At 64.9% G+C, this 115,343-nt stretch carries 98 protein-coding genes, 1 tRNA gene and 2 pseudogenes; 45 read left to right on the forward strand and 56 right to left on the reverse strand.

What is annotated here, in order from left to right; genetic code table 11:
• Positions 1 to 205 (forward strand): annotated as a pseudogene (locus ACL02S_RS10155) (LLM class F420-dependent oxidoreductase); the annotation flags it as partial.
• A 55-nt stretch (positions 206 to 260) separates the two neighbouring features.
• On the opposite strand, the gene ACL02S_RS10160 reads toward ACL02S_RS10155, so the two are convergent.
• Positions 261 to 1,241 (reverse strand): hypothetical protein, encoded by a 981-nt coding sequence (locus ACL02S_RS10160; protein ID WP_412802106.1) that lies wholly within the window; start codon positions 1,239 to 1,241, stop codon positions 261 to 263.
• Positions 1,242 to 1,540: 299 nt separating this feature from the next.
• Between ACL02S_RS10160 and ACL02S_RS10165 the strand changes: the two genes are divergently transcribed.
• Positions 1,541 to 2,674 (forward strand): GAF domain-containing protein, encoded by a 1,134-nt coding sequence (locus tag ACL02S_RS10165; protein ID WP_412802107.1) that lies wholly within the window; start codon positions 1,541 to 1,543, stop codon positions 2,672 to 2,674.
• Positions 2,675 to 2,887: 213 nt separating this feature from the next.
• On the forward strand, positions 2,888 to 3,670 hold the full coding sequence (locus ACL02S_RS10170) for a methyltransferase domain-containing protein (RefSeq protein WP_412802108.1): 783 nt from the start codon (positions 2,888 to 2,890) through the stop codon (positions 3,668 to 3,670).
• 20 nt (positions 3,671 to 3,690) lie between these two features.
• On the opposite strand, the gene ACL02S_RS10175 is transcribed toward ACL02S_RS10170, so the two are convergent.
• Genes ACL02S_RS10175 through ACL02S_RS10185 form a run of 3 tightly spaced genes read right to left on the reverse strand, consistent with a single transcriptional unit; the run spans position 3,691 to position 7,432 of the window.
• Positions 3,691 to 4,653: a winged helix-turn-helix transcriptional regulator gene (locus tag ACL02S_RS10175; RefSeq protein ID WP_412802109.1), complete on the reverse strand. Its 963-nt coding sequence runs from the start codon at positions 4,651 to 4,653 to the stop codon at positions 3,691 to 3,693.
• A 13-nt stretch (positions 4,654 to 4,666) separates the two neighbouring features.
• Positions 4,667 to 6,184, reverse strand: coding sequence for a carotenoid oxygenase family protein (locus ACL02S_RS10180; RefSeq protein ID WP_412802110.1), 1,518 nt, complete (start codon positions 6,182 to 6,184; stop codon positions 4,667 to 4,669).
• Between the two features lie 15 nt (positions 6,185 to 6,199).
• Positions 6,200 to 7,432, reverse strand: coding sequence for an acetyl-CoA acetyltransferase (locus ACL02S_RS10185; protein ID WP_412802111.1), 1,233 nt, complete (start codon positions 7,430 to 7,432; stop codon positions 6,200 to 6,202).
• Between the two features lie 256 nt (positions 7,433 to 7,688).
• Here ACL02S_RS10185 and ACL02S_RS10190 point away from each other — a divergent pair, with 256 nt between their 5' ends.
• Together ACL02S_RS10190 and ACL02S_RS10195 are read left to right on the forward strand one after the other, a co-directional pair.
• Complete coding sequence (locus tag ACL02S_RS10190) at positions 7,689 to 8,924, forward strand: acetyl-CoA C-acyltransferase (RefSeq protein ID WP_412802112.1); 1,236 nt, start codon at positions 7,689 to 7,691, stop codon at positions 8,922 to 8,924.
• 145 nt (positions 8,925 to 9,069) lie between these two features.
• Positions 9,070 to 9,527, forward strand: a pseudogene (locus ACL02S_RS10195) (VOC family protein).
• Positions 9,528 to 9,566: 39 nt separating this feature from the next.
• Here ACL02S_RS10195 and ACL02S_RS10200 read toward each other — a convergent pair.
• Together ACL02S_RS10200 and ACL02S_RS10205 are read right to left on the reverse strand one after the other, a co-directional pair.
• Entirely contained in the window at positions 9,567 to 11,144 is a 1,578-nt protein-coding gene (locus tag ACL02S_RS10200; RefSeq protein WP_412802113.1) for an AAA family ATPase, read from the reverse strand.
• 110 nt (positions 11,145 to 11,254) lie between these two features.
• Complete coding sequence (locus ACL02S_RS10205; RefSeq protein ID WP_412802114.1) at positions 11,255 to 12,673, reverse strand: serine/threonine-protein kinase; 1,419 nt, start codon at positions 12,671 to 12,673, stop codon at positions 11,255 to 11,257.
• Between the two features lie 321 nt (positions 12,674 to 12,994).
• On the opposite strand from ACL02S_RS10205, the gene ACL02S_RS10210 reads away from it, so the two are divergent.
• From ACL02S_RS10210 to ACL02S_RS10235, 6 genes are all read left to right on the forward strand, one after another.
• Entirely contained in the window at positions 12,995 to 13,645 is a 651-nt protein-coding gene (locus ACL02S_RS10210; RefSeq protein WP_412802115.1) for a DUF4352 domain-containing protein, read from the forward strand.
• A 273-nt stretch (positions 13,646 to 13,918) separates the two neighbouring features.
• Positions 13,919 to 18,391 carry a BREX system serine/threonine kinase PglW gene (gene pglW, locus ACL02S_RS10215; protein ID WP_412802116.1) on the forward strand — a complete coding sequence of 1,491 codons (4,473 nt, stop codon included), beginning with the start codon at positions 13,919 to 13,921 and terminating at the stop codon, positions 18,389 to 18,391.
• The gene (gene pglX, locus ACL02S_RS10220) at positions 18,388 to 22,026 is read left to right on the forward strand and encodes a BREX-2 system adenine-specific DNA-methyltransferase PglX (protein ID WP_412802117.1); all 3,639 of its coding nucleotides are present in this window, start codon (positions 18,388 to 18,390) and stop codon (positions 22,024 to 22,026) included. The genes pglW and pglX overlap by 4 nt, the downstream gene beginning before the upstream one ends.
• 79 nt (positions 22,027 to 22,105) lie before the next feature.
• The gene (locus ACL02S_RS10225) at positions 22,106 to 22,678 is read left to right on the forward strand and encodes a virulence RhuM family protein (RefSeq protein ID WP_412802118.1); all 573 of its coding nucleotides are present in this window, start codon (positions 22,106 to 22,108) and stop codon (positions 22,676 to 22,678) included.
• Between the two features lie 94 nt (positions 22,679 to 22,772).
• A complete protein-coding gene (locus tag ACL02S_RS10230) occupies positions 22,773 to 23,075 on the forward strand; it encodes a hypothetical protein (protein ID WP_412802119.1) in 303 nt (100 codons plus the stop codon).
• On the forward strand, positions 23,072 to 23,434 hold the full coding sequence (locus tag ACL02S_RS10235) for a hypothetical protein (RefSeq protein WP_412802120.1): 363 nt from the start codon (positions 23,072 to 23,074) through the stop codon (positions 23,432 to 23,434). The genes ACL02S_RS10230 and ACL02S_RS10235 overlap by 4 nt, the downstream gene beginning before the upstream one ends.
• A 219-nt stretch (positions 23,435 to 23,653) precedes the next feature.
• Here the strand turns inward: ACL02S_RS10235 and ACL02S_RS10240 are convergent, their stop codons facing one another.
• From ACL02S_RS10240 to ACL02S_RS10260, 5 genes are all read right to left on the reverse strand, one after another.
• The gene (locus ACL02S_RS10240; protein WP_412802121.1) at positions 23,654 to 24,310 is read right to left on the reverse strand and encodes a pentapeptide repeat-containing protein; all 657 of its coding nucleotides are present in this window, start codon (positions 24,308 to 24,310) and stop codon (positions 23,654 to 23,656) included.
• A gap of 67 nt (positions 24,311 to 24,377) precedes the next feature.
• Positions 24,378 to 24,905 carry a hypothetical protein gene (locus ACL02S_RS10245; RefSeq protein ID WP_412802122.1) on the reverse strand — a complete coding sequence of 176 codons (528 nt, stop codon included), beginning with the start codon at positions 24,903 to 24,905 and terminating at the stop codon, positions 24,378 to 24,380.
• 41 nt (positions 24,906 to 24,946) lie between these two features.
• On the reverse strand, positions 24,947 to 26,326 hold the full coding sequence (locus ACL02S_RS10250; RefSeq protein WP_412802123.1) for a hypothetical protein: 1,380 nt from the start codon (positions 26,324 to 26,326) through the stop codon (positions 24,947 to 24,949).
• Positions 26,323 to 26,628 carry a WXG100 family type VII secretion target gene (locus ACL02S_RS10255; protein ID WP_412802124.1) on the reverse strand — a complete coding sequence of 102 codons (306 nt, stop codon included), beginning with the start codon at positions 26,626 to 26,628 and terminating at the stop codon, positions 26,323 to 26,325. Before ACL02S_RS10255 ends, ACL02S_RS10250 begins: the two co-directional genes overlap by 4 nt.
• On the reverse strand, positions 26,625 to 26,963 hold the full coding sequence (locus ACL02S_RS10260; RefSeq protein WP_412802125.1) for a WXG100 family type VII secretion target: 339 nt from the start codon (positions 26,961 to 26,963) through the stop codon (positions 26,625 to 26,627). The genes ACL02S_RS10255 and ACL02S_RS10260 overlap by 4 nt, the downstream gene beginning before the upstream one ends.
• Positions 26,964 to 27,324: 361 nt before the next feature.
• Between ACL02S_RS10260 and pglY the strand changes: the two genes are divergently transcribed.
• The 6 genes from pglY to ACL02S_RS10290 all read left to right on the forward strand — a co-directional run bounded on the left by pglY (position 27,325) and on the right by ACL02S_RS10290 (position 40,773).
• Positions 27,325 to 31,272: a BREX-2 system ATPase PglY gene (gene pglY / locus ACL02S_RS10265; RefSeq protein ID WP_412802126.1), complete on the forward strand. Its 3,948-nt coding sequence runs from the start codon at positions 27,325 to 27,327 to the stop codon at positions 31,270 to 31,272.
• Positions 31,269 to 34,097, forward strand: a complete 2,829-nt coding sequence (pglZ, locus tag ACL02S_RS10270; RefSeq protein ID WP_412802127.1) for a BREX-2 system phosphatase PglZ — start codon at positions 31,269 to 31,271, stop codon at positions 34,095 to 34,097. The genes pglY and pglZ overlap by 4 nt, the downstream gene beginning before the upstream one ends.
• A 44-nt stretch (positions 34,098 to 34,141) precedes the next feature.
• Positions 34,142 to 35,449 (forward strand): BREX system ATP-binding protein BrxD, encoded by a 1,308-nt coding sequence (brxD, locus tag ACL02S_RS10275; RefSeq protein WP_412802465.1) that lies wholly within the window; start codon positions 34,142 to 34,144, stop codon positions 35,447 to 35,449.
• Complete coding sequence (locus tag ACL02S_RS10280) at positions 35,446 to 37,653, forward strand: DEAD/DEAH box helicase (protein WP_412802128.1); 2,208 nt, start codon at positions 35,446 to 35,448, stop codon at positions 37,651 to 37,653. Before brxD ends, ACL02S_RS10280 begins: the two co-directional genes overlap by 4 nt.
• A gap of 304 nt (positions 37,654 to 37,957) precedes the next feature.
• Complete coding sequence (locus ACL02S_RS10285) at positions 37,958 to 39,760, forward strand: GmrSD restriction endonuclease domain-containing protein (RefSeq protein WP_412802129.1); 1,803 nt, start codon at positions 37,958 to 37,960, stop codon at positions 39,758 to 39,760.
• On the forward strand, positions 39,757 to 40,773 hold the full coding sequence (locus ACL02S_RS10290; RefSeq protein ID WP_412802130.1) for a CBS domain-containing protein: 1,017 nt from the start codon (positions 39,757 to 39,759) through the stop codon (positions 40,771 to 40,773). The genes ACL02S_RS10285 and ACL02S_RS10290 overlap by 4 nt, the downstream gene beginning before the upstream one ends.
• A 63-nt stretch (positions 40,774 to 40,836) precedes the next feature.
• Here the strand turns inward: ACL02S_RS10290 and ACL02S_RS10295 are convergent, their stop codons facing one another.
• On the reverse strand, positions 40,837 to 41,247 hold the full coding sequence (locus ACL02S_RS10295) for a DUF2628 domain-containing protein (RefSeq protein ID WP_412802131.1): 411 nt from the start codon (positions 41,245 to 41,247) through the stop codon (positions 40,837 to 40,839).
• 44 nt (positions 41,248 to 41,291) lie between these two features.
• Entirely contained in the window at positions 41,292 to 41,813 is a 522-nt protein-coding gene (locus tag ACL02S_RS10300; protein WP_412802132.1) for a hypothetical protein, read from the reverse strand.
• Positions 41,814 to 41,970: 157 nt separating this feature from the next.
• Here ACL02S_RS10300 and ACL02S_RS10305 point away from each other — a divergent pair, with 157 nt between their 5' ends.
• Complete coding sequence (locus tag ACL02S_RS10305; protein WP_412802133.1) at positions 41,971 to 42,183, forward strand: hypothetical protein; 213 nt, start codon at positions 41,971 to 41,973, stop codon at positions 42,181 to 42,183.
• Positions 42,184 to 42,313: 130 nt separating this feature from the next.
• Positions 42,314 to 42,517, forward strand: coding sequence for a GMC oxidoreductase (locus ACL02S_RS10310; protein ID WP_412802134.1), 204 nt, complete (start codon positions 42,314 to 42,316; stop codon positions 42,515 to 42,517).
• Between the two features lie 288 nt (positions 42,518 to 42,805).
• Here the strand turns inward: ACL02S_RS10310 and ACL02S_RS10315 are convergent, their stop codons facing one another.
• The 12 genes from ACL02S_RS10315 to ACL02S_RS10370 all read right to left on the reverse strand — a co-directional run bounded on the left by ACL02S_RS10315 (position 42,806) and on the right by ACL02S_RS10370 (position 54,365).
• Positions 42,806 to 43,366 (reverse strand): hypothetical protein, encoded by a 561-nt coding sequence (locus ACL02S_RS10315; RefSeq protein ID WP_412802135.1) that lies wholly within the window; start codon positions 43,364 to 43,366, stop codon positions 42,806 to 42,808.
• Between the two features lie 137 nt (positions 43,367 to 43,503).
• Positions 43,504 to 45,810: a TPR repeat domain-containing protein gene (locus tag ACL02S_RS10320; protein WP_412802136.1), complete on the reverse strand. Its 2,307-nt coding sequence runs from the start codon at positions 45,808 to 45,810 to the stop codon at positions 43,504 to 43,506.
• Positions 45,810 to 46,118, reverse strand: coding sequence for a hypothetical protein (locus ACL02S_RS10325; RefSeq protein ID WP_412802137.1), 309 nt, complete (start codon positions 46,116 to 46,118; stop codon positions 45,810 to 45,812). The genes ACL02S_RS10320 and ACL02S_RS10325 overlap by 1 nt, the downstream gene beginning before the upstream one ends.
• Positions 46,119 to 46,301: 183 nt before the next feature.
• Complete coding sequence (locus ACL02S_RS10330) at positions 46,302 to 47,072, reverse strand: ESX secretion-associated protein EspG (RefSeq protein ID WP_412802138.1); 771 nt, start codon at positions 47,070 to 47,072, stop codon at positions 46,302 to 46,304.
• A 79-nt stretch (positions 47,073 to 47,151) separates the two neighbouring features.
• A complete protein-coding gene (locus ACL02S_RS10335; RefSeq protein ID WP_412802139.1) occupies positions 47,152 to 48,426 on the reverse strand; it encodes a WXG100 family type VII secretion target in 1,275 nt (424 codons plus the stop codon).
• On the reverse strand, positions 48,423 to 48,926 hold the full coding sequence (locus ACL02S_RS10340) for a hypothetical protein (RefSeq protein WP_412802140.1): 504 nt from the start codon (positions 48,924 to 48,926) through the stop codon (positions 48,423 to 48,425). Before ACL02S_RS10340 ends, ACL02S_RS10335 begins: the two co-directional genes overlap by 4 nt.
• 39 nt (positions 48,927 to 48,965) lie before the next feature.
• A complete protein-coding gene (locus tag ACL02S_RS10345; RefSeq protein ID WP_412802141.1) occupies positions 48,966 to 49,544 on the reverse strand; it encodes a DUF3558 domain-containing protein in 579 nt (192 codons plus the stop codon).
• Between the two features lie 256 nt (positions 49,545 to 49,800).
• A complete protein-coding gene (locus tag ACL02S_RS10350; protein ID WP_412802466.1) occupies positions 49,801 to 50,334 on the reverse strand; it encodes a DUF3145 domain-containing protein in 534 nt (177 codons plus the stop codon).
• Between the two features lie 94 nt (positions 50,335 to 50,428).
• On the reverse strand, positions 50,429 to 51,262 hold the full coding sequence (locus ACL02S_RS10355; RefSeq protein WP_412802142.1) for a serine hydrolase domain-containing protein: 834 nt from the start codon (positions 51,260 to 51,262) through the stop codon (positions 50,429 to 50,431).
• Between the two features lie 161 nt (positions 51,263 to 51,423).
• Positions 51,424 to 52,554: an NDMA-dependent alcohol dehydrogenase gene (locus ACL02S_RS10360; RefSeq protein WP_412802143.1), complete on the reverse strand. Its 1,131-nt coding sequence runs from the start codon at positions 52,552 to 52,554 to the stop codon at positions 51,424 to 51,426.
• Between the two features lie 137 nt (positions 52,555 to 52,691).
• Positions 52,692 to 53,237: a DinB family protein gene (locus tag ACL02S_RS10365; RefSeq protein ID WP_412802144.1), complete on the reverse strand. Its 546-nt coding sequence runs from the start codon at positions 53,235 to 53,237 to the stop codon at positions 52,692 to 52,694.
• 72 nt (positions 53,238 to 53,309) lie between these two features.
• A complete protein-coding gene (locus ACL02S_RS10370) occupies positions 53,310 to 54,365 on the reverse strand; it encodes a phosphotransferase family protein (RefSeq protein ID WP_412802145.1) in 1,056 nt (351 codons plus the stop codon).
• Positions 54,366 to 54,452: 87 nt separating this feature from the next.
• On the opposite strand from ACL02S_RS10370, the gene pabB reads away from it, so the two are divergent.
• Together pabB and ACL02S_RS10380 are read left to right on the forward strand one after the other, a co-directional pair.
• Positions 54,453 to 56,606, forward strand: coding sequence for an aminodeoxychorismate synthase (gene pabB / locus ACL02S_RS10375; RefSeq protein ID WP_412802146.1), 2,154 nt, complete (start codon positions 54,453 to 54,455; stop codon positions 56,604 to 56,606).
• Between the two features lie 108 nt (positions 56,607 to 56,714).
• Positions 56,715 to 58,508 (forward strand): TerD family protein, encoded by a 1,794-nt coding sequence (locus ACL02S_RS10380; RefSeq protein ID WP_412802147.1) that lies wholly within the window; start codon positions 56,715 to 56,717, stop codon positions 58,506 to 58,508.
• Between the two features lie 25 nt (positions 58,509 to 58,533).
• Here the strand turns inward: ACL02S_RS10380 and ACL02S_RS10385 are convergent, their stop codons facing one another.
• The 4 genes from ACL02S_RS10385 to ACL02S_RS10400 form a co-directional block, all read right to left on the reverse strand.
• Entirely contained in the window at positions 58,534 to 59,271 is a 738-nt protein-coding gene (locus ACL02S_RS10385) for a TetR/AcrR family transcriptional regulator (protein ID WP_412802148.1), read from the reverse strand.
• A complete protein-coding gene (locus ACL02S_RS10390) occupies positions 59,268 to 60,497 on the reverse strand; it encodes a cytochrome P450 (RefSeq protein ID WP_412802149.1) in 1,230 nt (409 codons plus the stop codon). The genes ACL02S_RS10385 and ACL02S_RS10390 overlap by 4 nt, the downstream gene beginning before the upstream one ends.
• Before the next feature lie 195 nt (positions 60,498 to 60,692).
• Positions 60,693 to 62,120 (reverse strand): DUF1254 domain-containing protein, encoded by a 1,428-nt coding sequence (locus ACL02S_RS10395; RefSeq protein ID WP_412802150.1) that lies wholly within the window; start codon positions 62,118 to 62,120, stop codon positions 60,693 to 60,695.
• A 233-nt stretch (positions 62,121 to 62,353) separates the two neighbouring features.
• Positions 62,354 to 62,644: a hypothetical protein gene (locus tag ACL02S_RS10400; protein ID WP_412802151.1), complete on the reverse strand. Its 291-nt coding sequence runs from the start codon at positions 62,642 to 62,644 to the stop codon at positions 62,354 to 62,356.
• A 264-nt stretch (positions 62,645 to 62,908) separates the two neighbouring features.
• Here ACL02S_RS10400 and ACL02S_RS10405 point away from each other — a divergent pair, with 264 nt between their 5' ends.
• Positions 62,909 to 63,184, forward strand: coding sequence for a hypothetical protein (locus ACL02S_RS10405; RefSeq protein WP_412802152.1), 276 nt, complete (start codon positions 62,909 to 62,911; stop codon positions 63,182 to 63,184).
• Between the two features lie 75 nt (positions 63,185 to 63,259).
• Here the strand turns inward: ACL02S_RS10405 and ACL02S_RS10410 are convergent, their stop codons facing one another.
• The gene (locus ACL02S_RS10410; protein WP_412802153.1) at positions 63,260 to 64,720 is read right to left on the reverse strand and encodes an SDR family oxidoreductase; all 1,461 of its coding nucleotides are present in this window, start codon (positions 64,718 to 64,720) and stop codon (positions 63,260 to 63,262) included.
• Positions 64,721 to 64,864: 144 nt separating this feature from the next.
• Here ACL02S_RS10410 and ACL02S_RS10415 point away from each other — a divergent pair, with 144 nt between their 5' ends.
• The 3 genes from ACL02S_RS10415 (at position 64,865) to ACL02S_RS10425 (ending at position 67,415) form a co-directional block, all read left to right on the forward strand.
• On the forward strand, positions 64,865 to 66,010 hold the full coding sequence (locus ACL02S_RS10415; protein ID WP_412802154.1) for an AI-2E family transporter: 1,146 nt from the start codon (positions 64,865 to 64,867) through the stop codon (positions 66,008 to 66,010).
• 147 nt (positions 66,011 to 66,157) lie between these two features.
• Complete coding sequence (locus tag ACL02S_RS10420; protein WP_412802155.1) at positions 66,158 to 67,027, forward strand: hypothetical protein; 870 nt, start codon at positions 66,158 to 66,160, stop codon at positions 67,025 to 67,027.
• Positions 67,028 to 67,241: 214 nt separating this feature from the next.
• The gene (locus ACL02S_RS10425; RefSeq protein WP_412802156.1) at positions 67,242 to 67,415 is read left to right on the forward strand and encodes a CsbD family protein; all 174 of its coding nucleotides are present in this window, start codon (positions 67,242 to 67,244) and stop codon (positions 67,413 to 67,415) included.
• A gap of 445 nt (positions 67,416 to 67,860) precedes the next feature.
• On the opposite strand, the gene ACL02S_RS10430 is transcribed toward ACL02S_RS10425, so the two are convergent.
• Complete coding sequence (locus ACL02S_RS10430; protein WP_412802157.1) at positions 67,861 to 68,670, reverse strand: RNA polymerase sigma factor SigF; 810 nt, start codon at positions 68,668 to 68,670, stop codon at positions 67,861 to 67,863.
• Complete coding sequence (locus ACL02S_RS10435) at positions 68,663 to 69,097, reverse strand: ATP-binding protein (protein ID WP_412802158.1); 435 nt, start codon at positions 69,095 to 69,097, stop codon at positions 68,663 to 68,665. The genes ACL02S_RS10430 and ACL02S_RS10435 overlap by 8 nt, the downstream gene beginning before the upstream one ends.
• Before the next feature lie 201 nt (positions 69,098 to 69,298).
• On the opposite strand from ACL02S_RS10435, the gene ACL02S_RS10440 reads away from it, so the two are divergent.
• The 3 genes from ACL02S_RS10440 to ACL02S_RS10450 all read left to right on the forward strand — a co-directional run bounded on the left by ACL02S_RS10440 (position 69,299) and on the right by ACL02S_RS10450 (position 72,483).
• Positions 69,299 to 70,435: a mechanosensitive ion channel family protein gene (locus ACL02S_RS10440; RefSeq protein ID WP_412802159.1), complete on the forward strand. Its 1,137-nt coding sequence runs from the start codon at positions 69,299 to 69,301 to the stop codon at positions 70,433 to 70,435.
• Between the two features lie 313 nt (positions 70,436 to 70,748).
• Entirely contained in the window at positions 70,749 to 71,456 is a 708-nt protein-coding gene (locus tag ACL02S_RS10445; protein WP_412802160.1) for a mycothiol-dependent nitroreductase Rv2466c family protein, read from the forward strand.
• A 133-nt stretch (positions 71,457 to 71,589) separates the two neighbouring features.
• A complete protein-coding gene (locus ACL02S_RS10450) occupies positions 71,590 to 72,483 on the forward strand; it encodes a class I SAM-dependent methyltransferase (RefSeq protein ID WP_412802161.1) in 894 nt (297 codons plus the stop codon).
• A gap of 368 nt (positions 72,484 to 72,851) precedes the next feature.
• Here the strand turns inward: ACL02S_RS10450 and ACL02S_RS10455 are convergent, their stop codons facing one another.
• From ACL02S_RS10455 to ACL02S_RS10465, 3 genes are all read right to left on the reverse strand, one after another.
• Positions 72,852 to 73,202 carry a DUF3703 domain-containing protein gene (locus ACL02S_RS10455; RefSeq protein WP_412802162.1) on the reverse strand — a complete coding sequence of 117 codons (351 nt, stop codon included), beginning with the start codon at positions 73,200 to 73,202 and terminating at the stop codon, positions 72,852 to 72,854.
• Between the two features lie 90 nt (positions 73,203 to 73,292).
• On the reverse strand, positions 73,293 to 74,030 hold the full coding sequence (locus ACL02S_RS10460; protein ID WP_412802163.1) for a cation efflux transmembrane domain-containing protein: 738 nt from the start codon (positions 74,028 to 74,030) through the stop codon (positions 73,293 to 73,295).
• Positions 74,030 to 74,359: an ArsR/SmtB family transcription factor gene (locus ACL02S_RS10465; protein ID WP_412802164.1), complete on the reverse strand. Its 330-nt coding sequence runs from the start codon at positions 74,357 to 74,359 to the stop codon at positions 74,030 to 74,032. Before ACL02S_RS10465 ends, ACL02S_RS10460 begins: the two co-directional genes overlap by 1 nt.
• 291 nt (positions 74,360 to 74,650) lie before the next feature.
• Here ACL02S_RS10465 and ACL02S_RS10470 point away from each other — a divergent pair, with 291 nt between their 5' ends.
• Positions 74,651 to 74,794: a hypothetical protein gene (locus tag ACL02S_RS10470; RefSeq protein ID WP_412802165.1), complete on the forward strand. Its 144-nt coding sequence runs from the start codon at positions 74,651 to 74,653 to the stop codon at positions 74,792 to 74,794.
• Positions 74,795 to 75,479: 685 nt separating this feature from the next.
• Here the strand turns inward: ACL02S_RS10470 and ACL02S_RS10475 are convergent.
• Positions 75,480 to 75,553 (reverse strand) — tRNA-Ile (locus tag ACL02S_RS10475).
• Between the two features lie 102 nt (positions 75,554 to 75,655).
• Here ACL02S_RS10475 and ACL02S_RS10480 point away from each other — a divergent pair.
• From ACL02S_RS10480 to ACL02S_RS10490, 3 genes are all read left to right on the forward strand, one after another.
• The gene (locus ACL02S_RS10480) at positions 75,656 to 76,087 is read left to right on the forward strand and encodes a nitroreductase family deazaflavin-dependent oxidoreductase (protein WP_412802166.1); all 432 of its coding nucleotides are present in this window, start codon (positions 75,656 to 75,658) and stop codon (positions 76,085 to 76,087) included.
• A gap of 796 nt (positions 76,088 to 76,883) precedes the next feature.
• Complete coding sequence (locus ACL02S_RS10485; RefSeq protein WP_412802167.1) at positions 76,884 to 77,399, forward strand: glycine-rich domain-containing protein; 516 nt, start codon at positions 76,884 to 76,886, stop codon at positions 77,397 to 77,399.
• Positions 77,400 to 77,758: 359 nt separating this feature from the next.
• Entirely contained in the window at positions 77,759 to 79,150 is a 1,392-nt protein-coding gene (locus ACL02S_RS10490) for a WS/DGAT/MGAT family O-acyltransferase (RefSeq protein WP_412802168.1), read from the forward strand.
• A 20-nt stretch (positions 79,151 to 79,170) separates the two neighbouring features.
• On the opposite strand, the gene ACL02S_RS10495 is transcribed toward ACL02S_RS10490, so the two are convergent.
• Positions 79,171 to 79,629, reverse strand: coding sequence for a MaoC family dehydratase (locus tag ACL02S_RS10495; RefSeq protein ID WP_412802169.1), 459 nt, complete (start codon positions 79,627 to 79,629; stop codon positions 79,171 to 79,173).
• Positions 79,630 to 79,799: 170 nt separating this feature from the next.
• Here ACL02S_RS10495 and ACL02S_RS10500 point away from each other — a divergent pair, with 170 nt between their 5' ends.
• The 3 genes from ACL02S_RS10500 to ACL02S_RS10510 all read left to right on the forward strand — a co-directional run bounded on the left by ACL02S_RS10500 (position 79,800) and on the right by ACL02S_RS10510 (position 83,160).
• Positions 79,800 to 80,546 (forward strand): glucose 1-dehydrogenase, encoded by a 747-nt coding sequence (locus ACL02S_RS10500; RefSeq protein WP_412802170.1) that lies wholly within the window; start codon positions 79,800 to 79,802, stop codon positions 80,544 to 80,546.
• A gap of 175 nt (positions 80,547 to 80,721) precedes the next feature.
• Positions 80,722 to 81,942 carry a lipase family protein gene (locus ACL02S_RS10505; protein WP_412802171.1) on the forward strand — a complete coding sequence of 407 codons (1,221 nt, stop codon included), beginning with the start codon at positions 80,722 to 80,724 and terminating at the stop codon, positions 81,940 to 81,942.
• A gap of 159 nt (positions 81,943 to 82,101) precedes the next feature.
• The gene (locus tag ACL02S_RS10510; RefSeq protein ID WP_412802172.1) at positions 82,102 to 83,160 is read left to right on the forward strand and encodes an NAD-dependent epimerase/dehydratase family protein; all 1,059 of its coding nucleotides are present in this window, start codon (positions 82,102 to 82,104) and stop codon (positions 83,158 to 83,160) included.
• 1 nt (position 83,161) lies between these two features.
• Here ACL02S_RS10510 and ACL02S_RS10515 read toward each other — a convergent pair whose 3' ends face one another.
• Genes ACL02S_RS10515 through ACL02S_RS10525 form a run of 3 tightly spaced genes read right to left on the reverse strand, consistent with a single transcriptional unit; the run spans position 83,162 to position 86,197 of the window.
• Positions 83,162 to 84,187, reverse strand: a complete 1,026-nt coding sequence (locus tag ACL02S_RS10515; RefSeq protein ID WP_412802173.1) for a sensor histidine kinase — start codon at positions 84,185 to 84,187, stop codon at positions 83,162 to 83,164.
• Complete coding sequence (locus ACL02S_RS10520) at positions 84,180 to 84,905, reverse strand: response regulator transcription factor (RefSeq protein WP_412802174.1); 726 nt, start codon at positions 84,903 to 84,905, stop codon at positions 84,180 to 84,182. Before ACL02S_RS10520 ends, ACL02S_RS10515 begins: the two co-directional genes overlap by 8 nt.
• 5 nt (positions 84,906 to 84,910) lie before the next feature.
• Complete coding sequence (locus ACL02S_RS10525) at positions 84,911 to 86,197, reverse strand: hypothetical protein (protein ID WP_412802467.1); 1,287 nt, start codon at positions 86,195 to 86,197, stop codon at positions 84,911 to 84,913.
• A 177-nt stretch (positions 86,198 to 86,374) separates the two neighbouring features.
• Between ACL02S_RS10525 and ACL02S_RS10530 the strand changes: the two genes are divergently transcribed.
• The 10 genes from ACL02S_RS10530 (at position 86,375) to ACL02S_RS10575 (ending at position 93,848) form a co-directional block, all read left to right on the forward strand.
• Positions 86,375 to 87,046: a glycosyltransferase family 2 protein gene (locus ACL02S_RS10530; protein ID WP_412802175.1), complete on the forward strand. Its 672-nt coding sequence runs from the start codon at positions 86,375 to 86,377 to the stop codon at positions 87,044 to 87,046.
• Positions 87,043 to 87,720, forward strand: a complete 678-nt coding sequence (locus tag ACL02S_RS10535; RefSeq protein WP_412802176.1) for a TIGR04282 family arsenosugar biosynthesis glycosyltransferase — start codon at positions 87,043 to 87,045, stop codon at positions 87,718 to 87,720. Before ACL02S_RS10530 ends, ACL02S_RS10535 begins: the two co-directional genes overlap by 4 nt.
• Positions 87,717 to 88,376 carry a methyltransferase domain-containing protein gene (locus ACL02S_RS10540; RefSeq protein ID WP_412802177.1) on the forward strand — a complete coding sequence of 220 codons (660 nt, stop codon included), beginning with the start codon at positions 87,717 to 87,719 and terminating at the stop codon, positions 88,374 to 88,376. Before ACL02S_RS10535 ends, ACL02S_RS10540 begins: the two co-directional genes overlap by 4 nt.
• Positions 88,373 to 89,527 carry a molybdopterin-dependent oxidoreductase gene (locus ACL02S_RS10545; RefSeq protein ID WP_412802178.1) on the forward strand — a complete coding sequence of 385 codons (1,155 nt, stop codon included), beginning with the start codon at positions 88,373 to 88,375 and terminating at the stop codon, positions 89,525 to 89,527. Before ACL02S_RS10540 ends, ACL02S_RS10545 begins: the two co-directional genes overlap by 4 nt.
• Complete coding sequence (locus tag ACL02S_RS10550) at positions 89,524 to 89,961, forward strand: hypothetical protein (protein WP_412802179.1); 438 nt, start codon at positions 89,524 to 89,526, stop codon at positions 89,959 to 89,961. The genes ACL02S_RS10545 and ACL02S_RS10550 overlap by 4 nt, the downstream gene beginning before the upstream one ends.
• Positions 89,962 to 90,109: 148 nt before the next feature.
• Positions 90,110 to 91,735, forward strand: coding sequence for a Ycf46 family AAA ATPase (locus ACL02S_RS10555; protein WP_412802180.1), 1,626 nt, complete (start codon positions 90,110 to 90,112; stop codon positions 91,733 to 91,735).
• A gap of 22 nt (positions 91,736 to 91,757) precedes the next feature.
• On the forward strand, positions 91,758 to 92,183 hold the full coding sequence (locus ACL02S_RS10560) for a hypothetical protein (RefSeq protein WP_412802181.1): 426 nt from the start codon (positions 91,758 to 91,760) through the stop codon (positions 92,181 to 92,183).
• Positions 92,180 to 92,392, forward strand: coding sequence for a DUF2997 domain-containing protein (locus ACL02S_RS10565; RefSeq protein ID WP_412802182.1), 213 nt, complete (start codon positions 92,180 to 92,182; stop codon positions 92,390 to 92,392). Before ACL02S_RS10560 ends, ACL02S_RS10565 begins: the two co-directional genes overlap by 4 nt.
• Positions 92,389 to 93,246, forward strand: coding sequence for a ComEA family DNA-binding protein (locus ACL02S_RS10570; RefSeq protein WP_412802183.1), 858 nt, complete (start codon positions 92,389 to 92,391; stop codon positions 93,244 to 93,246). The genes ACL02S_RS10565 and ACL02S_RS10570 overlap by 4 nt, the downstream gene beginning before the upstream one ends.
• The gene (locus ACL02S_RS10575) at positions 93,246 to 93,848 is read left to right on the forward strand and encodes a 4Fe-4S single cluster domain-containing protein (RefSeq protein ID WP_412802184.1); all 603 of its coding nucleotides are present in this window, start codon (positions 93,246 to 93,248) and stop codon (positions 93,846 to 93,848) included. Before ACL02S_RS10570 ends, ACL02S_RS10575 begins: the two co-directional genes overlap by 1 nt.
• Positions 93,849 to 93,945: 97 nt before the next feature.
• Here ACL02S_RS10575 and ACL02S_RS10580 read toward each other — a convergent pair whose 3' ends face one another.
• The 16 genes from ACL02S_RS10580 to ACL02S_RS10655 all read right to left on the reverse strand — a co-directional run bounded on the left by ACL02S_RS10580 (position 93,946) and on the right by ACL02S_RS10655 (position 114,936).
• Positions 93,946 to 94,143, reverse strand: coding sequence for a hypothetical protein (locus ACL02S_RS10580; protein WP_412802185.1), 198 nt, complete (start codon positions 94,141 to 94,143; stop codon positions 93,946 to 93,948).
• 85 nt (positions 94,144 to 94,228) lie between these two features.
• Entirely contained in the window at positions 94,229 to 94,636 is a 408-nt protein-coding gene (locus ACL02S_RS10585; protein WP_412802186.1) for a VOC family protein, read from the reverse strand.
• Between the two features lie 178 nt (positions 94,637 to 94,814).
• Positions 94,815 to 95,357, reverse strand: coding sequence for a YaeQ family protein (locus tag ACL02S_RS10590; protein ID WP_412802187.1), 543 nt, complete (start codon positions 95,355 to 95,357; stop codon positions 94,815 to 94,817).
• A 70-nt stretch (positions 95,358 to 95,427) separates the two neighbouring features.
• Complete coding sequence (locus ACL02S_RS10595) at positions 95,428 to 96,045, reverse strand: DUF4232 domain-containing protein (protein WP_412802188.1); 618 nt, start codon at positions 96,043 to 96,045, stop codon at positions 95,428 to 95,430.
• A gap of 320 nt (positions 96,046 to 96,365) precedes the next feature.
• Positions 96,366 to 97,145: an SDR family NAD(P)-dependent oxidoreductase gene (locus ACL02S_RS10600; protein WP_412802189.1), complete on the reverse strand. Its 780-nt coding sequence runs from the start codon at positions 97,143 to 97,145 to the stop codon at positions 96,366 to 96,368.
• A gap of 145 nt (positions 97,146 to 97,290) precedes the next feature.
• A complete protein-coding gene (locus ACL02S_RS10605) occupies positions 97,291 to 98,232 on the reverse strand; it encodes a diacylglycerol/lipid kinase family protein (RefSeq protein ID WP_412802190.1) in 942 nt (313 codons plus the stop codon).
• Entirely contained in the window at positions 98,217 to 98,951 is a 735-nt protein-coding gene (locus ACL02S_RS10610) for an HAD family hydrolase (RefSeq protein WP_412802191.1), read from the reverse strand. Before ACL02S_RS10610 ends, ACL02S_RS10605 begins: the two co-directional genes overlap by 16 nt.
• A complete protein-coding gene (locus ACL02S_RS10615) occupies positions 98,948 to 100,354 on the reverse strand; it encodes a nucleotidyltransferase domain-containing protein (RefSeq protein ID WP_412802192.1) in 1,407 nt (468 codons plus the stop codon). Before ACL02S_RS10615 ends, ACL02S_RS10610 begins: the two co-directional genes overlap by 4 nt.
• A 1-nt stretch (position 100,355) precedes the next feature.
• Positions 100,356 to 101,648, reverse strand: coding sequence for an aminotransferase class I/II-fold pyridoxal phosphate-dependent enzyme (locus ACL02S_RS10620; protein ID WP_412802193.1), 1,293 nt, complete (start codon positions 101,646 to 101,648; stop codon positions 100,356 to 100,358).
• A complete protein-coding gene (locus tag ACL02S_RS10625) occupies positions 101,645 to 104,392 on the reverse strand; it encodes a PEP/pyruvate-binding domain-containing protein (RefSeq protein ID WP_412802194.1) in 2,748 nt (915 codons plus the stop codon). Before ACL02S_RS10625 ends, ACL02S_RS10620 begins: the two co-directional genes overlap by 4 nt.
• Positions 104,393 to 104,462: 70 nt before the next feature.
• Positions 104,463 to 105,854: a cytochrome P450 gene (locus tag ACL02S_RS10630; protein ID WP_412802195.1), complete on the reverse strand. Its 1,392-nt coding sequence runs from the start codon at positions 105,852 to 105,854 to the stop codon at positions 104,463 to 104,465.
• The gene (locus tag ACL02S_RS10635; RefSeq protein ID WP_412802196.1) at positions 105,851 to 107,599 is read right to left on the reverse strand and encodes a fatty acyl-AMP ligase; all 1,749 of its coding nucleotides are present in this window, start codon (positions 107,597 to 107,599) and stop codon (positions 105,851 to 105,853) included. Before ACL02S_RS10635 ends, ACL02S_RS10630 begins: the two co-directional genes overlap by 4 nt.
• On the reverse strand, positions 107,596 to 107,850 hold the full coding sequence (locus ACL02S_RS10640) for an acyl carrier protein (RefSeq protein ID WP_412802197.1): 255 nt from the start codon (positions 107,848 to 107,850) through the stop codon (positions 107,596 to 107,598). The genes ACL02S_RS10635 and ACL02S_RS10640 overlap by 4 nt, the downstream gene beginning before the upstream one ends.
• A complete protein-coding gene (locus ACL02S_RS10645) occupies positions 107,847 to 108,704 on the reverse strand; it encodes a hypothetical protein (protein WP_412802198.1) in 858 nt (285 codons plus the stop codon). The genes ACL02S_RS10640 and ACL02S_RS10645 overlap by 4 nt, the downstream gene beginning before the upstream one ends.
• A complete protein-coding gene (locus tag ACL02S_RS10650; protein WP_412802199.1) occupies positions 108,701 to 114,670 on the reverse strand; it encodes an aminotransferase class III-fold pyridoxal phosphate-dependent enzyme in 5,970 nt (1,989 codons plus the stop codon). Before ACL02S_RS10650 ends, ACL02S_RS10645 begins: the two co-directional genes overlap by 4 nt.
• Positions 114,667 to 114,936, reverse strand: coding sequence for an acyl carrier protein (locus ACL02S_RS10655; RefSeq protein WP_412802200.1), 270 nt, complete (start codon positions 114,934 to 114,936; stop codon positions 114,667 to 114,669). The genes ACL02S_RS10650 and ACL02S_RS10655 overlap by 4 nt, the downstream gene beginning before the upstream one ends.
• Positions 114,937 to 115,343: the final 407 nt, after the last annotated feature.

The following is a 115,343-nucleotide window of genomic DNA, read 5'->3' on the forward strand; positions in this document are numbered from 1 at the left end:
AGTGGCCACTCGTGCCGCGGCGATCGGTCGCAGTGTCGAGGAGCTGCGCGGAAACGGTGGCGGAGGCTCGCCGGCCGAAGTAGTCGATACGATCGGTCGCTACGCGGAAATCGGTGTTACCCGTATCTATCTGGGGATCTTGGATATCGACGATATCGACCACATCGAGTTGGCAGCCGCCGAAGTAATGCCACAGGTGAACTGATTCGTGCCATGACCGACCGGCGCCCCACCCCGAACCCCTCCCCCGGTGTCGGCGCCTACTGGATGGACCGCGCCAGTGCCGTAGTCGCCGCCCTGGCCCGCTCATCGGCGACACCATGTGCCAACCGGTTGCCCACGACCTGCCGGAGGATGTCCTTCGAGGCTCCGAAGGACGGGTCGTAGCTCAGCAGGAGAGGGATCGCGGTGGTGACGAGATAGTGCAGATAGGCATCGTTGCGATCGGCGACATCGCCGATCACGTCCATGGCAGTACGCGATAGACCGGTCGCACCTGCGAGTGCGAGCTGCGGGGTCTGGGGGATATCGGCCGAGAACGATGCCAGTGACCACAGTTCGTTGCGGCGCAGCAACGGGTTGGCTTTCAGCTCTCGGTGATAGGCGACAGCCGTATCCAGATCATTGGTCTGCAGCAATACACCGATGGCGCCGCTGCGATACGCGAACGCCGAACACCGTTCCGCGGTGTCCGGCGAGATCTCTGCCGGTACCGCACCGGTCAGTCTGGTGAGTTTGTGCACCAGAATCCCGTATCCGACGGTCGTGTGCAGGCAGTTGGTGCCGGTGTCCACCGCGTCGATCAGTTGGAGCGCCTTGTCGACGACCTCGCCGGGATCGGCAAGCACACTGGCGGCCGGGATAACGATCGCATCGAGCGCCGCGCTCTGTTTGGCGCCCCAGCACCGGGCCAGGTTCGATACCGCGTCTCGTTCATTACCCCGCATCACCCCCGCCGCGGCCTCCAGGGCGGTGGCCAGGTATTGCACACACTGCCCCTGGGCGACCAGCATCTCCAACCGGTCCCGCCGTACGGTGAGGCCGGACTCGGCGCAGCGACGTAGGGCCGATGCCAGGCGGGCGGCATTGCTGCGACCCTCCACATAGCGTGCCAAGCCGGGTACTGCGGTGATCAGACGTTGCAGCGTGACTCCGGACACTCCGTCCAGCCAGGATTCCTCCTGCCATAACCGGGATAGCGTGCTGCTCGGCACCTGGGCCAGGAAGGCGACGTCCGCCATGCTAAGCAGACTTGTCCCAGCAATCGCCGCCAGTGACTGTGGCGGCAGTAGGTCGAGTTGTGCCGCGCCAGCACTGCACGCCGCGTACCGACGTTCCGAACCATTCGCCCGCATAACACAATGCTATGGCGATTTCAAGAGTTATTCCATCTATGGGACAACTCTCGCCAGCGGCACAGTACCGGGACACGATTCGAACAGGAACCCGCTATGCCCAAAACCCGGTATGTCCTGGAGGGACGTCGATCATGCACCCTAACCCTGCCCGGTCTGTCGACGAAACATCCCGTCATCATTCGGTGCAGCCTGGTTCGGGGCAGGAGCCGGTACGCCGCACTTCGGCTTCGGAGGAACTGAACCATTACGGACAGATCGGACGACCTGATTCGCGGCGGGGCTGGACGGTAGTCGAAACACTCGCGGGGCCGGACCGGGCATCGATCGTGCTGGACGGAGTGGAGCCACGCGTTTTCTCCCCACTCGCCTATACCAATGCCGCACCAGACCGTGTGGTGGCGCGCTTTTTGGCACCTTTGGTGCAGGAATGCGCCGAATCGGGACGGACTCGCGACAAGTGTGTCACGCTTCCCGATAAGCGGGTGATGCGGTTGGTAGCCGTACCGGTGCTCGGCCCGTCCTGCGGCGTCTACGGAGTCGCCATATGGGTGGGCAGCATCACCGGACAGCTCCCCCCAGTGCCGGTCATCGGCACAATCGAGTGGCAGGCGTCCGGGGCCGTCACCGCTTCCCCTGCGGCGCAGTACCTCCTCCGGCCACGGCATGGCGACTTCCCGCGCGGATACATGGTCCAAGAAATACCCGCGCACCTGGATTGCTGGGATGACCGTGCAGCCTTTCTCGCGGTCTTCGATCCACAGGAACCCACAGCGCACTGGGCCGGTACGGCCACGAAGAATTACGAAGACGGCTCCCGCAGACAGCTGCACATCGCTGTCCGCAGCGATGGCAGCACCGATCCCGACCGGACGACACGCGCGATCGTCTGTGAGGTCACCAAAAGCCGGGTTCCGGTCGACTCCGGCCTGCACTCCCTGAACGAACCGCGCAGGCCGATTTCGTCCGATCACGCTCTGGCATTGGTAGATCTGAAGACCGGCTTCGTACGCGAATGGCTGACTGTCGAGCGCACTCCGCTGGCAGGCTGGCGACACCACAATCCAGAACTCGATGAGGAAAGTCGGCTTCTGGTAGCTGTCACCTGCGTCGAACTCGATACCGGTGGGCGTGAGTCCGCGGACCTCCGAGTGCGTGTGCGCTGCTCACCCGACGACGATTGGGTACTGCTCGACGCCAAGTGCCGCCGCATCTGTGCGGGCGACCGGCCACAAGCGCTCATCGAGATAGCCCCTATCGCGCCGACATCGATACCGCTGGTACGGCAGTGCCGGACGTGCCAGGAATTGGTGCACTGATCGTGACCTGGTTCCTGGGTGATCGGCAGTTCCTGGGGTAACCAGCGGCCGACCGGCGGTATCGTCGCGCTCCGGCCCGCACGCGCCACCCGCATCACGACCACCGCACCGGCTGTAGTGATGGGAGGACGACTACCGAGTATGTCCCGTGAACCCAGAGCACCCCGCTGCGCCCCATCGTTCCACACGGACTCGATTCCCCGCGATCGCTCCGTGGACACCGCCCATGCGGACCTGACCGCCGAATTGATCGGCTTGCTCGACCTGCAAGCAGCGACACCCGGGATCCAACGGATACGCCGATGGGGGCACGAGGCATTGAACGTCGGACCAGGAGAACGTGCCTTGGACGTCGGCTCCGGCACCGGTACCGAAGTACTGGAATTCGCCGAACGGGTCGGCCCCGCCGGTGAGGCGACCGGTATCGACCCGAACCCCGCGATGCTCGACACCGCCGAAACCCGCGCCGACGCAGCGGGTGCGAACGCCCGCTTCATCGAGGGCTCCGCCTACCACCTGCCGTTCCCGGACGACTACTTCGACGCGGTCCGTTGCGAACGCGTCTACCAGCACCTCGACGACCCCACCGCAGCCACCGCCGAAATCGTCCGAGTCCTACAGCCGGGCGGACGCGCACTGCTCATCGACACCGACTGGCCAACCATGATCACCCATCCCGGTAACCCCGAAGTCGTTGCCCGTCTGAATGCGGCGATACTCGCCCCCACCCCGAATCCCACCTCCGGCCGCCGTCTGCGTGGCCTGCTCTGCGCCACTGGATGCACGATCGATGACATCCGAGCGGAAACCGTGATCTGGAACCCGGAGAACATCCGCCCGCTGCTCAGCCAGATGACCGATATCGCCCTCGCCGATGGTGCGATCACCCGACAAGAACTCCTCGACCTGACCGCCGACCTGGAGGCGGGGATCGCCACGGGCGACTACCACTTCTCGGTGACCCTATTCGCCGTACTCGGCCACCGCACGAGGTGAACGAGTACATCGCTGCGCGCTTATCGCGGCCGCACCTCGATATCCGCACCACGCAGCGGCTCGGCGCAGTGCGCACAGGTGAGCACGGCCAGGAACTCGGCACCGCACTCCCGGTGTGTCCACCGTAATGCCGGACCTTCCTGAGCCTGGTACCAGCGCTCAGCCCACTGCAGAGTTGTCACGACGACCGGGAAGAATCCGAGCCCTTTTCCGGTCAACCGGTACTCGGCCCAGCCCGACCGCCCCGGGAGCCGCAGGGGCCTCAAGACACCACGTGCGCACAGATCATTCAGGCGTTCGGTCAGCAGGCTGGGCGGGATGCCGAGGGCATCCTGGAAATCCGAGAATCGTCGGACCCCTTGAAAGGCGGCACCGACCACCGCCGAAGACCAACGATTACCGAATACGGCCATGGTCTCGGGAAAGAAGCCCGGGTGATCACCGCGCTGCCTGCCACGCGGGCGGCGCCGGGTCGTCGCCTCAGGGACCGAGCGCGGCCAGCGGCCACTCGGCCCCCATCGGGTACTGACGTGGGCGGCATCGGCGCGCCCGGCGCAACTCGAACAGCACAGCAGTGGAGCGAACTCCGCACCACAAACCCGGTGCCGCATAACCGGCAGCACTTCGTGATGGTCGGGAACCCAGGTACGCTCCCACTCCCAGATGGACAGCAGGATCGGCCACACCGAGCTCCCCCGTGGCGTCAGCACATATTCCGCGCGGAGCGGATGCTCTTGATACACCCGCCGCTCCAGCAGTGATTCCCGCACCAGCGTCTCCAGCCGCGCGGCCAGCACCGCATCGGAGATCGGCAACTCGGCGCGGAACCGGTGGTAGCGTGTCGCGCCGAGCACCGCGCACCGCAACAACAGCAGCGTCCATTCGTCACCGAGCAGACCGAGCGTTCTTGCCAGCGCGTTGGCGGACCCCGGCTCGAGCAGGGTCGGCGAGGATGTCTCCGGTACTACCCTGCTGCTCACCACCCGGTACACACTGTCATAGTCCGACTGCCTCGGCAGCGGTGTCCGCGGTGCGCCAGCGCCGCAGCTCGGCACCGTCGGCCCAGGTCGAATGGGTACCGCTGGAGATACGTTCCGGCAGCCGCAAGGTGCATACCGGGCCATCGGACACCCGGGCGGCATCGAGCACAAGGCAGTACGAGGCGTCGGCGTTCATATCGGTGGTCAGGGTGATCAGATAGCCGTCGTCCTCGCCGGTGCTGCCGACCCGCGGTGCCATGGCGGCCTCACTGCCGTAGACACCCTCGCCCAAGGACAACCGCTCTTCGGTACCGGTGTGCAGATCGTGGCGCACCAGCCCGTCGAAGAGGAACCATCCCGGTTTTCCTGAAGCCGCCCAGGTATAGCGGTAAGGCCGGCCTGCGTGGCCACTGTTGATCATGCCGAACTCGGTGATGCTGTCGGTGAGCCGCTCCTCTTTCACCTGTCCGGTGGCGAGGTTCAACCGCCAACGGTGCAGGCGAGTCTGCATGCGATCCAACGCCAGGAATCGGAAGGCTCGTTCCCATTTGTTGCCCATCCCGTTGTCGGCGGGTTCTGGATCGCCTTGGAAGAAGCCGTCGAGCACGATCTCGTCGCCGTCCTCGTAAGCATTGGTGAAGTGCAGTACGAAGGTCGGCTCGGCCTCGAACCAGCGGATCTCGCTGGTCTGGCCGCGCCTCGGGATCACCGCGAACCTGGAGGGGATATCGCGATGCAGCCGCGGAATGTGCCGTCCCTTCGCCAGCGCCTCGGCGGGCCAGAACAGCGGGAAATCGTTGAGGATCGCGTAGTTCTCGGTGAAGGCCATATCGTGGGGCAGCCGTGGTCCCGGCAGCGGGATATCGACGTAGTGCGCCAGCGTGTTATCGGCGTCGACGACGCCGTAGTGCATGAACGGATCCTGTTTGCTGTAGTTGAAGAACAGCAGTTCGCCGGTGTGGTCGTCGACCTTGGGATGGGCGGAGACGCCCCACTCGAACGGGAACTTGCCGCCCCAGGTCTCCTTACCTCTGGTTTCGGCGGTGAACGGATCCACCTGGTACAGATCGCCGCACATATAGAAGCTGCTCAGTGCCATACCGCGGTGCACGATCACATCGGTGCTGGAGGCATCTTTCATCCGCTCGCGCGCGCCCCAGCCCCGCTCCCGTGCGGCCAACTCGGGCGGCTCCGAGACCCCGGCCCATAAGGCCGAACCTGCCGCCATCTCGGCCATCAGACCGTCGGTACGCACGAACCTGTTGCGGTAGAAGGCCTTTCCATCACGGAAACCCACTACGTGAATCATCCCGTCGCCGTCGAACGGGTGGTAGTTCTTCAGCGAAGGATGTACGGGGTTCTCGGTATTGCGCAGATACACGCCATCGAGATCGGCGGGAATCTCCCCATCGACGACCTCGAGGTCATCGGCACGCCATTCGGTCGTCTGCGGGCGCCAGGGGCCGGTCCGGTACGGGTGATCATCATCCTCCGGCAAGGTGGACAGCAACCGACCGACGATTTCGACATCCATGATGAAGTTCTCCTCTCACCCGCGAACGGCAGACGCACTACCGACGACGAAACTGACTGTGGTGGCGGTACTTCCACCGATATTGAGGGTGCAGAATGTGCGCGCTCCCTCGACCTGATAGTCCCCGGCCGTGCCCGCTACCTGACGGGTGGCATCGAGCAACATCCGCACCCCCGTGGCGCCGACCGGATGGCCGCCGCCGATAAGACCCCCGCTCGGGTTGATCGGCAGCCGCCCGCCGAGCGCGATATCCCCGTTCTCGATCGCCTTCCACGACTCTCCCGGCCCGGTGAGTCCGATATGGTCGATCGCGAGATACTCACTGGCAGTGAAACAGTCGTGGGTTTCCAGCCCGTCGAGCGCATCCAGGCCGATACCAGCACGAGCGAAAGCATCGTGCACCGCTCGCCGCACATGCGGCATGACATAGGGATCGCCCTGCGAGCGACGCAGTTTCTGCTCCAGCGGCAGCCCGACGGTACGGTGGCCCCAGCCGAGCAGCCTGGCCAACGGCCGCAGGTGCTGATTACGGCGCAGATAATCGCTGGTCACGAGAACGAGACCCGCTCCGCCGTCGGTGATCTGGCTGCAGTCGAAACGACGTAACCGACCATCGACAACCGGGTTGTCCACATCCGATACCGCGCCGGTCAGCGGCGGTACCGTCCAGTCTCGGGTCTGGGCGAGCGGATTGCGGCGCGCATTGGCGAAATTGAGTTCGGCGATCGCCCGCAGGTGCGCCTCGTCGAGACCGAAGCGATCGGCGTATTCCTCGGCGATCCGGCTGAACATATGCGGCCAGACGAACTTCACGTCCCCGGCCTCGTGCCCGGTCCACGCGGCGGTGCCGAGATACTGCGCGGCGGTATCGCCAGGTACGGTCTTCTCCAGCTCCACCCCGACGACCAACGCGGTGTCGTAGTTCCCCGCGCGCAGGTCGGCCAGCGCCGACAACACCGCGATACTGCCCGAAGCGCAGGCCGCCTCGTGTCGCGCCGCCGGTACCTCCCACAGCTCGTCGCATACCGTGGCGGGCATGGCGCCGAGCTGCCCCTGACCGGTGAACAATTCCCCGAAGGCATTGCCGACGTGCACCACGCCGATCTGCTCACCCCGCATCCCCGCCGCGTCCAGTGTGCTGTCCACGACTTCGCCGGTCAGGTCGGCGATGTCCTTTCCTTCCCTGGCGAGGTTTCTGGCGAAATCACTCTGATAGCCGGCCAATACCCAGATATCGGTGCCGGTCATGGGCGCTCCCTTACTTTTCCGATCGCCACCTTGTCGATCGCTGCTTTTCCGATCGCAGCCCGCTCGGTCGCGGCCTTCGCTCGCGCAGCCTTCGGCTCTCACGTCCGTACCCGCCCGGGAAACGGACATCCGAACTCGGCCCTGGTATCAGGGGTTGACTCTCGGATACCAGGGGTTGGCAAAGCCTCGCCGTGAAGCTACAACTAACAGAGTAACTCTCTCTACTGAAGTATCGCAGCCTTTCCGAGGAGATCGCATGGCCGACGTCGCACCGATCACGCAAGCGGATGCCCTGGTCCTGGACTACGTCCGCACCCCACGCGGTCGCGCCTCGGCCAAGGGGTCACTGTCCGGCCACACCCCGGTCGAGCTCGTCACACACCTGCAGCGCGAGCTCGTGCGGCGCAGCGCTGTGGATGTGGAACTGATCGAAGACGTCGCGCTCGGCTGCGCATCCCAGGTCGACGAACAAGGCGCCGACCTCGCCCGCACCGCGACCCTGTTGGCCGGATGGGGCGAACGGGTTCCCGGCGTCACCCTCAACCGGTTCTGCGCCTCCGGTATCGACGCGGTCGGGCAGACCGCCGCCCGGATCCGCGCGGGCGATCTGGACCTCGCCGTCGCGGGCGGGGTGGAAAGCGTCTCCCGGGTACCGATGTTCGCCGACCGTGGCCCACTGTGGACCGACCCGGCCACAATCCGCGATATCGGCTCGGTCCATATGGGAATCGCGGCCGACCTCAATGCCACCATCGAGGGATTCACCCGCACCGAACTCGACAGCTACGGCGTGGAGACCCAGCGCAAAGCCGCCGCCGCCCGCGAGCGGGGCGCATTCGCCCGTTCGCTTGTCCCCGTTCCGCCGGACACACAAGGCCGCGGCCTCGATCACGACGAGCTCGTCCGCGCCACCACCACCCTCGAGGGTCTCGCCGAACTACAGCCCGCCTTCGCCGAACTCGGCGCACAGGGACAGGACGCGATCGCGCTCACCGCCAATCCGATCGTCGACCGGATCGAACACTTGCACACCGTAGGCACATCACCCGCCATGGCCGACGGTGCGGCACTGCTGTTGATCGGCAACAGCGACACCGCCAACCGCACCGGATTACCGCCCCGTGCCAGGATCCTCGCCGCGGCAAGCACCGCGGTCGACCCGGTCATCATGCTCACCGCAGGACAGAGCGCGGTCGAAAAGGTCATCGCCAAGGCGGGGCTCACCCCAGCGGATATCGACGTATTCGAATTCGCCGAGGCGTTCTCCGCGCTGTGCCTGCGAATTCGGCGCGACCTCGACCTCGACCGAGAACGACTCAACCCCAACGGCGGCACCATGGCGATGGGGCACGCCTTCGGCGCCACCGGCGCGATCCTGGTCGGTAGTTGCGTCGAAGCCCTGGAGGAACGCGACGGCCGCTACGGCGTCGCGGCCGTCTCCGGCGCGGCGGGACTCGGCGTCGCCGTCCTCGTCGAACGCCTCATCTGCTGAACATCCATCTCGCCCAGCCCACCGGAAACAGCGGACCGAACCTGTCGGACCCCGGTGGCAGAATCGCCACGCTGATCAAATACCTCTCCGCGATTCACCTACTGCGCGAACGCTACCCGCGATCCGCCACGAATGGAGTTGCCCGATGAGTCGTCACCTCCAGGTCACCTTCGATGCCAATGACCCGAAAGCGCTGTCCACCTTCTGGCGCGACGCACTGGGCTACGTCCATCCCGGCCCGCCAGGAGTCGACCTGCCCGCCGATGCCGACCCATTGGCCGCATGGGACGAATTTCTCACTCGGATCGGCGTACCGGAAGAACAACGCAATAAATCGGCCATCGAGGACCCGGACGGGCACGGCCCACGACTGTTCTTCCAGCAGGTGTCGGAAGGCAAAGTCGCCAAGAACCGGGTCCACCTCGATATCCGCGCGGCTCCAGGCCTGCAAGGGACAGAACGGATGGCGGCATTGGAGGCCAATGCGATCGGCTTGTCGCACTCGGCGCGAAACGGATACGTCGCCATGAGCCCGAGCCGCCGCTGAGCGCGGGCTTCCTCGTACTGGCCGATCCCGAGGGCAATGAGTTCTGCCTGGACTGATCCGGCGATAACGCCGACTCGATAGTCACGGACGCCGGATCAGGCACGGAGCAAGGTTATCCGGCGTCCGGCCGGGCTGGTGGTCGTACTGAACCGGGTGCGTTGGGTAATAGGCTCGGCCTCGGCACGACAGTCGAAGATCACCAGCACCCCGGTGGACAACCCCATCCGGTCCAGACAGCCGTCCAGCTGGACCAGCCCCTCGTCCAGCGGGTCGGCGCGGCCATCGCGCCGCACCTTCAGCTCCAGCGCTTCGCGCTGCTCCGCGCGATGGCCATCCGCACCGGTATAGGGCTGCCGGACCAGCAGATCGATCCGTCCGCGACCGACCCCGTACTCGCGATCGATATACCCGCCACCGTTCACGATCCGGTGCAGGAATGCCATCAGCACCAGCTGCGGCGCGACCTCCCGGTAGCTCTGTTTCGACGCCAGGATCTCCCCGTGCAACTTCCAGAACGAGATGAACTCGTCCAATAGCCGAGGAAAATCCAGCCGACCGTCCTCGAGCCGGAACCGGTACGGTTCGGCGGTGATGTTCTCCTCGATCCCCGAACCCAACACCCGGACGATCACCTCGTTGTAGATCGGATTCGCCACCCGCACCGGCCGATCCCGTGCGATCAACCCCAGATCTCGGACATAGGACAACGCATCGGTGAACTCGATATCACCGTCCACATCCCTTCCCGCCAACAGTGGTTCGATCACCTGCCGCACCCGCGGCTGGGTGAGCTTGTCCACCAGTGAATCCAAATGGGTGGCCCGTGCGACGATCAACCGTTCCTTGGCCTGGTCGATATGGTCATCGGTGATCGTGGTCTCGACCCGCATCCCATCGACGACTTCCGCGGCCAAGGCGTTGACCAGCCATGGCTGGCCCTGGGTGTAGTAGAACGCCAAATCCAGTGCACGGGGCGTGAATTCCTGCCCAGTGGCCGCGGTGTGCTGGGCATACAGCGCGACCACCTCGGCACGAGTGAAATCGCCGAGACGGATGGACTCGACCTTGATATTGAACGGGCTGGAACTACCGAGCCGGACAGGGTCGCCCCCGGCAGCGGCTTTGTAGTCACGGACATCCCGCAGCCCGCACAACACGATCGAGTGCACGAACCCGCGCCTGTTGGTGGTGTAACCGTCTCGCAACTGTCGCAGGACATTGATCAGACCCATGCCACGCAAAGCATCGATCTCGTCGAAGAACAACACCAGCGGCCGAGGGCACTGTTCAACCCAATCGGCGAGACCATTGCCCAGCATGGTTCCGGGCGCGGATTCCGGCCAGGGCAACGGGGGCATCAACTCCGGTGCCACGCGGGCCACCCGCGCTGCTCGCTGTATCCGGTCCAGAATCGCCCGTTCGGCACCGGCGAAATCGTCCCCGAACGAAGCTGCCACCTCACACGAGAAATGCAGCGCCAGGTACCGCCCCTCGTCGGTGAGCCGACGCGCCAACTCGGCCAGACTGGTGGTCTTACCCGTCTGACGGGGTGCGTGCAGCACGAAATACTGGCCGCGCGCTATATGACGGCAGGCGTCAGGAAGCCGTTCCGCCGCAGGCAGCATGTAGTGCATATCCGGATCGCACGGCCCGGTGGTGTTGAAGTACTTCACGTCCCTCCCTGCCTCGGCACGAGCAGCCCGACGTGGACTCACCGGAAGCCTACTCGGGTCGGTGCTGGTCAGAAGAGCGCGTGCGGTACGCCGAACAGCGACATCGGCCGTCAGGTCGCCTCGATATGTTCGATCTGCTTCGCCAGGTCGATCACCCGCCGATCCTGTTCCCCGTAGCGAACCGCCATCTGACTGTGCAGCCGTTGTAACCGCGCCAGCGCGGCAGTGACCTCGCCGGTGTGCACATCGCAGGCGGCCAGTTGCCGTTGGCAGTGCATGACCTGATCGTCATAGGGGCCGCGTTCTGCGGTGAGATCGGCGATGAGGGGGCGGTAGAGGTCGGCAGCACCGAGATAATCGGCGCTCTCGAACCGGAGGGCGGCGAGTGCCGCGCGTGCTTCGATCACATCCGCATCCCGGGAACCGAACAGCGGAACAGCTTCTGCTACAACAGTTCTCAGTTCACGAATAGCGGGCTCGTAGCGGGATTCGTCGGCGAGATCCCTGGCCATCCGCAGTACGCGCGCCAGATCACCGCGGCTGAAATCGGCTGCGCGCGCAGCACCTTTCGCGGAATCGGCCGGCTCGCCCCCACTGCGCACTATGGCCTCCCGCCCGGCCTTCACTGGGGTGAGCGTGCCGACTGCGAGGGCATACAGGTGCGCCGGGCTGCCGGGATCACTGATCTCGGGAAGCTCACCGAGGCCATGGGCATACCGCAGCAGGATGGCGTGCACGGTGGCCGCGTCGGCGGGACGCTGGTGGGGCGCTTTGGCCAGCATGCTCATGATCAGCCCGGCCATCGGCTCGGGCATCTCGGGGCAGGACTGCCGGATATCGGGCGGCGGCAAATGGATCTGGTTCTGCCAGACCAGATACGGGGAGCTGCCGACCATAACTCGGTCACCGGTGAGCAATTCGTGCAGCACCAGCCCGAGCGCGTACAGATCGGTCTGCGGCACGACCGCCGCGCCCTCGACCTGTTCGGGCGCCATGAACGCCGGGGTGCCGAGCGTATGGCCGGTAACGGTGTAGCGGGTCATATCCGCGCCCAGCGCCACGGCGAGCCCGAAATCCAGCATTTTCACCGTCCCGTCGGCGCACAGCATGAGATTCGACGGTTTCAGATCGCGATGGTAGATGCGGTGGCGATGAGTAGCCGCCAGCACCGCCGCGGCTTGCGCACCCAGCGCGGCGACCACACCGACCGGCAGCGGACCACGCCGGGTGAGCAGATCACCGAAGGTGATGCCGTCGACGAATTCCATCACCAGATAGGACCGTTCGGCCGCGGTGATGCCCGCGTCGTAGATCGCGGGCATACCGGGATGACTCAGCCGCGCCATCAGTTCCGCCTCCCGGAGGAAGCGTTTGCCCCAATCCGGATCCTGTTCGAAGCCCTGATGGGTGAACTTCACCGCGACCCTGCGCTTCAAATTCTGGTCGAAGCCCTCGTAGACCTGTCCCATACCGCCCGCGCCGATCTCTCGGATCAGTTCGTAACGGCCGCCGATGAGTTGCGGTTGCATCGACGCTACCTCCGTGAATCCCTGAACCACGCCACCTTACTCGGCACAGGTCGTCGCGGCAGCGGCAGCCATCCACCGCGACCTGCCCACCAAGCGTTCGATCCCCGAATCACTGCCGGATCGGCTCGCACTCGCGCAACCGCGAAGACAGCGTCGGCGCCTACACCCCAGCCGACACGTGAGCAAAAGTCAATTCAATTTTTCATATTGACAATGCTTTCATATGTTTATACAGTTTGCATCACTCCGAGCCAACTGATGTGAAACCAATAACCATCCCCTGTGAACCGTTGAGTTATCTACCGCACCGTGAGGAAAGCCATGACACACCAGCCCGGCCCTCCCCCCTACGCAACGGGGCCCGTCCCGCCGCAGCATCCGGTGCAGCCCAAGAAGTCGAAAACACCCAAGATCCTGCTGCTTGTCGTCGTCGCCATCGTCGCCTTCTGCGGAATCGGCGGGTTGATAGCCGGGGCGGGTGGGGATGATTCGCCTGCCACCACCGATTCGGCTGCCGACGCGAAAGCGGATTCACCTACCGCACCGGGCCCGGCCGCCGCGGAGAACGAGCCCACCCCCGGACTGAATACCCCGGTCCGGGACGGCAAATTCGAATTCGTCGTCACCGGGGTGGAGACCGGCGTCGCGGAGATCGGCGACAACCCGTACCTGCGCAAGACCGCACAGGGCAGCTACACCATCGTGTCGATAACCGTACGCAACATCTCCGATGTCCCATACGGCTTCTCCCCCGGCAACCAGGACCTCTACGACACCGAGGGTCGCAAGTTCGGCAACGACAGCATGGCCGCGATCAGCTTGCAGCCCGATACCAGCCTGTACGCGAGCATCAACCCCGGCAACACGATTACCGCCCAGATGGTGTTCGACCTGCCCGCCGAAGCCCAGCCCGATTACATCGAACTGCACGACTCGATGCTCTCCGGCGGAGTCACCGTCTCACTGCGGTGACCGATCCGCCCCGCCGACCGGGCAGGCCCGTCCAGCGCACCGCCGCTGCAACAGCAGGCAGGTCCGCGACACGGACCTGCCCGGTCGACGGCCGCCGCCGAGTCACCGCGACATCGTTGTGGCAAGCTAGTCTGCTTATCGGTAGCGGAGGCCGGAACCATGGGAACGCCTCGCGCTACCGGTACGGCGAGGACGGTGCGGGTATCCGACGGTCTACCGCGGACAGGGGTGGGGCGGCGGCACGGCGGACGATGAGGACAGGACTGCGCGCGTATGGACGAGGAGCGGTGGGAGACAGTCACCGAGTCGAGCTTCGAGCATGAACGCCAGGGGCTGGAAGCGATCCGGGCGAAACTGCCGAACCTCGCTCCGTGGCGCGCATGGTCCAATTTCACCTTCACCGCGGCGACCGGCCATGTCCGTGAGGTCGATCTACTGGTCATCGCCCCGAACGGGGTGTATCTGATCGAGCTCAAGCATTGGAGCGGGCGACTGATCGCCGAGGGCGGCGACTGGGTGCAGACCCCGAAGCGAGGCGGCCGCCGCTTCCATCGGAATCCCCTGCATTTGGCGAATCAGAAGAGCAAAGAGCTGGCCGGTCTGCTCGCGAGCAACGGCGCCAGGGTGTTCCTGAACGAGGCGGTCTGCCTCACCAATTCCGAACTGCGCTTCGAACTCCCGGTAGGCGATCGGGCGAAAACGCATACGATCAGAGAGCTGATCGAGCAGCTGAACGCGCCGGTCCGGGATGCGCGCCACACCATAAGTATCCAGCGAGCCGAGTCCGTCGAGAAGGCGCTGGAGCGGGTGGGCATCCGGCGCAGCGACGCCGATTTCACCGTCGGCCCCTACCAACTGGAGCGCAAACCGCTCGACGCGGGACCGACCTGGCAGGACTACCTCGCCACGCACACCGAGCTGCGGGAACCCGTACGGGTGCGGATCTATCTGCGTGAACGCGGCGCAGACGAAACGATCCGCGCGTCGGTGGACGCGGCGGCGAAGCGGGAAGCCATGGTGCTGCGCCGGTTCCGGCATCCAGGCGTCGTGCAGTTGGAGCTGTTCGACCCCTCCGGCCATTCGGCCGGGCCAGCGCTGATCTTCCGCTACCACCCGGACACCCTGCCGCTGAACGATTATCTCGCCAGATACGGCGACCTGCTGGATATCGTCGATCGAGTAGCACTGGTACGCCAGCTGGCGGAAACCTTGAAGTCGGCGCATTCGATCCGGCTGTATCACCGCGCGCTGGCGGCCCGCTCGGTGCATGTGGTGCCACGCGGCGGTGGCGAGGAGCAGCGCTGGCGCGCGCCACGGCTGCAGATCTCCGATTGGCAGGTGGCCACGCAACAGTCGGCAGGCACCGCGGCGACCATGACCAGGCACGCCCCCACCCTCCTGTCGGCGCAGCATCTGTCCACCGGTTCGGACGCCTATCTGGCACCGGAACTGGCCGCGGCCACCCCCGATCCGATCGCCATGGACGTCTACGGCCTCGGCCTGCTCACCTATCTGCTGGTCACCGGCAAAGCCCCGGCGGACACACAGGCGGAATTGCTGGCGCGCTTGGAATCCGGTGCGGACCTGCGGCCGGGCGCGCTGGTCGACAATCTGCCTCCGGATATGGATCTGCTGGTGGCCGCGGCCACCGACTATCAGCCGCATAAGCGGCTCACCTCGATGGACGAGTTCCTCGAGGTGCTGGCGGATGTCGAGGAAGCCCTCGCCGGACCCGTGGACAGCGAACCCACCGAGGTGACGAAGAACCCACTGGAGGCGGTGCCGGACGATGTGCTGGCAGGCCGCTGGCTGGTGCACCGCCGCCTCGGCACCGGGTCGACCAGCCGGGCACTGCTGGCCCGCGATCTGCAGGCCGAGCACACCCAGCGCGGCGCCAAAGCGTATGTGGTGCTGAAGGTGGCGCTTTCCGAGGACCGCGGCGAGGCGCTGGCCCGTGAGGCCGCTGTGCTCGGCAATCTGCGACGGCATTCCGGCGTGATCAGCCTGGTGGTGCCCGAGGTGCAAACCATCGGCGGCCACGCCACCCTGATACTCGAGTATGTCGGCGACGAGCAGAGCTTGACGACGCGATCGGGTCGGCGCACCGAGGAGACCGTCGCGCGCGAGTTGCGCGATAACGGCAGGTTGCCGGTGGGCAGACTGGAGACCTACAGCGATTATCTGTTCGGCGCCATCGACTTCCTCGAGGGCGAAGGCGTCTGGCATCGCGACCTGAAACCGGACAATATCGCGATCCGGGTGCGCCCCAACCGTACTCGTGAACTGGTGCTCATCGATTTCTCGTTGGCAGGCTATCCGGTGCAGCACACCGACGCGGGCACCGACGGCTACCTCGACCCGTTCATCGGCACCCTGACCCGTTCGGTCTACGACGCGCACGCCGAACGCTATGCCCTGGCGGTGACGCTGCACGAAATGGCCTCCGGCGAATTACCGCGCTGGGGCGACGGCAGCGTGCTGCCGAGGCAGCTGCCCGCAGCGGAATTCCCCTATCCGCAGATCGCCGCGGACGCCTTCGATCCCGCGGTGCGCGACGGTCTGGTGGCGTTCTTCCGCAAAGCGCTACATCGGGATGTGGCGCAGCGGTTCCCGGATCTGAAACCGATGCGCGACGCCTGGCGCAAGATCTTCCTCGATATGACGCGGACGGTGCCGTCGCGCCCGCTGAGCGCGCATCCACAGCCGCAGGCCGCGACCGATCCGACCACACCAGAGCAGCAGCGCCTGGAGGTCGCCGAAGAGGCCACCCGCGACACCCACCTCGCGCAGGCAGGCCTGACCGCGGCCGCCGAACAATTCCTCTACGGGCTCGGTATCACCACCGTCGGCGAACTGTTGGACTACGGCCGCAACAGACTGGTCAACGCCCCAGGGCTCGGAGTACGTGTCCGCCGCGAAATCCATGACCGGCACAAGAAATGGCGCCAACGCCTCGGCAACGCCGAGCCCGCCCCGCTCGCCCCAGCGGCCCGCCGCGAGGCACGCGAAGAAATCGAGGCTGCCGACGCCGACCTCGGCACGGACCTGCTGCGCACCCTGAGCCTGGACACGCTGGTCGCCCGGTTCGTCCCGGAACGCAACAGCAACGGCTCGAACGCCACCAAAGTGGACGCGCTGGCTCGACTGCTGCGGATTCCCGGTATCGGGGACCTACCGGAGTTGGATGCCTGGCCGACCCAGACCGCGGTCGCGCAATCCCTCGACCTGACCTCGCCCCGCATCGCGCAACTGCTGAAAGCGCAACGGCAGCAGTGGAAGAAGGACCCGGCCGTACAGGCCTTGCGCGCGCAGGTGTTGGAACTGCTGGCGGGGTTCGGCCGGGTCGCGACCGTGACCGAACTGGCCGATGCCGTGGTCGCCCGCCGCGGCACCCGGCTGGACGAGCGCGCCCAGCGTCGCGCCCTCGGCATGGCAGCGGTGCGGGTGGTGGTCGAGGCGGAGCAGCTCACCCCCGATGAGGCGGAACTGCTCGTCGTCCAGAAGCGCGATACCGGGGCCCATCCGGTGGTCGTCCTGGCCCTCGAAGCAGGTGAGAACACCGAATCGGATACACCAGCGGCGCCCGCCCTGACGCAGTACGCCCTGCAGCTCGGCAAGGTGGCCGATGCGCTGGCCGCGCAGGAAACCCTGCCGACCGCGGCCACCGTGCTCGACCGGCTCGCCGCCGTCAAACCACCCCAAGGCAAGCCGACCTGGGATGAGCGGCGGCTGGTGCGGATAGCGGTCGGCGCGTCGCGGAACGCGGCGGTGACACCACGGCTGGAGATCTATCCACGGGATCTGCCGCTGGTGCGGGCGGTCCGGCTGACCCAGGCCGGTCTGGTCACCCTGACCCCCGACCTGCCGCACGCGCGGCAACCGGGCTTATCCGCCGATCAGGTGCGCACCCGGATCTGGGCCCGCTTCCCCGAGCTGATCATCCCAGGCAGCGACAGCGATCGCCCCACCCCCGAACTGACGAAAGCGCTGCGGGAGGCAGGCTTCGCGCTGGTAGTGGCCACGCATCCGGACAACCACGTACAGCGCTACCTGCCGGAGCGCTCCGACCAGGAATCCAGCTTCACCCAGCACACCTCACGCTGGTCGGCAGCGGTCACCTCGCGCGCCGCGCACAGCTACTCCGACGACCCCGACCTGGCCAGAGCGGCCCGCACCGAGGAACTGCTGGCAGGTGCCGCGCCACGCGACGGCTTCCGGGTGTTGACCGTACCGACCTCGGCCACCCACCACGCCATCACCGAACTGCGCGAGCGTTTCGACGTGCGCCCCCGATCGGCGACCGCGACCTTCCTGGCCGTACTGCACGAACTGGTTCCGCCCGGCGGCAAACCCACCTGGGACACCATCCTGCGCGCCGATATCGCCGAGCCCGGTTCGCGCGCCGCGCTGAAATTCGCCGAGTACGCACGCACCGCATGGGCCCGCATCGAACCGGAACTCACCGACGATATCGCGGGCGAAGGCCCGCTGCTGCTCTTCGACACCCTGGTATTCGCCCGCTACCACGCCATGGGCTTGGTGGCCCGCTTGGCCGAGCAGGCCCGCCGTGGCCAAGGCGGGCTGTGGCTGCTGTGCCCACAGCCCGATCCCCTGCGCCCCCCGCATCTGGCCGCGGAAACCGTGCCCTACCAGTCCGCACTCAATGAGTGGATCCCCTTACCCGAGGCGTGGATTCGCCAAGTCCACCGCCCCACCCCCGCATCAGACACAGGAGTCCCAGCATGATCGACCGCGCCGCACTGCTTTCCGACCTGAAAAAGCAGGTCAGCGCGGCCGAGGACGATCTGAACCGGCAGCTGCGCGCCCTGCCGGACCCACGAGCCCGGCTGCACGAGGAATGGGCCACCGCCCGCAAACTCAACCGCACCGCCGCCACCGAGAACACCTGGCTGGCCGAGCGCGTCACCCAGGTCGCCGTAGCCTGGGTACTCGGCACCGTCTTCGTCCGGTTCTGCGAGGACAACCGGCTGATCGCCGAACCGTACCTCACCGGCCCCACCGACGACCGCCGCGAACTCGCCCAGGCCCGCTACGACGCCTACGTGGAATCCGACCCCGACCCCACCTACCGTGGCTGGCTGGAACGCGCCTTCACCGAACTCGGCGCAGGCCAAGCGGGCACCCTGCTGTTCGACCCCGCGCACAACGCGCTCTACCAGATCCCGCTCTCCCACGAAGGCGCACGCGCCCTCATCGAATTCTGGCGCGACCGCGACGAACACGGCGCCCTGGTCCACGATTTCACCGATCCGCTGGACGCCGACGGCGTCACCGGCTGGGACACCCGCTTCCTCGGCGACCTCTACCAGGACCTGTCCGAAGACATCCGCAAGAACTACGCCCTGCTGCAAACCCCTGAATTCGTGGAGGAATTCATCCTCGACCGCACCCTCGAACCCGCCATCGGCGAATTCGGCTACGCGGACATCCGGCTCATCGACCCCACCTGCGGCTCAGGACACTTCGTCCTCGGCGCGTTCAAACGCCTGACCCGGTACTGGGCCGATAAACAGCCGACCAAGGACCGGCACGAGCGCGTCCGGGCAGCACTGAACTCGGTACACGGCGTGGACATCAACCCGTTCGCCATCGCCATCGCCCGCTTCCGACTGCTGGTGGCCGCCATGGCCGCCGCCGATATCCGCACCCTCACCCAAGCCGCCCGCTACGACTGGCCGATCAAACTCGCCATCGGCGATTCGCTGATCAAGGCACGGCAACTGGAACTCACCTTCGGCGGGGAACAGGGGGATCCGCTGGCCGAGTTCTCTTATGCCACCGAGGATGTACACGACTATCCGGGGATTCTGGAGCCGGGACGATACCACGTGGTGGTGGGTAATCCGCCGTATATCACGGTGAAGGACCGGAACCTCAACGAGCTGTATCGGGGGCTGTACAAGGCGTGTTCGGGTAAGTACGCGCTGTCAGTTCCGTTCGCGCAGCGGTTCTTCGAGCTCGCCAAGCTCGGTGATGCCGATGGGCGTGGTTTCGGGCGGGTCGGGCAGATCACCTCGAACTCCTTCATGAAGCGGGAGTTCGGTACCAAACTGATCGAGGAGTTCTTCGCTCATACCGTGGAACTCACGGAGGTGATCGATACTTCCGGGGCCTACATCCCTGGCCACGGCACTCCCACTGTCATCTTGGTCGGCACTCGCCGATCCGGTAAGAGCCGCGCCTCGACCATCCGCGCGGTGCGAAGCGTGCAGGGTGAGCCCAAAGCACCCGAGCGAGCCGAAGAGGGACTGGTCTGGCGAGCGATCGTCGCCCAGATCGACACAGCACCCAATGTGAGCCAATGGGTTTCGGTTGACAATCTCGACCGAGGACGGTACTTCAGCAAACAACCATGGGTTCTACTCGACGGCGGCATCGAGATGATCAGCATCATCGATAAAGCTGGAACATCCTTACTTCGGCAGCATATCTCACGAATCGGCTTCTATGGCGTTATGGGCTCGGACGACGCCATGACAGCAGACCGCCGGGTATTCAGCCGCGTCCACGCCGAAGAAGGTTACATCCGCCGGCTGGTTGTTGGCGATGAAGTCCGCGACTACTCCTTCACAGAAGGCGACTACGCATTCCATCCATATGACGAACAAAGAGAACTTCAGACACTGAAGCACTTCCCTGCCCTTGAACGTTATCTTTGGCCATCGCGAACTGAGCTAGGGAACCGCGCAACGTTCTCTCGCGGAACATACTTCAGCGATGGACGGCCCTGGCACGAATGGCATCAGATTCCGAAAGATCGAGATGCCAGTCCGTGGTCGATTCCCTTTGCCTTCGTATCAACACATAACCATTTCGTGCTGGACCGGGGAGGGAAGGTGTTCAAACAGTCCGCGCCGGTGATCAAGTTGCCGGAAGGGGCGAGCGAGGAGGAGCATCTTCGACTACTCGGGCTGCTCAACAGCTCCACAGCCTGCTTTTGGCTCAAGATGGTGAGCCATAGCAAGGGAAATGGAGGCATCGGAGGCGGGATCTCAGATGAATTCTGGGAACACAGGCTTGAGTTCACCGGCACCAAGCTGGAAGAGTTTCCCCTCCCAGGACAATTCCCTGCTGCGATCAGCGTTGAACTAGATCGCCTTGCCAGAGCACTCACCGATGTGTCCCCACATGATCTCTGTCGCACGAATACCCCGAGTGCCATCCTCCTACGTGACGCTGCACAGAGATGGACTCTTACACGATCTCGAATGATCGCACTTCAAGAGGAACTCGATTGGCAAGTTTATTCGATCTACAATCTCCTCGATACAGATCTGAGCCTTCCCGAGCGCGAAGTTCCAGAAATCAATCTCGGCGAACGCGCATTCGAAATCGTCTCAGCGCGTCGAGCAGCCAAGGGTGAAGTATCCTACGAATGGTTCACTCGACACGGCTCCACCCCGATCACTGAAATCCCCTCCCACTGGCCCGACTCTTATAAACAAACGGTGCAGCGCCGCATCGACATGATCGAATCCAACCGCGCCATCAACATGATCGAGCGCCCCGAATACAAACGCCGCTGGAAAACCGAAGGCTGGGACGCCCTGCAGGAGAAAGCCCTCCGCTCCTGGCTCCTCGACCGCATGGAATCCCGTGACCTGTGGTTCGGCGATAACGGCCAACCACAGATCCTCACCCTGTCCAGGCTCATCGACCGCCTCGCCGCCGATGCGGACTTCGCCTCGGTAGCCGCCCTGTACGCCCCGCGCACCGAACTGGCCCAGGTGGTGGCCGACCTGATCACCACCGAACACGTCCCCTTCCTGGCCGCCCTGCGCTACAAACCGTCCGGCCTGAAGAAACGCGCGGACTGGGAACACGTCTGGGACCTGCAGCGCCAGGAAGACGCCATGCCGGACGGCCACGAGAAGAACAAATTCCGCGACGCGATCCCGGTGCCGCCCAAGTACACCTCCGCCGATTTCCTGCGCACCTCCTACTGGCAGGCGCGCGGCAAACTCGATGTGCCCAAGGAGCGGTTCATCTCCTACGGTGCGGCGAATATCGCCACCCCGCAGCTCTACGGCTGGGCGGGCTGGGATCACCGCGAGCAGGCCATGGCGATCGCCATCCACCTGGCCGAGCACAGCCTGTCCACCGAGGAGATCACCCCGTTCCTGGCCGGCCTGCTGGAACTGCAGCCGTGGCTGGACCAATGGCACCACGAGATGGACCCGGACTACGGCATCTCGCCCGCGGCGTTCCTCTCGGGTGATCGGCGCACCATCCAGGGCGAGCACGGCCTGACCGACGACGACCTACGCGCCTGGCGCCCGCAACCCGCCGCCCGCGGCGGCCGACGCGCCACGACGAAGACCAAGAAGACCGCCGCCACCCCCGCGAGCGGAAGCGACTGACAAGTCCCCGGCCGGGCTCCGCGCGGGCCGGACCAAGGAGAAAACGGACAGCAATGACCCTGATGGCGGGAGTGTAGCGGTGAGCGATCTCGAGGAAGGTATGCCCGTGGACGATCGGATCGCCGCCGTACCGTCCGGCGAGTTCATCGTCTACAGCACCGAAGACGGCCGAACCGAAGTGCAACTCCGCGCGATCAACAGCACCGTCTGGTTGACCCAACGTCAGATCGCGGATCTGTTCGACAAGAGCGTTCCGACGATCAACGAGCACATCAAAGCGATCTACGCGGATGACGAGTGTGTGCCCGAGGCAACTATTCGGAAATTCCGAATAGTTCGATCCGAAGGAGCGCGCACGGTCGAACGAGAGATCGACCACTACAACCTCGACGTGATCTTGGCCGTGGGCTATCGAGTCCGGTCCCCGCGCGGCGCCCAGTTCCGGCGCTGGGCCACCACGGTCCTGCGGGAATACCTGATCAAAGGCTTCGCGATGAACGACGCCCGCCTGAAAGACCCGCAGGGCGCCGACTACTTCGATGAGCTGCTGGAACGGATCAGAGACATCCGCGCCTCGGAGAAACGGTTCTACCAGAAGGTCAAAGACGTCTTCACCGCATCCAGCATCGACTACAACCCGAAGGCCGCATAACCCGACACCGTACGAAGGACGAACCAGAACTCTGTGTAGCCACCAGCGCAGGCCCCACGGTAGTCTTAGTGTGTTGCCAGGTAGTCTCGACGTTGTGGCTATCAAGCTCTTCTTCGCGCTGGCGCAGATGATGGCAGATGCCGGGGCCGACCTGACGCCCGACCAGGTTGCGCAGCTGATGCGGCGATGGCTAGCCGGAGAGGTGCGAGCATGCGGCGAGCCCGCCTACGACCCTGCCACCGGATGGCAGATGTTCCAGCTGTGGCTGCGTACCGACATCGGCCAGGCCGTTCAGGTCACCGGCCGGGTCACTCCGCCCGACTTCTACATCATCGATGTCCGGCCGCTGACAACCACCGAGACCGCCGAATTCGCCCAGTGGGAGACTCGCAAATGATTGACAACACCACGCACACCGACGATGTGCCCCCGGACCAGATGGCGCAGATCGTGGCCCGTGCCCAGCGCGGCCGCGCACCTGAGGTCAACGTGGCTCCCGACATCGAGACCGACGACCGCTTGAAGCCACGCTCGGTGAAGATGTCCGACGAGCTGGACTTGCGTGTCCAGCTGCGCGCCGCAGAACTCGGCATGAGCAAGAGCGCCTATTTCCGCTGGCTCGCCGAACGAGACCTGAAGAACGCCTACAGCGACGAACCAGAAATGGTCTCCCTGGAACAAGCGCGCGAGATCGCGACCCGCGCCGTGGACGAGGCACTGGGTCGGTTGTCCAACCGGCCCGGCCACGCCGCATGAATCACCCGGTCGGCGATGCTGTCGTGCCAACTCGATCTGCCGAGGCCAGGCCCATGACACCGCCGAGTTCAGGCGCGCAAAAGTGGAGCTGCGCGGGCCGGAACACGGTGTCCTCCGACTACCGACCGAACTGGCATGGAGTGGCCGGACCGAGTTCGATATGGACGACGCCTACGACCGGACCGCGGCCTACAAGATTGTCCTCGTGGAACCCCTTGATCAGCACCGCACTTCGATGTCGGGTGCGCCGTGGGCAGCGAACCATTTCTGCAGCTCTGCTGTGTCGAGCATGGTTCCCGAACCCACGTCCACCGGCCCTATGACCAGTCCACTGGCTCGTTCTACCAGGCAATCAGCCATATTCGCACCGGTCAGTCTCGTTCGTGCGAAGACACAGTCGCGCAGGTCCGCTTTCCGAAGATCTGCGCCGGACAGAGAAGTTCGCTGCAGGTGAGCCGCACGAAGATCGGCCGCCGTCAAATCGGACTGCGATAAATCGCTGTTCTGCATACTTGCCCGACAAAATATCGCATGGCGGGCATAACAACCCCGTGCGATAGTTTTACGGAGATCAGCCCCGCTCAGATCAGCTTCCTGGAGGTCGGCCCCAACGAGCCAAGCTGTGTAGAGATCGGCCCCGATGAGACGTACTTGCTTCATCGTCGCATCACTGAGTTCCGCTCCGAGTAGCTCCAGGGCAGACAAATCCGCGCCGGTGAAATCGAGTCCGGATCCATTGAGGAGTGAGGAACTTGTCAGCACAGCGGATGAATCAGCGGCAAGCCCTTCCAGATACTGTTCTAACGTGCGACGCGCGATCGCATCATCAGGCCAGCGACGCACTTCGTCAGGTGACCTTCCATATGAAGACGTCACGGTTGCCAGGCGATTTCAGGTGGCGCACTCACCACCTGAAATCGCCATGGTATTGAGGCTAACGCGGTCAGTCGTCGGCGGCTACCAGGAGAAGCGTCGAATTCGATGCCCTATCGATGAGGAACAATTCGTGGAATTCGGTATGAATGAACCCGTAGTCGTTGACGGCTGACTCGTCGAGTTTCCCGAGGATGTACCGGCTGGTCGATCTCCGAATCGGCTCCAATACTTGCTTTTCGACGAGATCCTTCAGTGCGGGAGGGATACTGCCGCATCGAGCCATCCACCGCTCCAGTAAGTCAGCGGCAGCCGTCGTATCAACCTGATCGTATGTGTCGGGATCGATTCGGTTGCGCCAGTAAGGGCCGTGGCATATGCCTTCCTGGTCGATGCCGCCACCGATGTAGTCATCGCGAAACTCGGTACTGCCGATCAGGGCCGCCAGAATTGCGTGATCGTCGGCTTCTGGCATCGAGATAGTGAACCTTTTCAGGTCAATCCACTGATAGCAATGACTACTCCCTGAATCGAACTCGAAGTTACGGAAGTTGATGAGCGATTTTCCGTCGTACTCGAGTACATACTTGGCCGTCACTGCCGAACTCCGATCTATTGCGCATGTCCGAAATTTCCAAATTATTGAGGAATGTGCCAGCGCTTGATATCGACTCCGGGTACATTATTGTAATCAATTGTAGCGCCACCCGATTGACTGAAGGGTCGGTACGTGACTGTTGATTTGGGATCACTGGATATTTCCCATACCTCGATGTCGCCTTTGGGCGTCGAGTTTACTCGAGGCGGTCCCAGCTTCTCGGTGAGCTCCGCGCGCGCTTTGTCCACCTGCTCCTGTGACACCATCTGAACGCCCGCCGCGTCCTCGGTCCCGATCAGCGCCCCGGAATCATCGGTGACCACATCTTTCACCGCCGCCGCTTTCTGCTGGGCTGTCTGTGCTGTGCCCGAGTCCCGGCCGCTGCCTCCACCGTCATTGGTGTCATCATCGTCGTCGATATGCACGCGCATGGCGATGATGCCCGCGAGGGAAGTGATGGTGGCGCCGAGATCTGGCACTTTGTCGAAAGCGCTGATGACGCCGACAGCACCTGCCGCGGCGACGGTGAGACCGACGACTCTGATCAGGTTGCTGGCTTGGTAGAGACTACGGATGGTCATAGCGGTCTCACCGACAGCGACCGCGACACCTCCCGCGCCCGCGGCCAGGCTGCCGCCGAAGGTGAGCAGAGCGGCGGCGACCGCGGCGGCGACGGTGAGCCCGATCGCCCACTCGGCGGTGGTGATCGCGGATTGGATCCCTCGGCCGACATCCACGGTTCCGCTGTGGTAGTCCGCGACCGGCGCGGCGACATTGACCGCCGCGGTGGCTACCTGGTCAGCGCTGGTACGCAGAATCGCGAACTGGTCCTGGATCAGTTGCCGATTCAGCGGGTCGTCCATGCCGTCGAACATCGCGGCGATCGCGTTGATGCGGGCAGCCGCGCCGGTGATGGTGTCGTTCGCGGCGAAGGTCTCCCAGGTGCGGGCCGCTTCGGCGAGTTTGTCGACGTCACCATTGGGTAGTTTGCCGAATTCGTCGACGATCTTCGCCACCAGCAGGCTGAAGAATTCCTCGACACCTCCGCCGTGGTGTACCCCGGTTCCGTTGTCGTGGACCGAAGTCGGGATCGTCACCTTGTGTTCGGTCATCGCGCGCACATCCGGACGCGGTGGCAGCGGATTACACCGGTTACCGACCGCGTAGTTGTAACCACTCGCGTAGAGGACGTAGCCGTAGTTCGTCAGCGCGTCGGCCAGGTTCGTGCACGACTGCATGGTGTCGTGCGCTATCCGGTCGTAGGTTTCGCCCCACTGTCTGCAGCCGGGTGCGTCGCCTGCCATGCCCGCGCATTCTCTTTTCACCGCGTCGTGCACCGGTTTGTCGGCCCGGCGGAGGTCGGCGGCGAGGTCGTGGCATTTCTCGGCGGCGTCGTAGTAGACCTGCCAGTCGACGATCACGACCCACCACTGCGCAGCATCGTGCGGTTGAGTTCGATGGCGCGGCTGTATCGTTGGTGCGCTTTGCGGGCGGCATCACTCATATCGCGGACACCTTCAGCGAATTCCCTTGCCCCAGCAGACCATTGACGGTGCGCCTCGGCGTAGGACCGGGCGGCGCCACTGTCCCAGCCGCTGCCGTGCAGGGCCGCGACCCGGCCATCGATCTCGTCGAGGTGATCGGCGAGGAATCCGGCCAGGCCACGCAAACGGGCGACGACGTGATCGAGGTGATCCAGATCGACACCGAACTGCGAACTCATGGCAGATCCAGACTGGAGCTACGCAGAGCGGCGGCGGTGTTCTCGTCGCGGGCCTGATAGGCATCGGCGCTGACACCGAGTTTCTCGGCCATACCGTTCAGCGCTGTAAGGATCTGGATACCGCCGTCACGGACGTCGGTCCACCCCTGCCCGAATTCGGTTGCCGCATCACCGGTCCAGCTGCCGTCGACCAGCGACTCCACGTCCTCGGCTGCGGAATCCAGCGCGGCGCGAAGCGCTTCGGCCACAGCGCCGACATACTGCCCGACCTCGCGTATCTCCTCAGGGACGACCGAGATACTCGGGCCAAGCCCCGATTCCCCCCTACCACTCATGAACCGGACGGTACCCGAGCCGGTACGAACACGTCCACCCAGCGCGACAACCCCATTCCCGGCACGGAACCGAACCGGACTGTGATCCACCGAACAACTCCGCGCCTATGCGCGGGTCGACCACGTAGGGCGCCGAGTACGGAGTAACGCGAACGTCGGCGGCGGCGTGGATACTACTGTCGAGACATGCCCGAGCCCGCAACACCGCACCCGGCCGTGTGGTTGCCTGCGGACGCCATTCGCCGCGAACACCGTGCGAGCACGGTGTGACCGACGCCCGACGCCCGCGACCCGCCGCCCACGGCGGCAGGCGCACCACGACGAAGAAGATCGCCGCGAACCCGGCGGAAGGAGACAACTGATGAACCGGCCTCCGCTGCTGCGCGACCTCATCGATATCAAGGAACACGTCGCGGGCTCCGACTATGTGCTCACCCTCGCCGACGCGGTGACCGAGGAGGGCTCGACCAAGGCCGTCACCGACTATGTGCTCACCGAGCGGCTGCTCGGCAATTTCGACGAGGCCCTGGCGCTGATCAAATCCGCGCTCGACGGGAACACCTCGAAACCCGCGTTCCTGCACGGCTCGTTCGGCGCCGGTAAATCGCATTTCATGGCGGTGCTGTATGCCCTGCTGTCCGGTAATCCGGCAGCCCGCGCCCGTACGGAGTTCGACTCGCTGCTCACCAAGCACGAGTGGTTGCTCTCGGACGGCAAGAAATTCCTCATGGTGCCGTATCACATGATCGACGCCAAGGCCATGGAGCAGCGGGTGCTCGGCGGTTATGTCGAGTTCGTGCGGGATAAGCATCCGGAGGCGCCGATTCCGCCGGTGTATCGCACCGACGCGCTGTTCACCGATCTGCGGCAGCTGCGCGAGACCATGGGCGAGCAGCAGTTCCTCGCCGCCCTCAACCGCGATTACGGCGCCGATACCGATGACGAATGGGGCGAGACCGCGGCGTTCTGGACCACGCAGCGCATCGACACCGCGCTCACCGCCGACGAAGCCCAGGACGGCAGCGGCCTCGACCTGGTGCACCCGACCACGCCGCGGGAGCTGCGCGCCAAACTGGTGCACGATGCGGGCACCACCCTACTGCCCGGGTTCACCCAGCGTGCCGCCGAGGAGGAAAGCGGCTTCATCTCCCTTGATGCCGGGCTCAGTGTGATCGCCGCGCACGCCGCCGCGCTCGGCTACGACGGCATCATCCTGTTCCTCGATGAGCTGATTCTCTGGCTGGCCAGCCTCATCCACGATGAGAAGCGGGTGGCGCGGGAAGCGAGTAAGATCACCAATTTCCGGGAGGGTGGCGACGCTCGGCGCGCGATCCCGATCGTCTCGTTCATCGCCCGCCAGCGCGATCTGCGTGAGCTGGTCGGCGAAGAACTCGCGGGCGCTGCGGAATCCGCCATTCAAGACGCGCTCAACCATGCCTCAGGCCGGTTCGATCTGATCAGCCTGGAAGACCGCAACTTGCCGCAGATCGCGCATGCCAGGCTGCTGAAACCGCGCGATGCGGAGGCGTCCGCGCAGCTCGACGCCGCGTTCGAGCAGACGAAGAAACTCGGCCCGAAGGTATGGGACACCCTGCTCGGCTCCGATGAGAGCACCACCGGCGCCGATGCGGCGTCGTTCCGGTTGAGCTACCCCTTCTCCCCCGCTTTTCTCGACACTCTGGTGCATATCTCGGCGGCGCTGCAGCGCTCGCGCACCGGTCTGAAACTGATGGGGCAGCTGCTGGCCGACCACCGCGATGAGCTGCGGCTCGGCGATCTGGTGCCGCTCGGCGATCTCTACGAACAGCTCACCAGAGGCGGGGACCGGCCGTTCGTCGCCGATAAGAAAGTGCTGTTCGACGCCGCCGACAAGCTGTACAAGACCCGGCTGCGCCCCTATCTGCTCAGCTCGTGTGAGATCACCGAGGACGATGTCGACACTTATCTGCATCGCCGCGCCACCATCACCGACCAGCAGCTCGCGGGTAAGTGCAAGAAGTTCGTCGGGCAGAACCGGCTGGCCTGCACGGTGCTGCTGGCGGCGCTCGCGCCGAGCGTCCCCGCCTTGCGGGACTTGACCATTCGCAGGCTCGGCGCGCTCAACCACGGCTCGATCACGACCATGATCCCGGGCCGGGAGGAGAGCGTGATCAAGGACATGATCGGCGAATGGGCCTCCCGGTTCCCGGAAATCAAGCCCACCGGCACCGAGCTGAATCCAGGGGTGCGGCTGGAACTGTCCGGTATCGATGTGGAGACGGTGCTGGCCAATGCCCAGGTCAACGACAATCCCGCCAATCGGGCGGCGTTGGCCCGCGATCTGCTGAGCGAGGAACTCGGCCTCGACCGCGCGAGCGGCCGTTTCGACGCCGATGAACTGCGCTTCGTCTGGCGGGGGTCCGCCCGCGTGGTGGAAGTGGTGTTCGGCAATGTCAGCGATGAGGACGCGCTGCCCGACCACGATCTGCACCCGACCATCGCAGGCCGCTGGCGCATCGTCATCGACCTGCCCTACGACGAGGGCGCGCACACTCCCATCGAAGATGCCGACCGCATCCGGCGGCTGCGGGAACAACAGGGCGATAACCATCCCCGCACCGTGGCCTGGCTGCCCACCCATCTGACCAAACCCCGCTTGGAGGATTTCCGCCGCCTGCTCGTGGTCACCAAAACACTGGCCGATCCGCACCGGTTCGACACCCAGTACGCCCAGCACCTGAATCCCGATAATCGGGCCAGTGCCAGGCAACTGCTGGAATCGCAGCGCGAAACGCTGCGCAAACAGGTGCTCGCCACCTTCAAGCAGGCTTATGGGCTGGCGGAGCGCAAACCCAATGACGTCACCGGCGATCTCGAGCAGCACTTCCACCCGCTGCCTGATATCGACGGGCTGACCGTCTCGATCGGCCAGTCCCTGCACGACGGCGTCCGCACCGTCGCGGGCAAACTGCTCGCCCACCAGTTCCCCGCCCACCCGGATCTGGACCAGCGGGCCACCGGTATCGCGGTGAAACCGGCCGAGGCGAAGCTCGTGTTCACACATATCCGGGCCGCCGCCGAAGCCAGGGACGGGCGCGTCGAAGTGCCCGCGAAGGACCGCCCGCTCATGGAGCGGATCGCCGGACCGCTCGGTTTGGGCCAGCAGAAAGAGGCCTATTTCGAGCTGTCCCGGCGCTGGGCCGATCATTTCCGCAAAACCGCGCAGAACCAGGGCAGCACCGGCGACCTCACGGTGAGCGAGCTCACCGCCTGGACCGATCTGCCCGAACCGCGCGGTTTGGAACCGCATATCGCGCATCTGGTGATCGCATCCTTCGCGGAAATGGACGATCGGGTCTGGGTGCGTGGCGTCCCCATCGATGCTCCTGATCTCACCAAGATCCAGTCCGGTGACGCCCTGCGCACGCAGCCGCTGCCAAGCGAATCGGACTGGGAGACTGCGCGCCACCGGTTCGAGGTGATCTTCGGCGATAAGGCGCCCACCCTGCGCCGGGGCAGCCTGGTGCAACAGCTCGCGCGCCAGATCACCAGTGCCGCGACGAAGTATCACGATCCGGCGCTCCGGTTGGTCGAACAGCTGGAACAGCATGCCGATTTCCTCGGGCTCGACGACGCCACGCCCGGCGGACGGCTGGCCATCGCCCGCCGGGCGGTCGAGCTGCTGACCGCGCTGTGCAGCGCGGGCGGCGGATCAGCAGGCGCGAAGAAAACCGTCGAAGCGCTTGCCCGCTTCGATCTGGGCGAGCCGACTCCGCACCGCTACGCCACCTCGATCAAATCGGCCGAGAAAGTGATCTCGGCGCTCACCCACACCGCGTGGGCGAATCTGGAACAGGCCCGCTACCTCGGTCCGGAAGGCGCCGCACTGCTGGACGCGCTGCGCACGGTCGCCCGCAATGAGCAGCGCTCCGCCGATCTGGCCGAGGCACTGCGCAGCACCGATACCAAGGTCACCGAATTGTCCACCCGTAAGCTGCGCGAGGACGCCGAACGCAAGCGACGCGAGGAGGCCGAACACCGCGAGCCGCAGGCGAAGCTTGCGGAGAAGTCCACCGGACCGGCAGATCGTGTGCTCCGCTCACCGAACGGCGGTATCCCTCTCGATGCGCACACGAAAGACGGACACCGGGAATCAGGACTCGCCGCCAACGGGCACTCGACCGGCGCCGAGGTGCACACCGCCCGCCGTTCCGGGAAGTACACCACCACGGCGGGCGAGGCGGTCGAGTCCTTCGCCGCGGAGCTGGCGGAGCTGGCCGCACGGGAACCGGGAGCCACTATCTCGATTCTCTGGCGGGTCGTCGAATGACCAGCGCTGTTGCGGCAACCGCCCTGCCCCTGTCGAGAACGACAGTCGCGCAGTATCTCTCGTCGCATAAGCGGCTCGCGGAAACCCTCGGTACCGAGGGCACACCCGTGACCCTGTTGCTGCGGGGCGCACCGGGGTGGGAGGGTGAGTCCGTCCTTGCCCTCACCGGCGACCGCCACGCACGGGTGATGGCCGCGGCATCGCCGCTGGCGGTGCACGAGGCGGTGCTGGCGCATGCCCGCGAGATCGGTCCCGATCCTCGGGTGCTCGTCATCCTCACCGATATCGAGGAACACGATCTCGATCCGGCGATCCTCGCCCGCACCCATCGCGGCCGGGTGCATACCGTCGACCGCTGGGATGTGGTGCGGGAAACCTTCGGCGCCAATGACATCGACCCACGACTTCGCCGCGAAGGCTGGGCCTGCGAGGCGCTGCTCGACGCCACCGGCGCACACCGCTGGCCGACCGAACTGGTGGGCGGAACGCTCACCCGCACCCCGGCGCTGGCCGCGCTGACCGCGCGCAGACTCGATCTCGGCCAAGTCGGCGACCGCATCGACCCGTTCACCCTGCTCGACTGGTCCCAACGTCAAGGCGGTCCAGCGCTACTCCTCGGCCTGCGAGCTCCGGAACGCGAAGGAATCACCGAATTCCTCAGCGAGACAGACCAATCCGGCGCTACCGGTCGTATGGTGACCACCCTGGCGCACACCGGGCACGGTGACGAGGCCGTGGCCTACGGGCTGGTATGCGCGGCCCTATGGGAACATGCGAGCCCGAGCAATGCGATATACCAGGCGCGGGGTCGCGTAGAGCGCTGGCTCGGCGATTCGCCGCCCGCGGCAGGCGAAGCGCTCGACCAGCTGCTCGCCGCCTTCGGCCGCAGCTGTGAGCAGTACCTTCGAGGTCAGCTGGTCCGAGCGCGCACCGCCACCGAACTCAACGACGAACCCGACGACGCCACGCGCCTGGCCCGCAAAATCGCCGATACCGTCCTCACCCGCGCGGATCAGCTGGTCCGGCAATTCGGCGCCGACGCGGCCGCGGCGAGCAGCCCGATCCTGCACGCGGGTCTAGCGGCCCGCTTCACCGCCGCAGGCGAAGCCCTCGGCCGCGGCCGGGTCGAGGAGATCGACGCGGCGGTCACGCGGTTACACGACCACGGCCTCGCCCCCGATCACCGAGTCAGGATCAGCCGGGTCAAGATGGCGCAGCGGCTCACCCGATGGCTGCACACCGATCCGGATCCGACCGTCGATACCGTCGCCGAGGCGCTGGACCGGCAGCTGCGCGATACCGCGTGGGCTGATCGCGCCCTCGACTACCTCGAAGCGGGCGGTGACGAAGACGCCGCGCTGCGGGTCGCCTATCGCACCCTCATCGACCGGACCCGCGAAATCCGGCGCGAATTCGACCGAGAGTTCGCGAAAGTACTCGCGGTGTGGACACAGTCGGGCAGCGCTCCAGGCTCGATGCTCACCGTCGAGACCTTCCTGCATCGCATCGTACGCCCACTCGCCGCCACCCAACGGGTGCTGCTGATCGTCGTGGACGGGATGAGCGCCGCCATCGCCACCGAACTGGCAGGCGAACTGCGCGGCAACTTCGCCGAATACAACCCGCTACCAGGAGACGGCCCGGACAAGCGCTGCGCCATGGCCGCAGCGCTGCCGAGCCTGACCTCGGTATCGCGCACTTCGCTGTTCGCTGGCGCCCTGCGCAAAGGCGATCAAGCGACCGAGAAGCGGCTGTTCTCCGAACAAAATTTCTGGGGCGCCAAGCGCGCGCGGGTATTCCACAAAAACGATCTGCGCAGCGCGCCCGGCGACCGTTTCGGCACAGATCTGCACGCCGCCCTCGCCGACCAGGACACACATGTCGCCGTGGTGCTCAACACCATCGACGATCGCCTCGCCAAGGAGAGCAAACTCGACGACTCCGGCTGGGAAGCCAGGGAAATCGGTGATCTGCGCGCCCTCATGGGCGCGGCCACCGCGCACGGCATGGTCGTGCTGATCACCAGCGATCACGGCCACGTCATCGATCGGCACGGCGTACCGGTGGCGGCCGACGCCATCGCCTCGGCACGACACCGCCTGCCCGTCCCAGGCCACGACCACCTCGCCGACAGCGAAATCGCGCTACACGGTCCCCGCGTGGTCTGGCCGGAACCCGGCGCGTCGATCGTCGCCCTCTGGGACAACGACTCCCGCTACAGCGCGCAGAAAGCCGGATACCACGGTGGAGCCGCCCTCGCCGAGATCACCATCCCGGTGCTGGCCTTCCTGGCGTTCGACACTCCCCCGCCCACCGGCTGGCTGGAAGTGAACGCGCAAAAGCCGCCGTGGTGGCGAGACCCTGATGACGCACCCCTGGCCGCGACCGGGCCGAAGGCCACGGTCGAAGTCGTCAAACGGGTCACCCGCAAGGCCCGCGAGAACCTGACCGACCAGATCTCGTTCGACATCGCCATGCCGGCACCGGCCATCGAACCGGCAGCAGACACCTCGAATCCGGCCGATGTGCTGATCTCCAGGCTTTTCGAATCGGAGATGTTCGAAGCACAGCTCGAACAGTTGTCCCGCAAACCGGTCCGCACCAAGCTGAAGACCGCGATCCGAGCCCTGCTCGATGGACCACAACCCATCACGGCCCTGGCGCAGCGGGTGGGTTATCTGCCCGACCGCGCACGGGGCTTCGCCGCGATCCTCGTCCAACTGCTCAATGTGGACGGCGTCCAAGTGCTGGAAACGCTCGGTGACGGCCGCACGCTGCGGCTGCACACCACGCTGTTGCGTGACCAGTTCGGGCTGCCGCGGTGACCGACGACAGCCACCAGCCATGCAAGACTTGGCCGGTGAGTACTGTGCAGCCGCTCTCGGTGAGTACGGCCCGCCGCAGGGCCGTGATCGATGCCCTGCGGCGCGGCGCTGTCCCCGACAGCGGGCTCGATCTGCTCGCCACCGGGCTCGATCGGTTCGAATCTGCGCTGGACGCCGAACTCGACGCCGTCGCGGCAGGTGGCGGGGTCTTCAAGGCGGTGCGCGGGGAATACGGATCGGGTAAGACGTTCTTCTCCCGCTGGCTCGGCGAGCGGGCCAAACGCCGCAATTTCGCCGTCGCGGAAGTACAGATCTCCGAAACGGAGACGCCGCTGCACAAACTGGAAACGGTCTATCGCAGGCTCACCGAACGGCTCGGCACGTCCAGCTTTCCGCCCAGTGCGCTGCGGCAGGTGATCGACGCCTGGTTCTACGCCCTGGAGGAAGACGCCATCGCGGCAGGCGCCGCCGAGAACGATCTGACCGCGGCCGTCGATCAACTCATGGCCGCACGATTGGCCGAAGTCTCCCGACACGCGCCGTCGTTCGCGGCGGCCGTGCGCGGCTACCGGACCGCCGTACTCGGTGGCGACGAGGCCACCGCGGCAGCGGTGCTGGCCTGGCTCGGCGGACAGCCGAATGTCGCCGCCGCCGCCCGCCGAGCCGCAGGGGTGCGCGGTGACCTCGACCATTTCGGCGCCCTCGGCTTCCTCCAGGGTCTGCTGACAGTATTGCGCGATTCCGGCCACCGAGGTCTGCTGGTCGTGCTCGACGAGGTGGAGACCCTGCAGCGGGTGCGCTCCGATGCGCGGGACAAGGCGCTCAACGCACTACGCCAGCTCATCGACGAGGTGTATTCCGGCCGCTTCCCCGGTATGTATCTACTGATCACCGGCACCCCCGCCTTCTTCGACGGGCAGCAGGGCGTACAACGGCTGCCACCGCTGGCGCAGCGGCTGGCCACCGATTTCACCACCGACGCGCGGTTCGACAACCCGCGTGCGGTGCAGGTGCGCCTGCCCGGATTCAGCCTCGATTCGCTCACCACGCTCGGGATCACCATTCGCGATCTGTATGCCGAGGGCAGCGCGGACGGCACCAGGGTGTCTACCGTGGCCGACGATGCGTACATCGCCGATCTGGCGCGGGCGGTGACCGGGTCGCTCGGCGGCAAGGTCGGCGTCGCGCCGCGGCTGTTTCTCAAGAAACTGGTCGGCGATGTGCTCGACCGCATCGATCAGTTCCCCGATTTCGATCCCCGACAGCACTATCGGCTCACTGTCGGCTCCACCGAATTGACCGATACCGAGCGCAATATCGTCAGCGCCGACGATATCGACCTGGATCTGTGAGCGATCCGGCCGCGGCTCGGATCGAGGCAGTAGTCGATCCGATCGACCGGCTCGACCAGGTGATCGTCCATCACCTCGTCAACACCCTTGGCTGGCCCGACCTGCGCCCGCTGCAAAAAGCATCGATCGAGCCGCTGCTGCGCGGCACGGACGCGATCCTGCTCGCGCCCACCGCGGGCGGTAAAACCGAGGCCGCGTGCTTCCCGTTGCTCACCGCGATGACCAGGGACGACTGGCGTGGGGTTTCGGTGCTGTATCTGTGTCCGCTCAAAGCTCTGCTGAACAACCTCGTCACCAGAGTCGATGGCTACGCGCAGTGGGTTGGCCGCCGGGCCGCGCTGTGGCACGGCGATATCGGCGAATCCCAGCGCAACCGCATCCGCCGCGAACCGCCCGATATTCTGCTGACCACCCCGGAATCATTGGAAGCCATGTTGATCGGGGTGAAAACCGAGCACGACGAACTACTCGGCGGCATTCGGGCGGTCGTCGTCGACGAGGTGCACGCCTTCGCGGGCGACGATCGCGGCTGGCATCTGCTCGCCGTACTGGAGCGCCTGCACCGGGTGGCCGGACGGCCGATCCAGCGAGTGGGTTTGTCTGCGACCATCGGCAATCCCCGCGCCCTGCTGACCTGGCTGCAGGGCTCCGGCGCCGGGAAACGGTCCGGCACGGTCATCGCGCCGGATCTTCCGATACCCGCAGGTACCGCCGAATCATTGTCGGACTCGCCTGCGCCGCGGATCTTCCCTGCCCGTACCACCGCACCACGCCCACCCGGCGAGGTGGAACTGGACTACGTCGGCTCACTCGACAATGCCGCCACCGTGATCGCCGCCATGCACCGTGGCGAAAAACGGCTCGTCTTCTGCGATTCCCGCCGCCAGGTGGAACAGTTGGGTGCGGCCCTGCGGGCACGCGCGGTCACAGTGTTCCTCTCGCACGCCTCCCTGTCCGCCGACGAACGCGCCCGCGCCGAACAGGCCTTCGCCGAAGCCCGCGACTGCGTGATCGTCTCGACCTCAACCCTCGAACTCGGCATCGACGTCGGCGATCTGGATCGCGTCATCCAGATCGACGCCCCTGCCACCGTGGCATCGTTCCTGCAACGCATCGGCCGCACCGGACGCAGACCAGGCAGCACCCGCAACTGCCTGTTCCTTGCCACCGGCACCGATGCCATGATCCAGGCCGCCGGATTACTGCTGCTGTGGCAGCGCGGCTGGGTCGAGCCTGTCACCGCGCCGGCACAACCCCGTCACCTCGTCGCCCAGCAACTGCTCGCGGTCACCCTGCAGCACGGCACACTGGGCGATCAGCTCTGGTGGCGGGAATGGAACGGGCTGCCGCCCTTCGACCGATCCGCCGAACCGATACTGGCACATCTGATCACCGCCGGATACCTCGACTCCGACCAGGGTCTGCTGTTCATCGGCCCCGAAGCCGACAAACGCTTCGGCAGCAGGCATTTCCTCGAACTCACCGCCTCGTTCACCGCGCCACCACAGTTCACCGTGCTCGCCGGACGACAGGAGATCGGCCGGACCGACTCCTCGGTCCTGACCGACAACCGGCCCGGCCCCCGGCTCCTGCTGCTCGCTGGCCGCAGCTGGCGGGTCACTTACATCGACTGGAAACGGCGGCGGGCCTTCGTCGAACCTGCCGAGGGCGGCGGAATCGCGAAATGGTCGAGTACGGGTGTTCGCGGCCTGTCCGCCGAACTGACCCGCGCGATGCGCGCGGTGCTGCTCGGCGAGGACCCCGAGGTATTACTGACCCGGCGCGCCCGGCGCGCACTCACCGAGGAGCGCGCCCACCGCGGCGGAACAGTCACCGCCGACGCCACGCTGATCACCGCAGCTACCGGTGGCGCCCGCTGGTGGACCTGGGCCGGCTACCGCGCGAACGCCACCCTCGCGGCGACCCTCGACGCCGTCGCGGCTCCGGACCAACGCCCCACCGACTTCGCGGTCCGGCTCCGAGACGACCTGACACCCCAGATGTGGCGGGCGGCAATCCGCTCCGTCGACCCCGAACGACTCACCCTGCCCGGCATCGATCCCAGGGCCGCCGCCGGACTCGAGTTCTCCGCACTGCTGCCCGAACACCTGGCGATGGCAAGCGTCGCCGCCCGGCTCGCCGACATACCCACCGCCAGAGCCGTGCTGACCGAACCGACCAGGTGGCGTGGCAATTCACCGTGACAGGGTCGCGACCCCGATACCCGGAGATCGCTGCACCCGGGCCGTGGCGGCAACTCTCCCAGCCTGGCGTATCCGCGGCGATGGCCGAGGTGGCCGAGCTGCCCGTCCCGGATGCCGCCGAAGTGGAGTCGGCCGGGCTGATTCCAGAGATTCCCAGCTCATATGCAGAGACACCGAGCGGCACAGCACCGATATCCCGAAGAAACCAACCGGTCTTGCACTCGAGTAGTATGCACCGCAGGATCTGTTGTGGTATCAGGTATTACGCCCGCACACCAGTCGACCGCTCTCAGGGGGACACATCGTGGCACTCGACAGTCCGAAGCTGCAGGATGTTCTGAAGCAGATCAGGGCAGGCGCTATGCAGCTTCCGGACTTCCAGCGCGACTGGAAATGGGACGACCAACGCATCCGCGAGCTGATCGCCACTATCACCCTCGACTACCCCATGGGGGTGGTGATGACCTTGGAGACCGGCGGCAAATCCCCGTTCCGAGCCCGCCCGCTCACCGGGGCCGAAACCGCGCAGCCGACGGAACCCGACCTGTTGCTCCTCGACGGGCAGCAACGCCTCACATCGCTCTTCCAGGCGCTCTATATGGATGTCCCTGTTCGTACCACCGACGCTCGCGGCAATGAACTGCACCGGTGGTACTACATCGACATCGAGAAGGCCGTCGGCCCTTCGGCGGATCGCGATGACGCCATCGTCTCGGTGCCACCCGACCGGCAGGTGCGCGCCAAATCCACCCGCACTGTCGAGCTCGACCTCACCGATACCGAATCCGAGTGCCGTGCCAAGCATTTCCCGCTCAACATCGTCTTCGACACCGATCGGGTACATACCTGGATGCGCGAGTTCGTGAAGCTCGACGATGCCAATTGGTCTCTGTGGTCGAGTTTCGACCAGGCGGTGCTGCAGAAGGTCCGCTCGTTTCTCATCCCGATGATCCGGCTCGAAGCTGCCACCACGCCTGATGCGGTGTGCTCGGTTTTCGAGCGGGTCAACACCAACGGCGTACCGCTCAATGTGTTCGAGCTGCTCACCGCCACCTATGCCGGTGACCGTGACTACGAGAGCCGCCACTCGGATTACTACCGGCTGCCCGATATCTGGTTGGACATCAAAAAAGATCTCACGACATCCTTCCCTGTGCTCGGGCAACCGGAAATCAACTTGGAGAACGGTCTCAGCAGTGCTGACTTCTTGCAAGCAGTCGCGCTGGTGTACACATGGGAACGCAAACAGCACGGCCACACCGCATCAGTGTCGTGCAAGCGTCGCGATCTGCTGAACCTGCCGCTGCCGGACTTCGACCGCCTCGCTCCCCGGTTACGCACGGCCTTCGCCTGGGTCGGCGAATTCCTCACTCGGCAGTGCATCGTCCACCCCACCGACCTCCCCTACCGGACACAACTCATGCCGCTGGCTGCTGTCCAGGCGATCCTTGGCGATCGCATGGACGATCCGGTTGTGCTGAGCCGGATCACGCGCTGGTACTGGTGCGGGGTTCTCGGCGAGATGTACAGCGGGTCAACCGAGAGTCGAATTCCGCGTGATGTGGAGCAACTGATCGAATGGGCGCGACCGGATGGCCGCACTCCCGATACAGTCGCCGAAGCAGTCTTCCTCGAGGATCGGCTCGATACCCTCAGTACCCGGAACAGTGCCGCTTACAAGGGGATCTACGCTCTGCTGGTCAAGCAGGGCGCGGTCGATTGGTACTACCACCACGAACCCCTGGCTCCGAGTACGATGCTGCAGAATGCGGTCGACATCCGCCAGATCTTCCCCAAAAACTGGTGCGCCCGCAACAAAATCCCTGCTTCGAAAGCGAATTCGATCGTCAACAAAACCATGCTCTCCCATCGGGCCAGTCGCAACCTGCTCGGATCGCCGAGTTCCTACCTCCCCGTGCTCGCCGGCGAATCCGGAACCCGAGACGAATGGTTCGACGATATCGTCGCAACACATCTGATCGATCCCGCCGATCTGCGTACCGATGATTTCGATAGGTTCTACGTCAATCGTTCCCGGCAGTTACTGCGACTGGTGGAAAACGCCATGGGCAAGGGAACTCTCTTCCGAGAGCCGACAGCACGGTGACCGCGCCGGAAACCCCGACGCCCGAAGATATCGAGAAACTGCGGGGCACTGATCCGACAGTATCGGAGCTGCTCGCGTTCTTCGGCTTTCGTTACCGCAATTTCGAGTCCGTACCGATGATCGGTGCGGCACTCGCGAACGCCGGGCTCACCACCGAGCCCTCGTTCATCACCTGCGGACACAATGCGACCGTACGGATCATCGATCTCGACGAGACCGCGGCGAACTCGACGAAGGACGCGAAGGAAACCGAGGAACCGGACACCCTACCGACACGCCCTTTCCTCGTCAGCGATATCCCTTCCGCCACAGCTGGTTTGACCTCGGTCACCTCCGCGCACACGCTCACCTATGCGCTACACCTGATGCAGACCGAGAACTACTCCCAGATACCTGTCATCGATGGTAAGTCCAGCCTCAAGGGAGTAGTCACCTGGAAATCGGTCGCCATCATGTGTCTGAAATCCGAGGAACCTACGCTCACCAATGCCATGCAAAATCCGCATACCGTAGAACTCCATCAGGACTTGTTTCGAGAACTCTCCGACCTCTGCGAATACGGGTATCTCCTGGTGCGTAACAGCGACGGCGAATTGAACGGAATCATCACCACCACGGATATCACCAACCGCTTCCACGAAACGGCTCTTCCGTTCTTCCTGGTGGGTAAAATCGAACTCCAGTTGCGCTCCTGCCTCGGTGCACGACTCACCCCCGACGCCATACGCGCAGTCCAAGGGAGGAACAAGACCGGAGATATCAGCGACCTGATGTTCGGTGACTATCTCAAACTATTGCGTCCGAACAATCAGAACGCATCGTTCGATGCCGCTGCGGCAGCGAATTGGCAGGCGCTCGGCTGGCGTAGTATCGACCGAACCAGCTTCATCGATCATCTCACCCGAGTGAAGAACATACGCAACAATATCGCCCATTTCGACGCGAAGCCCCCGAGTGTGGCGGATATCGAAGATCTCCAGAAGTTCTCGACACTGCTCAATATACTGAACTAGCGGTCGTCTCCGCATGTGAGGGCGAGAGGCGACCGGCTGGAGGTGCGCTCTTCCGAAAGCCGTTCAACGAGCGGAGCGGCCGAAACCTTCGAATAGATTCCAGGAGTGGCTGTTCTGGACGACATGGAGGTAGTAAGCATAGTTCGCGGTACTCATCGCCAGACCGGCGACACCGAATCCGACGATCCGGATCCAGGTATCGGACAGGCCTGCGATTGCGATCACCGCACCGGCCGCGACACCTATACCGAACAGCGTCAACCCTTTGCGCCACATGCCCTTCACGAAGAAGTAGATCGGCCCGAACAGAAAGGCGAGGAAGTTCGAGTTCAACATGATCCGCTTACCGATCGGTAATGCTCGGTACGCCTCTCGGGCCGCCGGAGTGGACCCGGGGATCCCGTAGGCGTCGTAGAAAGCGAAGCGCTCCTGCCAGCGAGGCGACAGCTCAGGGGATGTAGACAAATCCGACATGGATGTACGATATACGACGGCCTCCGGCAATCGGAGCGTCCGGTCTATACGCAGGCCTTGATCGCCGCGTCGCTCGCCTCATCGTACCGTTCCCAGGCTTCCACAAATATGTCCACATCGACGGACCTGATTACCAAACTGTTCATTTCGTCGGCAAAATCTTTTGTGGCCGCGATGTATTCGACAAATACGGAGTTCTTTTCGGCGGCAACGTCGTTCACACGCAGGGCTCCCTCGACGCTGTTGCCTGTGTCGCTGAGAGCGGCTCCCGCGTTACGGGCAGCGGCTTCCACGGCTTCGCGATCGGCTTGCTCGTCGAGGCGACGTTCAAAGGTGTCGATCTTGAAATCGATCTCCATCGCTCCGGCGACGAGCGGTGCGCAGACCATACCGAGCGCGGCGGCCGCTCTGGACGACGACGCTGCGCTGGATGAGCTGGCGACCGAGGAGCGATGTGCGGCGAGGTCCGTGTCATTGACGGTGGCCCGGCCACTCACAGCATGTGTGCATCCCACAGTGATGAGCCCGCCCCCAACGGCCATCGCGGCCAAGATCAGACCGGCCACACGCGCATTCAACAGCAGACCCCTCCGAGATCGGTGACCGAGATGAACTTACCGGACCGAACGAGAAGTAGCCATCCCGCGCTCTCGGCAGTTCGCCAACAGGTTGACGAACCTGCGACCACGTTTTCACCACACGGGTCGGGCCAGAGAGGTGACCATGGAACTCACCGAGCGACAACGCCATACGCTGGGGCTGATCTGCGATACGTTCCTCCCGGAGCAGGGCGAGCAACCCCGGGCGACCGACCTCGGCACCGTCGACGTAGTCGCCGAGCTGCTCGGCCGTAATCCGCGGGCAACCGAGCGCCGCGCGTTTCTTCGTTTGCTCGATATCTGGGACTCACGCGCATTCGCCCTGAGCATCGGGTGAGGCTGCGGGCGCCCGAAGGATCTACACCGGTCATCAATCGACGGCGGTCCATGAGCCCGCGCGGCCCGGCACCAGGGACGACTTCTTCACGCAATGTCGCACCACCGGATACGGTCCTGGGTGCTGCGCGATGGGTGCTCTGCACATCATGGGCTCGGCCAGGATGTGCGGTTCACCGAAGATATCGACGACCGATCCGGACGGTGCCACCTGGAAGGTAACGAATCTCGTTGTGGCCGAAGGCTCCTGCTTCCCGACCTCGTCGAGGGTGAACCCGATGATCTCGATCGCCTATATGAACGCGACGCGGCTGGCGAGCCGGCTCGGCCGTTAGCGCGGACGGGTGGTCGGATCGCGCTCGGACAGTCGGAGTGCGGCTGTGCGCACAGCCCGCCGACCGTGCGTCACCGACGGTAGTCGAATGGTGGTCGAACAGGGCTGTGATGCCGCCAAAACACTCCGCTCGTCCGCTTCGAACATCGCCGACCGGTATGAATGTCTGAGATCGTGCCCTCACCGCACAGTATTCTCGTCATCCCGGATTCGTCGTATCACGTTTCCAATCAAGGTAATGAAAAGCTCAGTGCTGCATTGATATGCATACCAGATGGATCGTGTGCAATCAGCGCGTCGGGGTCGGTGTCGTCGGATCCGGCATTTTCTGGATGAACGGGTCCGGTTTGAACGCCTCACATACCTGCGCCATGGCTTCTTTTGTCATCTTCAAATCGATGCCGTTATCCACCCACAACCACCGCGGGCCATCCGGCACGGATCCGTCCGCGGCCGGGCGGTCGGTCCATTGAACCTGCGGGCGAAGTAGCGAGTATGGGAATGGGTCGCTCGCTTCAGGACCGAGGGTTCTGCCATCATTGAACATCGCGTACTGCCCCGGCGTGTCGTATACGCATATGGTCACTTCAACAATTCCGTCAACTAGTTCCCTAGCACCGACCGCCCGCTGTGTCAGCCCCCCGGTATCGTCGACGAACCCGGACGATCGCCATGGGTCGAGACGCTTATCGGCTTCCGGTGCTATTTTTCTGCGGTATCTCGGGCGAACACTGTCCGCCTCCCTGGGATCGAGCATACGAAGATCCTCGACCGACATCTCCAGCGCAAACTGTGTCGCTGACAAAAGCCTTCCCTCCAAGGGCACCGCTACCTCGGTATAGAACTGCACGGGCGGGTACGGGGAAGATCTCATCGTAGTCGTGGTGGCACTGACGGCATCATTATTCATGTCTTGCCGGGCGCAAGAAATAGACATCGCTACCGCAAGAATCGTAACAGCGACTACCGACGTCGATGACATACGAATCATTCGTCATCCTCCTGGTCCTTCTGGTCGACCAGGCGATTGGCATACGACTGTTCATAGTCTTTGACATACTGAGAAAGTTTATGGTCCTCCAGGAAGTCATTGAACACCCGAAGCATTTGAGAATTGCTATTGATGCTACGGATATCGACAGGCCCCTCGGGGGTATGCAGTTCAGACGGAAGGGTGCCCGCCCCATACGCGGCATTCAATATAGACTGGTGCGCGTTGTCTACGGCTTCGGGAACCAGGTTCGCTTTATCGGGCAGTTCCATGTACTCGTATTCAGGCTTACCGAGCCATTCCTGAACTTTGCCCTCCATGAGCTCACCAGGGTCCACACCGGTCATTCCGGTCACCCTGCCCACACCGGGGACCTTGCCTGCCAATTCGTTGGTGACTTCACCCGCGATCGTCGCACCGACCATCTTCGCCCGGTGCAAGGCATCGGTCGGATTCAGCGCTTCCTCACCCTTTAGTTGGTCCTGGTGGACCAGTGCGTCGGAGATCGCTTGGTCGATACGGCCCTGCAGCGTCCCCGCGTCGCTCGCCGCAAGTGCGTTGGGTACCTTCTCCGGAGATTTCTGCAATATCTCGGTGAGTTCTTCGATACGTCTCTGTTCGGCCGCGGCTGTAAGAGTGAGCCTGCCTTCTTCGGAGTACCCACCCAGTTGCAATAGCCGATTCGCTTCCGAGGCGCGGAGTTCGACCCGACCGTCGTCCAGGACAATACTCTCCCCATAGCCCGCGAACCGGCCCGGCGTACTCACTGCGTCGAGATTCGCGGCGAGTGCCTTGCTCACCGACGTCGCGAGTTCCGGGCTGTTGGCGAATCCCTCTTTCTGGTTCTCCCAGACATCCTCCGAGGCGAGTACCTCACCCATCTCGACAAATGCCGCGCGTCCACGGTGGCCGCGCGGGTCATCGGGCGGTAGCTGCGATTCCTCGGTGATGCGGTCGATGAGGGTCGCGGCGCCACGTCCCTTATCGGATTCCGACCAGTCGTAACCAGTCAGTGCTCGTACCGTCTCTTTCGAGTCGTAGCCCTCCGGCATACCCTCGCCGGTCCAGATCCTGTGCGCGGCATCGTTGTTGCGTCCGGCGAATTCCGCAAGGCCGCCTGCGGTGCCGTCGTACCGGCTCTGGCTGATATCGGTGAAGTACCTGCCTCCATCAGGGTTCTCAACCATATCCGCTGCCTTGAGGTACATCTGTGTACCCAGCTCGGCGCCCGGTTGGTAGCCGGGGTCGGCCTGGTTGACGAGGGACGCCAGTTGCGAGGCTTCCTCCAGGTGCACCTGCTTCGCCCACGCAGGCCCGTGTTCCTTCGCACCCGGCCAGGAATCGTCCGATACCCGTGCCTCGAGGAGTTCGCGGATATCCTGAGGCACCGCCTGATAGCTGCCCGCGTCGAGAAGTCTTCCATCGGAACCACGCCCGGTGCCGATATCTTCGTTGCTGATGATCGCGAGCCCGTTGGCCAAGGAGTCCCGCTGTGCTGCGGCAACAGTGTTGCCTGCCTCCTCCTGAACTCGCAGATGCTCGCTCAATGCGAGGACACCCTCTTTGCCCGCGGAGTTGTAGAACTGGCGGTAATAGTCCTGAACTTCCTCGGGAAGCGAATCGACCTCGCCCCCTTCGGCGAGGACTTTCAGCTCGGCGTCCGTCAATGGATGCGGAGGCAATTGGCTTGCGATCCGATCCAGAACAGCGGGATCACGCATGGACACAGGTGCGTCGGCCCAGTCCGCCATGGCCTGACCGTCTTGTTGTCCGAGCCGCCCGGTCTCGTCCTCAGCGGCTGAGACGTCGAGACCCGACCCGAGGAGATCACCTGCTGAACGAACGATATCGGCCTGGGTGGTGATGCGGCGGGCGACATCGGACACAGCGTCGTTCAGCGCGAAATACGCGCTGTTGATCAGCCCTTGGTGGGCATCGACGGTTTCTTCGGATGAACCGGATACCCGCCAATCGTCGGCGACCGTCAGCGCGGCGCCTTCCGCATCGGCGACCTTGCCGAGGAGCACCGTACGATACGACACGAGCGTGGCGACGGCTTGGACCAATACCTCCGCCAGGTCCTCCACCTCCACGGTCAATTTGCGCCCCTGATCGTGGTCTTCGAGCACTCGATCGTAGGCCGCGTTGTATGCCGCGCCGGACCAGTCGTCGCGCACGTCGGTGAAGTGTTTCTTCGCTTTGTCGAGGTGCTGCAGGCAATCACCGTTCTTCTCGACCAGCGTTGCGGCCCAGTGCTCGAGCGCACCGAGGTCCCACTTGTCCACCTGTGATCGGGTAGGCATCAGCGCCTCCCCACCGGGATCACATCGATCGCGTTCATCCTGCGGGCGAATTCGGCATCGGTGGTGTCGAGATCATCGGCGCACTCCTCGGTGAGCGCCGATACTTTGCGCATGCGCCCGGCGACCCGGAGATACGCGCCCTCGACGAGTTCACTCGCCTGCGCACAAACCTGCGGAATCGTGCATCCGGGCAAAGCATCGGCGAGCAGACCAGCCCCCGTGCGAACATCGATATCGTCGACATCCTTACCGATACCGTCGAGCACCGACGCGAGCTTGTTCAGCTGGTCGATATCAGCCTTCAGCATGCACCCCCCTGACCTCATCGATCGATCTGTTGCGGCTGGGATCGCAACCCGCACGACCGCGATAGATCAAGCACAGTCCTCCTGGGCAAGCCCATGATCTATCCGGCGCACTACTGAACCGAAGCTATTCGGTTTCCCGATAAGCTGTCAAACCTCGTAGCTCGGCACCTGCGGACGAGCACCTCACCACAGGGCATCCTCGTCATCTCGGATTTGTCGCAGCGCGCGGTCGATCCAGGTATCGAACAGCGCCGCCAGATCATGGGGACTGGTCGGGCGGACCGAGATGTTCCGGCCGGTGAGTTCGGTATACCGGCCGTCGTCGGTGATGTCGTACCACTGCACCGTGTGCGCAGGCTCTGGACGGTGCAATAGCGGCCCGATCAGCAGCCCGGCCGCACCGCCGCCGTCGGCCTGGCGATGCACCAGCCGCTGGTACTGCTCATACGGGGTGCAGCGGGCTGCGCTGTGCCGGTGACCGCCCTGCTGCGGACGAAGATCGTCGGCATGGAAGGTCGCCTGCGGCTCGGCGCCTGGCGCGCAGGCGGGGATCGACCGCACGAGGAATGCCGCCAGCGATTCCGGCCGGAACAAACGCACCCTGATCGGCCCGTCCTGCTCGCCGAGGACAGTTTGCGACAGCACGACCGCGTGATCGTAGGTGCGAGCCCCGACGACGCGATACTCCTTCACCTCGCCGGTCCCGCTCTTGTGCTTGCGGGTACCACCGAGGATTTCGATCCTCAGCTGCGAAGCAGACAGTGTGTGCAGTGCGAGCTCGATTTCCTCCAGCTCATCGGACGAGTAGCCTGCCCGCACCTCGGTGCGATGGGTGGTGAAGTCGTTTTCGTGGGTGAAGCGACTGCGGTAGTTCAGTGGACGCGGGAATCGGTCATTCGCGTCGCTGTACCACAGGGCAGCGAAATCCTCGCTATCCCAGTTCCATTCACGCATCGGTATCCGTTCGAATCGGCCTCCGTTCAGCGGGCACACCAGCGCTGCGAGCTCCTGATCCGCGCGGAGGGAAGGTTGCTCAGCGTTCGGTTCGCTGCTGGGGCGGTGCGTCCCAATCGCCGCCGATCACCCCATCGGGCAGTGCTTTCGGCAGTTCGCCGATCAGTTCATCGGCGTTGTCCTGGTTGATGAGATAGTCCGGGATCGTGCGCGTGGAGTCCTCATCGGATTTGCCGCGCCCGGCAGCGGGCGCACCGTAACCGTGGGGGCCTGCGGAGCCACGCCCCGGTGTCGACGCCGCCGTGGTCGATGCAGCGGCGGCAGCACCGGATTTCGGGCCCAACGCGGCCGGTGGACCCGATACACCGCGACCCGAACCGCCGGGATTACCGCCCGCTCCACCGAAGGCTCCGGGAACACGGGTACCCGGCATCCCGGTGCGGGTTGGGGCCGGTGTCGCGCCGGTCGGACCGGAACCAGCCGGACCCGCACCAGTCGGGCCTGCGGGCGAATCCCTGGTGAATTTATTCGGATCGGTTCTTGCCGAACCTGTTTCAGTAGAGCCCGCACCGGCCGGGGTGGTAGCGGAATCGCTCGCCGAAGCCACTGTCCGCTCTGGCACAGGTTGATCGGATCCGGACTGGTCGGATGCCGACCGATCCGACAAGGACTGCTCGCCGGATAGCTCCGGGGAACGGTTCGGATCGCCGGAATCGACGCCGGACGGATCGGAGACAGCAGGCGCAGGCGAGGAACCGGACCCGCCGGAAAGGGCCGGACCGTAGCCTGGACCGCCGGGCTGTCCGATATCCAGGGGATCGGCCGGGTCCACCGGTATCGGCAATACCGGAATCCGAGTGTCCAGTCCGAGGAATGGCTGCACATAGTGGGCCCGCATCACGTCCTGGGCCTGCTCGGCCCGCTCCTTGATGACATCGTCCCGTGCGATGCCGACCCACGGCCAGGAATCCTTATGCCACCACGGCTTCTCGTCCGGAACCTCGGGAATGGCGTTTCTGGTGGTGAGGACGTTCTCGGCCGCGTCGAACACCAGGCTGCTCAACCGGGTCATCGGATCGATCAACTCCTGTGCGGCAGCGGCATAGCGGGTGACGGCATCGAGCGCCGCGTCGGCGGCCGGTCCTTCCCACGCACCGGCGATGGATTTCCGGATGCTGGACGAGAAGACCTCGACACCGGCCTCCCATTCGGCGGACAGATCGCTGTACTTCCCGGCGATACCGAAGGACTCGGTCGGTTGCAGCGGGTCGAACGCATCCTTGATCTCCCGATGCGCGAACTGCTTCACCCATTCCCCGCCGTCACTGATTCGCGGCGCCTCGTTCCCACTCATGATCCAGCCCTCGGCACCGCCGCGGCCACCTCGGGCTGCCCCTTCCCCGGCTCGCTCCGCGCCGGATCGATCGGGGCCGGCTGCTCGGGCAACCGAGCCAGCAGATCTTGCACCCGAGCCGCGAACTCACTGTCGGCCTGCATATATCGCTGACAGATCTCCCGGTGCAATGTCTGGATGCCCTCGACGATCTGGTAATGCTTTTCCAGCACCGCGTGCACGCTGTTGTCCGACCCCTTCGCCTTCTCCCGGAACCGCCCGACCAGCGTCTGCGCCGAAGTCAACCGCGGATTGTCCTCACCGAGGCCCCACCCGCCGTTCTCGATATCCGCAATCTCCTTCGCCTTACTCTGCATAGCCTGGATCAAGTCCATGAATCGCTGGCAGTCACGGTCGATGTAGACGAAATCTTCCGGCTCCACCCGCAGCCCCAAACGGCCCTCCCTGGCCTCGGTGATCAGATTCGCCAACGGCCCCGCCGCCGTACCTTCCGCACTCATCTCGCTCGTCCCTCCCTGATCGATCTCGGTGTCCCGGACTCATACCCCCGCAGGCAACACCTGCGCGACCTTCTCCGCCAACGTACGAGCCAACTGACAGGTGTCGAGATGCCCCGTATGCCGGCGAGAAGGCGGATTGTCGAGGAACACTTCGAGGCTGCCACCGATCATCTCGACATTGACCACACACGTTTCACTGGGCTTGGAACCGCGCCGCGTGGAAATCGCCGCACGACCCGCGAGCGTGAACTCTTGCGGATCTACAAGGCCCCGACTACGGACATATGGGATCGTCACATTTGTCACCTTGACACTGGCCGCATACCCATTGGACTGTACCCAGGCACACCCACGCCATCTGGTTCCCCCTGGACCGTCATAATCCGCCCGATTCGGCACGACAGCCGCATGCAACCGCTCCGAATCCAGTACGCTCTGCGGCACATCCGTACAAGGATCGAACCCCTTCGGCACCTGCACCAGCAACCCCGACTCGGTCACCGTTCTCGGCACCGCCGACCACTTCGGATCATCCTCCGCCGAAGACCCGCAACCAGCCGACGCCACTCCCACGATCAGACCGGCTGCCACAACGAAAACTTTCGCAGTCCCGCGCATCGATCCCCCTCATACCATCAGCCGTTCTCGCGAACTATATCCCAATTCCCATAGCTCCTCCCCTGGCTGAGCCCGTGGAGCTTGTCCTGTCGCTAGGCGGCAGAAGGGGCCATCCCGGCCCTGGCAGCGACGTTCACCGCACCGACGCAGTCCGCGTTTGCCGTGAATACACACGCCACCGGGCAGCAGACAGCGCCGACCCACATCCGGCTGAATACGCGGTGCCGCCACCGGTATCCGCCGCGCGGCCCGCGCACTACCCGACGTCGCGCCGCAGCCAGGTGACCTCGGCGCCCGATTCCGCTCCATAACGGTAGATTTCGAGGTCTTCGTCCCAGGCGGTGCCGAGAGCGCGGTCGATTTCGGCGGCCAGATCGTAACCGGAGCACTCGCCGAGTTCGCGGTTGGCTTGCAGCATGGCGCGCAGGCGCATCTCGCCGAGCACGGTATCGCCGTTGGCGCTGGTCGACCCGTGCCAGAGACCGAGACCGGGGACGAAGGTGTAGCGTTCGCCGTCCACGCCGTCGCTGGGATCTTCGGTCACTTCGAATCGCAATACCGGCCAGGAGCGCAACGCTTTGGCGATCCGGGAGGCGGTACCGACCGGGCCGATCCATTCGCTGTCGGCCCGCAGGTGGCCATCGGCCGGTTGTGCCGTCCACCGCAGTTTCGCCGGGGCGCCGAGAGCCGAAGTCAGCGCCCACTCGATATGCGGGCACAGCGCGGCAGGCGACGAGTGAATGTAGACCACACCCGCCGCCACGTCCGCGAACTGACTCGATGCGCGCACTACCAACACCTCCAGCTTCGACGAGAGCGTCTTCCCCAACGACTCATCGAACTGCTGTTACTCGAGTGTACTGGAGTGGCCGAAGGGACACGTGTTACCCGGCGATCGTGTCGCGTGTATCCGCTGCCTCCGCGATCACGGCATCGCTGAACGGTGGCCAGGTCGCTCGTGCCCAATCGCCGAAATTCTCGTCGCTCAACGCGAGACACGCCAAGTCCACGCTCGGGTCGACCCACAAAAAAGTTCCGGACTGGCCGAAATGACCATAGGTACTCGGCGAATTCGCGCTTCCGGTCCAGTGTGGCGTCTTGCCGTCACGGATCTCGAAGCCGAGCCCCCAGTCGTTCGGGCGCTGCGAGCCGTAGCCGGGCAATACCCCGGAGCAACCGGGGAACTGGACCGAGGTGGCCTCGGCGTGGGTTTGCGTGGAGATCAACCGCGGGCGCAGCAACTCGGCGGCGAAGCGGGCGAGATCCGTCGCGGTAGAGCGTCCCGCGTGCCCGGCAGGGCCGGTCAGCGCCGAGGCCGTCATACCGAGCGGCTGGAATACCGCCTCCCGCAGATATTCGGCGAACTCGATCCCGCTCTGTTCGGCGACGAACTCGGCGAGTACCTCGAAGCCCGCGCTGGAGTAGATCCGCCGGGCGCCGGGTTCGGCCTGCACATCGGTGGTGTCGAAGGCGAGCCCGGAGGTATGCGCCAGCAGATGACGCACGGTGGCGCCGGGCGGGCCTGCGGGCTGGTCCAGTTCGACCGCGCCCTCCTCCACCGCGATCAGCACCGCATAAGCCACCAGCGGCTTGGTCACCGAAGCGAGCGGGAATACCCGGTCGACATCGCCTTCCATCGCGATACCACCGTCGGCGGTGACCACCGCGGCCGCCGCATGCCGAACCGGCCATTCCCGAATCTGTTCGAGTGAGCGCACGATGCAAGCCTACGAGACCCGTGCGGTGCGGACTGCCCCACCGTGACCGATAAACCACCACTGCGGTGTTCATCAGGGACCGAACGCCGCGGTTGCGCTCGATGCGGCGAGTCCGGCCGGGCCGATCGAACCGATCGCCCGCCGAACCCGAATGGACCGGTCTACCAGTCGGCTTCGGTGTACTTGATGATGCCGCGAATATTCTTGCTGTCCAGCATGTCCTGGTAACCCTGGTTGACTTCCTCCAGGGAGTAGGTACGGGTGACCATGTCATCCAGATTGAGCTGACCGGACTTGTACAGCCGGAGCAGGTGCGGTGCGTCCTGACGGGCATTGCCGCCACCGAAGATGCAGCCCTTCACCGTCTTCTGCAGCATGCACATGAGGAAACTGTTCAGCTTGACGTCGTTCTCGTCCATCCGCCCCATCGAGGTGACCACGAGGGTGCCCGTCTTGGCGGTGAGGATCAAGCCCTCTTCGATGTACTCGCCATGCATCTCACCCATGGTGAGGATGACCTTCTCGGCCATCCGCCCCTCGGTGGCGTCCATCAGCGGCAGGATCGCGGCGTTCATGCTCTCGTAGGTGTGCGTGGCGCCGAATTTCTGTGCCTGTTCCCGCTTCCACGGATTCGGGTCGACGGCAACGACTTTCGAGGCCCCGGACAGTACCGCGCCCTGCAGGGCACTCATACCGACACCACCGATACCCGCGATGACCACGGTATCCCCCGGAGACACCTGGGCGACATGGGTGGCCGAGCCGAAGCCGGTCGGCACCCCGCAGCCCACCAGACAGGCCACCTCGAACGGAATGCTCGGATCGATCTTCACCACCGAGGTGTGATGCACCGTCATATACGGGGCGAAGGTACCGAGCAGGCAGATCGGGATGACATTCTGGCCGCGCGCCTGGATGCGGAAGGTGCCGTCACTGATGGACTGGCCGAGCAACAGCCCCGCGCCCAGATCGCACAACGCCATATGCCCGGCGACGCACGCCGGGCAGCGGCCACAGGCCGGGATGAACGACAGGATCACATGATCGCCGATCTGCAGATCGGGCGGGCAGTTGGGACCGAGTTTGGTGATCACACCGGCGCCCTCGTGCCCACCCATCACGGGGAAGGCAGGCATCGGGGTCGCACCGGTCACGATGTGATGGTCGGAGTGGCACATACCGGCGGTCTCCAGCCGGATCTGCACCTCACCGGCGACCGGATCACCGATCTCGATCTCCTCCACCGACCACGGTTGGTCGATCCCCCACAGGATCGCACCCTTTGTCTTCATTCCTGTCGACCCTCTCGCATGCGCGTGCTTAACATGTGACTGCACCCACACTACGAGAAAAGTGGAACGCGTTCTAGTGTTAGCCCAAAATTTCGAAGCTACTAGGTTGCATCGATTCAGAACACGTTGCAGTTCTACTACTTCACCCCTTCCGGGGCGCGCACATCGCGCAGATGATGGATCAAATCGTGCAGAAAGTACCGCGCCAGCGAATCCACCGTGAACACCGCCCCGTCGCTACGTGCGCCACGCAGACCACGCCGGGCCCGCGGCACGGATTCGAAGGAGTGCGCGATACGCTCGGCCGCTTCACCCAGCTCCGCGGCCACCCGGTCCGGATCCTGTTCGCCGTAGCGTTCGGCCACCGCGGTGGCATCCTGATCCCAGTTGGCGAAGCGCGGGATCTCCCCTGCCGGATCACCGGCCAGCACCATACCGAGGCGGACATCGAACAGCAGGCACACATCGCGTACGTGGGCGCAGTACTCCAGGGCGGACCAGGTGGAATCGTCCGGCCTGGCACGAACATCGGGGCGGCCGAGCACCGCGATGAAGCGGGTGGCCGCCGCCCTGGTCAACGCGGGCACGTCCGCGTAATCAGTGGCGGTGGCATCGAAACCGCATTCGGGACAGGCGCGTTCGAGCACCCAGGTCCAGTCTTTGACATCGGGGGCAATTGACATGCCCTCACCCTAGAAGTGGCTGAATAGCACTTGCCAGCGATATTCAGCCAATTATCGGCGAGATGCCGACAGTCACTCCATCAGGCGGTGCGCCTGCTCGAAGAGCTCCAGTGTGATCGTGTGCAGGAAGTCGCCGAGCTTCGCAGGCGCCTTGCCCGCGAAGGCGCGCGCGTGCGTGCCCTCCAGCACGATGCCCAGCTTGAAGCAGGCCAGCACGGTGTACCAGGACACGGCGTCGAGATCACGATCGGAGAATCGACCATAGTGGGCGATCATCTCTTCCGCCGTCGGCAATCCACCGACCCGGCCGAGTTCGCCGAACAGCGCCGCGGCGACGGTGCCCGGCTCCGCCCTGGTGGCGAGCTGCCAGCCGAGGTCGAGCAATGGGTCACCGATGGTGGACATCTCCCAGTCGACCATCGCCGCCACCTGCGGACTGTCGAAGGAGAACAGCATATTGGCCAGATGACAATCGCCGTGCAGAATACCGGGGGTCCACTGCGCGGGACGATGCCGTTCCAGCCAGTCGCCCACCGCCTCGACGCCGGGGATCCGCGGCCCCGGATAGCCCGCATTGGCCGAATAGGATTCGAGCTCACCGAGCCAGCGCGGCACTTGACGCTCGAGAAAGCCCTCCGGCTTACCGTAATCGGCCAAGCCGAGCGCCCGGTAGTCCAGTGCACCGAGCCTGGCGATGGCCTCGACCGCGGATAGGCCCATCTGCCTGCGGATCTCCGGATCACTCGCATGCGGCTCCGGCAGCTCGTTCTGCGGGTTGAAACCAGTGATCGGTTCCATCAGATAGAAGACCGCGCCGAGCACCGATTCCTCGGGGCATGCCGCGATCATCCTTGGGGCTCGCACCTCGGTGCCACCGAGCGCGCTGAGCAGACGGGCTTCCCGCCGGATCACCTCATTGCTCTTGGCCCGCAGATGCTTGGGCCCGCGACGCAGTACGTACGCCCGGCCGCCACGGGTGAAACGAAGCATGATGTTCTGCGTTCCGCCGCCGAGAGCGGTCACATCCTCGAATTCGCCCGCGGGCAACCCCTGTTCATCCATCCACTTTCCGACGACAGCGAAATCGACGACCGCTGGATCTACATCGGCCGGTTGCGCAACAGACATGCCCACATTCTGCCCCACCGCGCCAGCAAACTGGGGGCATATGCCAACAGTTTGCCCTTAGCGGCGCGGCGTAGGGTTTCGGGAACCATGCACACGCTGTTGATCGACAACTACGACTCGTTCACCTATAACCTGTATCAGCTGATCAGTGAGGTGAACGGGGTCGAGCCGACGGTGGTGCGCAATGACGAGGCGCATACGGTCGCCGAGCTCGAGCTCGATCGCTTCGACAACGTGGTCATCTCACCGGGGCCGGGGCGACCGGAGGTGGCACGCGATATGGGCATCTCCGCGGCGGTGATCCGCGAGACCGCCCTGCCGCTACTCGGGGTGTGCCTCGGCCATCAGGGCATCGTGCGCGCGGCGGGCGGTGTGGTCACCACCGCACCCACTGCCAGACACGGCTATCTCGATCGCATCGAGCACGACGGCAGGGAGCTGTTCGCCGGTATCCCACAGGGCTTCACCGCCGTGCGGTATCACTCACTGTGCGCCCCGCAACCGCTACCGGACGAACTCGAGCTCACCGCGGTGGCCGCCGATGGCGTGGTCATGGGGGTGCGCCATCGCATACGACCGCAATGGGGCGTGCAATTCCACCCGGAGTCCATCGCCGGTGAGTTCGGCGCTCAGCTGCTGCGCAACTTCGCGGAACTCACCGCACGCTCCGGGCTCTCCACAAGCTCAGGGCTCTCCGCCCACTCCGGGGAAGCACGGTTTCTCACAGGTGATACCGCACCGCGCCGACCGCTGGAGCCGACGCGCGCACGCGGCACCGCACCGGGCACCCAGGATTTTCCACCGCCACGGCCTTTACAGCTGCAGCGGGAGGTGATCGAGCGGGCAATCGATACCGAAAGTGCGTTCACCCAGCTATACAGCGACTCCCACACCGCATTCTGGCTGGACAGCGAACACGTGGAGCCGGGGGCTGACCGCTTCTCCTTCCTCGGTGACGCGAGCGGCCCACTGGCGGAGGTGGTGCGCTACCGCGTTGGCGAGGGGACCGTGACGGTGGAATCGTCCAGCGGACAGCGACGCACCGTCGCAGGCGGAATCCTCGACTACCTCTCCACCGAGTTGACCGCGCGCCGATGCGAAGTACCCGACCTTCCCTTCGATTTCGCCGGAGGATACGTCGGCTACCTCGGCTACGAGGTCAAAGCCGACTGCGGCGGGAACACGGTCCATCGCGCGCCGACTCCGGACGCGCAGTGGATCTTCGCCGATCGAATCGTGGTGGTCGACCATATGAGCGGACAGACGCATCTGCTCGCACTGAGCGACACCCCGGATACCGCCCGCGCGGGCGCGGACTGGCTGCGTACCACTCGGGCCACCCTGGAAACCCTTCCGACCTGGTCCAATCCGGCGCCTCTCGCATTACCGCAGGACAGTGCCGCCGTCGCGCCCTTGCTCACCCGCGGCCGGGAGCGCTATCTCACCGATATCGCCATCTGCCAGGAACGGCTGCACGCGGGTGAGTCCTATGAGATCTGCTTGACCGATACCGCGACGATTCCCGCCGCCCCTGCCGACGGCCTCGGTTTCTACCGCACGCTGCGCCGCTGCAATCCCGCGCCCTATGCCGCCTACCTGCGTTTCGACGACCTGGATATCGCCTGCTCATCACCGGAGCGTTTCCTCAAAATCGATCGCCACCGCAGTGTGGAGAGCAAGCCGATCAAGGGCACCGCACCGCGCGGGGCCACCCAGGAACAGGATGAGCGATTGCGCCGCGAACTGGCCGACAGCCCGAAAACCAGGGCGGAGAACCTGATGATCGTCGACCTGCTGCGCAATGATCTCGGCCGGGTCTGTGAGATCGGCAGCGTCCGAGTGCCATCCCTGATGGCGACCGAGCAGTACGCGACGGTGCATCAACTGGTGTCGACGGTGCGCGGCACGCTGCGACCGGATGTCGGCGTGGTCGACTGCCTGCGCGCGTGTTTCCCTGGCGGCTCGATGACCGGCGCCCCGAAGCTACGCACCATGGAAATCATCGATGAACTGGAAACCGAAGCGCGCGGGATCTATTCGGGCACCATCGGCTTCCTCGGCCTCGGCGGCACCGCCGATCTGAACATCGTGATCCGCACCGCGGTGCGCCACGACGGCCAGTGGCGGATCGGTGCGGGCGGCGCCATCGTGCTCGATTCCGATCCAGCCGATGAGTACCACGAAGTGCTGCTCAAAGCGGCCGCCACCGCACGCGCGGCCACCGATCACGCCTCCCGCTGAGCGCACCGAGCCGAGTACTGCGAGCCCGCGGCCCACGCCCTATCGCCACACCAGGAAATATCCTCGCGAATTCGGCGTGTCGGACAAGCGTGGCATAGTTCGAAGACGATGAAACTCAGCAAGGGTGCGCATGCACCGGTACCGACATCCCTGCTCGCCGTGGTTGTTTCCTGGCGTTCGGACCATGCGGTCGACGCGCACGCCTTGCTGCTCGATACCTCGGGAACTGTCCGCTCCGACCGGGATCTCGTGTTCTACAATGCGCCGCGACACGTCTCCCAAGCGGTGACGCTCGACCAGGAACCAGCACCACGCACTGCGCGACTGAGTGTCTCGCTGCCACGTACCGAAGCGGATATCGACCGTATCGTCGTCGCGGGCTCGCTGGACGAGGGAATCTTCACCGATATCCACGATTTGACCGTCACCGTGCACGCCGTCGACGGGGTGGTCGTGACTTTCGAGATCGAGGATACGGACACGGTATCGGCACTGATGTTCGGCGAGTTCTATCGCTGTGACGGGCAGTGGCGGTTCCGTGCCGTCGGCCAGGGCTGGGCAGGCGGCCTTCCCGGGTTGGTCACCGAATTCGGCGTACAGGTCAACGATCCGTCCGAACCGACCCGCACCACGCATCCGGCCAACCCCTTCCGGCCACACCGGCAGGCCCGCACTTCATCTGGAGGAGAACGGCTCAGCACGCGAGTCGCCGAACAACCGAGGTCACGCACCGGTCTACTCGATCACGCGCAGCCATCCGCCGGACACCGCGCACCGGAAGGCCGCCCGGTCGATCTGAGCAGATACGTCCAGGAAGCCGCACCTGCGGCACCCCCGCCCAACCCGGAGCGCGCCGACTGGCATCCCGACCCGGAGGATCAGTGGCGCATGCGCTGGTGGGACGGCTCGGCGTGGACCGAAGACAGTTACCTGCTCGGACCAACCGACAGCAGACACTGCGACCGCTGCGCGACCCCACTGCGCCGCAAGCTGTTCGGCGGGATGGCCCCCTGCGAAAAGTGCGAACGGGAGATCGAGCACTACCTCGCCCACTGGCACACCCGTGCCTGGCAGGTGCTCACCACCCATGGCCCACGCGGGCCGGAATGGGCGGCACTGTGGGCGTCATTGCGCTATCAGCGCATCCACGCCGAAGCGGGCACACTCGCGGTACGCGATATGGCGCTGAGCTACCTGGAACGTCTGGTCGCTTTCGCCTTCGCCGATGGTGCGGTCAGGGACGCGGAGCTGGAATTGTTCGAACAGTCGGTCACCGAACTGGCACTCAGCGGCCCGCTGATCGAGGATCTGCGCAGGCGAATGCAGCGCGGGAACGCACTGCATCGGCTGGAGAACGGTGACCTGCCCGTGGTCCGCACACCGGGTCTGCATCTGGATCCGGAAGAGACCGTGCATGTGGATCTGCCCGCGACCCATGTGCGTCAGCTGACCCGCGGACCCAAACTCACCGAAGGCAGGTTGATCGCGAGCAATAAGAAGCTGCGCTTCGTCAGCGATAGCGCAGGCATCGAAATGCCTTGGTCGCGAGTGGTTTCAGTGCACACAGAACAAGACACGGTGGTGATCGCGGCTACCTCGGCGCGCGGCGGCGCGAGGTTCGCCGTCACCGATCCCGACTATGTCGCCGCCGCGTTGGCCGGTACGTTGCGGGTGGCCAAACGCCTCGTACTCACCCCTGGCCAGCGCGATACGCGCAGCATCCCGCAAGAGGTGAAGGCACAGGTGTGGCAGCGCGACGGCGGCGTATGCGTGGAATGCGGCGACGGACACTATCTGGAGTTCGACCACATCATCCCGCTCAGCCGCGGCGGCGCGACCAGTGCCGCCAACCTCCAGATCCTGTGTCGAGCCTGTAACCGTGCCAAGGGTGCCCGTATCTAGGGCGAGCAACTCGTCCGGCGGCGGCTCACCCGGCGATCAGGCCCGCCGTTCGCCCCAGATCGTCGAGCATGGCATCGAACAGAATTTCCGGATTGCCCAGCGGTATCGGGTAGTTACCGAATACCTCTAACGTGACATGTCCGTAGAGCCGCGCCCAGATCTGGATCATCAGGTAGGTCACCCCGAGATCCAGTTTCTCGGCGGGGAACTTCTGCCCCGCTTCCGCCACCGCCGCAAGCAGCTCCGTCTGGAAATACACGAGCTCATCACGCAGCTCCGCTGGGATGACATCGGTGGGTGGGGTGATGATGTCGTAGTTCGCCAGGATCCGGCCCGCCGCCGCAAGGAAAACCCGGGCGAACGGCTCGTCGAACCGCTGTGACGCGGGTCTGCGCCCGCCGCCGGGCGAGGCGAACACCAGGGTGAACTCCCTGGAATGCGCCAGCGCCCAGCGCCGGAATCCCCGGCAGATAGCGAAGAACTGCACCACGCCGTCATCGGGCAGCGTGGCGATCTCGGCAGTCAGTTCCTCGGCCAGATCGGCGCAGAAGTCCAGCCGTAACCGCTCCAACAGATCCTCCAGCGACCTGTAGTACCGGTACAGCGCGGGAGCGGTAACACCGAGTTCACGTGCGATAGCGCGTAAGGTGACCGCATCGGGCCCCTGCTCGACCAACAGCGTGGTGGCGACCCGCCGGATCTCGGCGCCGGTCACCAATGGCGCGCGACCTCGTGGTTTGGACTGTGGTACCCGGTCGTTCAAGCGTATTCGACCTCCCAGCGTTTGATCCCGTTCAGCCAACCCGAGCGTAGCCGCACCGGTTCGGCCACTTGCCGCAGGTTCGGCATCACCTCGGCGATGGCATTGAACATCAGATCGATCTGCAGCCTGGCCAGGTTGGCGCCGACACAATAGTGTGTGCCGGTACCGCCGAAACCCACATGGGGGTTCGGATCGCGTGATATGTCGAAGGTGAACGGGTCGGTGAACACGTCCTCATCGAAGTTGGCCGAGCTGTAGAACAATCCGACCCGCTGGCCTTTCCTGATCTCCTGGTCGCCGAGGACGGTGTCCCGAGTCGCGGTGCGCTGGAACGCGATCACCGGAGTGGCCCAGCGGACGATCTCATCGGGTGCGGTGCGTGGGCGCTGCTGCCGATAGAGCTCCCACTGCCCGGGATTATCGACGAATGCCTTCATCCCGTGGGTGATCGAGTTACGGGTGGTCTCGTTACCGGCTACGGCCAGCAAGATGACGAAGAGGGCGAACTCATCGGAGCTCAGATGCTCGCCGTCGATATCGGCATCCACCAGCTGGGTGACGATATCCGCCGCGGGGCAGGCCCGCCGCTGCTCGGCCATGTTCCACGCGTAGCTGGTCACTTCGGCAGCGGCGGCGTGCTGGTCGCCCTCTAGTTCCGGGTCATCGTAGGAGATCATCTGATTGGACCAGTCGAAGAGCTTCTTCCGGTCCTCCTGCGGGACGCCGAGCAGTTCGGCGATGGCCTGCAGTGGCAGTTCGCAAGCTACTTGCTCGACGAAGTCGCCGCTGCCGGATTTCTTGGCCTCGTGCACGATCCGGTCGGCGCGTTCGGTCAGCGCGGCGCGCAGGCTTTCCACGGCGCGCGGGGTGAATCCCTTGGAGATGATGCGGCGGATCTTGGTGTGTTTAGGCGGGTCGAGGTTCAGCAGCAACGTACCGCCGAGCATATCGATCTGTTCGCGGGTGATGTCCGCGCTGAACCGGATGATCGCCGTGTTCTGCTGGGAAGAGAACACCTCCGGATTCTTGGAGACCTCTTTGATGTGATCGAGCTTGGAGACAACCCAATAACCGCTGTCCGCGAAACCATTCGTCTGCGGTGACTGCGCACACCACCACACCGGAGCGGTGCGGCGCAGCTCGGCGAACTCCGCGATGGGTAGCCGGGTAGTGAAAAGTTCTGGGTCGGTGAAATCGAATCCTGCGGGGATCGAGGGCATGGTCACGGCTGAATCCTCCCGGTCTGGTCCGGACGCAGACTCCGCAGCGCTACGGAATCAGATCCACATCGATGGAAGCACAGACAGAAGCCGATGAACAGTGTTTAGTAAAACTTGTTTACTAATATTGTCGCCGAGGCACAGCGGCATCGATCCCGCGATGCACCCCGCGGATCGGTCAGGAGATCAACCAAGACCGGATCACCGCAGTGGCAGCAGCGGCGGAGGCTGCCAGATCCCCTGCACTGCTTCGGCCCTCGGCGCGTACATACGTAATGTCAGGGAGAACTGGCCCGTCTCCGGGATGGGCAGCCAGTTCCCCCTCGGAACACTCGCCCCGGGATCGGCGTACTGCAGAATGATGTCCAGGGAGCCATCAGAATTGAGCACCACCGGGGCCGGGTGGCCGACGGCATAGATCTTCGCCTGGTTCGGCAACAGATAGAGATCGGGGCCGTAGAGGGTCAGCGACCAGAAGGCGTCGACCGGCGGTAACATGCCCGGCGCGAAGTGCAGCCCGAAGCGGCCCGTACTACCCGCGGCGTCGGTCGCGGCGAACAGCGTCGGATAGATGGCGTCCTCGGAACGGGCCGCACCGAGACCGTTCCAGGCGATAACGGCCCGCAACAGGTAATTCGTCCCGTAATGGCCGATACTGGGCATATAGACCCAGCCGTTCTCCTTGATCGTCGTCTCATCGATGTACACCGGGATCTGACGCTGCGCGGTGCTCACCGCCTTGGCGAGTACGGCATCGGACAACACCCCGACCCGGCCACCCGGTTCGATACCGATCGTGGCGAAACGGCTCAGAGTCGGCTCATCGGCGGGAGCCGACGGCTCGTTCGCCATCACCGCGCACATCCGGTCGAAGAACACACGCGGGGCCATTGCCTCGATCTGCGCGGCCGGCGGCGATGCGATAGGCGGTACGGCAGGCGGTGTGACGGGTGTGAAAGAGCCGGTACCCGCGAGCCACACACTCAACGGAACCAGCGTCAACTGCTGCTGGACGGCACGGACAGCAGGCAGGTCGGCGACGCCGTCGACCTGGATCCTGACGATCAACCACACCGTCGGTGTCGGCATCGCCAACGGGGTGAGATTCTCCGGCAACGTACCGGACCATCCGGGTCCGGTCACCACATAGCCATACGGCGGTGCGGCCGATACGGCCCGCGGGCGTATGCTGCCTGGGCTGTGCACCGTATTGCTCCAGGCATCGAGCAGTTGCACCAGCCACCATCGCTGCCGGTCCATCGGCGGGACCTGCAGCACCATCGGTTCGTTCCGCAGATCGAGCCAGGCTGTCGAATTCAGGATGTCGAGACTGGGGCGTACCACCTCGCGCTGCATCGGGGTCGGCAGTGATGCGGGGTGCCGGAACTGATTTATCGGTGTGGTCGCCTCCGCCATCACGCGGGTAACGTCCATCAACACCAGCGGGTAACCGAATATATAGGCTTCCCTGGCGATCGCGACGGCCTCATCGGGGGAAACGCCCGTGCCGGAGTCCGTGCGGTCGGATCCACCGCACGCCGTCAATCCGAACGCGACCACCGATGTCGCCGCAATACCGAGCGCCGTGCGACGCGACACCGTGACCCTGCCATCGGTCCTGTCATCCATGATCTGCTCCGCCTCCGATCCTACGGGCACCGCGAGATCCGCACCGGAGTATAGCCAAACCTCGAAGAGAAAACCGCAGGTCAAAGACCAGCTAGTGGGCCGTATGCACAGCAGAAACCACAGCGCCTGGCGCTGCGACCGACCACACCGGGAGCCGTATCGGCCGACCACGACGCCTGTCCCTCTGCCGTGACGAGAGGAAGCCCGAGCCGGAGGACCGCGGTGCCACGCGATCAGATCGACAAGACAGCGTTCATGATGGTGCCCGCACTGGTGGCGACGACACCGCCGATCATGGCTCCCGCCACCATCTTCGGCGACTGTGATCCGCCGGACCATTTCTCCCAGGCGAAACGGCCACCGGCGTAGATGATGCTGATGATGCCCGACATCAGCGCGAACCACGTGAAGTAGCGGACGAACTGTAAAATCTTGTCCGCCAACGGCGGTGGCTCTGGAATCGGATTATCGATCTGCGCCAGTGTCGTGAATGTGTCACCGACCGTAGCCAGAATGCTGCTCACCGTCTACTCCCCATACTCCACTGCTATCGCCGAGCTGCTGCACGAAAGCCGTTCGATCACCGATGATTCCGGCCACCGCCGAGGATACGGGATGACGGCTCCGGTGCGCGCGTCACCGCGACTGGGCCGACCCGACTGCATCGAGGCGAGTGAACGGATACGATTGTGGCAGCTGATCTCAGTATCCCCGCGTCCCCAGTATTACTGCGTCACAGCACCACAGCGTTACCGTCCCTGTCCCGAATCCAGAATGAGTGAACGACGATGATCCTGGCCGCCGCTTATGACACCCTGGCGCAGATCGGCAATCCCACTCCGGAAGCACCGCCGATCTCCGACAAGTTCATGCAACTGGTCCGTTACCTGACATGGTTCGTGCTGCTATCGGGCATCTGCGGCATCATCTACGCCGGTGGCCGTTTCGCCTGGGAGAAGTGGACCGGAGGCGGACTGGAATCGCCGAAGATGGTGGCGGGAGCCATGATCGGCGGCGTCATCGCCACCAGTGCGGGCACCATCATGAACGCTGTGATCGGCTGACCGGGACCACCGAATCGCCGCAGGGATTCTCACCGTCCCCGGCATCGTTCCGGCGCGGCCGCCGCGCAAGCCCGGTCATTCCACACGGAACTGTTCCGCGGCGCCGGTGATATTGCGTGCCATCCCGCCGAAGACGAACACATGGAACGGCGCGATGGCCTTCCAGTACAGATGCCCGGCCAGTCCGTGCGGTTCGAACAAGGCGCACTGGCGATAGACAGCGCCCTTGCCGCGCGGCTCGACCGACAACTCCAGCCAGGCCCGTCCCGGCACCCGCATCTCGGCACGCAGCCGCAGCCTGGTCGGTCGCTCCAGCAGCTCGACCCGCCACCAATCCAGGGCCTCCCCTTCGCGCAATCGGTGCGGGTCACGGCGGCCGCGTCGCAAACCTACGCCACCGGCGAGCCGGTCTATCCACCCGCGCAGCGACCAGGCCAGTGGGAAGGAGTACCACCCGTGCTCACCCCCGATCGCCTCGATCACCTGCCACAGTGTCATCGGATCCGCAGTGGTGTAACGCACCTGGACATCCCGATACAGCGAACCGCCCGACCACGCCGGGTCGGTGGGCAGCGGATCCGACGGCATCCCGGGCCGGTCGGCATCCGACCATCTGGTCGGCACATCCAGAGCACGAGTCCTCTGCAATGCCAACTCCACTGCCCGCTGATAGCCGGTCAGTCCAGCGGGTGGGTCCGGGATGACCGTCGCGATGGCATGGTCACGGCAGACCACCTCGTTGATCAGCGATTCCATCAGTGGCACGGCGATCGCGCGTGGCACCGGCGTCACCAGATTCACCCACTGCGCCGACAGCCACGGAGTCAGCACCGGAACCGGCACGATCACCCGCCGTGGCAGCTGGGCCACCCGGGCATACCCCCGCATCATCTGCGCATAGGTCAGGACGTCCGGGCCACCGATATCGAAGGTGCCGCCCGCACCACTCGGTAGCTTCGCCGCCTCGGTCAGGTAATACAGCACATCGCGCACCGCGATCGGCTGGATGGCGTTGCGTACCCACCGTGGGGTGACCATGATCGGCAACCGTTCGGTCAGATAGCGCAACATCTCGAAACTGGCCGATCCGGAACCGATGATCACCGCGGCCTGCAGCACCAGAGCGGGCACCGGCCCGGAGCTCAGAATCTCGCCGACCTCGGCGCGGGAGGCCAGATGCCGCGACAATCGCTGTCCGCGCGGAGTGATACCACCCAGATAGACGATCCTGGTCAACCCGGCATGCGCCGCCTCGGCGGCGACCAGAGTGGCCGCGTCCCGATCCACCGTGTCGAAATCCGCGCGGGTCAGCGAGTGAACCAGGTAATACAGCACATCGGTACCGGCGAGTGCGGTACGTACCGCGCCAGGGGAGGTCACCTCCCCTTCCACCACCTCGACCCGGTCACGCCAGGGCGCTTCGGCGAGCTTGCCCGGAGTACGGGCCAGTACCCGCACCGAGTGACCTGCCCGTAACAACTCCGGAACCAAGCGCCCACCGATATAACCGGTCGCGCCGAACACCACACAGCGCACGCGAATTACCCTTTCGGTCGCTTTTCCTGGCAATAACCGGCAATCCGGAAATCAAACAGGATGCCCTACCCGCAGACCGGGTATACGCTCGCCGAACCCCTATCCGGCACTTCCGCCCCACATAAGCTCTGCAAGACTTGGCCCGTGAGCGAAGCTGGCGAGAATCACCGGCCGGAGAACCGTGCCCCACGAGATCGCGGTGAGGTCATCGGCACGGGTCTGCTGTGGCTGGCCAAGTGGGCACTGTGCATCATCGCGATCGCGGCTGGTGCCTGGGTGCTCGGATTCCTGGTCGCTCAGTTGTGGGTGGTGATTCTGCCGGTGGCGCTGGCCACGGTGGTCGCCACCGTGCTGTGGCCGCCGGTGCGCTGGCTCACCGCCCGCGGTCTGCCGCCCGCGGCGGCGGCATCGTTCGCCGTCATCGGCTTTCTCGGGGTACTCAGTGGCATCATCGCGTTGATCGTGCCATCGGTAGCCGACCAGGCTCCCGAACTCGCGGACAAGGCGAGCACGGGCATCAATCAGGTGCGGGAATGGTTTCAGGGCCCGCCGTTCAGAATCCGTGACGAACAACTGAATTCAGCGGTCGACGCGATCGTCTCCCGATTACAGTCGAGCTCCGAGCAGATCGCGACCGGCATCTTCAACGGTGTGACCACCGCGGCATCGGTATTGGTGACCACGTCTCTGGTACTTGTACTCACATTCTTCTTCATCAAGGACGGGGCCCACTTCCTACCGTGGATGCGTACCATATGCGGCGAACGCAGCGGCAGACATGTGGAAGAAGTGCTCCACCGTGTCTGGACAGTGCTCGGCGGATTCATCCGGGTCCAGGCACTGGTCAGCCTGATCGACGCAGTACTCATCGGCGTGGGCCTGGTACTCCTCGGGGTTCCGCTGGCGCTTGTGCTCGCGGTGATCACATTTATCGGCGGATTCATCCCGATAGTCGGCGCGTTCGTCGCCGGCGCGCTCGCGGTGCTGGTGGCATTGGTCGGCAATGGTTTCTTCACCGCGCTGGCTGTGCTCGGCATCATCATCGCGGTCCAGCAACTGGAAGGCAATGTGCTGCAACCGGTATTGCAGAGTCGCAGCATGCGGTTACACGCCGCCATCGTATTGCTGGCCGTTGTCGCGGGTGGCTCGTTGTACGGGATTGTCGGCGCTTTCCTGGCTGTGCCGGTCGCCGGTATGGCTACCGTCGTCCTACGCTATATCGGCGAGCAGATAGATGCGGCAACCGCCGGGCAGCCGGAACCGGAAAGCGAAACCGGACCCGCCGAATAACATCACCGGCCAATGGATCCGCCACCCCAGGCTCCGCAACACCGATCGCGGATCGAAAAGAAATCCATCTCCCGCGTATCCGGAAGTCCTCCTGGATCGAACTAGAAGGGTAGGTATATGTCCTCTTCAGAATGAGGTGGTAGGTCTATGGCCGTAGCAAAACACAGAAAACCGGCACACCCTGTCTTCCGCCGCGCCGCCACCCTGGCCGTCGCGAGCACGATCCCGCTATCGGTGGTCGGCGCCGCGACCGCCTCAGCTCATCCGCTGATACCGGATAACGCCATCCAGCTTCCTTTCGAGCCGATGCCGGCCATTGCCCCGGCAGCCCCGGTCGCCCCGGTCGCCGCGCCTTTCGATCCTTTGGCTCCATTGGCCCCATTGGCCCCGTTCCTGCCGCCCGGCATCCTCCCGGCCCCGCCCCCCGCGCCGGAGACACCGCCGGTTTCGGCCGGCCGCAACGACTTGAGCACCAACCGGCCGATGCCGGACCCGAATGAACTCGCTCCCGTTATCCCGGAGGACCTGCACCTGCCCAACCTGAGCGCTATGGCTCCTCCGGTCGCGCCGATCGAAGCACCTCCCGGCACACTGCGCATCGGTTCGCTGGTGGTCGGCAGGCCGGACTTCCTGACTCCCGAACAGGGGAAGGTGATCAACGACGCGATCGCGGGGCCGGAAGCAAGCATCGCGCAGGTCTTGGATTCGGCGGGCTTCGAACCGTCCCGTTCCGACCGTATCGCGGCAGATGTCGTCGGCGCCAGCGCGATAGGCGCCTCGGTAGGCAGTATGGTGGCTGCCCCTGTCGCGTCGATAGGTCTGGTCATCGGCGCGATCTCCGGTGCCATCGCCGGACTGCCGATGTTTCCGACCGGGACGGTCGTTACCACTATTTTCGGTGCGGCGGTCGGCTACGGGTTCGTCGCTTCGCCTGCCATCGCGATCGGCGCGGCGGTCGGCGCCGGGGTCGGTGTCGTCCAAGGTCTGCTCGCCCCACCCACGATCCCGGCCGAATAGCCAAGGGCTGCGCCGCAGTACACGATATGCCCGGCGTCGGTGAGCGCAGTGGGATCACCGGCGGATACGCGCACCCACCACGGAAAGGCCCGGATGAATCCGGGCCTTTCCGTGTCCAATGGCACACCCTACGTTTATGCCCGCCGCAACGGGCTATAGCGGAGGAGACCGGCTTGATACGGCAGGCCGGTCTCTTCACACAGGAGGTTGCCACGTGAGTACAGCCGACAAGGCGAAGAACAAGGCCGACAAGATTGCCGGTACGGCCAAGGAAAAATTCGGCGAAGCCACCGATGATCAGGACACGCGTAACGAAGGCAAGGTCGACCAGGTCAAAGCTGATCTGAAGGACGCGGGCGAGAAGATCAAGGACGCCTTCAAGAACTGACCGGAGACCCGGCTGACAGCGGGTGGGTGACCATATGGTCACCCACCCGCTGCCGTATCGGCAGGAGCGAATCGAGCCATATCGGCTTCGAGCCACACCAGCACTGAAAATAGATGCACTTTCGATGCGCCCGATACGAACAATCGGCTGCATCTCCCAACGAAATCAATGAAATGCGTCGTTTTCGCATCACTCCAGCGAACTACAGCGTAGACTCGTCTATGTGCCACTCACTCAGGTGGCACGCAGATGTGTCATAAACAACCGATCGACAGCCGCAATAGAAGGTGATCGACATGCGCGGTACTTTCCAGATGCTGTTCACGCTCGTTCATGACCCGTTGGTCCAGCTGTACTACATGATCGATAACGCGCTGGCGATGTAACGCGGGCCAACTCCCCCGGGCCGGAACCCCGGCGGATCTACGTACCCAGATCGGTCGAGTCAATCTCGCAAAGCCTGTTCGCGCAGCGATTTCAGAGTTTTGGCGAGAATGCGGGAGACCTGCATCTGTGAACAACCGATCTGCCGGGCTATCTGCTCCTGCGACATCGAGTCGAAGAAGCGCATGGCGAGCACCTGTTTCTCGCGGTCCGGCAACGCGGCCAACAGTGGTTTCACCGCTAGATAGTTGTCCACGATGCCGAAGTCCGGGTCCTCCGTCCCGAGTGAGTCCAGCAGCGAAGGACCACCGGATTCCGCCTCATCGGTGTCGGAAGCCGCATCGATCGAGGAGGTCTTGTAGGCGTTGCGTGCGATGAGCGCCTGAGTCACCTCGGCCAGGTCGACGCCGAGTTCCTCGGCGACTTCCCGTGCCCGCGGCACCCGGCCCAACCGCTGCGACAGGGTCTCCACCGCAGGACCGATCGTGGACTGGATCTCCTTGAGCCGCCTCGGCACTCGCACCGACCACGCGTAGTCCCGGAAATGTCTACGCACCTCACCCATGATCGTCGGCACCGCGAACGAGAGAAACGTCGCGCCGCGCGTCGGATCGAACCGGTCGACCGCGGCGAGCAGACCGACCCTGGCGATCTGCAACAAGTCCTCGAAGCTCTCACCGCGTCCGCTGAACTTACGGGCGATATGTTCGGCCAGGGGAAGACAACGATCGATCAGCTCCGTGCGCAAGGCTTCCCGGCGCGGATCATCCTGGGCCAGCGCAGCCAGCTCCACGAACAGCGGCTCGATATTGTCGTAACTGTCGCCCCGCGACTCCCGCCTGGCAGCGCCCCAGCTCGGCTTGTTATTCATCCGAGCCGCCACGCACCCAGCGGAAATCGACCACGGTGGGATAGCCGCCCGCAGCGGCATCGTATGCGCCCCGTGAGGCGTGGACCGCGTCGGTAAGTGTCGCGACGATATGCCAGCCGAAGCCGGACTGATCCGGACTGTTATCAGAAACCGTGATCGCACCGACGCGCACGACCACCGCGGCACCATCGAAGCTGAACGCGCATTCGAGTTCGGAACCGTCCACCGCGTCCAGCACCAGCGCGCTGGCGACCTCGTCGAGCGCCAGCCGGATATCGGTTACCTCATCGATGCCGAAGTCGGCCATGAGCACGACGGTCTCGGCCAAGGCCCGCAACATCGCCAGCTGCTCGGACTCCGCGGGCACCCGCACACTGATCGTGCCGGTCCGCGTCGTAGCGGGAGGAGTCCCCTCACTCTTGCTCATGCACCGCTCCCAGAAGTCGCGCCGTCCATCGGAGCGCCAGCCTACGCCCTCCGGCATGATCGTTTCGATGTGCCATGGCACGACGCCGCGTGTCATAGGGGACGACGCGTGTCATAGAGAATCCAGCCGCCGAGACATGCGGCACCGAACTCGGATATGTGATCATTCCATACGGAGTCGTTCCACCCGGCTGAGCGTGACATGCGCAATCCTGCCTTGCGCTATCACCGTTATCAAAATGTAGCCTATCAGGAAGGCATCGAGACATCCCATAGCAAGGAGCTAAAAGCCTTGGAGGAAGTGTTACGACCGCTTATCGTCTTCGGCGGCACACTCGCGGCAACCATGTTGGTCGGCTTGCTGATCGATCGCCTGCTGCGCTACAGCGCGAATAAGCACCCGGGAATGCGGCTGGCCAATCTGCTGCGCCGCATACAGCTGCCACTGCAGGCGCTCCTCGGCACAGCAGGATTGCACTTCACCTACCCCTTGGCGCAGCTGGAACTGCGGCAGGACGAAGTCATTCTCAACGGTCTCGCCGCCATGGCGATCATCTCCGCCGCCTGGCTCACCATGCGCGCCGCCGACGCCGTAGCCGAGAACACACTCGACAAGTACGCCACCCGAACCGCCGATACCGCGCGGGTGCGGCGGCTGCACACCCAGCTCACCCTGGTCCGCCGCATCGTCACCACAATCTTGGCCATCACGACCGCGGCCGTGGCCACCCTGATACTTTTCCCCAATCTGCGCACCTTGGGCACTTCATTGCTGGCTTCGGCCGGTGTGATCGGCATCATCGCCGGTGTGGCGGCACAGTCGACACTCGGCAATCTCATGGCCGGGCTGCAGATCGCGTTCGGCGATTCGGTGAAGATCGGCGACACCGTGGTGGTCGAGGGCGAATGGGGCACCGTCGAGGAGATCACCCTGTCCTTTCTCACCGTGCGGATCTGGGACGATCGCCGATTGACCATGCCGGTCTCCTACTTCAACAGCAAGCCCTATGAGAACTGGTCCAGGGGCGGGCCGCAGATCACCGGCACCGTATTCCTGTATCTGGACCACAGCACTCCGGTGCGGGAACTACGCGAACATCTGCACAAGTATCTGCGGTCCCGCCAGGACTGGGACGGACGCAACGCGAACCTGCTGGTAACCGACAGCACACCAACCAGCATTGTGGTGCGCGCGTCGATGTCGGCCCGTAATGCCGACGATGTGTGGAACCTGCGCTGCGCGGTGCGTGAGGAACTGATCAACTGGCTGGCACACAATCATCCCTACGCGCTGCCGAAGATCCCCACCGCCGCCGCGCCGTCGCCCGCGCTGACCTGACGCCGCACGGCCGACCACCCGATCCGATCCCCACCGCACCCCGCGCGGCATGCGACGGCACCGCCGCGACAAGCCATGTCCTGCCCCGATTCCTGCGCCATAGCCCGACGTACGGATTGCTGGCCGATCTGCGGTGGTGGATCCGCAAACAGAAGAACCTCGTCTGAGCCATACCGGGATTCGCTTCGACCACCCGCGCTACCGTCACGCACCACAACGAATCCGGCCACCGCGACAGCCTCGGGCGGACTTCATGCCTGACCTGTCCCCGACCCCTGGTCAGGCGAATACGGTGGCGATAATGTCGAAAAGTATGAGCGCAGCAGAATCCGTCGATTTTCATTTCGACCCCATGTGCCCGTACGCGTATCAGACATCACTGTGGATACGTGAGGTCCGGCGAATGACCGGGCTGCGGATCGACTGGCGGTTCTTCAGCCTGGAAGAGGTCAATCGGGCCGAAGGGAAGAAACATCCATGGGAGCGCCCGTGGTCCTACGGCTGGTCGCTCATGCGCATCGGCGCTCTGCTGCGCCGCCGCGATCAGGACGCCGTGGATCGCTGGTATGCCGAGATCGGCAGGGAACTGCACGAACTCGGTGGTAAGCCGCATGACCCCGAGACAGCACGGCAAATCCTCGAACGACTCGGCTTCGCAGGTGCGGTGCTCGACGAGGCGATGGCGGACGAATCGACGCATGCGGAAGTACGCGCCGACCACGAGCGCGTTACGGCCGCGGGCGGCTTCGGCGTCCCCACACTGTTCTTCCCCGACGGGTCCTCGCTGTTCGGGCCGGTACTGATCGATCCGCCGACCGGTGACCGCGCGGTCCGCCTCTGGGAGCTGGTCACCGGCATGCTCGAATTCCCTGATGTCTACGAAATCCAGCGTCCCAAGAGCGCGGCCGCCACCGAACGCATCGGGGAAGTGCTGAAACCGTATGTTCGTGGCCGCGATTGGATGAGTATCAACCGCGGCAAGGTCATCGATATGTCAGCTCTAGAGGAATCCGCCTCCTGATCCAGTAACGAGGTTCTCAGCTCGATGGTTGCCCGCTGATTCGCTGGGGGTATGCGGCGATTCCGAAGTAACGTCATAATCAAGCCCCTCGCACACACCCTATTGCCCAGGGCCTGCGCGTAGGGTTGCTTCTATGCGTACCGATGACGATAGCTGGGACATCGTCACGAGTGTCGGTTCAACCGCACTGTTCGTGGCAGCGGCACGGGCTTTGGAGGCGCAGAAACCCGAGCCGCTGGCCGTCGACCCCTACGCCGAACTGTTCTGCCGGGCAGTCGGCGGTAGATGGGCCGATCTACTCGACGACCGAGCGCCCGACCATAAGCTTCAGGCCACCTTCGGTAGCTATTTCGTCAGCTTTCAAGGCGCCCGGACCCGCTACTTCGATAACTACTTCCGCGTCGCGGCCGATAGCGGCGCCCGCCAAGTGGTGATCTTGGCGGCCGGACTGGATTCACGGGCATACCGGCTGGCGTGGCCCGACGGCACCGTGGTGTACGAGCTGGACAAGCCACAGGTGCTGGAGTTCAAACGTATGACGCTGGCCGGACAAGGCGCCACCCCTACCGCGGATCGTCGTGAAATCGCAGTAGATCTGCGTGATGACTGGCCTCGAGCATTGCGGGACAACGGGTTCGATCCGGCCAGACCATCGGTGTGGCTCGCCGAAGGCCTGATGCTGTACCTGCCTGCCGCCGCACAGGAAAGAGTCTTCACGGGGATCGACATGCTGGCCTGTTCCGGCAGCCATACCGCGATCGAGGATGCCATGCCGATAGACGAGAAGGTCTTTCGGGAATGCCTGGAAGCGGAGCGAGCTTCCGAAGTAAACGAGGTCTTCTTTCAACTGATATACAACGAGCGATGCGCTCCAGCGGATGAATGGTTCACCGCGCATGGCTGGAAGGCGACCGGCATACGCTTGACCGAGTATCTCAGCGCGGTGGGCCATCCGATCGATCCATCGACCCCGGAGGCCGGCCCGATGATCGGGGCCATCAGCCTGGTCAGTGCTGTCAAGCGGTGAGCAACGACGAATCACCGTTCCGGCAGCCGGGTGCCGACGGATTGGCCTCCGGTGCGCTTCGCGGACTGACGGCCCGCTTATGCCGAGCATCAGTAATCTACGGACCAGCGATACTGCCGCCGAGAGGCATGCCGGTGAGCTCCGACACTGCGGCTGGAAACCCACGAAGACCTGATCCGACTGCCGAGTTGAAGGTTCCCACAGATCAGAGGCTATCTGTGGGGCGGGCGGGGCTCGAACCCGCGACCAATGGATGAGGAATCCAGCTCCTGATCCAGAATGCCCGATCCGGCCGCATACAGGCCCACCCCGTATACCGGCCCTGGAGAAATTCACACCGCCTGAACCGGCAGCCTCGGCAAGGTTGCTCAGGCGGCCTCGGAGTTCAGCAGGACAGCGAGGTCGTCGGGGATCGGCATGGACTGGAGTATCCCGACACGGGCTCGTCCAGTGTTGCCCGTCGGGTAGCGGCCGGACAGCGAACCGGGAGCGGCGACAATGATGCGCACGACCTGCCCGAATGCTTCGCGGCGGTCACGCTGACGCACGGCGAAGACGAACATCGCGACATGGTTGCGGGTGTGCAGCCAGGGGTCGGGCTGGGACAGTATGTGGGCGCGTTCGAGGTGTGCCCAGCGCTGATCGGGCGTGTGACTGTTTTCGGCGGCCTGCATTTCATGGTGGTAGCGGGTGCGAGCCGCCTCCGGGATACGGGGCATCAGAAATCCTTTCTATAGTGTCTGATGATTCGGAAGGTCCGAATAATTCGGGGCTGGGTGGACAGCGCGGTGGCAGTACCGCGACCGGCTTCAGCAGGAGTCCGTGGATGCGGAGTGCTCGGATGCCGTGCAGCTCGCACAGCCGGGCTCGGCCGCGTCAGGGCCGCCGGGAACCGCGAGCGGCGGACAACAGGTATCGCCGCGCCAGGCATTGATTCCCTCCCTGACCGCGATACCCGCGATGACCAGAGCCGCCACCGGATCAGCCCACGACCACCCGAACAACAGGTTGAGCAACAAGCCGGCCAGCAGCACCACGGACAGATAGGTGCACAGCAGCGTCTGTTTCGAGTCGGCGACCACCGCGGCGGAGCCTAGTTCCCGCCCCGCACGGCGCTGCGCCAACGACAGCACCGGCATGATCACCGCGCTCGCCGCAGCCAGGCCGATCCCGATCTGCGAATGTCCGGCTTCTCCGACCCCGAATAGCCCGCGCACCGCGTCGACAGCGACATAGGCGGCAAGAGCGAAGAACGAGAACGCGATGATCCGTAACGCGATCTTCTCCCTTCGCTCCGGATCACGGCCGGCGAACTGCCATGCCACCGCCGCCGCAGAAGACACCTCGATCACCGAGTCGAGGCCGAATCCGAGCAAGGCTGTCGAGGAGACCCGGACGCCTTCGGTGAGGGCGATGGCCGCCTCGATGAGGTTGTAGGTAATAGTCGCGGCCACCAGCAGGCGAATCCGGCGTGCCAGTAACGCCCGGCGCTGCGACGACGAACCCGAGCGCGGCATAACCTGCGGCATTCCCAGCGGTCGCGTCATCAGCAACATCCCTCGGCATCGGCGGTCGGACAGCATGCCGGGTCGACCGCAAGCACCAAGCCGAGCAGATCGTCGAGCGCGTGCCCGATACGCGGATCGGCGAGCTCGTAGCGGTTTCGCCGCCCCTCAGGGACCGCGACGACCAGGCCACACCCGCGAAGGCAGGCCAAATGGTTGGAAAGAATCTGCCGCGACACACCGATCGCTGCCGCCAGCTCGGCGGGATAGGCCGGGCCGGTACGTAGCCGCAGCAGGATCTGAGTACGGGTCTGATCCGACAACGCGTGCCCGAATCGGGTCAGCGCGTCTCGGTGCTGTCGAGCCTCCACCGGATAGATAGTACAGATATTTCTGTATTCATCAATATCTGTATCGAATTCTCGTATAAGCGCCCGCATCAGCAGACACCCGCATATCGACGGCAGCCGCCTTCGGTCAATAATCTGATGGCAATTGCCATCACTTGTAATGCTGCGACGCAATGGCCCTGTTCAACCCGAAGACCGAGACCTTCGAAGAGTTCGATCCCGCGACACGGGCGCGCTTGAAGTCAGTGGTCGACTTCTTCGAAACGAAGGGCAAGCTGGCGGTGACCGATGATGCCCACCGGGGCGAGTGGTATGCCGACTGGATGGCTTTCCTCGCCGGGTGTCTCGACACTCGGCCTGGCCACCATCTGGCAGAGCGCCAACGCCAAGGCCCACCTGCGCGACAGCTACATTCGGGCGATGAGCTACGCGGGTGCGTATGCGATGAATCCGTAGCACTGCGCGTCCCGTGCTCCCCTGACCTTCTCCTCGCCATCGGACGCGTCGGCCCGCGAAACCGGTAGCCGCAATAATGCTTGTGCACCGACGTATTCGCGGGCACGATTGCGATCACGCGCGTCCGAGAGGGAAGACCGGGCGCACGGGGGACAACATGATCAGCCGGTCCAAGACGGAAAATGGTGATCGGGACACAACAGAACGGCCCGCATCCGCTCTGCCGCTACGCCTTCCCTCACAAAGCACTACTCACCGTAGTGAAAGATCAGTCCCTCCGGACCGGTGCCCACATGCGGCCAGCGCTGGACTGGACGTTGAGGTCGATGTCGATCACATACCTACCGTCGGCGCGGCGGTAGGTGAGAATACGACCGATATCTTCGAGGGTCAAAGTGTCTCCAGCATCATAAAGTTCACCGGAATAGGCGGTTATCCCGAGCCAGGACACCGCGGCGGCGCTCTCCTCGGCCGCGGGCTACTCGAAGAGTTGTTGCAGCCATCGTTACCGACCGCGCGTACTCTGGCGACAGCGGTGTACCGGCGTGCTGGTCGATTCGAGGGAGCGGCTCCGCGATACCGCTACTGATGTGCGCGCTGGTGATGTCCGACACCATGTCCGGAAACCGACGAAGAACCGATCCGACTGCCGAGCTCGAAGTTTTCGCAGATCAAAGGCTATTTGTGGGGCGGGCGGGGCTCGAACCCGCGACCAATGGATTATGAGTCCACGGCTCTAACCGACTGAGCTACCGCCCCGTGTCGCGGATAACCGCGAGCGTTGGGAATGCTACCTGTTCGTACCGGGTTGAGACCAGTCGGATAGCTGACGACAGTCGAGAATTTATAGAGAGGACAGGCATGGCTGATCTGTTCACGAACATCCTGAAGGCACATCAGTGGATGTACGAGAAGAGCGGCGGATGGGTGGGGCATCGGCTGATGTTCGGAAAGCCGACGCTGCTGCTGCGGACAGTGGGACGCAAGACAGGCAAGGACAGGACTTCGGCACTGATCTACGCCCGCGACGGTGCGGATTATCTGGTGGTCGCGTCCAACGGTGGCCAGCCGAAGCCGCCGGGATGGCTGGCGAACCTGAAGGCACGACCGAAGACCGAGGTCCAGATCGGCAGGCGGAAAGTAACTGTGACGGCACAGCCGCTACTGCCGGGCGATTCGGAATACGCTCGCCTCTGGGACGTCGTCAACGCTGGGAACAGTGACCGCTACCGCGCCTATCAGGAGCAGACCACCCGACCCATCCCGGTTGTGGTGCTTACTCCGGTGTCCTAGGGAAGCCAGTCCGCTGAGTAATTCCCGTCCCGGCTTACACCGCCTCGGCGCGCCACTACCGTGGCTCCGAATCGGCTTCCCTACCGACCGGTGTAACGCATGGCAGGCGATGCCGAGGCAGGAGACCCCGCGCCGACGGTATCGGCGATGAGCCGGGGGGCTAGCCAACGCCCGGATACCACCTCAGGTCTGCACTCGGGCGAATATCCGGTTCAGCGGTTTGTTCGCACCCACACCAGGATGCGCCCTACCGCGATCCCGGCCTCGATGGCAGCAGCTGTGCTGGTGAGTCATGACCCGCCGCCGCCACCACAGCTGCTGCCACCGCCACAACTGGAACTACCGCCACCGAAACTGAAACCACTCCCGCCGTCACCATTTCCTCCCGATCCACTCCCCCCGCCGCTATCGCCGCTATGGTGATGCTGCCCATCTCCGGCATGATCATTCGGTTGCTTGGAACCATGTCGGTCCGGCAGGCCGGCACTACCGGCCAACCAGAACGAATCGGTGGAACCTCTATCGCGGCGTCTCCCACCTTGCTGCCCGCTGAGCCGAAATTCGTACCCCGGTGGCCGATATCGCTTGCGTAGCCGACGGAGGCCACCGAACACCATGATGACCAGAGCTATCGCGAACAGCCCGATCAGCACAGCAGCGAGTACGCTCATTGTGGTCATGCGACCCCCTTTCCGGCACGAGCGGGGCTCTACGTAGTGACGCCGAGCTACCGTCCCCTGACTCCATGCTCATGCCGGAACAATAGCTGCTCAACGGTTTTCGCGTACAGTGAATTGTGCTGTCCTTCAGCTTCCGTAGCCGCGGGCCCGGCGATATCGATCCGCAGGCCGTTCGCGCCGCCGTCGACGTGTTGAAACTCCCCGAGGCCGTGTACAAAACCTGCCCCTGGCAACCACGGGAACTGGTGGAACGGGGACTGCGGCAATGGCTGCTCTGTTGCGGTGCCGCACTACGTGATGATCAAGTGATAGGCATGCCGTCGCATGCGGTGGACGAGGCATGGCACGGGTTCATCTTGTGCACAGAGCGCTACGCGGAATTCTGCGCTACCGCCTACGGACGCTTCCTCCACCACTTCCCGGAAGGCGCTGGACCACCGGATAATTCACACGGGACGGCGGCGGAGCAGCTCGGTCGCACAGTAGTGGCATGGTCGCTTATGGCGAATGCGGGCGAGACATGCGTGCTGTGGGATCTGGATCGCCGGGTCGGTGTCCGACACCCCTGGGGCATCGAGGCCAAGCGCATCGCGGACATCGAAGCCGAGCTCACCCGGGTACGCACCACCTGATTCCGGGCGGGTTTCACCGCACAGCCGGGCGCAGAGGACGACGGCCGGTACTGCCCACCCTGAAACACAACGCCACATCCGATAGCAGCCGCCATCTTGTTCCCGCATATCCGCTCCGCGCACCGGGCAACAGGTCACACCACGATATCGGTACGTGCACGAAATCAGCATGCGATGGGCCGTAGCCCACCGGTGCCGAACAAACAATTCCTACCAGTCCGTAACAATAATCTCTCTCATATATAGAACTTTCGGTCACATGAAAAGGCGACCATCTCCTACGCATCACATAACTCCGCAGCAGCTGGTCTACCACGTTTTCTATACCGAACTAGAACGCGTTACAGTAGGCTTCCGATATGGAGCGACTAACCGGATTGGACGCCAGCTTCCTCTACTTGGAAACCGAGACCCAGCATCTACATGTATGCGCACTACTGATCCTGGACTGCTCATCGGGAAATTACTCGTTCGACGCGTTCAAAACCGAGCTCGGTCGGCGACTTCCGCTGATCCCGCAGTTGCGCCGCCGGGTGCACGAGGTTCCGTTCAATCTGGACCATCCGGTATGGGTAACGGATCAGAATTTCGACCTCGACAACCACATCCGCCGGATCACGATCGCCGCACCGGCAGGCCGTCGCGAACTCGAACAACTCGTCGGGGATATCGCGAGCCGCCCCATGGATCGCACTCGCCCACTCTGGGAGATTTCAGTGGTCGACGGCCTCGACGACAACAAGATCGCGGTGGTCGTGAAGTATCACCACGCCGCTGTGGACGGTGTCACCGGCGCCAATCTGATGACGCATCTCTGCGATCTGGAACCCGGTGTCACCAAACTGGTACCCAATCAGGAAAGGCACCCCGAACCGAAACCGAACGACTGGCGACTGCTGGCAGAGGCAGTGGTGAAGTTGCCCGCCAAAGCGGGCATCCTCGGTATGGTCCCGAAAACCTTCGAAGTGGTCGCGGGCTTCGCGCAGCGCCGCCGTAAGAACAAAACCGGGATGGCGACACCGTTCTCCGCCCCGCGCACACCGTTCAATCTGGCCATCACCGACAAACGCGCTGTCGCGTTCACCGAGGCCGAACTCGACGCCGTCAAAGAGATACGGCAGGCATTCGGAGTCAAGGTGAACGATGTGGTGCTGACCGTTGTCGCCGGGGCGCTGCGCACCTACCTGGACAAGCGCGATGAATTACCGGATCGCTCGCTCATCGCATCAGTACCGATATCCGTGCACGAATCGACACGGCACACCGCGGGCGTGAACAAAGTGTCCGCACTGTTCACACTGCTCGGCACGGATATCGCTGATCCGGTGGAACGCTTACAGTCGGTGGCCGAGGCCAACCGCGGGGCCAAGGAGGAGCACAAGATCGTCGGTTCCGACTTCCTACAGGACTGGTCGAAGTACGCGCCGCCGAACACTTTCCGGCTCGCATCCCGGATGTACTCGTCGTGGCGGCTGGCCGAGATACACCCGGTAGTGCACAACTTGGTGATATCCAATGTGCCCGGTCCGCCGGTACCGCTGTACTTCCTCGGCCTGCGCGTGGCAGGCATGTATCCGTTCGGACCGGTGTTCCACGGCGCGGGACTGAATGTGACCGTGCTGTCGAACAACGACAAGCTCGATTTCGGCTTCACCGCCTGTGCGGACCTGATGCCCGATATCGACGAACTCACCGACGCCATACCGACCGCGATCACCGAATTACTTTCCGCGGCAAGGAAAAACTTCTGAGAACGGGTTTCCGCCCGAGGTCAGGACAGAGCGCGCATGACCATCTCCGCGACACAGACCGGTTTGTCACCGCCCGCACGCTCGATGGTCACCACGGAAGTCATCTGCAAGCCGCCGGACACCTCCTCCACCGTCACGATCCGCGCCCTGCCCCTGATCCGAGAGCCGGAGGGAACCGGCGCGGGGAAACGAACCTTGTTCACGCCGTAGTTGATTCGTGCCGAGGCATCGGTGATCCGAAAGATCTGACTCATGATCGATGGCAGCAACGACAAGGTGAGGTAGCCGTGTGCGATGGTCGTGCCATACGGTCCCGCCGCTGCGCGCTCCGGATCGGTGTGGATCCACTGACGATCTTCGGTCGCCTCGGCGAACGCGTCGATACGCTGCTGGTCGATCTCCATCCAATCGCTCGCACCGAGATCGGCGCCAGAAGCGGTCCGCAAAGTGTCCATCGTGAACGTCATGGGTTCGCTCATGCGACGAACCCTAGACCACTCCCGACGCGCAGGACACACGCACACAACAAATTTCGTACGACATCCGGGTTACTGTCACACCGTGGACTGAGCTGGGTATACGGCACAGTCGGTGACAACCGTGGAAGGGCATTACCGGAACACGGATCAAGAAAGGTGAGGTATCACATATGGGGCGGTTATCCGGCAAAGTGGCATTGATCAGTGGGGCTGCGCGCGGTATGGGGGCAGCGCACGCCAGAGCACTGGTCACCGAGGACGCGCGCGTGGTGCTCGGCGATGTGCTCCACGATGAAGGTGCCGCGGTGGCCGATGAGCTGGGCGACAATGCTGTCTACGTGCCGCTCGACGTGCGTGAGCCGAGTGCCTGGCGCGCGGCCGTCGCCGAGTCGGTTCGGCGGTTCGGATCACTGAATGTACTGGTGAACAACGCGGGCATCACGAACGACAGGGCGCTCATCGCCTATGAGCTCGCCGAATGGCAGCGGATCATCGATATCAATCTGACCGGCACTTTCCTCGGTATGCAGGAGGCGACACCTGCCATGATCACGGCGGGTGGCGGCTCCATCATCAATATCTCCTCCGTCGAGGGGCTGCGGGGCAGCACCAGGCTGCACGGCTATACCACCACCAAGTTCGCGGTACGCGGACTGACCAAATCCACCGCACTCGAACTGGCCCAATACGGGATTCGAGTGAACTCGGTACACCCCGGCTTGGTTCGGACCCCGATGACCGAGCACGTCCCCGATGATTTCCTGCAGATCCCGCTCGGTCGGGCCGCTCAACCCGCCGAGGTCTCCGCTCTGGTGGTATTCCTCGCCTCCGACGAATCGTCGTACTCCACCGGGGCAGAATTCGTCATCGACGGTGGCCTGACCACGGGTATCCCGCACAAGAGTATCGGCAAATAATTCCGCCACAGCAGTGCGCCGCCCTCGACCGGCGCGGCTAACTCGGCTTTCTCCGCTCGTCTCCTACAGTGGTCGAGTCCGTATCCCGGCCACAGGGGCGACCAGGATACGGAGTATTCGACTTCGGCACGCCAACGTCAACGAAATGTCGTGATGGATGGGAGCGGCGAACGTCATGCTTCGATCGGTTACTTCCACCACTGTGGCCACGATTGTCCTGGTGGCACTGTCGGTGATCCCACTGTCGGTGGGCACATCGATGGCCGCCGCGCAGCCGATCTATCCGGCCCCGGATCCCGATTCGTTCTACGCCGCAACGGCAGAACTGGGCCGCGCCGCGCCCGGTGCGGTCCTGGCGGTCCGGACGATGCCGGATCTGCCCATGTTCCCCGGCACGACCAGCACGATGATCAAATTCCGCTCCACCAACTCCGCCGGCACACCGATCGCGGCGACTACCACCGTGCTGACCCCGTCGAATCACGTACCCGGCGGGCCACTGTTGTCCTATCAGCACATCATCAACGGGCTCGGCACGCAGTGCGCCGTGTCCAGGGTGCTCTACACCGACAATCCCGATCTGATGATCCGGGAAGCGCCCGCGCTCAACGCGGTGTTGCTGCGCGGCTGGTCGGTGGTTCTGCCCGACCACCTCGGTCCGACCAGTGCCTATGGCGCCGCGAGATTGGGAGGCGTACTCACCCTCGATAGTCTCCGAGCGGCCAGGAATGTCGCACGGCTTGGTCTGGCCGACAGTCCGATCACCATGCTCGGCTATTCCGGTGGTGGTATGGCGACCGCGTGGGCAGCCGCACTGGCACCGCGATACGCACCCGAACTGCCCCTCGTCGGTGTCGCCGCGGGCGGGGTACCGATGAACCTGGTGACCATGCTCGAGGGCATCGGCTACAGTCCGCATCCGGTCTTCGGTCTTGCCTTCGCGGCAGCGATCGGTTTGGAACGGGAGTATCCGGCGCGCTTGCCGATCAGCGAATACTTGAACCCGGCGGGCATGGCGGTACGGGACCGGATCGCCAACAGTTGCACCAACGACATTCTGATCGCAGGCGCGGGACGTAGTGTCACGGATGTCGCGACCTCGACTTCGCTCGCCTACGAGGATCGCGCCCGTGCGGTACTCAGAGAGAACAGCCTGGAGTTCTACGACGGCATACCGACTACGCCGATCTTCCAGTGGCGGGCCTTCTACGACGCGCTGATCCCGATGGACGCGATCGACAACACGATACGACGCTATTGCGCCGCGGGTGCGCGCGTCCAGTATGAGCTGTATCCGAGCCCGGATCATCTGTCCGCCGCCGTACTCGGCATGCCCGCGGCACTCAGTTGGCTGGATGCTCGGGTACGAGGTGAACCAGCACCGAGCAATTGCTGAGCCCGTGCTGTCCGGAACTACGCTGCCAGTAACTGACGAAAGTGTGACGCCACGGCCGTGCCACACGACTTTTCCGCTGGAGTCCGGACAGAATCGGACCATGAGTGCCAACCATGCGGGCAACACCCGCCGAACCCGCCGCATATGAGCCCGACGCCGATGCGAATTCTGCTGACCGGCGCCGCGGGCTTCATCGGAGCGCACATACACCGGGCATTGGCCAGGGCCGGGCACGAGGTGATCGCCGTAGATCTCATGCTGCCCGCGGCACACGGACCGGAGGCACGGCCCCCGGAGGGCGTGCATCGGATCGATGTACGCGATATCGAGAGTCTGGTGCCGCTGCTGCACGGTATCGATGTGGTCTGCCACCAGGCCGCTGTCGTCGGGGCCGGGGTGAGCGTCGCGGATGCGCCTGCCTACGCAAGCCACAACGATCTGGGTACGGCGGTGGTCCTCGCCGCCATGGCGGACGCGGGGTGCCATCGGCTGGTGCTTGCTTCGTCCATGGTGGTCTACGGCGAGGGGTGCTATCGGAACGCCACCGACGAGATGGTCCAGCCAGGGCAGCGCACCCGCACGGATCTCGAGCAGGGGCGATTCGAACAGCGCTGCCCGAGCACCGGGGACGCGCTGCACTGGGTGCCGGTACCTGAGGACACTCCCCTGCGGCCACGCAGCCTGTACGCGGCGAGCAAGGTGGCGCAAGAGCATTACGCCGCCGCATGGGTGGCCGCTACCGGCGGCACGGTCACCGCCCTGCGATACCACAACGTCTACGGCGACGGTATGCCGCGGGATACCCCGTATTCCGGTGTCGCGGCGATCTTCCGATCCGCACTGGCTGCCGGGCGAGCGCCGCTGGTATTCGAGGATGGTCGGCAGGCACGGGATTTCGTGCACGTATCCGATATCGCGGCAGCCAACCTCGCGGCTGTCGAACAGCCACTACCCGGATTCGTGCCGCTGAACGTCTGCTCCGGACAGCCGATCACGATCGGTGAGGTCGCTACGGTGCTCGCGGACGCTTGTCATGGCCCCGCGCCGCTGATAACCGGCGATTATCGGCCCGGCGATGTCCGCCATATCGTCGCGAGCCCGGACGCGGCCCGGCGCTTGCTCGGGTTCTCCGCCGAGATCGACCCGCGCGAAGGACTCGCGGACTTCGCGTTCGCCCCACTGCGCGCCACCGCTGGGGTGGGCACGCCTACCGGGTGAATCAGTTCTCCGACAGCGGCAGCCGCACTTCGAAGCGGCAACCACGGTCGCGATTCTTGGCGGTGATATCACCATCGTGGGCCTCGACCAAGCCCGCCGCGATAGCCAACCCCATACCGCTGCCCGCGGGCATACCGTCACCGGCGACCGGCGACCGGACTGCCGTACCGCGATAGGCGATCTCGAAGATCCTGGCGAGGTCGTCCTCCGCGATGCCGGGTCCGCTGTCGTCGACTCGCGCCCATGCCTGCCCGTCGACCACTCCGGCCGAAATCGCGATATGACCGCCCGGCGGAGTATGCGCGATGGCGTTGGAGACGAGATTGGTCAGTACCCGGCCGAGTGCGCGGTCATCGGCCGCGACCATGACACGAAAGTCCGGCTGTTCGGCGCGTAAGGACACCGTGGCACGCTCTGCGGTCGGTCGGTTGGCGGCGAGCACCTCGTCGATCACCTCACGCAGATCTATCGGCTCCAGCGCCAGCCGGAGCGCACCGGCGTTGATCTTCGACATCTCGAACAGGTCGTCGACCATGCCGGAGAGCCGATGGATCTCCCTGCCGATCTGTTCGGCGTAGCGGGTGACGACCGCGGCATCGGTCACCACACCGTCCGACAGCGCCTCGGCCATGGCACGGATACCGGCGAGCGGGGTACGCAGATCGTGACTCACCCAGGCGACCAGCTCACGCCTGGAGCGTTCGGCGGCTCGTTCCTGCTCGCGGATCTGTTTCTCCCAGACGGTCTTGCGTGCCTGCTGCCTGCCGAGCAGCACCGCGGCGGGCAGGGTGACCGTGGCGACAACAGCGAGTACCACCAGAGTGCGATGCAGCTCGGTGGTGAACATCAGACCGCTGACCACGGTCATCCCGGCGAGCGCGGACAGGATCGGGATCAGAATCAGCACGACCATACTGCTGGTCAGCGACCTGTTGCCGACCACATGCAGCAGAATCGCCCCGAACAGCACCACCGGTACCGAGCCTGCGGCGGTGTAGAGGATCAGATGCAGTGTCGGCTCATCCATAGGACCGATCCTGCTCGGTCCCGGCGCGTCCCCACGCATAGCCACGCCCCCAGACGGTGTCGATTCGGTGATGAGCACCGAGCTTGGCGCGCAATCGCTTGATATGCACGGTGACCGTGGAGAGGTCACCGAAGTCCCAGCCCCATACCTCGGCCAGCAGATCTTCCCGGCTGAACACCGCGTTCGGGTGCCGTAACAGGAATTCCAGCAGATCGAACTCACGCGGCGTCAGCTCGACCCTGGCGCCATCGATACACACCAGCCGGGCCGCGGGGCGCACCTCGAGCACACCGTCCCACAGCGCCGAGTGGTCGGCCGGGGCAAAGGGACGCGACCGACGCAGTACCGAGGCCACTCGCAATGCCAGCTCGCGCGGGCTGAACGGCTTGGTCACATAGTCATCTGCACCTGCTTCCAGCCCGATCACCCGGTCGTCTTCGTCGCCGAGGGCGGTCAGCAAGATGATCGGTGTATCCGGGCGCGGGCCGGATCTGACGGCACGGCAGATCTCGATGCCATCCGGCCCCGGCATCATCACGTCGAGCACCGCGAGTTCGACTTCCCCGGACATGCCGTCGCCGAAGCCGTCACGACGCGCCAGCGCGGCCGAAGCACTCGCCCCATCGGCGGTTTCGAGCACCGCCAAGCCGTCGCGTTCCAGATAGCGGCGGACCACGTCGCGCACGACAGGGTCATCGTCTGCGATGAGTATGCACATAACAATCACCAATGCGTCAGAATCAGATGGACCAGCAATAAAGTGCCGAGCGCCTGCACGCCGAGCCAGAAGCGGGCGGTGGCTTTCGGTAGAAAGGCAGTTGCCGCCAGCAGCCACACGTCGAACGGCAGCCAGATCCGCTCGGTCTCGGCCTTGCTCAACCCACTGGCATCGGCGACAAGGACAGCGCACAATCCCGCGGCCACCAGCAGCGTCGCCGGGTCCAACGCCCGCACACCCGCCCGTGACAACGCATTCGGTAACGCCGCGACGGCAGCCAGACCGATAGCGCACACGGTCGCCGCGAGATTGCCCCACCACCAATAACCGAACGGCCGGTCGGAGGCAATGCCCTGGTAATAGCGCTGGACGACCAGATGGTAGCCATCCAGCCACCAGAACCCGGCGAGGGTGAACGCGGCCGCGACCGCCAGCGCACCGGCGAGCGCAGGCAGTAACGGCCGGAGCGTCCGCCCTGCCATCAGCACAGCCACCGCCGGAAACGCCATGAGCACCAATCCGTAACTGAGGTAGATGCCGAGACCGAACAACACCCCGGCCCCGACCGCGGTCCCGATCCGGCCGGACCGGGTGGCCAGCGCGAGCAGTGCCACCGCCCATGCGGTGACACCGGCGAATATCGCGTCGGCCGATACCGCGATCCAGAGCGCGGCGGGTGCGAGCACCAGAAAGGGCAGTGCCGCCCGCGCACGGTACTCGGCACCGAGCGCACGTAAGGTGACCGCCACCGCGACCACCGCGCTGCATCCGATCAGCAGGCAGGCCGCTCCCGCCCATGCCCCACCGCCGAACCCGGCCCGGTCGAGCAGGACGAAGAACAGCAGTGCGCCCGGCGGATGCCCGGAGACATGCGTGGTCCACGAGTCCGGCTGGAAGTCGAGAATCCGACCGGAGAATTCGCGCAGCAGCACCCGCAGATCGGTCACCCCACCGACCTCGTGCAGGTACTCGTTGTGGTCGGTGAGCCGTTCGGTGAAGCCGCGCCGCCAGCCGTCGACCAATGCCAAGGCGAACGTCCAGCACACCGCGGTGATATACGCCGCTACCAGCAGTCGAGGCCAAGACAGCCGGGCCGCGACGGTCGGGCCTGCCAGCACAACCACCACGGCGATCAAGGCGGCGGGGACAGTACCCGGACCCGCGTGCGGTAACCACACGCCGAAAATCGGCGCGGCGCCCGCGTAGAGCGAACGCTGCCACTCACCGCCGATGATTCGCGGAACCTGGAATGCCGCGCCGACCAAGACGACAGCGAGACCAGCGGCGAGCAGTTCGCCCCGGAATCGGACCGTCTGCCCTCTGGTGGCTTCGGTGAGTTCGCGCACACGGTCACGATAGGCGCGAAACACGCAAGAATCCGCTGACAGCCGCAATGGAATCGACACCGTCAGAGTTTCGTAACCGTTTTCGCGGCCGCATTCGTCCGTTTCGAACCTAGCGTTCCAAGAGTGACCGAATCCGTGGACGAACGAGACGGCGTGACCGTCGTCATCCCGTGCCGTGACGAAGCCGAATCGTTGCCTGCTGTGCTCGCGGCGATTCCACCCGGTTACCTGGCGCTGGTCGTGGACAACGGGTCCACCGACGCCACCGCCACCGTCGCGCGGGCGGCCGGAGCGCATGTGGTCGCCGAGCAACGCCCCGGATACGGCGCCGCGGTGCAGGCCGGGATCGCCGCGGCACAGACCGAATTGGTCGCGGTCCTCGACGGCGACGGATCAATGGACCCCGGTGAACTGCCTGCTCTGGTGCACGAGGTGCGCGCGGGCGCGGATCTCGCCGTGGGCAGGCGCAGGCCGGTGCGCGTTGGCAGTTGGCCCTGGCACGCTCGCCTCGGCAACCGGATGATCGCCACCCGGCTGCGGCGCAAGTACGGCGTACCGGTGCACGATATCGCCGCGATGCGAGTCGCCCGCCGAACGGCGCTGCTCTCGCTCGGACCACTGCACACCCGCTTCGGGTACCCGCTGGAACTGCTGATGGGAGCGGCCACCGCGGGCTGGCTGGTAGTCGAGAAGGACATCACCTACCGGCCACGAACAGGCGGGATATCGAAGGTATCCGGTTCATGGCGTGGCTCGATGCGCGCCACCCGAGACTTCTGGATGGTGCTGAAATGACCTGCCCGGCCACCCTGCTGGTGGTGGCGAAGGCGCCTGTCGCCGGATTCGCCAAAACACGGCTCACCCCGCCGCTCACCCCGCACGAGGCAGCCGAGGTCGCCGCGGCATCCTTGCTCGATACCCTCGATGCCGTCGTGCACAGCGACGTCACCCACCGCATCGTCGCCATGACCGGCGATCTCGACGCCGCCGAACGTCACGGCGAATTGTGCGGGCTGCTGGCCGGTGTCGACGTGCTGCCACAACGCGGGCGCACCTTCGGCGAGCGGTTGGCCAACGCGCATGCCGACGCGGCCAGAGCGGGACTGCCGGTCTTGCAGATCGGTATGGATACCCCCCAGCTCGGTGCCGAACTGCTGACCGAAGCAGCCCTGACTTTGCTCGACACCGGTGACGCCGTGCTAGGCCCCGCCACCGACGGCGGCTGGTGGGCGCTCGGCCTGCCGACCCCGCAACCCGCGCGCACGCTCACGGATGTGCCGATGTCGACCTCCCGCACCGGATTGCTGACCCGAAACGCGATACGGCAGTGCGGCCTGCGGGTTCACTCGCTGCCGACACACTCCGATGTCGATGATTTCGACGATGCCCTGCGGATCGCAGCAGCCACCGAGGGCCGATTCGCCGATACGGTGCGGCGGCTGCGGCACCGCACCACGGTGACGCGGTGAACGAAATCTTCGACCAGGCGCTGATAGGCGAGGACTGCTGGGTCCGTGCCACCGACGGATCGACGCGCCCCCTGCCGACCAGGCAATGGCTCGGCGCGGGCGAGGACACCGATAACCTCGCCGACACCGCCTTGACCTGCTGCTGCGACGGCCCGACCATCGACCTCGGCTGCGGGCCTGGTCGCCTGGTCGCCGCACTGCTGCGGCGCGGTGTCGTCGCGCTCGGAGTGGATATCTCACCGATGGCGGTGGCGGTCACCCGTTTTCGCGGGGCACCCGCACTGCACCGTGATCTGTTCGAGCCGCTACCGGGGACCGGGCGCTGGACCTATGCTCTGCTGGCCGACGGCAATGTCGGTATCGGCGGCGACCCACTGCGGCTACTCGACCGGACCCGCGATCTACTCACCATCGGTGGAGTCGCCGTGGTCGAATTCGACCGGCCCGGTACCGGTATAGCTCGACAGCAGCTCCGCCTGGAGACGAAGAATTCCGCAGGCCCCTGGTTTCCGTGGGCGTATGTGGGCATCGAATACGCGGAGGCGCTGGCCGAGGCGACCGGGTTCCGCTTGCGCGCGACCGCCGAAGTGGCCGGGCGACATATCGCCTGGCTGAAACGGCACCCCGGCGAGCCCGAGCATGCGGGCGCACCATGAGTGCGCGCGGCCCCGAAGTAGCGAGTCGGGTCGGTATCGCGCTCGGCATCGCGATCCTGGTGTGTTTCGGCACCGGACTACTGAGCCATTGGATCCAGCATCCACCCACTTGGTTCTGGTGGCCCACCCGACCGGTCTGGCTCTACCGCTTCACCCAGGGCACGCATGTGATCGCGGGGGTGATCGCCATTCCCCTGCTGTTGGTGAAATTGTGGGCGGTCTATCCGAGACTGTTCCAGCGGCCGATACTCGGTTCACCGCTGCGTATCGCCGAGCGCGGATCGATCGCGGTACTTGTCGGCTCGGTCATCTTCCAGTTGTCGACAGGACTGGCCAATATCGCGCAGTACTATCCGTGGAAGTTCTTCTTCCCCACCGCGCATTACGCGATGGCCTATATAGCGGCCGGGGCGCTCGCCGTGCATCTGGCGGTGAAGTTGCCAGTGATCCGGGAGGCACTGCGCCGCCCGATCGAGTCGCCGACGCCTGCGGATCAGGCATCCCCAGAAGGCATTTCCCCGGCGCATGCCATGTCGAACGCCGCCGATCGAAGGGTAACCAGGGTTTCGCGCCGCACTGTACTGAACGCGGCATGGGTGTCCGCGGCGGTGGCGGGCCTTGCGGTGGCCGGGCAGACCGTGCCGTTGCTGCGGTGGGTATCGTTTCTCGCGCCACGCAGCGGGCACGGGCCGCAGGGAGTTCCGGTCAATCGCTCGGCCGCCGCCGCGGGGGTAGCCGAGCGGGCACGCGATCCGGGCTATCGGCTGCTGGTGCGCGCCGGAGACCGGCAGCGCGAGTTCACCCGGACCGAGCTGGCCGCGCTGCCGCAGACCTCGGCGCGGCTGCCGATCGCGTGCGTCGAAGGATGGTCGGCGTCCGCGCACTGGTCGGGAGTCCGGCTGCGCGATGTCCTCGCCCTCGTCGGATACACCGGCGGTGACGTTCGATGCGATTCGCTGGAGACCAGCGGGATCTATCGCAGCTCGGTACTGCCACAGCGGCATGTCCTTGACCGGGACACGCTCATCGCGATGACAGTGAACGGGGAAATACTCGACCTGGATCACGGCTATCCCTGCCGCCTCATCGCACCGAACCGTCCCGGTGTACTGCAAACCAAATGGCTTTCACGCATCGAGGTGCTGCCATGATCCCGGCCATCCGGGCAGTGTTGCTCCTGGCCGGTCTCTGGCTCGGCTGGTATGGCCTCACCTTGCTGCTCGAATTCACCACCACCGACCTGACCTCGGTCGTGCTGTGGTTCGGCGGGGGCATCCTGCTGCACGACGCGGTTTTCGCGCCACTGTCGGCGGCAGCCGGGCTCGGCGGGCGGCGCATTCTGCCCGCGGGCTGGTGGGGGCCCGCCGCCTGCGGCGCCGTATGCACCGTCACGCTCGCCCTGATCGCCGCACCGGTGGTCGGACGACGATACGCGCTGCCGGACAACCCCACTGTGCTGGATCGTCACTATCCCGCGGGTCTGGCCATCGCACTGCTCACGATATGGGTGTTGGTCGTACTGATCGGGTTCGGCCGGACCGCGCGAAGCAGCCGGACCAGACAGCTACCGGACGAAGAAGCCTGAATCCCCCGAGTTCTGAACAGGATCGGTAGCGCCTGCTGAATCCTCCTGCACTACCTGCGCCATCTCCGCTCGACTTTCCCCTCCACACGATAGTTTGTTATCGTGCGGCAATCGTCATGAGTTCGCGGCAGAAGGCCAGGTGACCGCAGTGGGGGGAACAGCCGAGTTCCGTAACACGCTTGTTCAGCTCATTCGGGCCCGGCATCCGGTGCTGCTGGTGGAATCCCATGAGGAAGAGCGGATTCTGGCTACCGTGCGTTCCTTGGCCGCGGACCCGGAGGCGCTGCCTCGGCCGAAGAACGTAGCCATCTACACCCTGTCGAAGGGACTGCACAGTCCCGGCGGTGAAGGGAAGCCGATGCAGCCTGCCGACGCGCTGGCCGCCGCGCGCACGGTGGATCAACCGACGATCTTCGCCTTCTGCGATCTCCACCATTTCCTCGGTTCGAATCGTGGCCCGGATCCGGAGTTGGTCCGCGCGCTCATCGATACCGCCAATGCGTTCAAGATGGGTGCGGTGGCGCACACCTTGTTGCTGATCGCTCCCGCTCTGACCCTGCCGGTGGATCTGGAAAAGATCGTCACCGTAGTCGATCTGCCACTTCCCGATATCCAGGAGGTGGCGGATGTCCTCGATTCGATCGTCTCGGCGAACGCCGCCAATATCTCGGTTCAGCTCACCGAGGACGAACACCACCGGCTGCTGCAAGCGGCACTCGGATTGACCCGGTGGGAAGCCGAGAACGCCTTCGCCCGCGCGATCGCTTCGGATCGGACACTCGATGCGAGCGATATCTCCGTGGTCCTGGAAGAAAAACAGCAGACCATCCGCAAATCCGGTCTGCTGGAGTTCATTCCGTCCTCCGGCGGATTCGACGAAATCGGCGGCCTGGAAGTGCTCAAACAGTGGTTGAGCAAACGTAACGGCTCCTGGCTCGCCGAAGCCGCGCGCTGGTCCATCCCGGCCCCGAAGGGCATCTTGATCACGGGTGTGCCCGGCTGCGGAAAGAGCTTGACCGCCAAGTGCATGTCCAGCTTGTGGGGGTTGCCGCTGCTGCGGCTGGATGTCGGACGGGTCTTCTCGGGCCTGGTCGGGTCGAGTGAGCAGAACATGCGGGAGGCGTTGCGCCTGGCGGAAGCCGTATCGCCATCGATCCTGTGGATCGATGAGATCGAGAAGGGTTTCGGCTCATCGGCTTCCGGCGGCGACTCCGGCACCGGTCAGCGTGTGTTCGGCACCTTCTTGACCTGGATGCAGGAGAAGACGAAACCGGTGTTCGTGGTGGCGACAGCCAACCGCATCGAAAGCCTGCCCTCGGAGTTCCTCCGCAAGGGGCGGTTCGACGAAATATTCTTCGTCGATCTGCCCACCGAGGCCGAACGGGTCATCATCTGGAAGCTGCATATCCAGAAGCGGATCCACGAGCACTGCGACGGCCCTGTCGTACAGCCGACAGACGAGGTCACCGCCTCGCTGGCCGCGGCAAGCGAAGGATTTTCCGGTGCCGAGATCGAACAGATGGTCATCTCCGCGTGTTTCGACGCCTTCGCCGAACGCCGCAATGTGAGTATGGACGATTTGCAGCGCGCACTCGCCAATACCGTTCCGCTGTCGATCACCCAGGCCGAACAGATCGCGCAGATCCGGGAGTGGGCGTCCACCCGCGCGGTGGCGGCCACCGGCGCCGAGGACCGCGCCGCTTACGCGAAGAGCGCACCACAGGGTTCTTCCGAGATCGGCAATTGGCGAGGCGGCAGAACCTTCGAGTTCTGAGCATCCCGGAGAGGAACACCGCGTGAGTGTGGAGCTTCTGTTGATCCCGCTCGGCATCGCCGCCGCAGCGGCATGGCGAGAAAGCCGCAACACCGACCTGTGCCAGAAATGCAAAACCACCCGGATCACCGACCACACCCTGCTGATCGAAGCACTGCATGTGCTCGGAGCTCGGGACATCGTCCACACCGAGGACACCGTCACCGCCGTCACCCAGCTGGGTGCGGCGACCTTTCAACGAGTAGGCGAAGTCTTCCTCGGCCGGATCGATGACGACGAACAGGCCACCGACACGATGCTCGCCGACCTAGAGCACGCCGTCGGCCGGGTCCTGCAGGCCCGCAACGTAGCCGTGGTCCGGCAGCATGCGCGGGAACTCGGCTTGCGACTGGTCACCGAACACGCCACCGACGGCACCGTCCAGCTCGTCTTCGAAGAGGAACGATGAACCGCCGCATCGTCGTAACCGTCTCAGCGGACGGCACCATCAGCGCAGAATCGACCGGCCGCCCAGGGCCGTCGTGTCTCGACGACGTCACACTCATGCAGCAGCTGTGCCGTCAGGCCGAGGTCGTCGACTCCCGCCTCACCCGGGAGTACTACGCGTCCCGAACCGTCACCGACACCACCGTCGTACAGCAGGAAGACCTCGCATGACCACTCCGGAAGAACGCCTCTGCTCGCGAGGATGGCGGGTACGCAACAGCGCGTGGACCCTGTGGAGCCTGCTGCCGTTGCTCGGCCTGTTCAACTTCGTCGGCTTTCTGATCATCGGACTACGGGCCCGTAACAAAACCTGGCTGCTGGCATCGGCAGGTTGGCTGGTGTATGGCATCGGTCTGATGATCATCCTGCCCACGGTCGATATGGGCACCAAAGCCGAGCCGAGCGACTCCGCCACCAGCAAGGTGGTATCGCTGGTCTGCCTGATCTGCTGGATCGGCGGAATAATCCACACCTTCGCCACGAACCGCTCCTACCTGAAATGGCGGGCCTACAACCCCAGCCGCCCATGGCACTCCACCACGCCGACGGCACAGGCAGGCGCGAACCCGGCGATGGAAACCCCAGGCGGCGCGCTTCCACCCGCCGTCGACGCGGCCATGCGCGGGTACCCCGCCGCACCGAACCATTCCCCGCGACCCTGGCCGGAAGCACCCGCCACCGCGGCCGCTCCGCAGTGGACCGGCCGCTCCGGGGCCTCCGCCGCTCCCCCTGCCCCCACACTGTTCCCCGGGCACAACACCGCGCCCACACCGGGTGGCGGATCGGTAGACCTCAACAGCGCCGACACCAACCAGCTGCAACAACAACTCGGCCTGGACGCTACCGCGGCCGAGGCGATCGTCACTGCCAGGCACCGGCTCGGGCGCTACTCCGCACCCGACCAGATCATGACGGAAGCGGGCATACCCCCGCACATCTACCTGACGATCCAAGATCGCATCACCACATCGACCCCCGTGGTAACGACGCCCCCACCGGCCACAGGCCGCAGGCTCGAATTCTGATGCTGCGCATCGCCCGCATCCTGCACGGCACCACAGCCGAAGGCCCAGGGCTGCGGACCGCTGTCTGGATGCAGGGCTGCGCTATTCGCTGCCCCGGATGCATCAATCCCCACCTGTTCACCACCCGCGGCGGCCACCACCTCGCCCCGGAGACCATCGTGGCCGACGCGGTCACCGCAGGCTGCGAAGGGATCACCCTGCTCGGCGGCGAACCCTTCGATCAGCCCGCGCCCTGCGCCGATCTTGTCGAAGCGGCACACGCCGCAGGCCTCGGTGTCCTCGTCTTCACCGGCTACCTCCATGAAGACCTCGCCGCCCGCGGTTATGAGGAACGCCGCTTCCTCCAGCACATCGACTGCCTGGTCGACGGCCCCTACCGAGCCGACCAACCGGAACAGCACCGCGCGCTCGTCGGTTCGGGCAACCAGCGATTCCTGCACCTCACCGATCGCTACCGCCATTACGACCCCCACACCGGCCGAAACCAGCTCGATGTCCGGGTCCAGTCCGATGGCACCGTGGAACTCGCGGGCTTCCTCGGCAAAACCCAGCTCGATATGCTCGGCCCCGCCCTCGGGCACAGGCAGCGGCGGAGTGGGTGACGATCCTCGGACGCGCCTCGATCGGATGCGCCGACTCGATCCAGGCGGTGGGATCTCCGGTGAAACCGCGCACCAGCGGCGCGCTGTGGATGAGAAGTCAGCCGCGCGCGGCGCCTTCCAGCCACACCACGTCGACCGGTACGCCGCGTTCACGCGCGAGCTCGACCACCGTTCCGGTGCCTGCCTTCGATCCGCCCTCACCATCCCACACCGCGACCAGACGATCCACTGACCCCACCACGACATCGTTCGCGACCTCGTATGCTTCGCGGCCCGCGTTATCGAAATCCATCACACGCATCGCCTGCGCGCGTTCCGGGAGCAGGAGTTTGTTGTATCCGGACTGTTGGGGGCAGGTAAGGGAACATCCCGGTTTCGGCTCACCCTCTCGACGAGATCTGCTGCACACTCCAGCTGTTGCCGTCCGGGTCATCGAAGAAGATGAATCCGACATTGTCGAGAGGATCCGGTGTAGGCGAAGGATTTTCACCCACAACCTGGACATCGGTGACCGCGATGCCGCGCGCCACCAGTTCCTTGTGCGCCTGCTTGATGTCGGGCACGACCAGTTGGAGTCCCTTCACGGAGCCGGGTTCCATCTTCGGGACCGCGCCTTCACCGATGACTATGGAGCAGCCGGAGCCCGGCGGCGTCAGTTGCACGATGCGCACGCCGTCGCCGATCTTCGTATCGTGGTCGACAGTGAATCCCATTCGCTCGCTGTAGAAGTCCTTCGCCCGATCGATATCCGATACCGGGACGATGACGACCTCGAGGGTCCAGTTCATGGCGCTTCCTTTCGGATGGGTACAAACCTCAGCAGTAGAGACGGCCCAACGCCACGAAATTCATCGTCCCTCACTTGCGCAGCTGCCATTGGTAAGCGAATCTTCGGGAGCGTGTGACAGACCCTGGGGTCTGGTAGAGCCGGGGGGGCAATCAACCCGATCGGGTGCACCGAGGTAACTACCCGAGCCGGTGCTCGTCGACCGATGTGGTCAGGCCGGTGCCGTTGAGATCCAGGTACAGCGAGCGCTCGGTGACCGAAAGGGTCACCGTGTTGCGCCGCTCGAGCGCGGCGACCGCGGCGGTGATGAACTCACGGTCGAAGCTGTAGAGGGGAATCGCCTCGGCGCGGTGGATTCGCTTACCCGCGAGCTGCGCCAGCACTTTGGCCGATTCGCGGTGGGTGTAGACGGCGACGCGGTCGGCCGATTTGCTGCCGCGATGTACCCGCTCCGCATCGGGAGCACCGACTTCGATCCACGCGGTGCGGTGTCCGGTGAGATCGCGCACCAGCACTGCGGGCTCGTCGGTGGACGAAACACCACCATCGCTGAAGGCGATGCCCTCTTCGTACTCGAGGCAGTAGGCCAGCAGCCGCGTCAGCATGAACTCGGCTGTTTCGGAGGGGTGCCGCGCTACACGCAACTCCATCTCCTGATAGACGCCACGATCGACATCGGCCAGGTGGACGGCGAAGGTGTACACAGTTGCGCTGAGAGCCACAGGAGCAGGAGCTTAACCGATAACGGCCATCGCACCTATCGCACGGTGGTCCGGCCACTTCGACACGCGGCTATCCGGTTACCGGGTGCACCTGCAACCTGCAGGTGGCGATGGTGACCGGCAGGGAGCGGGTGTCGGTCGAATCGGGTGGGGTGACCAGAATGCTCGAAGACTCCGCGCAGGTCCGGCCGCTGCTGTCATAAGCAACCGCCTCCAGCAAGGCGTGAGCCGTGCGGCCCGGCTCCAGCAGTACGGTCGGCGCCGTGTCCTGACCGATGGGCAGGCCGCCCAGATAGCCGTTCGGCGTACGGTCGGCAGAGACGACCGGTCCACCACCGACCGCGTCCACACCGGGATAGCCGGTCACCGTACACGGCGGTGCGCCTGCGGCGAGGCTGAAGCTCAGCTGGACCCCGCGATGCCCCATCGCCGCTTCGCTTCCTCCTACCGCCACATCCACCTGGCCGGATCCGCAGGCCACTGGGGTCGCGGCGGTGGTCGCCACAACCGACTGCGATACCGGTGCGGTCGTGGTGACCGCCGGACCGGAACCGGTCGGCGCAGTGGCCACCACCGAAAGGCCTGTCACCGGTGCGGTACCCGGCGAGTCCGATGCCGCACACCCGGACAGCAACACCAGCACCGCACACCCGGATAGCAGCACTGTTCCTGTTGCTCGAGTGGTCATCTCCGCCCTCCTCCCGCATCACGGGATCAGGGCCACGAGGTCTCCGGCGGCGAGATCTCCGATACCCCAGAGTAGCCCCGCACGCGGGTTGGTCCGGTGCCCACAAGCGAGGTGCCTGGTCCAGCGCCTCTCCCCACGACCGACAGTGCGCGGTCGGCTGTAGTACGGTCCAGGAGGTGACCGGCAGGGATAGTGCCTGCATTGCGTAACACCCGGTAGGTCCTATCCGCTGGCTCGACGCAGGTCCGCGCCGCAGGCAGGCCATCTAACCACCGTGGCAGGCTATGATGCCGCGGCGAGCAGAATGCGCTACCGGTGAACTACCGAAAACCGTAGTACTGCTGCACCAGTCGCTCGTAGACGCGTGCGGGCACCAGTCGGCGGGTCCAGAAGGACAACCGCACATCCTTGCCGCAGAGGTAGCTCGGCCGTGGCCGGTCAGCCGCAAGGATTTTGGCGACCTTCTCGGCGACTGCCGTGGCGGGCTGTCCCGCCGCCAGGTAGCCGCGCACCAAGTCGAGTACGGAGGCACGATCGCTGTCGTAGGCGGCGATCGGGGCGCTCACGTGCTCGGCGGCGTCGATGATCGGGGTGACGGTCCAGCCCGGGATGAGCACCGACACCTGCGCTCCGAAACCAGCCGCCTCCATCCGCGCTGCTTCACCGATCCGCTCTACAGCCGCCTTCGTGGCCGAGTACCAACCGCCGTATGGCTCGGCGATCGCACCCGCTCCCGAGCTCACCACGATTGCCCGGCCCGCACCTTGTTCGCGGAACAGCGGTAGTACGGCGCGCAGCGCCCGCTGCGTGCCGAGCACATTGGTGTCGAACAGTGCCGCGGCCTCCTCCGGGGTGGTCTCCTCGACCGACCCGACCACACCGTAGGCCGCGAAGGTGACCACCGCGTCGATCCGGCCGTGCCTGGCGTGTACCTCGCGTACCCAGCGGTTCACTGCCTCGGTATCGCGCACGTCCACTTCGGCGAGACCGGGCGCCGCTATCAGATCGCAGCCCTCGACCGTATATCCGAGGTTCGCAAGGTGTTGTCTGGTGGCCGCGCCCATACCATTCGCGGCTCCGGTAATGAGTACGACAGTCATTGAGAGTCCTTTCCTGCATAAGCAGAGCCCCCCATGGCCACATTCCGTTCCCGCCTCCGGGCTCGACCGCTCATGCGGTGCCCCTTTCCCGCACGAGCGGAGCCCTCCGTGGCGACGCTGCGCTCCCGCCTCCGGGCTTGACCGCTCATGCGGTGCACACCCTCAATGCGCGTGGAAGTACTTCCAGCCGGGCCGATTCCACTATCGTTATCTCCCCGTCCAGCTCCAGCGGTGTCGGGCGATCCGGTCGAAGTTCCACCATCGTGTCCCGGTGGCATACCGCCAGCCGCGAGCGCCGGAACCGGCCCGCGTACAGCCCGGCGATCAGGCCGAGTACCCGGAGCCTGCCTGCCGCGGACCAGATATTCACATCGAACCGGCCATCGGCGCGGGTGACCGTGGTGTCGTAGTGCATACCACCGGCGAAGTGCACGCTTTTGAGTACGCCGATATTGGTGATCGGCGCGGTGTGGATCCAGTCGCTGCCGCGCACCGTGATCGGCAGCGGCCGGTGGGTGGCGATGGTGGTCAGCGCTGTGGCGAGGATGGCGGCGTCGACATTGCGCGTCTTGAGCTTGCCGAGCAAGCCGGTGGCGTGGTTGAACGAGTGATTGCCCGCCGCGACCAATCCCATACTGGCGTTGAGCAGGAAGTATCGGACGATGTGCGTACCATCGGCCAGCAGCATGCTGGCCTTGCCCACGTCCACGAGTTCGGCACGCGCGGCATCCAGCCGCACCGGGACGGTACCCACGCGCGCGGCATCGGACATCGGCTTGTGAAAGTCGTTGGAGCTGCCGAGACCCACCGCGCCGAGCGCCGAACCGGCGGCCAGCGGGCGGTCGGTCTCCGGGTCCATGAGCGCGTTCAGCACCAGGTTCACCATGCCGTCGCCACCGGCGGCCACGAGTACCTCGGGTGGATCCTGGCGGGTGACGGCCGCGCGCACGATCTTGGTGGCGTGCTGTTCGTCTGCGGGCAGTTCGACGGTCATATCGGGATTCCGCTCGCGCAGTACGGTTTCCACCGGCTGCCAGCGCTGCAGAGCGGTACCCGCATTCGACTGCGGGTTCAAGACGACAAGCATGGATCCTCCTCGATACCGAGCCACCGCCGCAATGCGCGATGGTCACCGGTGGTAACCAATCCGGTCCTGGCTACCTCGGCGGGCACTTCGGCGCCCTTGGTGCCGAGCAGGAAGACCGGAATCCCCAGCTGCGTCGCAGGCCCGTCGTTGCCCGGGTCGTTGCCGACCATCACGCAATCGCCTGCCGCCACGCCAAGCCGGTCGAGTAGTTCGTGATAGAAGTCGAGCCGCGGCTTGGACCGGTGCATGTTCTCGCCACTGGTGATGTAGGAGAACGAGCCGAGATCGTGCCCACCCCAGCCGAGCCTGGCCACCACGGTGCTGCGCGGCCACAGCGGATTGGTCGCGATCACCTGACGGGCACCGGACCGCGCCAGGCTCCGCACCGTCGCCACCGCCTCCGGTTGCGGCGTGAAACACGCGCGCAGCCGGACGAATTCGACCTCAGCCAACCGGTCCAAACGGGCCGCGGCCACCTCATAGCCGATGCCGACCCGCTCGGCGAGCAGGCGCAGCATCAGCTCCGTATTGGTGTGATCGGTGTCATTGGCACGCACATCACGCACTGTGCGGCGTAACACCGGTAGGAAACGGTGCGGCGGCATGAGATCACGGAACGCCCAGGTCGCCGCTGCGGGCATCACTGTGGTGAAAGTACGCCGACGCAAACCGATCAGGGTGCCGTCCAGATCCCACAGCACGGTGGGGGGTGCGCTCATTCCTGACTGTCCAGGACAGCTTGTAGATCCGCTCTGGTCAGTCCGAGCCGAGCCGCGTATTCCTCGATACCGGGCGGCGCGGGGCGGGCACCACCGAATCCGGTGCGCGTCCGCAACTGCCCGGCGTAGGAGGCGCCGAGATCGTAGACCGTCTTGGCGAGCGCGGCGGGGAACAGCCATTTGCCGAGGTCACGCTGGAACACTCTGGTCAGCCGGTACGGTGCGATCACGCGAGCACCGAGGGTATCCATCGCGCCCGGATCACGCAGTGAGCTCATCCGGGCCGCCTCCTCCGTGGGAGCCAGCAACAATCCCGACCACAGCCTGCCGAAGCTTTCCAGCTTCTCCTTCGGGTCGGCGGTCATATTGAACTCGGTGTAGGCCTTCTCGATACGAGAGGTGTGCGTGGAACGGCTACGCAGCAGCGTGTGCACATCCGCGATCTTGCGCGCGGTGTCGGTGTGGGTGAATCGGTCCACACGCGGCTCGATCCGATTCAGCAGCGCGGCGAAGTTCGGGTTGGGCACCAACCGATGCGCCAGCGAGAGGGCGTGGTACATCAGACCTTCGGTACCCGCTGTGGCGATCTCGGCGGCGAGCAGGTCGTAGTCGAGATCCTCGCTCGCATAGCGGGCCAGATTCCAGATGTCTCCGAGTTCTCGGACCCCGGTCTTGTAGTAGGGCAGATGGATGCCTAGGTGGTGCAGGTTGTCCTCGGGTGCCAGCGCCCATGCCGGAACACCGTGGAAATCGATGCGCCGCACTCGTTTCCAGATCGCGGCGTAATCGATCGTGTAGGGGGTCAGCGGCGTGATCAGTCCCCAGTGGGTGCCGACGACCAGCGCACCGTCGCGGGAGACGAACGACGGCAGATGATGCGAGCGCTCGGCCCGCACCTTGGGCGCCTTGCCGAGCAGCTCCGAGGTCGCGAACAGACCCAGTTCCCGATAGATCGCTATGGCCGCGTCGATCTGCTCTGGTTCCAGCAGGATGTCCAGGTCGTTCATCCGCTTGTAGCCGGGATCGTGGTAGATCTCGGTGGAGAAGAGCATGCCCTTGAGCACCACACAGCGGATGCCCTCTTCATCGAACCGCCGCAACAGCGGCACCACCCCGGCCAGCCTACGTTCGTTCGCGGTCGCGATCCGCTGTGTTACAGCCTCGAACCTGGCCTGCACCACGGGAGGGACGAGCGAATACACCTCGGCGGCGAGCAGGGAACGCCGCACCAGCGGCACGGTCGCGTTCAGCTGGGCCAGCTCGAAGAAGGCCGCCCAATCGGTGATCCGGTGGGCCAGCTCGACCAGTTCACCGCGTTCCGGTTCGGTCGGCGCCGCCAGCGCGGTATGCACCAGCAGCCGCTCAGCTGCCGTCCCACCTGCGGCGAGCATAGTGTCGGTCATATCAGGCGACCCCTTCTTGTTCGGGATGGAAGCCGAAGCGACGGGCAACGGTGTCGATCCGGTCCAGTGCGCGGTCGAGATGTTCGCGGGTGAGGGTGGCCATCATGCTGATGCGCAGGCGCTGCTGATCGCGGGGCACAGCCGGGAATTCGACCCCGTTGACGAACACGCCCTCACGATGCAGCGCGGTGACCACATCCGCGACGGCGATACGTTGTGGCACCAGGATCGGGATGATCGCGGTCTGCGGATCGACCGCGAAACCCATGGCGCGCAATCCCTTGACGAAATACGCGACATTGTCGTGCAGTTGCCGCACTCGTTCGGGATGTTCGTCCATGAAGTCGATCCCCGCGAGTACCGACGCGACCACCGGCGGCGTCAGTGCCGCGGAGAACATGTAGGAACGGGCGAAGAAACGCAAGGTATCCACCAGGTCCTTGGACCCGGCCACGAAACCGCCGGTGCTGGCGAACGACTTCGAGAACGTGCCCATGGACAGTTCCACCGACCCTGGACCGAGCCCGAAATGCTCGGCGGTGCCGTGCCCATGGGCACCGAGTACACCGGTGCCGTGCGCATCGTCCACTGCCAGCCACGCGCCGAACGCATCGCACAGCGCGCGAATCTCCGGCAGTGGAGCGATATCACCGTCCATCGAGTACACGCCCTCGACAGCCACTACGACATTCGCCCCCGGATTACGCCAGCGGATCTGCATCAGCCGATGCCGCAGATGGCTCAGGTCGTTGTGCGCGAAGGCCATCGAGCGCACCCGGCCGAGCTGGATGCCGTCGTAGAGACTCGCGTGACTCTGTTCGTCGTAGAGCAGGATATCGCCTTTACGCAGCAGACCGGTCACCCAGCCGACATTCGCGGCGTAGCCGGAGGCGAAGAGCATGGCCGCCTCGCAGCCCTTCGACTCGGCCAGCCGTTGTTCCAGCTGCCGGTGCACCGTGGTGGTGCCATTGAGCAGCGGCGGACCGCCGTGTCCGACACCGTATTCCCGGATGGCCGCGATAGCGGCCTCGGCGATCTTCGGTTCATTGCCGAGGCCGAGATAGTTGTTGGAGCCGAGCATGATGAGCTCGTCGATCGCTCCGGTCGCCGGATCGCGCACCGGCACCACCGGCCCCGAGGGGCCTGCCACCTCACGCAACACGAACCCACTGCCGCGAGCGTGCGTCACGTAGGGTTGGAATTCCGCGAAACGCTGTTCGAAAGTGTGTGCCGCGGGGTCGAGGTAATGCTCCAGGCTGAAGTTCTCACCATGAGCGAGATCGGGAGCGGTCATGATTCTTGCTCCTGTCCGAGCGTTACTGTTCCGGCCCGGCCGTCCAGGACCAGGACATCACCATCGCCGACCAGGCGGGTGATATCCGGGACACCGACGACCGTCGGGATGCCGAGTTCGCGTCCGATGATGGCGGTGTGCGAGAGCAAGCTGCCCCGCTCGCTCACCAGGCCGCCCGCGGCGACCATGAGGAATACCCAGCCCGGATCGGTGGTCGAGGCCACCAGCACCTGTCCATCGATCACTACATCCGGGTCCGGGGTATGCAACACCAGGGCCGGAGCTTCGATACGACCGGGGGCACAGCCGATACCGCGCAGCACCCGCTCACCATCGACAGCGCCTTCGAGCGGCTGTTCCAGGGCAGGATCGGTGATCCCCGTGGCGGCGATGCCCGTGGTGATGATGCGGGAGGGCAACTGCTGGGTACGCCAGCGCTCGTGATCGGCCTTGCGGAGTGATACGAGGCGAGCGACATCGGTGTCCACCGCCGTACCGCGAGTGAGGGCGATGATCTCCTCGTAGGTGAGCCAGAAGATATCGCGCGGATCGTCCACCAGGCCGGCAGCGGACATTTGCTTGCCGTATTCCCGGAACACCCGCTTCACCAAGCCGAAGGAGCGGCTGCGCCCCAACCGCATGTTCTCCCGCTGCTTCACATGCTCCCTGGCGAGCCGGAGGGTGAGCCGGAAAAGCAAACGCTGCAATGGTTTCCGCTCGAACAAAGCAGATGCCGTACGCTCAGCCGCACGCCGGATGGCTTGTTCCCGCGCGATCATGTCATCGGCGTTCTGCCCGCCGCGTAAGTAGTTGCGCAGCATCGGCACCAGTCGCTCCGGATGCTCGCCCAACGGATCGGTTTCGAGTTTGAGCTCATCCACCGTGCGGTCACCGAACTCCGCGATATGCCGCAGGCAGGCGGCGCGGAAGCCGGCGAACCGCTTGTCCGACAATGCCGCCCATACCTCATGCGCATCGGCCGTGCCCTCGAACAGCTCGCGCAGCGCGGGATCGGAGCGCACCAAGGCGGTGAGCGCGAGCGCCGAGCGCACCGGGTCGACACTGTCGACGCCGTCCTCGCCGCAGAACAACTCATTGCGCAGGGTGAGCGCCGCGTCCTCGGCCATGCCCGCCCGGTTCAGCTGCAACCCGACCACATGGAACATCTGCTGGGCGAGGAAGTCGTTGAAGATCTGCACCGAATACGCGGGCACCAGTTCGTCGAAGAAACGTTCGGTCCAAGCCAGTAGCGCCTGGGGATCACGTTCCCGCTCCAGGGTATCCGGATCCAGCCTGCGCTCGAGGTCGGCGGTGCTCGCCGCCAGTTCGGTGAAGAACGCGCGCAGCCGCCGCGGCAGCCGCAACCAGCCGATCAGGATGATCGCGAATATCCGCAGCCGCAAGATGATCGCGCGTATCCGGGCAATGCCACGCAGTGGCGCATCCGGGCGGCGATAGCGGTTCTCGATATTGAGCGCGGCCTCCCACCCCTCGATGGCGAATTCCATGCCGGGGATCTCGAGGAACAGCCGGTACCAGTTGGTGATGTTGTAGTAGATCCGACCACGGGCAGTCCCGACCAGATAGGGGTACAGATCGGTGGCATTGCGATCCACGATGCGCCCGGTGGCGCCGAAATCACGATGGCAGGCACGGAAAACCTGCTCATAGGCGGCCCGCAGCACAGAGAAGGTGAGCGGACTCGACAGTCCCGGATACGATTCGGCGACATTGACGTTGTCGAAGACGGTCTCCCGCGCACCGGTCGCGGTGACCGGCCTGGCCTGCAACAGATGCAACTGCCCATCGGATGTGTAGGCGAACTCGATATCCTGCGGCGCACCGAAACGATCGGCGAGCTCGCCCGCGACCTCGGTCAGTTCCCGGATCTGCGCGTCGGACAACGCGGCGCCGGTCACCGCATCACCCAGCTCTTCGACGGTAGTTCCGGCACCGTCACCCGAGGACACCACACGGCTGCGTTTGTCGACCACAACCCGGGAGGTGATGGTGCCTGAGGCGCGGTCGACGAAGTAGGTGTCACAATCCACCGTCCCCGCCACCACACCTTCACCCAAGCCGAGTGCCGCCGCGACCACCGCTTCGGTGGGATCACCGGTCTGCGGATTACAGCTGAACACCACCCCGGACACGGCGCTGTCGAGCAGTACCTGCACCACGACGGCGCAAGTGATCGGCGCGCCATCGAGGCCACGACGGGCCCGGTAGAACAACGCACGCTCCGACCAGGCGGAGGCCAGGACGGTGCCGATCGCGGCGGGCAGATCTGCCGCTGCGACATTGAGCACGGTGTCGAGCTGTCCGGCGAAAGAGTCGGTGGCCGAATCTTCACCGAGCACCGATGAGCGCACCGCGAAACGCACCTCGCCCGCCGGGGCGGAGCCGGTGGCGGACAGTTCGGCCACCACGGTATCGAGCTCGTCCGCGATATCGGCGGGCAATGGCAGCTCCGCGATATGCGCACGAATCCGGGCCGAGACCTCCCGCAAAGCGGCCGGGTCGTCCGGATCGAGTCCGGCCAGCAACTCGGCGACAGCGTCGGCCGACGGATCGAGCACCCGCGCGCAGGCATCGGTGCTCAGCACCGCGAACGGCGGTACCCGATACCCCGCGGCCTGCAGTCTGGCCAGGTTGGCGGCTTTGGCGCCCGCGCGCGCGGCGAACTCCTGGTTCGTGGCAAGGACTTCGGCGCGCATGATCGCGCCAGAGGTAGTACTGGTCATCACGCCTCCTGTGCTATGCGGGAGTTCCCACACCCCGTCGGCGCCATGAGCGCTCCGCGATGGTGTCTCATCACGCCTCCTGTGCGGCAACGTGCTCGCGCCGGCTCAATCGGATCATCACCGGGTCGGGGATATTCGAGATCTCCGGGTTTTCGCGCACCCGCATCCCGTTCACCAGTTCGATGTCGTAGCGGGACAGCAGCATCGCCAGACCCACCCGGATCTCGATCAGCGCCATATGCTGGCCCACGCACAGATGTGCGCCCCAGCCGAAGGGGAAATACCGGAACGGCGGACGTGCCCGGTTGCGCTCCTTGGTGAATCGGTCGGGGTCGTAGGTCAGCGGCGAGTCCCAGAACTGCGGCAACCGCTGGTTGACGAAGGGACTGATCACCACGATCGCGCCGGGAGCCAGATCGAACCGGTCGAAGTGGTCGGTCTCCAGCGCGGTACGGCTGAATGCCCACGCCGGGGGATGCAAGCGCATCGCCTCATCGATCGCTCGACCGGTGTACTCCAGCGTTGGCAGTGCGGCGCGCACGACCTCGGGATCGTCCAGCGCGTCCGGGTATGCGTCGATCTCGGCACGCACCCGGTCGAGTACGGCCGGGTTCCGGCACAACTCGTAGATCGTCCAGGCCAGCGCCCCTCCGGTGGTCTCGTGCCCGGCCAGCAGGAAGGTCAGTACCTCGTGGCGCAGTTGCTCGTCGTCCATCGCGTGCCCGGTATCGTCGCGCGCCGCGAGCAACCGGGCCAGCAGCGAGTGGGTATCCCCCTCGGTGTGCCGATGCTTGCCGATCACCTCGTCCACCACCTGGTGCAACCGCCGCCGCGCACGGTGCAATCGCCGGTTTCCCGGCGTCGGCAGCTCCGGTGGTATCTGGATGGGCGCGGACATATGCTGCATCACCCAGGAAACCCCTTGCCGCACATCGTCTTCGATCTGCGGAAGCACACCGTCGAGGTCCGCGCCGAGCACCGCGCGGCACACCACATCGGCGGCGAATCCCATCACCTCGGGCACCAGATCGAATGCTTCCCCGTCGGCGGCACGCGCGTCCAGACGAGTACGCATCCGCTGGGCGCATTCCACCATGAGCGGGATCTCGGTCTCCACGTGTCTGCGCGCGAAAGCGGGTTTGATCAAGGCGCGCTGGCGTTTCCACAGTTCGCCACCGCTGGTGAGCAGACCGGGACCGAGCAGATAGTTCAGGCTCCGGTAACTGATCCCCTTCTCGTACCGTTCCGCATGGGTGACCAACACCTGCTCGATGTGCTCCGGCTCGACCAGCAGGTGCACCTGCTGGTGGGCCAGCCGCAGCCGCACGCTGCCGCCATAGGCAAGCGCGTTGTCATAGAACAGAGTGAGCGGGTCGGCCCGATACTCGGGGTAGACACCCAGTGGATGGCGCAGCACAGGACCGTCCAAGCGGCGCTCACCGGTTCGGGTCAACACAGTCATCGTGCGCTGCCCTCCCCTTGCCCGGCGCCGACGAGGTTGCCCGGCTCGTCATCCAGCAGGCGCCGCGCCGCAGCGCGCTGCACTTTGCCGCTGGTGGTCTTGGGGATACTGCGCGGCGCGACGATCCGCACACCTGCGGCAAGCACCCCGGTGCGTTTGCTCACCGCGGCGCGTACCGCCCGTGCCAATGTGTCGTGTTCGGCGGATTCCAGGGTGGTTTCGACGATCAGGTGCAGGTCTTCCGACATGCCCTCGGCATCGGTGCGTCCCACTGCGACCACTCCACCCGGCCGCACTCCCTCCACCTGTTCGGCGGCGATCTCGAAGTCGGTGGGCAGATAGTTCGCCCCGCGGATGATGATCAGATCCTTACTCCGACCGGTGATCCGCAGTCGCCCGTCTCGCAGGTAGCCGACATCACCGGTGTCCCACCAACCATCCACCAGCGCCGCGGCCGTGACCTCGGGCAGCCGGAAATAACCCGGCGTGGTGGACGGCCCGCGGAATTGCACGCGGCCAACAAGATCCGGACCGCAGAGGGAACCGTCCTCGGCCACGATGCGGACCTCGGTGCCCGGCACCGGAGCACCGCAATCGACGATGTCGAGCCCGTCGCCGTCCCCGGCCGGAACATCCACGATCACACCGTCTTCGACGAGCTCCCCACGGGAGACCGTGTCATAGGCGAGCGGCGCATGCGGCCGCGACACCGTCACCGCGAGTGATGCCTCGGCCAACCCGTAGCACGGCACGAGCGCATCGGCGGGCAGCCCCCAGGCACCGAACCGGTCGACGAACCGCTGCACCGTAGGTGGATAGATCGGTTCGGCGCCACAGAACAGGAACCGCCATTCCGACAAGTCCACTCCGTCGAGATCCCGGTCGGCTACCCGAGCCGCGGCATAACCGAAGGCGAAATTCGGTGACGCGGTGAGTGTTCCGCGGTAGTGGCCGACAGCGCGCAGCCAATCGGCCGGGTGGCGCAAGAACCGGCTCGGTGGCAACAGCACCGTATCGGCACCACGGAAAAGCGGCGTGAGGAAACCGCCGATCAAACCCATATCGTGGTGCAAAGGCAGCCAGCTCACCCAGGTGTCACCGGAACCGATCGAGGCGACGCGGGCGATCTGCTCACAGTTGGCGGCCAGATTGCCGTGCGTGATCTGCACCCCCTTCGGCACCCCGGTCGAGCCGGAGGTGGCCTGGATGAACGCGAGATCCTCCGGCGCGGGCAGATACGGCGACACGGTGGGCGCATCCGGTGCGCTTGCCGTCGCATACAGCTCATCGGCATCGATCCCGGCCACCGACGCGGGTAAGGCCAATCCGGTCAGCACCGAGGTGCCTGCCACGACAGCAGTAGGTTCCAGATAGGCCAGCAGCCGAGCGAAACGGTCCTGGAAGGCCTCCGCGGCGCCGAATCCGCCCGGGGTGGCGATCGCGGTTGGCACCGCACCGAGCAGCAGGGCACCGAAGAATGCCGTGACGAACTCCGGTGAAGTGGACAGGCACAGCAGTACCCGGTCTCCCCGGCGCACGCCGCCAGCGGCCAGCCCGGCCGCTGCCCGGCTCGCCATCACCAGGAGATCGTCGTGCCGCACAGTGATGTCGTCATCGTGCGGCGTGCCTGCACGCTCGGGCATGATGATCGTCGATGCCGCCGCCGCGCCCCGCGCACCGCCTGCCAGCAGCGCGTGCACGATGCTCTCGTGCTCGGGTCGCAGGGTCTGTGATGGTGTGGTCATGTCTGATCCTCGACGTATCGCACGATCGTGGCGATCGTGGTCAGCCGGACAGCGACATCCTCCGGGATACTCACCGAGAAGGCGTTTTCCAGCTGAATGGTCAGTTCTATGGCGGTGGGTGAATCGAGCCCATAGTCGACCAGCGGTTTTTCCGGGTCCAGGTCGGCGGCGGATACCCACAGCACCTCGCCGACGATCTCACGGACCCGTGCCTCCAGGTCGGTCGCGGCGGCACCGCTGCGCGCGCTCATCCCAGCAACTTCCCTTCCATCACGCAGGCACGCACCGATTCCTCGAGATCGACCCCGTCACCGCTGTCGATGCGATGGAATCCCACCTCGGGAAATGCGGTCGCGAGGGTTTCGCGCACCCGCTCGTAGCCTGCGCGCAGCGCGGTCAGTCGCTCCGCGGTCTCATGGGCCTCGACCGGTCCGTCCGCCGACCGTTCTATACAACGCGCCGCGGCCTGCTCCGGAGGTGCATCCAGCCACAGCACCGCATCGGGCAGCGTGGTGCGGAACCGGTCGGAGAAACCGGATATCGCGCCTGCGACATCCCGGCTGACCAGTTCCGCGATCTCCGACAGCAACAGCCACGGGTCCGGTGAACTACCCAGCCGCTCGGCCTGCGCGTGCTGCCAGGCCAGGATATCGGCGAAGGTGCCGGGCCGATGCCGTTCCAGCACTGCGGCGATCTCGTCCTCCCGCTCACGGCAGCGGCCGTCGGTACCACCGAGACTCACATACAACGGTCCGTAGACCAGCAGCTCGATCAACGGGTGTCGTTCGCACACAAGCACATCCGGCGCCCAGGTACGCAGGAAATGCTGTTCCACCGGACCGAACAGAGTCATCTGCAGGTACATCGCGGTGGCCTTCATCGCCACATCGCCGATCTCGTCACAGCCGACACTGAACGCCCGCAACTGCCGGGACAGATCGGCGAGCGGAACGTTACGGGTGTTGTGGAAATCGGGACAGGTCATCGATGCGAAGGTGCCGATCCCGGCAGGCTCGGCCAGTGCGCGCAGCCCGGCCAGCACCGAGGACTTGCCCGCGCCATCGATACCGACCAGGGCCACCCGGCGGGTGCCCGCTGCGCTCATCGGTCATCCTCGCTCAGCTGGGCGAGGACGGAGCGGGTGATCTCGGCAGGCGCCGCAGTGCCGTCGAGCCGGATCCAGCCCAGTTCCTCCGACAACGCGTCGAGCGCCTCGTGGCTACGCTCCTGGAAGGTCAGGAACGACTCCTCGTCACCGTAACCGCTCTCGTAGTCGCTGCGTAACTGCTTGCGGCCCAGCGCGTCCTTCGGGCTCACCGCGAGGTAGAAGGTACGGTCCGGTTCCGGGAAACCCGCGGTCAAGCTGCGCAATACGGCCGGATCACCGCCATGGGCGACCTCGGTGGCGTAGTACTTGTACCAGTAGGCATTCGCGAGCATGATGTCCGCGCCGCGTTCGGCAGCCAGATCCAAGGACAGCTGCATAGCGTGGAACAGGAAGTGCGCGCGGCTGAGTGGGGTGAGCAACTGCAGGTAACTGTAGATCTCGGCGGGGCTGCTCCAGGGCAATTTCGACGAGACCTTCGGGTCGAGGAACGCGTCCCAGATCGTCACCGCGGCGACACTGTGCCCCTGTGCCTCGAACTCGGCGGCGATCCTGGCCACCTGCGTGGTCTTACCTGATCCGTCACCACCTGCGATGCAGATGAGACGTTTGCGTGCGGTCAGTGTGGTGTCCTTTCCTGCGCCGCGCGATGCGGCAGGATCCGTTGTGGTCGTAGTTTCTTCCCGGAACGCCCGGACCGGTGCCCGGGACGCTTCCGGTTCGACGCGCGTGGCGGTGTCCGTTCGGGATGCGTCTGTGCGAGGTGCGTCCGTCCGAGGTGTATCCGTGCGGGACGCGGCGGACGCAGGCTCCAGCGCACCGGGTGCGCTCGTCTCCGGTTCCGCCACGACAGCGGAATCCAGGATCTGGACCAGACCCGAACTGCCGTCTACCCGGATGCGCTGTCCCGAGCGCACCGCATCCGTCGCCCCAGCCACATTCAGCACAGCGGGAATGCCGTACTCACGGCCGATGACGGCGGCGTGCGAAAGCATGCCGCCCACCTCGGTAACCACTCCGGCCACCAACCCCAATGCGGGCGTCCAGCCCGGATCGGTGAAGCGGGTGACCAGAATGTCGCCCTCGCGCAGCTGATCGATACTCGCCAGGGAGGTGATCACCCGCGCCGTCCCCTCGGCCACGCCCGGACTGCAGCCGAGACCGGACAGATCGCCGTCACCCGCCTCGCGTACTGCCGCGACGGTCACCCCACCACCGAGTTCGTGCGGCGGGGTGAGATCGCGGTAGCCCGCGTACATGGCACGGCGGTAAGCGATCACGGGCGCGAGCTCGGCGGCGGCCACCCGGCCCGAGACCAGATCGGTCAGCTCGTGGATAGTCAGCTGGAACACGTCATCGGCGTATTCCAGCGTACCCGCGGCAGCCAGCCGGGTGCCCGCTTCCACCACGTAGGCACGCACCACGGCGTAGTACTGCGAAGAGAATTCGCGCATCCGTTCCCTGGCGACGAGATAGCGCCGCATCCGCTCGATCTGCTTGTCCAGCGACTTGGCGTAGCGCACCCGTGTCATCGGCCGGGCGCGGACCCTGGCGCGTACTGCCGCCAGCTCGGTCTCATAGCGTTTGCGCTGTTCCACCAGGGTAACCGCGGGATCGGCCGGCGCGGTGCCGTGGTCGAGCATCACCTCGATCATCGACCGCACCCGCTGCGGGTCTTCCGACCAGCGCGGGCAGGTCAGGTCGAGCTCGGCGTCGGCGTGGAAACCCTGTTCCTCGAGGAAGCCGGCGAGCGCCGACTCCCACGCCGGACTGTCGAGCCCGGATTCGACTGCCACCCGGTGCAATTCGACGATGCCGCGCTGCAGCGCCATATGACTGATCTCGGCGAGACCGCCCATGAGGTCGATGGCCGAGGTCGTCGCACCGGTCGCGGCGTCTATCTTGTCCAGCAGCTGCTTGAAATCGGTCTGCAAGCTGGAGTTGTGGTAGATGGTGGTGAAGTAGGTGCGCTCGGTGGTGGCGTGCACGGTGAGCAGGCAATCGGCGAGGTCGGCGGCGAACGTCGCCGCATCGGTCTGTGGCAGTGCGCGCACTCGTTCCCGCCAAGCCGCGTATTTCGCAGGCCAACTCGCGGCGAACTCGTCGACGGTGGCGAGCTGCTCGCGGTAGCTACGCTGCACCGCCAGAGCAACGGGCAGCGCCCGCGCGATGGTCAACGGCGTGTTCGGGGTACGAACCGGCCCCTCGGGGCCGTATTCGTTGAGCACGCCGAGATCATCGTCGAAGTGCTGCTCGTCGAAGCCGGGGATGCGCTGGAAGCACTTCTTCACCGCGTTCACGTTCCAGTAGGCCCGGCCGTAGTACATGGCCATCCAGTCCTGCTCCACGCCCGGTTCCGCCAACCCGAGCCCTTCGAAGAACCGCTGCATGGAGTACTGGAAAGCGTTGTCGTACAACGAGAACATCATCGGCGTACACACCCGGGCCGAGACACCGCCGTCGCGCAGATCCGCATCCGAGAACTGGCCGATATCGGTGCGCCAGCAGATCGCGGTGACCGCGCGCGACTGCAACAGCCACAACGCGCCCTCGCTATCGATCGCCCATTCGATATCCTGCGGCCGATGCCGCCGCGCCTGTACTTCGAGCAGCAGTGCCGCCAACGCCGCGGTGTCGGCGGTACTCAACCGGACGTCTTCGTCCCCCGCCTCGCGCTCCACCACGCCGCCGTCGGACAGCCGCACCGTGTAACGGGTCGGGGTGACCTGCCCGGAGACCAAGCGCTCGCCCACACCATGGCAAGTCTCCAACACCGCGTGGTCCTCGATCCCGGAGAGCACATCGATGCTGAAACCCACACCGGCGCAGCGGGCCTCGATCATACGCTGCACCAAAACGGCCACCGTCGCATCTGCCTCGGCCAGACCGCGCCGGGACAGATAAGCCTGCACCCGCTCGTTGTGCACCGACTCGCGGCACTGCTCGATATAAGACCGCAGGGTGGCCACATCGGTGATGTCGAGGTAGGACTCGTACTGGCCCGCGAAACTGGCGTCATCGAGGTCTTCGAGCACGCCACTGGAACGCGCGGCCACCGGGAACCCACCGATTGCCCGGACCCACTCGGTCAGCTCGTCCTCGGAGACCGCGGCCAGGTCCAGGTCGGCGGGCACCACGAAGCCGGGCGGGACATCGAATCCGTCGGACAACAATTCGTGCAGGGTGGCGGCCTTGGCCCCGGCCCTGGACGGGCTGAAGTCGGCCGCGCCGAGGAACATCGGGGTAGGACCGGACACGGTCACAGGGGTGATCACGGTAGTGGCTCCTGTCGGCAACAGCACCGGGCGTACATCGTGGCGGGCGGCCAGATCACGCGCTGCACGCACGCCCGCCACGGTGAGCGCACCGTAGGACGGGCTCGCGGTGCGCGGCTCGAAACCGAGCAGCAGCGTCTCGGCCATGCACGCGTATACGATTCCGGCGGGTAACCCGGTTTCGGGAAAGGAAGGGTTCTGCCCGAGCGGCAGTGCCATACGGCCACCGTCGAGCAAAGTGAGATGCGGATGCTCTGCTACCGCCGGGTCCACATCGCCTGGTACGGCCAGATCGCAGATCAGCACCGGATGATCGACGGCGAAATGTTGGGCGCCCACCAGCGGCTCGGCCGAGTTGGTCGCCGTCACCACGATCCGGCAGTCCCGCAGCGCGGTGAGTTCCTCGCTCACCACGACCGTACCGGGCAGACCGGCCGCTACCCGGCGCAACCTGGCCCCGGCACCCGGCCTGCCCACCAGAACCAGCGAATCAGCCAGCGGAGCGAGGAGTTCCGCCATGACCGCGCCGATATTGCCGAGTGCGCCGAGAATGCCGACCCGCCGCTGTTCCCGCGGGAGAGTGGCCAGCTCGGCACGCAGCACTTCCAGCGCACACGCCGCGGTGAGCGAATTACCTGACGTCACAGTGATGGTGTCCTCCATCACCTCGCGCGCGGCATCGGTGACGATCGAGGTATAGCCGCCGAGTCCGATCACCTCGGCTCCGGCCGCCGCCGCCTGTTCCACGGCGTACCACACCAGATCGCGCACATAGGTGCGCTCGCCTGCCCGCTGGTGCGCGACGATCTGTTCGGCCGACAGCGGCACCGCGATCATCAGCACCTCGACCTCGGCACCGGAGGGCGAGTAAACCGTCTGCCTGGTCAGCTCGAACGGATCGGCTACCGCGCGCAGTCGCTCGAACAGCGCGGCGAACTCCGTATCGGACCAGTCCGCCAGTTCAGGGGCGAATCGGCGCAGATCCGCGGCCTCGGGCAGGTTCGCAAGGAAGGCCACCCGGGTCGGTGCGTTCCGGTCCCGTGCCGGTGGCAACTCGGCGCGCCGAGGCAGCGGCGCGCGGTCCGGCGCCCGGGTTCCGGTGGTCACCGGTGCGGCCAGGTGTGCCAGCAGCCGGGAGTACTGGCCACGGTGCAGCATGGCGGCGACATCGTCCAACGCCGCCGCCAGCCGGACCAAGTCGGCATCGGTAATGAAAGCCGAGGGCTGGATACGCAGCGTGGTCGGCGCGGACAGGGTCGGCAGCATCCGGATCGCGTGCCGGTGCAGCAAGTATCCGGCCACGACATAGCCGAACATATCGGGATCACAGATCTCGCGCAGCAGAGCCGATTCCGGCTCCGGCACCCGCAGTTCCACGCCTTGGAGCAGACCGCGCCCGCGCACACCAACGATTTCGTTCGGCCAGCGCCGCGCTACCGCGTCCAGCTGGGACCGTAATCGCGCCCCGGCGTCGTTGATACGGAACTGATTGTCGCGCAACAAGTCCAGTGCCGCTTCCGCGACTGTCGCGGACAGTTCGTCATCGGCGAAGGTGGAGGTGTGATAACGCCCGAAGTCGGAAATGGAGTACCGCCGGTCCACCAGCAGCGCGGCGATCTTGACCAGACCGCCACCCAGAGATTTCGACATCAGGTAGTAATCCGCGCGCACCCCCGACGGCGTCGATGCCAGGAACGTGCCGGTACGCCCCATCCCGCACTGGATCTCGTCGAAGACCAGCGCGGCGGTATGCCGATCCGCGAGTTCGCGCAGAGCCCGCAAGGTCTCGTGCGGGATTTCCCTGACTCCGCCTTCACCTTGGACCGGTTCGGCGAACACCGCTGCGACCGGCGACAGCTGCCGCCAAGTGCGCACGGGGGTTCCCGTGGCGTCGAATCCGATAACGCCCACCGAGCACAGTTCATCCGCGAACGCCTCGACTACCTCATCTGCCGCCCAGGTGGTGAGCCGGTGCCGCTCCGGGCCTGGCACCACCAGATCGGTCGGGGTATCGGCTTGTTCGGTGAGCGCGAAAGCCCCGGCACTCTTGCCGTGGAACGCGCCGGCCAGTGAGACGAACACCGGGCCGCGCTCACGCAACCGCGCGATACGCGCCAATGTCTCGGTGAGCACCGCGGCGGCCGTCCTTGGTTCGGCATCGTCGGCAGGAGCTACCGGGCGCACATCGTGCAGCCGGTCGCGGTGCAGCCTGCGCAGCGTGCGCCGGGTCTCGGCCTCGAAATCCGACAGCGCGCGCAGATGCGCGACTGTGGCATGCCGGATCGCCGCTTCGACCGCATCGGCGCCCGTGGAGCCGAAAGTGACGACATATTCCCGGCCGGTGCTCGCGCCGACCGACTCCGAGAGCCGCCGCGCCAGCCGTGCCACCCCAGGCCGGACACTGCCTTGCGCCACGAAGGGCACCTGTTGGTTCAGTAGCGCTGTCGCCGTGCGCACCAGCGCCGGATGGTTGTGCCCGAACAGCGCGACACCGAAACCGCCGACAAGATCCAGGACCCTGGTGCCATCGGCGCGGACGAGGTAGTCACCCTCCGCGGCGGTGTACACCATGTCCAGGTGGCAGGCCCGCAGCAATCGGGCCAGGCCAGGGCGGTTGTACTCGACGAAATCAGCGAACAGGCCGGAGGCGGCGGCCGCTTCCGATTCCTGTGGTCCCGGATACGCACTCACGCCCGCGCCCCGGCCCCCGCACGCCGGTCGTGCGCCGTCTTCGCCAGCACACAGGCGATCACTTCCCGCGCGGTATGCAGCTGCGCAGCCTCCTCATCGGTGATCGCGATATCGAACTCCCGCTCGAGCTCGATCACCAACTCCACCGACCGCACCGAGTCCAGGCCATAATCCAGCAACGGGGTATCCATATCTATTTCGACCACATGCAGACCACGTGAGAACATCGCCAGCACCCGTTCACCCACGGCGTCGGATACATTCATTCAGCGTCTCCCTCCGCCACGCGGCAGGCATTTCCTCCGCGCACGATCTATGCGCCGATCGACGCTCCTACAACCGCTAAAGGCCGTGTTTTCACAGTTCAAAGCGGATTTCAACACGCAAAGCACCTGTGCACACTTGCCCTCCGATTCCCATGAACGAGACGCTGGTTTCCACCGCCTCGCTATCCGCACGAGGGTGTCGGGACACCGCCGCACGTTCACATATCTGTACACCCACACTTTGCTAGCTGCAATCTGAAAGATTTTTCGGGACTACACCTTTCGACAGGCAGCAATCAGCTGGTTAATTTTGGTCGATATGTTTCCCGAAACAAATCGGCAGACCAGGGAGACCCAGTCGAACACAATCCGTCTCAGACAGTTGGGACAGATGAGAGACTCGGCGA

Source organism: Nocardia spongicola (assembly GCF_047200775.1).
Taxonomy (GTDB): domain Bacteria; phylum Actinomycetota; class Actinomycetes; order Mycobacteriales; family Mycobacteriaceae; genus Nocardia.

Coding starts and splice junctions, on each gene's coding strand:
- ACL02S_RS10490 (WP_412802168.1), top strand. CDS start 77,759: ATGGAGCGACTAACCGGATTGGACGCCAGCTTCCTCTACTTGGAAACC.
- ACL02S_RS10235 (WP_412802120.1), top strand. CDS start 23,072: ATGATTGACAACACCACGCACACCGACGATGTGCCCCCGGACCAGATG.
- ACL02S_RS10335 (WP_412802139.1), bottom strand. CDS start 48,426: ATGAGTGGGAACGAGGCGCCGCGAATCAGTGACGGCGGGGAATGGGTG.
- pglW (WP_412802116.1), top strand. CDS start 13,919: ATGGACGAGGAGCGGTGGGAGACAGTCACCGAGTCGAGCTTCGAGCAT.
- ACL02S_RS10330 (WP_412802138.1), bottom strand. CDS start 47,072: ATGCGTGAATGGAACTGGGATAGCGAGGATTTCGCTGCCCTGTGGTAC.
- ACL02S_RS10190 (WP_412802112.1), top strand. CDS start 7,689: ATGGCCGACGTCGCACCGATCACGCAAGCGGATGCCCTGGTCCTGGAC.
- ACL02S_RS10440 (WP_412802159.1), top strand. CDS start 69,299: ATGCGCAATCCTGCCTTGCGCTATCACCGTTATCAAAATGTAGCCTAT.
- ACL02S_RS10535 (WP_412802176.1), top strand. CDS start 87,043: ATGACCTGCCCGGCCACCCTGCTGGTGGTGGCGAAGGCGCCTGTCGCC.
- ACL02S_RS10460 (WP_412802163.1), bottom strand. CDS start 74,030: ATGACGCGACCGCTGGGAATGCCGCAGGTTATGCCGCGCTCGGGTTCG.
- pglY (WP_412802126.1), top strand. CDS start 27,325: ATGAACCGGCCTCCGCTGCTGCGCGACCTCATCGATATCAAGGAACAC.
- ACL02S_RS10360 (WP_412802143.1), bottom strand. CDS start 52,554: ATGAAGACAAAGGGTGCGATCCTGTGGGGGATCGACCAACCGTGGTCG.
- ACL02S_RS10470 (WP_412802165.1), top strand. CDS start 74,651: ATGCCGACTGGATGGCTTTCCTCGCCGGGTGTCTCGACACTCGGCCTG.
- ACL02S_RS10305 (WP_412802133.1), top strand. CDS start 41,971: ATGGAACTCACCGAGCGACAACGCCATACGCTGGGGCTGATCTGCGAT.
- ACL02S_RS10445 (WP_412802160.1), top strand. CDS start 70,749: ATGAGCGCAGCAGAATCCGTCGATTTTCATTTCGACCCCATGTGCCCG.
- ACL02S_RS10205 (WP_412802114.1), bottom strand. CDS start 12,673: ATGCAACCGCAACTCATCGGCGGCCGTTACGAACTGATCCGAGAGATC.
- ACL02S_RS10625 (WP_412802194.1), bottom strand. CDS start 104,392: ATGACCAGTACTACCTCTGGCGCGATCATGCGCGCCGAAGTCCTTGCC.
- ACL02S_RS10585 (WP_412802186.1), bottom strand. CDS start 94,636: ATGAACTGGACCCTCGAGGTCGTCATCGTCCCGGTATCGGATATCGAT.
- ACL02S_RS10185 (WP_412802111.1), bottom strand. CDS start 7,432: ATGACCGGCACCGATATCTGGGTATTGGCCGGCTATCAGAGTGATTTC.
- ACL02S_RS10640 (WP_412802197.1), bottom strand. CDS start 107,850: ATGAGCGCGCGCAGCGGTGCCGCCGCGACCGACCTGGAGGCACGGGTC.
- ACL02S_RS10620 (WP_412802193.1), bottom strand. CDS start 101,648: ATGACCGCTCCCGATCTCGCTCATGGTGAGAACTTCAGCCTGGAGCAT.
- ACL02S_RS10450 (WP_412802161.1), top strand. CDS start 71,590: ATGCGTACCGATGACGATAGCTGGGACATCGTCACGAGTGTCGGTTCA.
- ACL02S_RS10295 (WP_412802131.1), bottom strand. CDS start 41,247: ATGTCGGATTTGTCTACATCCCCTGAGCTGTCGCCTCGCTGGCAGGAG.
- ACL02S_RS10645 (WP_412802198.1), bottom strand. CDS start 108,704: ATGAGCGCAGCGGGCACCCGCCGGGTGGCCCTGGTCGGTATCGATGGC.
- ACL02S_RS10260 (WP_412802125.1), bottom strand. CDS start 26,963: ATGAGTGGTAGGGGGGAATCGGGGCTTGGCCCGAGTATCTCGGTCGTC.
- ACL02S_RS10500 (WP_412802170.1), top strand. CDS start 79,800: ATGGGGCGGTTATCCGGCAAAGTGGCATTGATCAGTGGGGCTGCGCGC.
- ACL02S_RS10515 (WP_412802173.1), bottom strand. CDS start 84,187: ATGGATGAGCCGACACTGCATCTGATCCTCTACACCGCCGCAGGCTCG.
- pabB (WP_412802146.1), top strand. CDS start 54,453: ATGCACACGCTGTTGATCGACAACTACGACTCGTTCACCTATAACCTG.
- ACL02S_RS10345 (WP_412802141.1), bottom strand. CDS start 49,544: ATGCGCGGGACTGCGAAAGTTTTCGTTGTGGCAGCCGGTCTGATCGTG.
- ACL02S_RS10455 (WP_412802162.1), bottom strand. CDS start 73,202: ATGCCCCGTATCCCGGAGGCGGCTCGCACCCGCTACCACCATGAAATG.
- ACL02S_RS10370 (WP_412802145.1), bottom strand. CDS start 54,365: ATGTCTGTTGCGCAACCGGCCGATGTAGATCCAGCGGTCGTCGATTTC.
- ACL02S_RS10630 (WP_412802195.1), bottom strand. CDS start 105,854: ATGACTGTGTTGACCCGAACCGGTGAGCGCCGCTTGGACGGTCCTGTG.
- pglX (WP_412802117.1), top strand. CDS start 18,388: ATGATCGACCGCGCCGCACTGCTTTCCGACCTGAAAAAGCAGGTCAGC.
- ACL02S_RS10495 (WP_412802169.1), bottom strand. CDS start 79,629: ATGAGCGAACCCATGACGTTCACGATGGACACTTTGCGGACCGCTTCT.
- ACL02S_RS10505 (WP_412802171.1), top strand. CDS start 80,722: ATGCTTCGATCGGTTACTTCCACCACTGTGGCCACGATTGTCCTGGTG.
- ACL02S_RS10320 (WP_412802136.1), bottom strand. CDS start 45,810: ATGCCTACCCGATCACAGGTGGACAAGTGGGACCTCGGTGCGCTCGAG.
- ACL02S_RS10180 (WP_412802110.1), bottom strand. CDS start 6,184: ATGGATGTCGAAATCGTCGGTCGGTTGCTGTCCACCTTGCCGGAGGAT.
- ACL02S_RS10655 (WP_412802200.1), bottom strand. CDS start 114,936: ATGAATGTATCCGACGCCGTGGGTGAACGGGTGCTGGCGATGTTCTCA.
- ACL02S_RS10550 (WP_412802179.1), top strand. CDS start 89,524: ATGATCCCGGCCATCCGGGCAGTGTTGCTCCTGGCCGGTCTCTGGCTC.
- ACL02S_RS10610 (WP_412802191.1), bottom strand. CDS start 98,951: ATGAGCGCACCCCCCACCGTGCTGTGGGATCTGGACGGCACCCTGATC.
- ACL02S_RS10565 (WP_412802182.1), top strand. CDS start 92,180: ATGAACCGCCGCATCGTCGTAACCGTCTCAGCGGACGGCACCATCAGC.
- ACL02S_RS10395 (WP_412802150.1), bottom strand. CDS start 62,120: ATGGATGACAGGACCGATGGCAGGGTCACGGTGTCGCGTCGCACGGCG.
- ACL02S_RS10635 (WP_412802196.1), bottom strand. CDS start 107,599: ATGACCACACCATCACAGACCCTGCGACCCGAGCACGAGAGCATCGTG.
- ACL02S_RS10365 (WP_412802144.1), bottom strand. CDS start 53,237: ATGTCAATTGCCCCCGATGTCAAAGACTGGACCTGGGTGCTCGAACGC.
- ACL02S_RS10570 (WP_412802183.1), top strand. CDS start 92,389: ATGACCACTCCGGAAGAACGCCTCTGCTCGCGAGGATGGCGGGTACGC.
- ACL02S_RS10340 (WP_412802140.1), bottom strand. CDS start 48,926: ATGAGTGCGGAAGGTACGGCGGCGGGGCCGTTGGCGAATCTGATCACC.
- ACL02S_RS10210 (WP_412802115.1), top strand. CDS start 12,995: ATGACACACCAGCCCGGCCCTCCCCCCTACGCAACGGGGCCCGTCCCG.
- ACL02S_RS10480 (WP_412802166.1), top strand. CDS start 75,656: ATGGCTGATCTGTTCACGAACATCCTGAAGGCACATCAGTGGATGTAC.
- pglZ (WP_412802127.1), top strand. CDS start 31,269: ATGACCAGCGCTGTTGCGGCAACCGCCCTGCCCCTGTCGAGAACGACA.
- ACL02S_RS10605 (WP_412802190.1), bottom strand. CDS start 98,232: ATGCTTGTCGTCTTGAACCCGCAGTCGAATGCGGGTACCGCTCTGCAG.
- ACL02S_RS10405 (WP_412802152.1), top strand. CDS start 62,909: ATGATCCTGGCCGCCGCTTATGACACCCTGGCGCAGATCGGCAATCCC.
- ACL02S_RS10545 (WP_412802178.1), top strand. CDS start 88,373: ATGAGTGCGCGCGGCCCCGAAGTAGCGAGTCGGGTCGGTATCGCGCTC.
- ACL02S_RS10325 (WP_412802137.1), bottom strand. CDS start 46,118: ATGCTGAAGGCTGATATCGACCAGCTGAACAAGCTCGCGTCGGTGCTC.
- ACL02S_RS10510 (WP_412802172.1), top strand. CDS start 82,102: ATGCGAATTCTGCTGACCGGCGCCGCGGGCTTCATCGGAGCGCACATA.
- ACL02S_RS10595 (WP_412802188.1), bottom strand. CDS start 96,045: ATGACCACTCGAGCAACAGGAACAGTGCTGCTATCCGGGTGTGCGGTG.
- ACL02S_RS10615 (WP_412802192.1), bottom strand. CDS start 100,354: ATGACCGACACTATGCTCGCCGCAGGTGGGACGGCAGCTGAGCGGCTG.
- ACL02S_RS10420 (WP_412802155.1), top strand. CDS start 66,158: ATGGCCGTAGCAAAACACAGAAAACCGGCACACCCTGTCTTCCGCCGC.
- ACL02S_RS10600 (WP_412802189.1), bottom strand. CDS start 97,145: ATGACTGTCGTACTCATTACCGGAGCCGCGAATGGTATGGGCGCGGCC.
- ACL02S_RS10160 (WP_412802106.1), bottom strand. CDS start 1,241: ATGGCGGACGTCGCCTTCCTGGCCCAGGTGCCGAGCAGCACGCTATCC.
- ACL02S_RS10435 (WP_412802158.1), bottom strand. CDS start 69,097: ATGAGCAAGAGTGAGGGGACTCCTCCCGCTACGACGCGGACCGGCACG.
- ACL02S_RS10430 (WP_412802157.1), bottom strand. CDS start 68,670: ATGAATAACAAGCCGAGCTGGGGCGCTGCCAGGCGGGAGTCGCGGGGC.
- ACL02S_RS10520 (WP_412802174.1), bottom strand. CDS start 84,905: ATGTGCATACTCATCGCAGACGATGACCCTGTCGTGCGCGACGTGGTC.
- ACL02S_RS10310 (WP_412802134.1), top strand. CDS start 42,314: ATGGGTGCTCTGCACATCATGGGCTCGGCCAGGATGTGCGGTTCACCG.
- ACL02S_RS10255 (WP_412802124.1), bottom strand. CDS start 26,628: ATGAGTTCGCAGTTCGGTGTCGATCTGGATCACCTCGATCACGTCGTC.
- ACL02S_RS10380 (WP_412802147.1), top strand. CDS start 56,715: ATGAAACTCAGCAAGGGTGCGCATGCACCGGTACCGACATCCCTGCTC.
- ACL02S_RS10575 (WP_412802184.1), top strand. CDS start 93,246: ATGCTGCGCATCGCCCGCATCCTGCACGGCACCACAGCCGAAGGCCCA.